The sequence below is a fragment of the Acidovorax sp. ACV02 genome (genome assembly GCF_014851475.1).
GTDB lineage: Bacteria > Pseudomonadota > Gammaproteobacteria > Burkholderiales > Burkholderiaceae_C > Acidovorax > Acidovorax delafieldii.
Genome location: NZ_JACUZU010000002.1, coordinates 622180 through 732842 on the forward strand (window position 1 = coordinate 622180; position 110663 = coordinate 732842).

General features: G+C 66.8%; 105 protein-coding genes (2 of these 105 only partly in view). 56 read left to right on the forward strand and 49 right to left on the reverse strand.

Annotated features, from left to right (window positions below):
* The 9 genes from IB236_RS06745 to IB236_RS06785 all read left to right on the forward strand — a co-directional run.
* Positions 1-901 carry the 3' portion of an ABC transporter substrate-binding protein gene (locus IB236_RS06745; RefSeq protein WP_015012054.1) on the forward strand. Its footprint begins 311 nt before the window's first position, so 901 of the gene's 1212 nt are visible here — the last part of the coding sequence; the start codon falls outside the window, past its left edge; it ends in the stop codon at positions 899-901.
* 167 nt (positions 902-1068) lie between these two features.
* Complete coding sequence (locus tag IB236_RS06750) at positions 1069-2976, forward strand: ABC transporter permease (protein ID WP_056057173.1); 1908 nt, start codon at positions 1069-1071, stop codon at positions 2974-2976.
* Positions 2973-3755, forward strand: coding sequence for an ABC transporter ATP-binding protein (locus IB236_RS06755; protein ID WP_099731555.1), 783 nt, complete (start codon positions 2973-2975; stop codon positions 3753-3755). The genes IB236_RS06750 and IB236_RS06755 overlap by 4 nt, the downstream gene beginning before the upstream one ends.
* A 2-nt stretch (positions 3756-3757) precedes the next feature.
* Positions 3758-4501 (forward strand): ABC transporter ATP-binding protein, encoded by a 744-nt coding sequence (locus IB236_RS06760; RefSeq protein ID WP_192419803.1) that lies wholly within the window; start codon positions 3758-3760, stop codon positions 4499-4501.
* Positions 4502-4576: 75 nt separating this feature from the next.
* Entirely contained in the window at positions 4577-5302 is a 726-nt protein-coding gene (pncA, locus tag IB236_RS06765; protein ID WP_056057733.1) for a bifunctional nicotinamidase/pyrazinamidase, read from the forward strand.
* Between the two features lie 120 nt (positions 5303-5422).
* Complete coding sequence (locus IB236_RS06770; RefSeq protein ID WP_082522292.1) at positions 5423-6595, forward strand: ABC transporter substrate-binding protein; 1173 nt, start codon at positions 5423-5425, stop codon at positions 6593-6595.
* A 17-nt stretch (positions 6596-6612) separates the two neighbouring features.
* Complete coding sequence (locus IB236_RS06775) at positions 6613-7119, forward strand: (2Fe-2S)-binding protein (protein WP_192419590.1); 507 nt, start codon at positions 6613-6615, stop codon at positions 7117-7119.
* The gene (locus IB236_RS06780; protein ID WP_192419598.1) at positions 7116-10871 is read left to right on the forward strand and encodes a molybdopterin cofactor-binding domain-containing protein; all 3756 of its coding nucleotides are present in this window, start codon (positions 7116-7118) and stop codon (positions 10869-10871) included. Before IB236_RS06775 ends, IB236_RS06780 begins: the two co-directional genes overlap by 4 nt.
* A 174-nt stretch (positions 10872-11045) precedes the next feature.
* Positions 11046-11744 (forward strand): hypothetical protein, encoded by a 699-nt coding sequence (locus IB236_RS06785; RefSeq protein WP_225580993.1) that lies wholly within the window; start codon positions 11046-11048, stop codon positions 11742-11744.
* A 407-nt stretch (positions 11745-12151) separates the two neighbouring features.
* On the opposite strand, the gene IB236_RS06790 is transcribed toward IB236_RS06785, so the two are convergent.
* Together IB236_RS06790 and IB236_RS06795 are read right to left on the reverse strand one after the other, a co-directional pair.
* A complete protein-coding gene (locus IB236_RS06790; protein WP_192419608.1) occupies positions 12152-12691 on the reverse strand; it encodes an EVE domain-containing protein in 540 nt (179 codons plus the stop codon).
* A 101-nt stretch (positions 12692-12792) separates the two neighbouring features.
* Positions 12793-13413: a LysE family translocator gene (locus IB236_RS06795; protein ID WP_192419609.1), complete on the reverse strand. Its 621-nt coding sequence runs from the start codon at positions 13411-13413 to the stop codon at positions 12793-12795.
* Positions 13414-13514: 101 nt separating this feature from the next.
* Between IB236_RS06795 and IB236_RS06800 the strand changes: the two genes are divergently transcribed.
* Entirely contained in the window at positions 13515-13964 is a 450-nt protein-coding gene (locus IB236_RS06800; RefSeq protein ID WP_015012065.1) for an Lrp/AsnC family transcriptional regulator, read from the forward strand.
* 8 nt (positions 13965-13972) lie between these two features.
* Here IB236_RS06800 and IB236_RS06805 read toward each other — a convergent pair whose 3' ends face one another.
* From IB236_RS06805 to IB236_RS06815, 3 genes are all read right to left on the reverse strand, one after another.
* Positions 13973-14401, reverse strand: a complete 429-nt coding sequence (locus tag IB236_RS06805; RefSeq protein ID WP_192419610.1) for a VOC family protein — start codon at positions 14399-14401, stop codon at positions 13973-13975.
* 38 nt (positions 14402-14439) lie between these two features.
* Positions 14440-14817, reverse strand: coding sequence for a VOC family protein (locus tag IB236_RS06810; protein ID WP_015012067.1), 378 nt, complete (start codon positions 14815-14817; stop codon positions 14440-14442).
* 102 nt (positions 14818-14919) lie between these two features.
* Positions 14920-15801: a helix-turn-helix domain-containing protein gene (locus tag IB236_RS06815; protein ID WP_192419611.1), complete on the reverse strand. Its 882-nt coding sequence runs from the start codon at positions 15799-15801 to the stop codon at positions 14920-14922.
* A gap of 103 nt (positions 15802-15904) precedes the next feature.
* Between IB236_RS06815 and pobA the strand changes: the two genes are divergently transcribed.
* The 4 genes from pobA to IB236_RS06835 all read left to right on the forward strand — a co-directional run bounded on the left by pobA (position 15905) and on the right by IB236_RS06835 (position 21147).
* Positions 15905-17077 (forward strand): 4-hydroxybenzoate 3-monooxygenase, encoded by a 1173-nt coding sequence (gene pobA / locus IB236_RS06820; RefSeq protein ID WP_192419612.1) that lies wholly within the window; start codon positions 15905-15907, stop codon positions 17075-17077.
* 1230 nt (positions 17078-18307) lie between these two features.
* Positions 18308-18964, forward strand: a complete 657-nt coding sequence (locus IB236_RS06825; RefSeq protein WP_192419613.1) for an SLATT domain-containing protein — start codon at positions 18308-18310, stop codon at positions 18962-18964.
* Between the two features lie 47 nt (positions 18965-19011).
* Positions 19012-20331: a putative sensor domain DACNV-containing protein gene (locus IB236_RS06830; protein ID WP_192419614.1), complete on the forward strand. Its 1320-nt coding sequence runs from the start codon at positions 19012-19014 to the stop codon at positions 20329-20331.
* Between the two features lie 366 nt (positions 20332-20697).
* The gene (locus IB236_RS06835; RefSeq protein WP_110960495.1) at positions 20698-21147 is read left to right on the forward strand and encodes a carboxymuconolactone decarboxylase family protein; all 450 of its coding nucleotides are present in this window, start codon (positions 20698-20700) and stop codon (positions 21145-21147) included.
* 58 nt (positions 21148-21205) lie between these two features.
* Here the strand turns inward: IB236_RS06835 and IB236_RS06840 are convergent, their stop codons facing one another.
* From IB236_RS06840 to IB236_RS06865, 6 genes are all read right to left on the reverse strand, one after another.
* On the reverse strand, positions 21206-22948 hold the full coding sequence (locus IB236_RS06840; RefSeq protein ID WP_370539887.1) for a tannase/feruloyl esterase family alpha/beta hydrolase: 1743 nt from the start codon (positions 22946-22948) through the stop codon (positions 21206-21208).
* 125 nt (positions 22949-23073) lie between these two features.
* Positions 23074-24801, reverse strand: coding sequence for an acyl-CoA dehydrogenase family protein (locus IB236_RS06845; protein WP_192419622.1), 1728 nt, complete (start codon positions 24799-24801; stop codon positions 23074-23076).
* Between the two features lie 124 nt (positions 24802-24925).
* On the reverse strand, positions 24926-25915 hold the full coding sequence (locus IB236_RS06850) for a Bug family tripartite tricarboxylate transporter substrate binding protein (protein WP_056057208.1): 990 nt from the start codon (positions 25913-25915) through the stop codon (positions 24926-24928).
* Between the two features lie 98 nt (positions 25916-26013).
* A complete protein-coding gene (locus IB236_RS06855) occupies positions 26014-26778 on the reverse strand; it encodes an SDR family NAD(P)-dependent oxidoreductase (RefSeq protein ID WP_099731539.1) in 765 nt (254 codons plus the stop codon).
* A gap of 29 nt (positions 26779-26807) precedes the next feature.
* Positions 26808-28685, reverse strand: coding sequence for a feruloyl-CoA synthase (locus IB236_RS06860; protein ID WP_192419624.1), 1878 nt, complete (start codon positions 28683-28685; stop codon positions 26808-26810).
* A 40-nt stretch (positions 28686-28725) separates the two neighbouring features.
* Complete coding sequence (locus IB236_RS06865; protein WP_192419626.1) at positions 28726-29508, reverse strand: crotonase/enoyl-CoA hydratase family protein; 783 nt, start codon at positions 29506-29508, stop codon at positions 28726-28728.
* 160 nt (positions 29509-29668) lie between these two features.
* On the opposite strand from IB236_RS06865, the gene IB236_RS06870 reads away from it, so the two are divergent.
* Positions 29669-30556 (forward strand): amidohydrolase family protein, encoded by an 888-nt coding sequence (locus tag IB236_RS06870; protein ID WP_056057215.1) that lies wholly within the window; start codon positions 29669-29671, stop codon positions 30554-30556.
* A 42-nt stretch (positions 30557-30598) separates the two neighbouring features.
* Here the strand turns inward: IB236_RS06870 and IB236_RS06875 are convergent, their stop codons facing one another.
* Positions 30599-31096: a MarR family winged helix-turn-helix transcriptional regulator gene (locus tag IB236_RS06875; RefSeq protein WP_192419628.1), complete on the reverse strand. Its 498-nt coding sequence runs from the start codon at positions 31094-31096 to the stop codon at positions 30599-30601.
* 181 nt (positions 31097-31277) lie between these two features.
* The gene (locus tag IB236_RS06880; RefSeq protein ID WP_192419630.1) at positions 31278-32822 is read right to left on the reverse strand and encodes a YifB family Mg chelatase-like AAA ATPase; all 1545 of its coding nucleotides are present in this window, start codon (positions 32820-32822) and stop codon (positions 31278-31280) included.
* Between the two features lie 214 nt (positions 32823-33036).
* On the opposite strand from IB236_RS06880, the gene IB236_RS06885 reads away from it, so the two are divergent.
* The 11 genes from IB236_RS06885 (at position 33037) to IB236_RS06935 (ending at position 43043) form a co-directional block, all read left to right on the forward strand.
* Positions 33037-33747 carry a TorF family putative porin gene (locus tag IB236_RS06885; protein WP_192419633.1) on the forward strand — a complete coding sequence of 237 codons (711 nt, stop codon included), beginning with the start codon at positions 33037-33039 and terminating at the stop codon, positions 33745-33747.
* 43 nt (positions 33748-33790) lie between these two features.
* Positions 33791-34129 carry a P-II family nitrogen regulator gene (gene glnK, locus IB236_RS06890; RefSeq protein WP_015012094.1) on the forward strand — a complete coding sequence of 113 codons (339 nt, stop codon included), beginning with the start codon at positions 33791-33793 and terminating at the stop codon, positions 34127-34129.
* Between the two features lie 36 nt (positions 34130-34165).
* Positions 34166-35713 (forward strand): ammonium transporter, encoded by a 1548-nt coding sequence (gene amt / locus IB236_RS06895; protein ID WP_121941679.1) that lies wholly within the window; start codon positions 34166-34168, stop codon positions 35711-35713.
* Positions 35714-35970: 257 nt separating this feature from the next.
* Positions 35971-37098, forward strand: coding sequence for a glycolate oxidase subunit GlcE (gene glcE, locus IB236_RS06900; RefSeq protein ID WP_192419635.1), 1128 nt, complete (start codon positions 35971-35973; stop codon positions 37096-37098).
* A 42-nt stretch (positions 37099-37140) separates the two neighbouring features.
* A complete protein-coding gene (locus IB236_RS06905) occupies positions 37141-37962 on the forward strand; it encodes a YoaK family protein (protein ID WP_192419637.1) in 822 nt (273 codons plus the stop codon).
* A 45-nt stretch (positions 37963-38007) separates the two neighbouring features.
* Positions 38008-39261 carry a glycolate oxidase subunit GlcF gene (gene glcF / locus IB236_RS06910; RefSeq protein WP_192419639.1) on the forward strand — a complete coding sequence of 418 codons (1254 nt, stop codon included), beginning with the start codon at positions 38008-38010 and terminating at the stop codon, positions 39259-39261.
* 129 nt (positions 39262-39390) lie between these two features.
* The gene (locus IB236_RS06915) at positions 39391-40335 is read left to right on the forward strand and encodes a ProQ/FINO family protein (RefSeq protein ID WP_192419641.1); all 945 of its coding nucleotides are present in this window, start codon (positions 39391-39393) and stop codon (positions 40333-40335) included.
* A gap of 234 nt (positions 40336-40569) precedes the next feature.
* Positions 40570-41061 (forward strand): GyrI-like domain-containing protein, encoded by a 492-nt coding sequence (locus tag IB236_RS06920; protein WP_192419643.1) that lies wholly within the window; start codon positions 40570-40572, stop codon positions 41059-41061.
* 22 nt (positions 41062-41083) lie between these two features.
* Positions 41084-41728: a glutathione S-transferase family protein gene (locus tag IB236_RS06925; protein WP_192419645.1), complete on the forward strand. Its 645-nt coding sequence runs from the start codon at positions 41084-41086 to the stop codon at positions 41726-41728.
* A 59-nt stretch (positions 41729-41787) separates the two neighbouring features.
* A complete protein-coding gene (locus tag IB236_RS06930; protein WP_192419647.1) occupies positions 41788-42531 on the forward strand; it encodes a YafY family protein in 744 nt (247 codons plus the stop codon).
* Between the two features lie 26 nt (positions 42532-42557).
* A complete protein-coding gene (locus IB236_RS06935) occupies positions 42558-43043 on the forward strand; it encodes a GNAT family N-acetyltransferase (protein WP_192419650.1) in 486 nt (161 codons plus the stop codon).
* Between the two features lie 46 nt (positions 43044-43089).
* On the opposite strand, the gene IB236_RS06940 is transcribed toward IB236_RS06935, so the two are convergent.
* The 3 genes from IB236_RS06940 to lplT form a co-directional block, all read right to left on the reverse strand.
* Entirely contained in the window at positions 43090-43575 is a 486-nt protein-coding gene (locus IB236_RS06940) for a glutathione peroxidase (protein ID WP_192419652.1), read from the reverse strand.
* 75 nt (positions 43576-43650) lie between these two features.
* Positions 43651-44550 (reverse strand): DMT family transporter, encoded by a 900-nt coding sequence (locus IB236_RS06945; RefSeq protein WP_192419654.1) that lies wholly within the window; start codon positions 44548-44550, stop codon positions 43651-43653.
* A gap of 201 nt (positions 44551-44751) precedes the next feature.
* Positions 44752-46056, reverse strand: a complete 1305-nt coding sequence (gene lplT / locus IB236_RS06950; protein ID WP_056057261.1) for a lysophospholipid transporter LplT — start codon at positions 46054-46056, stop codon at positions 44752-44754.
* Between the two features lie 156 nt (positions 46057-46212).
* On the opposite strand from lplT, the gene alr reads away from it, so the two are divergent.
* Entirely contained in the window at positions 46213-47328 is a 1116-nt protein-coding gene (gene alr / locus IB236_RS06955) for an alanine racemase (protein ID WP_192419656.1), read from the forward strand.
* Between the two features lie 134 nt (positions 47329-47462).
* Positions 47463-48332 (forward strand): hypothetical protein, encoded by an 870-nt coding sequence (locus IB236_RS06960; RefSeq protein ID WP_056643617.1) that lies wholly within the window; start codon positions 47463-47465, stop codon positions 48330-48332.
* A 94-nt stretch (positions 48333-48426) separates the two neighbouring features.
* Here the strand turns inward: IB236_RS06960 and IB236_RS06965 are convergent, their stop codons facing one another.
* Positions 48427-48918 (reverse strand): MarR family winged helix-turn-helix transcriptional regulator, encoded by a 492-nt coding sequence (locus tag IB236_RS06965; RefSeq protein WP_116748610.1) that lies wholly within the window; start codon positions 48916-48918, stop codon positions 48427-48429.
* Positions 48919-48989: 71 nt separating this feature from the next.
* Between IB236_RS06965 and IB236_RS06970 the strand changes: the two genes are divergently transcribed.
* Complete coding sequence (locus IB236_RS06970) at positions 48990-49799, forward strand: siderophore-interacting protein (protein WP_192419658.1); 810 nt, start codon at positions 48990-48992, stop codon at positions 49797-49799.
* A gap of 21 nt (positions 49800-49820) precedes the next feature.
* Here IB236_RS06970 and IB236_RS06975 read toward each other — a convergent pair whose 3' ends face one another.
* Positions 49821-50708 carry a LysR family transcriptional regulator ArgP gene (locus tag IB236_RS06975; RefSeq protein ID WP_192419660.1) on the reverse strand — a complete coding sequence of 296 codons (888 nt, stop codon included), beginning with the start codon at positions 50706-50708 and terminating at the stop codon, positions 49821-49823.
* Between the two features lie 77 nt (positions 50709-50785).
* Here IB236_RS06975 and IB236_RS06980 point away from each other — a divergent pair, with 77 nt between their 5' ends.
* Positions 50786-51394: a LysE/ArgO family amino acid transporter gene (locus tag IB236_RS06980; protein ID WP_056643146.1), complete on the forward strand. Its 609-nt coding sequence runs from the start codon at positions 50786-50788 to the stop codon at positions 51392-51394.
* An 88-nt stretch (positions 51395-51482) separates the two neighbouring features.
* Positions 51483-53063 (forward strand): ABC transporter substrate-binding protein, encoded by a 1581-nt coding sequence (locus IB236_RS06985; protein ID WP_108498040.1) that lies wholly within the window; start codon positions 51483-51485, stop codon positions 53061-53063.
* A 75-nt stretch (positions 53064-53138) separates the two neighbouring features.
* Here IB236_RS06985 and IB236_RS06990 read toward each other — a convergent pair whose 3' ends face one another.
* The 3 genes from IB236_RS06990 to hpaI form a co-directional block, all read right to left on the reverse strand.
* Positions 53139-53762 (reverse strand): glutathione S-transferase family protein, encoded by a 624-nt coding sequence (locus IB236_RS06990; RefSeq protein ID WP_192419662.1) that lies wholly within the window; start codon positions 53760-53762, stop codon positions 53139-53141.
* A 76-nt stretch (positions 53763-53838) separates the two neighbouring features.
* Positions 53839-54816 carry a 2-dehydropantoate 2-reductase gene (locus IB236_RS06995; protein ID WP_192419664.1) on the reverse strand — a complete coding sequence of 326 codons (978 nt, stop codon included), beginning with the start codon at positions 54814-54816 and terminating at the stop codon, positions 53839-53841.
* 34 nt (positions 54817-54850) lie between these two features.
* A complete protein-coding gene (gene hpaI / locus IB236_RS07000) occupies positions 54851-55681 on the reverse strand; it encodes a 4-hydroxy-2-oxoheptanedioate aldolase (protein WP_192419666.1) in 831 nt (276 codons plus the stop codon).
* Between the two features lie 113 nt (positions 55682-55794).
* Here hpaI and radA point away from each other — a divergent pair, with 113 nt between their 5' ends.
* From radA to IB236_RS07035, 7 genes are read left to right on the forward strand one after another with little or no spacing between them, the layout of a single operon-like run.
* Positions 55795-57174, forward strand: a complete 1380-nt coding sequence (gene radA / locus IB236_RS07005; RefSeq protein WP_056057287.1) for a DNA repair protein RadA — start codon at positions 55795-55797, stop codon at positions 57172-57174.
* Positions 57175-57223: 49 nt separating this feature from the next.
* On the forward strand, positions 57224-57658 hold the full coding sequence (locus tag IB236_RS07010) for a glycerate kinase (RefSeq protein WP_108498036.1): 435 nt from the start codon (positions 57224-57226) through the stop codon (positions 57656-57658).
* A 39-nt stretch (positions 57659-57697) separates the two neighbouring features.
* Complete coding sequence (locus IB236_RS07015) at positions 57698-58636, forward strand: branched-chain amino acid transaminase (RefSeq protein ID WP_192419668.1); 939 nt, start codon at positions 57698-57700, stop codon at positions 58634-58636.
* A gap of 5 nt (positions 58637-58641) precedes the next feature.
* Positions 58642-58848 carry a zinc-finger domain-containing protein gene (locus IB236_RS07020; protein ID WP_056057299.1) on the forward strand — a complete coding sequence of 69 codons (207 nt, stop codon included), beginning with the start codon at positions 58642-58644 and terminating at the stop codon, positions 58846-58848.
* 3 nt (positions 58849-58851) lie between these two features.
* The gene (locus tag IB236_RS07025; RefSeq protein WP_192419670.1) at positions 58852-59667 is read left to right on the forward strand and encodes a glycosyltransferase family 2 protein; all 816 of its coding nucleotides are present in this window, start codon (positions 58852-58854) and stop codon (positions 59665-59667) included.
* Positions 59664-60947 (forward strand): O-antigen ligase, encoded by a 1284-nt coding sequence (locus tag IB236_RS07030; RefSeq protein WP_082564825.1) that lies wholly within the window; start codon positions 59664-59666, stop codon positions 60945-60947. Before IB236_RS07025 ends, IB236_RS07030 begins: the two co-directional genes overlap by 4 nt.
* A gap of 12 nt (positions 60948-60959) precedes the next feature.
* A complete protein-coding gene (locus IB236_RS07035; RefSeq protein WP_056742172.1) occupies positions 60960-61934 on the forward strand; it encodes a glycosyltransferase in 975 nt (324 codons plus the stop codon).
* Positions 61935-62147: 213 nt separating this feature from the next.
* On the opposite strand, the gene IB236_RS07040 is transcribed toward IB236_RS07035, so the two are convergent.
* Positions 62148-63269, reverse strand: a complete 1122-nt coding sequence (locus tag IB236_RS07040; protein ID WP_192419672.1) for a nitronate monooxygenase family protein — start codon at positions 63267-63269, stop codon at positions 62148-62150.
* 32 nt (positions 63270-63301) lie between these two features.
* Positions 63302-64186 (reverse strand): LysR substrate-binding domain-containing protein, encoded by an 885-nt coding sequence (locus IB236_RS07045; protein WP_192419674.1) that lies wholly within the window; start codon positions 64184-64186, stop codon positions 63302-63304.
* A gap of 72 nt (positions 64187-64258) precedes the next feature.
* Between IB236_RS07045 and IB236_RS07050 the strand changes: the two genes are divergently transcribed.
* Complete coding sequence (locus IB236_RS07050; protein ID WP_056742167.1) at positions 64259-65503, forward strand: YbfB/YjiJ family MFS transporter; 1245 nt, start codon at positions 64259-64261, stop codon at positions 65501-65503.
* 23 nt (positions 65504-65526) lie between these two features.
* On the opposite strand, the gene IB236_RS07055 is transcribed toward IB236_RS07050, so the two are convergent.
* The 3 genes from IB236_RS07055 to IB236_RS07065 form a co-directional block, all read right to left on the reverse strand.
* The gene (locus IB236_RS07055) at positions 65527-66783 is read right to left on the reverse strand and encodes an ATP-binding protein (protein WP_192419675.1); all 1257 of its coding nucleotides are present in this window, start codon (positions 66781-66783) and stop codon (positions 65527-65529) included.
* Between the two features lie 41 nt (positions 66784-66824).
* Complete coding sequence (locus tag IB236_RS07060) at positions 66825-67547, reverse strand: response regulator (RefSeq protein ID WP_056057318.1); 723 nt, start codon at positions 67545-67547, stop codon at positions 66825-66827.
* A gap of 150 nt (positions 67548-67697) precedes the next feature.
* Positions 67698-69092: an AmpG family muropeptide MFS transporter gene (locus IB236_RS07065; RefSeq protein WP_056057321.1), complete on the reverse strand. Its 1395-nt coding sequence runs from the start codon at positions 69090-69092 to the stop codon at positions 67698-67700.
* 130 nt (positions 69093-69222) lie between these two features.
* Between IB236_RS07065 and IB236_RS07070 the strand changes: the two genes are divergently transcribed.
* Complete coding sequence (locus IB236_RS07070) at positions 69223-70074, forward strand: M48 family metallopeptidase (protein ID WP_192419677.1); 852 nt, start codon at positions 69223-69225, stop codon at positions 70072-70074.
* 28 nt (positions 70075-70102) lie between these two features.
* Here the strand turns inward: IB236_RS07070 and IB236_RS07075 are convergent, their stop codons facing one another.
* The 8 genes from IB236_RS07075 to IB236_RS07110 all read right to left on the reverse strand — a co-directional run bounded on the left by IB236_RS07075 (position 70103) and on the right by IB236_RS07110 (position 78358).
* Positions 70103-71206, reverse strand: coding sequence for a GGDEF domain-containing protein (locus IB236_RS07075; RefSeq protein WP_056057327.1), 1104 nt, complete (start codon positions 71204-71206; stop codon positions 70103-70105).
* A 244-nt stretch (positions 71207-71450) separates the two neighbouring features.
* Positions 71451-72089: an MBL fold metallo-hydrolase gene (locus IB236_RS07080; protein WP_056057330.1), complete on the reverse strand. Its 639-nt coding sequence runs from the start codon at positions 72087-72089 to the stop codon at positions 71451-71453.
* A gap of 161 nt (positions 72090-72250) precedes the next feature.
* Positions 72251-72865, reverse strand: coding sequence for a hypothetical protein (locus IB236_RS07085; protein ID WP_056057432.1), 615 nt, complete (start codon positions 72863-72865; stop codon positions 72251-72253).
* Between the two features lies 1 nt (position 72866).
* A complete protein-coding gene (locus tag IB236_RS07090; protein WP_225580994.1) occupies positions 72867-73229 on the reverse strand; it encodes a response regulator in 363 nt (120 codons plus the stop codon).
* A 23-nt stretch (positions 73230-73252) separates the two neighbouring features.
* Complete coding sequence (locus tag IB236_RS07095; RefSeq protein ID WP_192419686.1) at positions 73253-74899, reverse strand: diguanylate cyclase; 1647 nt, start codon at positions 74897-74899, stop codon at positions 73253-73255.
* On the reverse strand, positions 74880-75428 hold the full coding sequence (locus IB236_RS07100; protein ID WP_192419687.1) for a molybdopterin-dependent oxidoreductase: 549 nt from the start codon (positions 75426-75428) through the stop codon (positions 74880-74882). Before IB236_RS07100 ends, IB236_RS07095 begins: the two co-directional genes overlap by 20 nt.
* A 193-nt stretch (positions 75429-75621) precedes the next feature.
* Positions 75622-77529 (reverse strand): GspE/PulE family protein, encoded by a 1908-nt coding sequence (locus IB236_RS07105; protein ID WP_192419695.1) that lies wholly within the window; start codon positions 77527-77529, stop codon positions 75622-75624.
* A 25-nt stretch (positions 77530-77554) separates the two neighbouring features.
* Entirely contained in the window at positions 77555-78358 is an 804-nt protein-coding gene (locus tag IB236_RS07110; RefSeq protein WP_056057754.1) for an exodeoxyribonuclease III, read from the reverse strand.
* A 10-nt stretch (positions 78359-78368) separates the two neighbouring features.
* Here IB236_RS07110 and pyrE point away from each other — a divergent pair, with 10 nt between their 5' ends.
* Entirely contained in the window at positions 78369-79067 is a 699-nt protein-coding gene (gene pyrE / locus IB236_RS07115; protein ID WP_056742150.1) for an orotate phosphoribosyltransferase, read from the forward strand.
* Between the two features lie 26 nt (positions 79068-79093).
* Entirely contained in the window at positions 79094-79771 is a 678-nt protein-coding gene (locus IB236_RS07120) for a DUF4124 domain-containing protein (RefSeq protein ID WP_056742148.1), read from the forward strand.
* A gap of 125 nt (positions 79772-79896) precedes the next feature.
* Here the strand turns inward: IB236_RS07120 and gatB are convergent, their stop codons facing one another.
* Genes gatB through gatC form a run of 3 tightly spaced genes read right to left on the reverse strand, consistent with a single transcriptional unit; the run spans position 79897 to position 83152 of the window.
* Positions 79897-81345 (reverse strand): Asp-tRNA(Asn)/Glu-tRNA(Gln) amidotransferase subunit GatB, encoded by a 1449-nt coding sequence (gatB, locus tag IB236_RS07125; protein WP_192419697.1) that lies wholly within the window; start codon positions 81343-81345, stop codon positions 79897-79899.
* 1 nt (position 81346) lies between these two features.
* Positions 81347-82840 carry an Asp-tRNA(Asn)/Glu-tRNA(Gln) amidotransferase subunit GatA gene (gatA, locus tag IB236_RS07130; RefSeq protein ID WP_056742145.1) on the reverse strand — a complete coding sequence of 498 codons (1494 nt, stop codon included), beginning with the start codon at positions 82838-82840 and terminating at the stop codon, positions 81347-81349.
* Positions 82841-82852: 12 nt separating this feature from the next.
* Positions 82853-83152 carry an Asp-tRNA(Asn)/Glu-tRNA(Gln) amidotransferase subunit GatC gene (gene gatC / locus IB236_RS07135; RefSeq protein ID WP_008907365.1) on the reverse strand — a complete coding sequence of 100 codons (300 nt, stop codon included), beginning with the start codon at positions 83150-83152 and terminating at the stop codon, positions 82853-82855.
* 207 nt (positions 83153-83359) lie between these two features.
* Between gatC and IB236_RS07140 the strand changes: the two genes are divergently transcribed.
* The 4 genes from IB236_RS07140 (at position 83360) to mrdA (ending at position 88143) form a co-directional block, all read left to right on the forward strand.
* Entirely contained in the window at positions 83360-84403 is a 1044-nt protein-coding gene (locus IB236_RS07140) for a rod shape-determining protein (RefSeq protein ID WP_008907364.1), read from the forward strand.
* Between the two features lie 132 nt (positions 84404-84535).
* Complete coding sequence (mreC, locus tag IB236_RS07145; RefSeq protein ID WP_192419699.1) at positions 84536-85459, forward strand: rod shape-determining protein MreC; 924 nt, start codon at positions 84536-84538, stop codon at positions 85457-85459.
* 43 nt (positions 85460-85502) lie between these two features.
* A complete protein-coding gene (gene mreD / locus IB236_RS07150) occupies positions 85503-86021 on the forward strand; it encodes a rod shape-determining protein MreD (protein ID WP_192419701.1) in 519 nt (172 codons plus the stop codon).
* A 181-nt stretch (positions 86022-86202) separates the two neighbouring features.
* Complete coding sequence (gene mrdA, locus IB236_RS07155) at positions 86203-88143, forward strand: penicillin-binding protein 2 (protein WP_116748637.1); 1941 nt, start codon at positions 86203-86205, stop codon at positions 88141-88143.
* 85 nt (positions 88144-88228) lie between these two features.
* Here mrdA and IB236_RS07160 read toward each other — a convergent pair whose 3' ends face one another.
* The 5 genes from IB236_RS07160 to IB236_RS07180 form a co-directional block, all read right to left on the reverse strand.
* Complete coding sequence (locus tag IB236_RS07160; RefSeq protein ID WP_056057465.1) at positions 88229-89116, reverse strand: DMT family transporter; 888 nt, start codon at positions 89114-89116, stop codon at positions 88229-88231.
* A gap of 96 nt (positions 89117-89212) precedes the next feature.
* Positions 89213-89965, reverse strand: a complete 753-nt coding sequence (locus tag IB236_RS07165; protein WP_056057470.1) for an amino acid ABC transporter ATP-binding protein — start codon at positions 89963-89965, stop codon at positions 89213-89215.
* The gene (locus tag IB236_RS07170) at positions 89962-90744 is read right to left on the reverse strand and encodes an amino acid ABC transporter permease (RefSeq protein ID WP_056057473.1); all 783 of its coding nucleotides are present in this window, start codon (positions 90742-90744) and stop codon (positions 89962-89964) included. The genes IB236_RS07165 and IB236_RS07170 overlap by 4 nt, the downstream gene beginning before the upstream one ends.
* 127 nt (positions 90745-90871) lie before the next feature.
* Positions 90872-91636 (reverse strand): ABC transporter substrate-binding protein, encoded by a 765-nt coding sequence (locus IB236_RS07175; protein ID WP_056057476.1) that lies wholly within the window; start codon positions 91634-91636, stop codon positions 90872-90874.
* Between the two features lie 261 nt (positions 91637-91897).
* A complete protein-coding gene (locus IB236_RS07180; protein ID WP_056742136.1) occupies positions 91898-92656 on the reverse strand; it encodes a TSUP family transporter in 759 nt (252 codons plus the stop codon).
* A 352-nt stretch (positions 92657-93008) separates the two neighbouring features.
* Between IB236_RS07180 and IB236_RS07185 the strand changes: the two genes are divergently transcribed.
* Positions 93009-94361 (forward strand): ammonium transporter, encoded by a 1353-nt coding sequence (locus tag IB236_RS07185; RefSeq protein ID WP_099731499.1) that lies wholly within the window; start codon positions 93009-93011, stop codon positions 94359-94361.
* A gap of 107 nt (positions 94362-94468) precedes the next feature.
* Complete coding sequence (locus tag IB236_RS07190; RefSeq protein ID WP_108498951.1) at positions 94469-94798, forward strand: hypothetical protein; 330 nt, start codon at positions 94469-94471, stop codon at positions 94796-94798.
* Between the two features lie 36 nt (positions 94799-94834).
* On the opposite strand, the gene IB236_RS07195 is transcribed toward IB236_RS07190, so the two are convergent.
* Entirely contained in the window at positions 94835-95128 is a 294-nt protein-coding gene (locus tag IB236_RS07195; protein ID WP_192419808.1) for an antibiotic biosynthesis monooxygenase, read from the reverse strand.
* 339 nt (positions 95129-95467) lie between these two features.
* A complete protein-coding gene (locus tag IB236_RS07200; RefSeq protein WP_192419703.1) occupies positions 95468-97159 on the reverse strand; it encodes a GMC family oxidoreductase in 1692 nt (563 codons plus the stop codon).
* A 286-nt stretch (positions 97160-97445) separates the two neighbouring features.
* On the opposite strand from IB236_RS07200, the gene IB236_RS07205 reads away from it, so the two are divergent.
* Genes IB236_RS07205 through IB236_RS07220 form a run of 4 tightly spaced genes read left to right on the forward strand, consistent with a single transcriptional unit; the run spans position 97446 to position 101158 of the window.
* Positions 97446-98570 (forward strand): ABC transporter permease, encoded by a 1125-nt coding sequence (locus IB236_RS07205; protein WP_099732256.1) that lies wholly within the window; start codon positions 97446-97448, stop codon positions 98568-98570.
* Complete coding sequence (locus IB236_RS07210; RefSeq protein WP_192419710.1) at positions 98567-99442, forward strand: ABC transporter ATP-binding protein; 876 nt, start codon at positions 98567-98569, stop codon at positions 99440-99442. Before IB236_RS07205 ends, IB236_RS07210 begins: the two co-directional genes overlap by 4 nt.
* Positions 99442-100410, forward strand: coding sequence for an MlaD family protein (locus IB236_RS07215; protein WP_116748644.1), 969 nt, complete (start codon positions 99442-99444; stop codon positions 100408-100410). The genes IB236_RS07210 and IB236_RS07215 overlap by 1 nt, the downstream gene beginning before the upstream one ends.
* 55 nt (positions 100411-100465) lie before the next feature.
* The gene (locus IB236_RS07220; RefSeq protein ID WP_192419712.1) at positions 100466-101158 is read left to right on the forward strand and encodes an ABC-type transport auxiliary lipoprotein family protein; all 693 of its coding nucleotides are present in this window, start codon (positions 100466-100468) and stop codon (positions 101156-101158) included.
* A gap of 77 nt (positions 101159-101235) precedes the next feature.
* On the opposite strand, the gene IB236_RS07225 is transcribed toward IB236_RS07220, so the two are convergent.
* The 3 genes from IB236_RS07225 to IB236_RS07235 all read right to left on the reverse strand — a co-directional run bounded on the left by IB236_RS07225 (position 101236) and on the right by IB236_RS07235 (position 105834).
* Positions 101236-102612: an NAD(P)/FAD-dependent oxidoreductase gene (locus IB236_RS07225; RefSeq protein ID WP_192419714.1), complete on the reverse strand. Its 1377-nt coding sequence runs from the start codon at positions 102610-102612 to the stop codon at positions 101236-101238.
* Between the two features lie 88 nt (positions 102613-102700).
* Positions 102701-104155 carry a DUF1501 domain-containing protein gene (locus tag IB236_RS07230; protein WP_121941718.1) on the reverse strand — a complete coding sequence of 485 codons (1455 nt, stop codon included), beginning with the start codon at positions 104153-104155 and terminating at the stop codon, positions 102701-102703.
* An 8-nt stretch (positions 104156-104163) separates the two neighbouring features.
* Positions 104164-105834 carry a DUF1800 family protein gene (locus tag IB236_RS07235; RefSeq protein ID WP_370539888.1) on the reverse strand — a complete coding sequence of 557 codons (1671 nt, stop codon included), beginning with the start codon at positions 105832-105834 and terminating at the stop codon, positions 104164-104166.
* Positions 105835-106410: 576 nt separating this feature from the next.
* Here IB236_RS07235 and IB236_RS07240 point away from each other — a divergent pair.
* From IB236_RS07240 to IB236_RS07255, 4 genes are all read left to right on the forward strand, one after another.
* Positions 106411-106629 carry a CsbD family protein gene (locus tag IB236_RS07240; protein WP_056057504.1) on the forward strand — a complete coding sequence of 73 codons (219 nt, stop codon included), beginning with the start codon at positions 106411-106413 and terminating at the stop codon, positions 106627-106629.
* A gap of 110 nt (positions 106630-106739) precedes the next feature.
* Positions 106740-107321 (forward strand): hypothetical protein, encoded by a 582-nt coding sequence (locus tag IB236_RS07245; RefSeq protein ID WP_192419718.1) that lies wholly within the window; start codon positions 106740-106742, stop codon positions 107319-107321.
* A 167-nt stretch (positions 107322-107488) separates the two neighbouring features.
* Positions 107489-108025 (forward strand): hemerythrin domain-containing protein, encoded by a 537-nt coding sequence (locus IB236_RS07250; protein WP_192419720.1) that lies wholly within the window; start codon positions 107489-107491, stop codon positions 108023-108025.
* 203 nt (positions 108026-108228) lie between these two features.
* The gene (locus IB236_RS07255) at positions 108229-109275 is read left to right on the forward strand and encodes a sensor domain-containing diguanylate cyclase (RefSeq protein WP_192419722.1); all 1047 of its coding nucleotides are present in this window, start codon (positions 108229-108231) and stop codon (positions 109273-109275) included.
* 104 nt (positions 109276-109379) lie between these two features.
* On the opposite strand, the gene IB236_RS07260 is transcribed toward IB236_RS07255, so the two are convergent.
* Both IB236_RS07260 and creD read right to left on the reverse strand, forming a co-directional pair.
* Complete coding sequence (locus IB236_RS07260; protein WP_225580995.1) at positions 109380-109739, reverse strand: hypothetical protein; 360 nt, start codon at positions 109737-109739, stop codon at positions 109380-109382.
* On the reverse strand, positions 109736-110663 hold the 3' portion of the coding sequence (gene creD, locus IB236_RS07265; RefSeq protein ID WP_192419724.1) for a cell envelope integrity protein CreD. Its footprint extends 509 nt past the window's final position; 928 of the gene's 1437 nt are visible here — the last part of the coding sequence; its start codon lies beyond the right edge, outside the window; the stop codon is at positions 109736-109738. Before creD ends, IB236_RS07260 begins: the two co-directional genes overlap by 4 nt.

The following is a 110663-nucleotide window of genomic DNA, read 5'->3' on the forward strand; positions in this document are numbered from 1 at the left end:
GTCGAACACCGGCCTCGCAGTGGCCGACTTTGCAAAGCAGAAGAAGTTCTTCTTTCTCGCGGGCGAGCCGCTGACCGACAAGATGACCTGGCAGGGTGGCAACCAGTACACCTTCCGCCTGCGTCCCGGCACCTACATGCAGGCCGCCATGCTGGTACCCGAGGCCGCCAAGATGAAGAAAAAGCGCTGGGCCGTGGTCTACCCCAACTACGAGTACGGGCAGTCTGCCGTGGCGGCGTTCAAGCAACTGCTCAAGGCCGCCCAGCCCGACGTGGAGTTTGTGGCTGAGCAAGCCACACCGCTGGGCCGCGTGGATGCCGGCAGCGTCGTGCAAGCGCTGTCCGATGCCAAGCCCGACGCCGTCTTCAACGTGCTGTTTGGCGCGGACCTGTCGAAGTTCGTGCGCGAAGGCAACACGCGCGGCCTCTTCAAGGGCATCGAGGTGGTCAGCGTGTTGACGGGCGAGCCCGAATACATGGACCCCCTGAAAGACGAGGCCCCCAACGGCTGGCTGGTGACCGGCTATCCCTGGTACGGCATCAACACCCCCGCACACAAGGCGTTCGAGCAGGCATACCAGGCCAAGTTCAAGGACTACCCGCGCCTGGGCTCGGTGGTGGGCTACAGCATGATCAAGTCGGCTGCAGCCGGTATTGCCAAAGCCAAGAGCACTGACACCGACAAGCTGGTCGCAGCCTTCAAGGGTCTGCAGGTAGACACCCCGTTCGGCAAGATCACCTACCGTCCTGAAGACCACCAGGCCACCATGGGCGCGTTTGTTGGCCGCACCAAGAACGAAGGCGGCAAGGGCGTGATGGTGGACTACGTCTACCTGGATGGCGCCGATGCCAAGTACCAGCCGTCCGCTGCCGACGTGAAGAAGTCACGAAGCGCTGATTGATTCCCCTAGGAGTCTGAGGCGCCTGCTGCGCCTCGGTCCCAGCAGACGCTACCGGCAGTCCGGCGCAGCCGGATTTCTGGTGGCGCTGGCGGGGGCGCGCCTGGCTTCTTTCATGTGCTGCGAGCGATGCGCAACACGGGTGGTGATGACTTGAGGGTTTTTCGAACATGAGTTTTTCGGGTTTCATCGTCCAGCTCATCAACGGGCTGGCGAGCGCGTCGTCGCTGTTCCTCGTGGCGGCGGGTCTGTCGCTGATCTTTGGCGTCACCCGCATCGTGAACTTTGCCCATGGCTCGTTCTTCATGGTGGGCATCTACGTCGCGTACTCGCTGGTCGAGCGCCTGAGCGGTGCCCTGGGCTTCTGGGTGGCCTTGCCGCTGGCCGCGCTGATCGTCGGCGTGCTGGGGGCGCTGATCGAGGTGGTGCTGCTGCGCCGCATCTACAAGGCGCCCGAGCTGTTCCAGCTGCTGGCCACGTTTGCACTGGTGCTGGTCATCAAGGACGCCGTGCTGTGGCTCTGGGGCCCTGACGAACTGCTGGGCCCGCGCGCGCCGGGCCTTTCAGGCTCCGTGAGCCTGCTCGGGCGGCAGTTTCCCAGCTACGACCTGTTCCTCATCGTGGTCGGTCCGCTGGTGCTGGGTGCGGTCTGGCTGCTCCTCACGCGCACCCGGTTTGGCACGCTGGTGCGTGCCGCTACACAAGACCGCGAGATGGTGAGCGCCCTGGGCGTCAACCAGGCCTGGTTGTTCACGGCCGTGTTTGCGCTGGGCGCGATGCTGGCCGGGCTGGGTGGCGCACTGCAACTGCCGCGTGAGCCCGCGACGCTGGAGATGGACCTGCACACCATCGGTGCTGCCTTCGTGGTGGTGGTGGTGGGTGGCATGGGCTCCATTCCGGGCGCGTACGCCGCCGCCCTGCTGATCTCCGAGATCAAGGCCATCTGCATCTGGCTGGGTGTGGTCGATGTGTTTGGCCTGAGTGTGTCGTTTTCCAAGCTGACCCTGGTGGTGGATTTTCTGGTGATGGCGGTGGTGCTGGTCTGGCGCCCGTGGGGCCTGTTCGGCAGGCCGCAGGCGCCCAGCCGCTACGTGGGCATGCAGGAGGAGCCGCTGCGTCGGCCTGGCAGGGCCTACCTGGTGGCGGCCGCCGTGCTGGGCCTGCTGCTGGCGGCAGCCCCGCTGCTGACCGCGCAGTCGCCGTACACCACGGTGTTGCTGATTGACCTGCTGATCGCAGCGCTGTTTGCGGCCAGCCTTCACTTCATCATGGGGCCTGCGGGCATGCACTCCTTCGGCCATGCCGCCTACTTCGGGCTGGGCGCCTATGGCGCGGCCCTGCTGGTGCGCTCGCTCGGGCTACCGATGGAGATCGCACTGGTGGTGGCGCCGCTGGTGGCGGCGGCCGGGGCGTTTGTCTACGGGTGGTTTGCGGTGCGGCTGTCGGGTGTGTACCTGGCCATGCTGACGCTGGCCTTTGCCCAGATCACCTGGGCCATCACCTACCAGTGGGACAGTTTCACGGGGGGCAGCAACGGCCTCACAGGCGTGTGGCCTGCGGCCTGGCTGGCAGACAAGCGCATGTATTACTGGCTCACGCTGGCGTTGGTGGGGGCAGGGGTGTGGTGGCTGCGCCGCGTGCTGTTCTCGCCGTTTGGCTATGCGCTGCGCGCGGGGCGCGACTCTGTGCTGCGCGCCGACGCCATCGGCATCGACGTCAAGCGCATGCAGTGGGCGGCGTTTGTGGTGGCGGGCACGGCTGCAGGGCTGGCAGGGGCGCTGTATGCGTTCTCCAAGGGCAGCATTTCGCCGGAGTCGCTGGCCGTGGGCAAATCGGTGGACGGGTTGGTGATGGTGCTGCTCGGTGGCATCCAGACGCTGGCGGGCCCCGTGGTGGGCGCGGTCACCTTCACCTGGCTGCACGACACCGTGGCGCGCAACACCGACTACTGGCGCGCCATGCTGGGCGCCATCATCCTCATCCTGGTGCTGCTGTTTCCGCAGGGCATCGCTGGCACCATCAAACAGATTTTTGACAACATGCGCGACGCCAAGAACACCAAGGAGGGCGCAGCATGAGCCTCCTCAAAGTCACCGGTCTGGGCAAATCGTTTGGCGGCGTCAAGGCGGTGGATGGCATCCACTTCGAACTGGCGGCTGGCGAGCTGCTGGCGCTGATTGGCCCCAACGGCGCGGGCAAGTCCACCACCTTCAACATGGTCAACGGCCAGCTGCCTGCCGATGCAGGCTCCATCCAACTCAACGGCCAGGAGCTGGTGGGCCGCAAGCCCCGCGACATCTGGCGCATGGGGGTGGGCCGCACCTTTCAGATCGCCGAAACCTTTGCATCGCTGACGGTGGTGGAGAACGTGCAGATGGCACTGATCTCCAACGACGGCCTGCTGTTCTCCATGTGGCGCAGGGCTGCCGACCACAAGCGCGAAGAAGCCCTGGCGTTGCTCGACCAGGTGGGCATGAAGTCGCAGGCCGACCGGCCCTGCAGCGTGCTGGCCTATGGCGATGTGAAGCGCGTAGAGCTGGCGATTGCCATGGCCAACGCTCCCAAGCTGCTGCTCATGGACGAACCCACCGCCGGCATGGCGCCCAAGGAGCGCAACGAACTCATGGCGCTGACCAAGCAGCTGGTGATCGACCGCAACATGGCCGTGCTCTTCACCGAGCACAGCATGGACGTGGTGTTTGCCTATGCGGACCGCATGATCGTGCTGGCGCGCGGGCGGCTGATTGCCGAGGGCAAGCCGCTGGAGTTGCGCGACCACCCCAAGGTGCAGGAGGTCTACTTCGGCACCGGCAAGACGTTTGAGAAGAAAGCCGCAGCCAATGCGGAGGCGGCATGACCATGACGACCCACAACCCCAAAGAACTGCTGCTCCAGGCCAAGGGCCTGCAGGCCTGGTACGGTGCCGCGCAAATCCTGTACGACGTGGACCTGGACGTGCGCCGGGGCGAAGTGGTTGCGCTGATGGGCCGCAACGGCGCAGGCAAATCCACCACGCTCAAGACGCTGATGGGCATGCTGGCCAAGCGCAAGGGCAGTATCCAGTTCATGGGCAAGGACCTGTCCAGAACCGACCCGCACGACGCTGCCCGCCTGGGCCTGGGCTTTGTGCCCGAAGACCGCCGCGTGTTCACCGACCTCACGGTGATGGAGAACCTGGAAGTGGGCCGCCAACCCTCCCGCACCTGGCCCGACGGCACAGCCGCCCCGGTGTGGACGCCCGAGCGCCTGTTCAAGCTCTTCCCCAACCTGGGCGAGATGCCCCAGCGCCCCGGTGGGCGCATGAGCGGCGGCGAACAGCAAATGCTCACCGTGGCCCGCACGCTCATGGGCAACCCCTACCTGGTGCTGCTGGACGAGCCCTCTGAAGGTGTGGCGCCCGTCATCGTGGAGCAGATGGCGCACATGATCCTGGAGCTGAAAGAGCAGGGCGTGAGCATCCTGTTGTCCGAGCAGAACATGCACTTTGCCGAGCTGGTCTCCGACCGCGCCTATGTGCTCGAAAAGGGCCAGATCCGTTACCAGGCCAGCATGGAAGAGCTGGCCGCCAACGAAGAGGTGCGGCGCGCCTACCTCAGCGTGTGAAGCAGAAGTTCCCCGGCCCTGGCCCTACCGGGCCATGGCCGATGTGTCAGTGCGTTCCCAACCGGAGTGTTCACCATGCAAACTGCGCAACGTCGTCGCTTTCTTCTTCAATCGGCCGCGCTTACCGTGGCCGGGGCCAGCTTCCCCGCCAGCTGGGCGGCAGGCAAGATCAAACCCGGTGAGCGAGCGGCGCTCATCGTGGTCGATGTGCAGAACTGTTTTGTCCCCGGCGGCACGCTGCCCGTGGCCAAGGGGGATGAGGTGGTGCCCGTCATCAACCGCATTGCCACAGCGTTTGAAAACGTGGTGGTCACGCAGGACTGGCACACCCAGGGCCACGCCTCTTTTGCCAGTGCTCACGCGGGCAAGAAGCCGTTTGAAACCACCAAGCTGAGTTACGGCCAGCAGGTGCTGTGGCCCGACCATTGCGTGCAGGGCACCGACGATGCCGCCCTGCACAAGGACCTCCAGGTGCCCAAGGCCCAGGTGATCCTGCGCAAGGGCTTTCACCAGCATGTGGACAGCTACTCGGCCTTTGAAGAGGCCGACCGCAAGACCTCCACCGGCCTGGCGGGCTACCTCAAGCAGCGTGGCATCAAGACCGTATTTGTCACCGGCCTGGCCACCGACTTCTGCGTGGCGTGGACGGCGCTGGACGCCAAACGCCTGGGCTTCGAAACCTATGTGGTCGAAGATGCGACCCGCGCCATCGACCTCAACGGATCGCTCGACGCAGCCTGGAAAAACATGAAGGCCAAGGGTGTCAAACGCATCCAGTCCAGCGACATCGATGTCGCCTGACGGCGCACCGCCCCGGTGCTTCGGCGCCGGGGTTTGACGGATTCACAACACCCCGCAGAAATGGTTGCGCAGCCGCTCCGCTTGCAGGGAAACTTGCGCCTTTGATGTAAGGAGCGTTTCATGAAATGTCGTGGGATGGAGGAGGGCAGCATCGACCGCCGTGTGGTGCTGACGGCCCTGGCCGCCGCTGCTCTGGGGGCCGCGGGCCCGGCTGCTGCCGAGACCGGGGTGACGGACACCCGCATCAAGGTGGGGCAATCGGCCGTGTTCACCGGCCCGGCCAAGGATTTCGGGGTGGACTACAAGGCGGGCATTGCGCTGGCGTTCGACAAGGTGAACAAGACCGGCGGCGTGCAGGGGCGCACGCTGGAGCTGGTGTCGCACGATGACGCGTACGAGCCCAAGAAGACCGCCGAGAACACGGCCAAGCTCATTGACGAAGACAAGGTCTTCGCCCTGATCGGCTACGTGGCCACCGGCAACCTTATCGCCGCCATGCCCCTGGCAGAGAAGGCGGGCGTGCCCATGTTCGCGCCGCTGGTGGGCACCACCTCGTTTCGCACCACGCACAACCGCTACCTGTTCCACGTGCGCGCCAGCTACGAGACCGAGCTGCGCAAGATCGTGGGCCACCTCGCCACGCTGGGCATCAACAACATTGCCGTCATTTACCAGAACAGCGCGTTTGGCAAATCCAACCTCGACACCTGCCTGCAGATCGCTCAGGGCCTGAAGGTCAAGGTGGTCGATTCCGTGCCCATGGAGATCGCCGCCACCGACGCCAAGCCCCAGGTGGCGCAGCTCACCAAGGCCCAGCCGGGCGCGGTGGTGATGATCATGGCGGGCAAGATGGTGGAGGTGTTCCTGCGCGACTACCGGGCGGCGGGCGCGGCGTCGCCGCTGTACACCATCTCGGTGGGCATCACCGACGCACCGGGGTCGGCCCAGCGCCTGAACGGCGGCATCGAAGGGCTGGTCACGGCCAGCATCGTGCCGTCGCCGCAGGCCAGCCGCCTGGCCATCGTGGCCGACTACCGCAAGGACCGCGCGGACGCGGGCGAAAAGATCGACAGCTACACCATGCTGGAGGGCTATATCGCCGCGCGTGTGTTTGTGGAGGGCCTCAAGCGCGCAGGCAAAGCGCTCACGCGTGAAGGCTTCATCAAGGCCATGGAAGACATGGGCACCACCAAGATCGGCGACTTTCCGCTGGTGTACGGCCCGGGCAACCACAATGGCTCCAACTTTGTGGACCTGGAGATGTACACGCGCAGCGGGTCGCTGCGACGCTGAGAAAAAACCACCGAGACATGCACGCGCCCGCTTCACTCTCCCCGGTCGTCGTTAATGGCCAGCCGTTTGCCCTGCCGCAAAGCACTTTGGCCAGCGCCACGTTGCTGCACGTGCTGCGCAACGACCTGTCGCTCAACGGCCCCAAATACGGCTGTGGCCTGGGGCAGTGTGGTGCCTGCACGGTGCTGGTGGATGGTATTGCCGCGCGGTCCTGCGTGATCCCGGCGCAGGGCGTGGCAGGCCGCGAGGTGACCACGCTGGAGGGGTTGCCCCGGCGTTGCAGCGTTACCGAGGGACTTCACCCGGTGCAGCAAGCCTTTGTGGATGAACAGGCCGCGCAATGCGGCTATTGCCTCAATGGCATGGTGATGATGGCCGTGGCCCTGCTGGAGCGCAATCCAGACCCCGACGAAGCAGCCGTACGCCGCGAGCTGTCGGGCAACCTGTGCCGCTGCGGCACGCATGTCGAAATCATCCGCGCCGTGCTGCGCGCGGCCCAGCTGATGCGCGAGGCCCAGGCATGAACACGCCTCCATCCCTGCGCGCCCACAGCCCGCTCACCCGCGCCGACTTCCATGCCGCCCAGGGCGTGCTGCTGGTGGTGCGCAACCCGCCGCCCGCACCACCGCCCGTCAAGGGCCAGCCCGCCCTGGTGGCGGGCAACCCGGCCGAGGGCGTGGAGATACTGGTCGCCGTGTGGGACGACGGCAGCGTGACCGCACTCAACGGCCATGTGGACCTGGGCACCGGCATCCGCACCGCACTCGCGCAGATCGTGGCCGAAGAGCTGGACGTGCCCTTGACCCAGGTGAACATGGTGCTGGGCGACACCACACGCGCGCCCAACCAGGGCGCCACCATCGCGAGTGCATCCATCCAGATCCACGCCAAGCCCCTGCGCACCGCTGCCGCGCAGGCGCGCCACTGGCTGGTAGCGCAGGCCGCAGAGCGGCTGGGCGTGCCGGTGGAGGCATTGCAGGTGCGCGCCGGGGTGGTGCAGATCACTGCAGACCCGTCGCGCCACGTGGCCTACAGCGCGCTGCTGGCGGGCGCACACACCACGCTGGAGCTGGCCGACACCACGCCCACCAAGGCCGCCGCCGATTACACCGTGGTCGGCCAGTCCGTGCCACGCGTGGACATCCCCGCCAAGGTCAGTGGCGAGCTGGTGTTTGTGCACGACATGCGCGTGCCCGGCATGCTGCACGGCCGCGTGGTGCGCCCGCCGTATGCGGGGGCCGACCATGGCGACTTCATCGGCAACACGCTCGAATCGGTGGACCAGCAGTCCATCGCCCACATCCCCGGCATCCGCGCCGTGGTGGTGATCCGCGACTTTGTGGGCATCGTGGCCGAGCGCGAGGAACAGGCTGAGCAGGCGCTGCGCGAGCTGAAAGTGCGCTGGAAGGACTGGCCTGGCTTCCCGCGCCAGGACAGCGCCGAGGCGCTGGAACAGGCCATTCGCGCCAACCCCGCCACGCAGCGCCGCCTGGTGGACGAGGGCGATGTGGAGGGCGCCCTGGCCGCGCTGTCTACCGACGGCCAGCCCATGCCACGCACCTATGTGTGGCCCTACCAGATGCATGGCTCCATCGGCCCATCGTGCGCGGTGGCCGAATGGCGCAGTGATGACAGCACAGGCCGCCCGCGCATGACGGTGTGGGCGGGCACCCAAAACCCCCATGTGCTGCGCGCCGACCTGGCCCGCCTGATGGGCCTGGCCGATGTGGACATCGACCTCATCCGCATGGAGGCCGCAGGCTGCTATGGCCGCAACGGTGCCGACGATGTAGCGGCCGATGCGGCACTGCTCTCGCGCGCCTTGGGCGCCCCGGTGCGCGTGCAGCTCACGCGCGAGCAAGAGCATTTGTGGGAGCCCAAGGGCACAGCCCAGCTCATGCAGGTGCGCGGCGGCCTCAAGGCCGATGGCACCGTGGCGGCGTACGACTTCGAAACGTCCTACCCCTCCAACGGCGCGCCCACGCTGGCCCTGCTGCTCACCCGCACCATCGAGCCCGTGGCCCAGGCCTATGAGATGGGCGACCGCACCGCGCGCCCGCCCTACCAGTACGACAACCTGCGCGTGGCCGTCAACGACATGCCGCCCATCGTGCGCGCGTCGTGGCTGCGCGGCGTGTCGGCCCTGCCCAACTCGTTTGCGCACGAGTCGTATGTGGACGAACTGGCTACTGCTGCGGGTGTGGACCCGGTGCAGTTTCGCCTGCAGCTGCTGAACGACCCGCGCGCCGCCGAACTGGTGCAGGCCACGGCCGAAAAGGCGGGCTGGATTCGCCGCACCGGCCCGCAGCAGCGCCCCTTGGAGGGTGACAACAAAGGTGAGTGGGTCCAAGGCCAGGGCTTTGCCTATGCCCGCTACATCCACAGCAAGTGGCCCGGCTTTGGCGCCGCCTGGGCGGCCTGGGTGGCCGATGTGGAGGTCAACAAAAAGACCGGCGAGGTGCATGTGCGCCGCGTGGTGGTGGGGCACGACGCGGGCCTGATGGTGAACCCCGCCGGTGTGGAGCAGCAGGTGCACGGCAACGTGCTGCAGACCACCAGCCGCGCGCTCAAGGAGCAGGTGACGTTCGAGCCCGTCAAGCAGGCCGTGGACAACCGCGAGTGGGGCAGCTACCCCATCCTGAGCTTTCGCGAGGTGCCCGTCATCGAGGTCATGCACATGCCCCGGCAAGACGAGGCACCGCTGGGCTCCGGCGAGTCGTCGTCAGTGCCGGGCACGGCGGCCATCGCCAACGCGATTTTTGATGCGACCGGCGTGCGCTTCCGTGCGCCGCCGTTCACGCCCGAGGTGGTGCGCGCCGGGCTCAACCCCTTGCCCGGCGGCGCAGGCGAGGCGGCTGCAGGCAGCACCGCACCCACCGAGCAGGCCGAGGTACTGCCCACGCTGGAGCTGCCCGCACCCACCGTGCCCGCCAGCGCCACATGGCCCGCAAAACGCAGCCCCTGGGCACGTGCCTTGGCCCTGGCCGCTGGTGGCATCGCCATGGGTGCAGCGCTGCTGGGCTGGCGCCCCTCCATCGCGCCCGTGGTGCAGACGGCGGGTGCCTCGGTCTACAACGCCGGCACCATCGAGCGGGGCCGCCTGCTGGCCGCTGCGGGCGACTGCGCGGTGTGCCACACCGCCCCCGGCGGCACGCCCAACACGGGTGGCCGCGCCATGGAAACGCCATTCGGCAAGGTCTACACCACCAACCTCACGCCCGACGCCGAGACCGGCATCGGCCAGTGGTCCTTCAGCGCCTTCCAGCGCGCCATGCGCGAAGGCATCTCGCGCGATGGCAAACACCTGTACCCTGCGTTCCCTTACACCTCGTTCGCCAAGATGAGCGACGACGACCTGACCGCGCTGTACGCCTACCTGATGGCGCAGCCTGCCGTGCGGGCCGAGGTGCCGAAGACCGAGCTGGCCTTCCCGTTCAGCGTGCGCCCCCTCATGGCGGGCTGGAACGCGCTGTTCCACGACGCGACCCCGTTCAAGCCCGACCCGACCCGCCCGCCCGAATGGAACCGCGGCGCCTACCTGGTGCAGGGCGTGGGCCACTGCGGCGCCTGCCACACGCCGCGCAATGCGCTGGGGGCCGAGCTGGGCGGGGCTGCGTTCCTCTCGGGCACCATGGTGGATGGCTGGGAGGCGCCTGCGCTCACCGGCCTGTCGAAGGCGCCCGTGCCCTGGACGGCCGATGCGCTGTACGGCTACCTGCGCCACGGCCACAGCCCGCAGCACGGCAGCGCCTCCGGCCCCATGGCACCCGTGGTACGCGAGCTGGCGCACCTGCCCGACGACGACATCCGCGCCATGGCGGGCTACCTGGCCTCGTTCACCGCGACGGACGCGGCTACCCAGCCAGCCACCCTGCCAGTGTCTGACCCGCAGCAGCGCGCCCAAACCGCTGTGGCCCAGGCCGCTGCGCTGGCCCCGCAGCCCGGCCAGGCCCAGCGTTTGTTCGACGGCGCCTGCGCCGCCTGCCACCACGACGGCGACGGCCCGCGCCTGCTGGGCGTGAACGTGCCCCTGGCCCTCAACAGCAACTTGCACAGCGACCGGCCCGACAACCTGCTGCAGGTCATCGTGAACGGCATCCGCGAGCCCGCTGCGCGGGACATCGGCTTCATGCCCGGCTTTGGCCACGCGCTCAGCGACGCGCAGATCACCGAGCTGGCGGGCTACATGCGCCAGCGCTACGCCCCCGGCCGCCCGGCGTGGCGCGATGTGCCCGAGGCGCTGGCCCGTGTGCGGGCGGGGCCTGCACATCCGTAGCCTGGCGATCCTGCAGACCCCCTTTGGGTGATCGTCAACACGGTTTTGGAGCCTTTTGGTGCTGAGGCGCTAGTGGAATAAGCGCAAACTGCTATCAAAAATAGAGCGACCGCAGGTGCAGTGTTCGGCCCGACAATCGGGCTGCACCACCGTCCAGACACCATGACACCTGCCATGTCTTTGCCATCGCACAGCGCCTTGCGCACCCCGCACCGGCGCGTGCGGCGCATCGGCGGGGCCGCAACGCTGGCCCTGTGTTGCCTGGCCCTCACGGCCTGCGGGCCGGATGTGCAGGGGTCGCCCAAGCCGCCTCCGGCGTTTGGCCCGGTGCAGAGCAGCTGGTTCGGCTGCCCGTCCTTGCAAGGCGTGTACGCCTGGCCGCCGGTGGAGCCCGCTGGCGTGCGGGGCAGCCTGCCGTTTTTCACCGGCTCGGCCGAGATGCAGGTCTGGGTGCAGCAGCAGCGCGGCGAAACCACGCTACGCACGCGCACCGTCAACCGCGCGCGCAACGTGCGCACCTCGCTCACCCGGCAGTGGAGCCTCGTCACCTACAGCGGCGCGCAGGCCCGCTGCAGCTCCGGCATGCTCGACCTGGTCCCGCAGACCGTGTCGCCGGACAAGGAGCCTGGGGCCTCGGGCGTGCTGCAAGGGTTCAGGCTGGCGCTGCTCAAGGATGGCGGGTTGGCCGTGGGCAAGCGCACCCTCAGCACGGGCAACAAGGGCTCGTACTTCTCGTGGGGCGGGCAGTCCTACGGCAGCTACGACGCGCCCGATGTGGAGACCTGGACCTGGCTCAAGCTGGCCCGCACCGCTGCGGGGGACAGCGAGCCGCCGGTCATCGACGCCTACGTGCCCGGGGCCACGGCGCCCTAGGCTTTTTGGCTGCAGAGCGGCGCGCCAAAAAGCCCGCGAACTTCCCCGTTTATCGCGCCACCGCCTGCGCCGCCTCCTCGGCACAGTGGCATCGGGGCTTGGTCCATGGTGGGGCAGGCCCGGGCGCCCGCCTCTTTTTGTCGTGGCAGGCGCCCATGTCATCGGCCAGCCCCTGCGGCGGCCGCCCACTGTTGCCGTTCAAGGAGAAGACCATGCCCGCTAGCGAAATTGAAATCCACGCGATCGTGCTGCGACTGCTGCGTGAAGGCTATGCCGCCCTGACCGCCGCCCAACGCCGGGTGGTGGACACGCTGATGGCGGTGTGCTGACGCTTGCCTGCGGGCTGTTCGGAGCCCTTTTGAAGCCTTTTGGGCCGGATGCGCTAGTACTGATTGCCTGAATAGCTATCAAAAATGTAGTAACTGCAGCTCGGCCTGCATCGCCTGCGCAATCAGGCGCATGTCGTGGTCGCTGACGGCAAACAGCCCAAAGCGAAACTTGCTGCCCCAGCGCTGGCGGTCGTCCACAAACTCCAGCGCGTCCAGCAGCGGCGCAATCGCCGCCCCACGTGCAGGCACATAGGCCACGTCCCGCCGCGACGGCACAAACCCGCCGCCCATGTCAAACGCATACGGCGCGCCCGGCAACACGATGCCAATCGAGACAAACGCCTGCAGCCGGTCCTTGCCCCCCATGGTCACCGTGGGCGCGTAGTACGCCACGCGGTCGCCGGGGCGTATGCGCTGCAGCGGCGCCACCTTGCCATGGCACACCTGCATGTAACCCGCGCCCGGCGTGGCGCAGCCCCGGCGAGCCTGCTGGGCGCAGGCCACGGCGATCCAGTTGCGGCGCGTGGCGGCCGCAGAGGTCGCTGCCAAAACAGGCATGTCGCTGCGCGCAGGCGCGGCATCCGGCCAAAGAGGGTGTTGCAGCACGGCGTCGGTCATGAGAAAGCTCCTGATCAAAGAAGCCACCGATGGTGCGGGCGTGCTGCTGACACCGCAGTGTCAGTACCTTTGCAGCATCCCTGTCAGCGCCGCTTGAGCCATCAGACCAGCTGCCCCCACTGCCACAGCGCAAACCCGCCCAGCAGCAGGGCCGACGCCCGGTTGATGCGCTGGCGCCAGGCGGGTGTAAAGCGCTGCCGTTGGTAGGCAATCGCGCCGGTCAGCAGCAGCCACCAGGCGGCAGAGCCGACCAGCACGCCCGCCACCATCCACAGCGGCGACGGCAGGCTGGGCCGACCTGCCCCCAGCGAGCCAAACACCGCAATGAACGACACGATGGTGGCCGGGTTGGCCAGCGTCAGCGCAAACGTGCCGGCCGCCAGGCCCAGCAGCCCCCGCGCATCGCGGGCCGGGGCTGCGGTGTGGGCCACCGGCGCGTGCCAGGTGCGCCAGGCCAGCACCAGCAGCAGTGCGCCGCCGCCCAGCGCCAGCGGCGTCTTGGCCTGCGTCAGCCCATCGATGAGCCAGCGCACGCTGAAGGCACCCACGGCGCCATACACCGCATCGGCCGCAGCCGCGCCCAGGCCGGTGGCCAGCCCGGCTGCCAGGCCCCGCTCCAGGGTGCGTTGCATCGTCAGCAGGCCAATGGGGCCCACAGGGGCCGCGATGAGCACGCCGATGACGGCGGCTTGCAGAAACACGGTGATTGAGGTCAAGTCCATGCACCGATGCTAGGGCGGCGGCGGGCGGTGGAGAATGCAGAAAATTCGGCGAATCCAGAAATTGGTTTCGGTTTTTTCTGTGCCAATCGATAAAGGCTTTTATGGAAGTGGATGACAAAGCCTGGCGCCTGATCAGCGCGCTGCAGGCCGATGGCCGTGCCTCGCTCAAGGAACTGGCCGAGGCCGTGGGCCTGTCGGTGCCTGCTACGCTGGAACGCCTGCGCCGCCTGCAAGAGGCGGGCGTGGTGCGCGGCGTGCATGCCGACATCGACCCCGCCAAGGTCGGCTACGGCGTGCGCGCCGTGGTGGGCATCAACGTGCCGCAGCCCGGCAAGAAGGCGCTGATCGACAAGCTGCGCCAGTCGCCCCAGGTGCTCGAATGCCACCACGTCAGCGGCAACGACTCGTATGTGATGCAGGTCGTGGCGCGCGACCTGCCCGATCTGGAGCGCTTTCTGGGTGACATCAACGGCTATGGTGAAACACGCACGTCCATTGTGTTCTCCACCCCCATCCCGCTGCGCGGCCTGGCCCGCCCGGAGGCGGGCTGACCCACCCCTCAGAACGTGATCTTCACCGACGCCGCACTGCGCTGCGCGTCGCCATGGAACACCGCCTCGATGTTGTTGCCATCCGGGTCCAGCACAAACGCGGCGTAGTAGCCGGGGTGGTAGGGGCGCTCGCCCGGCGCGCCGTTGTCGGTGCCGCCGTGGGCCAGCGCAGCTTGGTAGAACGCATCCACCATCGCCCGGTCCCGGGCCTGAAACGCCAGGTGATGGCGGCCTGTCAGGTGGCCCTGCGCGGCAGGGCTGTCGGCCGACGACACAAACAGCTCGTCGGCCCAGAAGTAGCCTTCGTCCGCCCCGCCCATGGGCACCTGCAGGGCCTGCAGCACCGCCGTGTAGAAGGCCTGGCTGGCCGCCAGGTCGCGCACGACCAGTTGCACATGGTCAAACAGCCTGCCCCGGTGGATTTCTTGCGCTTCCATGCTGTGCTCCTTTCGTAGACCGTCGGTGCGTTCTGGCTTCAAGCCAGCGCGTGCAGACCCACGCGGTTGCCATCCAGGTCATGGATGTGCGCAAAGAAGCCCATTCCCGGCGGCAGCGCCTGGCGCGGCAGGGCCACGCGGCCGCCCTGAGCCACCGCGCGGTCCAGCGCGGCGTCGAGCGAGGGCGATGCGTCCAGGTACACCAGCGTGCCGCTGCCCGACACCTGGGGCGCCGTGGGGCCCATCATCAGCGCGCCGCCTGCGCCATCGGCTTCGGGGTCGTAGGCAAACACGGCGCCTTCGCTCGGGCCCATGTTCTCGCGGCGCATGGGCTGGCCCAGCACGGCCTCGTAAAAGGCCTGGGCGCGGTCCAGCTGGGTGGTGGGGATTTCAAACCAGGCGATGGCGTTTTTCATGGGGGCTCCTTGTGTGTGAAAGAAAGAACGAAAGTAAGTAAGAAGCCCCGATGGTGAGCGGGGGCTGCTGACAGCGGAGTGTCAGCAGCCTGTCACCCCGCATCACATTGCCGGAGCGGGCGCGGACGCCGCCACCTGCGCCCGAAACGCACGCGGCGACAGCCCCGCATCGCGCGTGAAGGCGCGGGTGAAGTACGCCGGGTCGGCATAGCCCAGCGTGTAGGCAATCGTGGCCACGCCCAGGTGGGTGTAGGCCAGGTTGCGCCGCGCCTCGCGCATCAGCCGCGCCTCTATCAGCCGCTGGGCCGACACGCCCGTGGTAGCACGTGCCACGCGGCTCAGGTGCGTGGGCGACACGGCCAGCGCCCGCGCGTAGTCGGCCACTTGCCAGTGCTCCAGAAAATGCGCCTCGATCAGCGCCTCCAGCCGCTGCACCAGGCTGGACTCTGGCGCGTGGGTGTCGTCCGGGCTGTGGTCTTCCATCGCACGCGCCACCCAGCCCAGCAGCGTGGCGCTCAGGCCCCGCAGCACCAGCGCACGCGCCTTGGCGCGGCCCGAGAACTCCTGCCAGACCTGTGCCATGGCCTGGTGCAGCTCTGGCGGCGCGGGCGCCACGGCGGGCCGCGCCAGGTCGCGCCGCACATCGCCCACGCGCACAAAAATCTCGTCCATCAATTCATCGGCCAGCGTGGCCACCCAGCCCTGCGTGTGCTGCGTAAAGCGGAATGCGTGCACATGCCCCTGCGGCACGTTGATGAGTGCACCGGCAAACAGCGGCACCCGCTCGCCATCCAAGTGCGCCACGCCCCCACCCGAGGTGATCAGCAGCACCTGGTGCAGCCGCGTGTGCCGGTGCGGCGCCAGCTCCCAGTCGTGTAGCGCCGACCGCTCTGCAATCGTCTCGCAGTGCAGCACGTCGGGCAGGTGCTGCGACTCGCCGAACAGGCTGTACGAGTGGATGGTTCCGATGTTCGAAAAGTGCATGTTCTGGCTCCATCCGTCCATTCAACGCGGCGACTGTGCCACGTATCTTTGGGCGGTCCGTTTGATCAATGTCATGAACGCACCAACCACTACAGGAGACACCATGAAAACCCAGGTTTGCATCATCGGCGGAGGCCCCTCGGGCCTCATGCTCTCGCAGCTCTTGCACCTCAAGGGCATCGACACCATAGTGCTGGAGCGCCAAAGCCGTGAATACGTGCTGGGCCGCATCCGCGCCGGCGTGCTGGAGCATGGCTTTGCCGCACTCATGCGCGAGGCCCAATGCGGCGAGCGCATGGACAAGGAAGGCGAGATCCACGACGGCTTCATCATTGCCCACGACGGCAAGATGGACCGGGTCGATTTGCACAAGTACAGCGGCGGCAGCTCCGTAGTGGTCTACGGCCAGACCGAGCTGACGCGCGACCTCTACGAAGCGCGCGACCGCATGAAGGGCGTCGTCATCCACAACGCCGAAGACGTGCAGCCGCACGACCTGAAAAGCGCCAACCCGTATGTGACCTACCGCAGTGGCGACGAGGTGGTGCGCATCGACTGCGACTTCGTCATCGGCGCCGACGGCTTCCACGGCGTGAGCCGCAAGTCCATCCCGCGCGACGTGCTCAAGGAATATGAAAAGGTCTATCCCTTCGGCTGGCTGGGCGTGCTTTCGCGCACCAAGCCCGTCTCGCCCGAGCTGATCTACGCCAAGCACGAACGCGGCTTTGCGCTGTGCTCGCTGCGCTCGCAGGTGCTGAGCCGCTACTACATCCAGGTGCCGCTGACCGACAACGTGGAAGACTGGTCTGACGAAGCCTTCTGGGCCGAGCTGAAGCGCCGCCTGCCCGCCGAGGTGGCCGCACAGCTCACCACCGGCCCCTCCATCGAAAAATCCATCGCCCCCCTGCGCTCCTTTGTGGCCGAGCCCATGCGCTACGGCAACCTGTTCCTGGCCGGCGACGCCGCCCACATCGTGCCGCCCACCGGCGCTCGGGGCCTGAACAGCGCGGCGTCGGACATCTATTACCTGTACCACGCCATGGTCGCGCACTACAAGGATGGCGACAGCACCGGCCTCGACAAATACTCCGAGAAGGCCCTGGCCCGCGTGTGGAAGGCCCAGCGCTTCTCGTGGTGGATGACGACCATGCTGCACACCTTCCCCGAGTCGCTGGCCTACGACCAGAAGCTGCAGGACACGGACCTGGCGTACCTGTTCTCGTCCGAGAAGGCACTGGGGTCGCTGGCGGAGAACTATGTGGGGTTGCCGTTCTAGTCACCCAGCAATAGCACTGACACCCAATCAAAGGCCTGCATGGGGTTCCCTCATGCAGGCTTCTTATTTTGTGTGTGCCCGGTAGGCGTTGTGTGCAAGCGGCGCTCCGTCTGCTCACGCGGCGCGCCCTACGGTCTGCGCACTGCGGCTCCATGCGAACCTCATTCCAACGCCGCTTTTCATGCTGCCGCCCTGCACGGCAATATTCATCTGCTACGCAAAATTTAGGCAGAACTGATGCTTACGCCCGCACAGCAGGCCCGATAGCATCGCACCAAGTTTTCAGATCATTTGCCCAGTGCTGTCGATGTGAGATTCGACGATGGCTTGAACACGATGAAGCTGCCGATGCAGCGTTTTGAGGCAGTGCACTTCACATCCGATAGTGCCAATCAACAGCCAGGTAAATCTCAAAAATGGATTGGGTCCCGATAGTCTTCATTGTGTTCAAGGTACTCGTGTTCGGCACTTGCATGTTCTACGCTATCAAGTGGCACCACGACCAAGGGAAGAAGGCGAAGGAAGAAGCCAGCAGGTCGCCCATGCCAACGGAACGCACGCCGGGCGCGTCGGATTAGGTGGTGGCTGTCTGCAATATTCGGCGGCGCATCAGGCTTCTGCCCACGTGTACCACGCCGTGGTGACCCACGACCAACCGGCGACAGGACCGGTCTAGACAAATACTCCGAGACAGCCCTGGGCTGCGTGTGAAATAGGGTCGAGCGCTTTTCGTAGTGGCTGACGACCATGCTGCCTCTTTCCCCCATTCGCTGGCCTATGACCAGAAGATGCAGGGCACGGACTTGGCGTATCTGTTCTCATCAGAGAAGGTGCTGGGGTTGCTGTTGTGAGCCCGTGGAGACGCCTAGGGGTACTGTTTACAGAGTTTTAGCGTCGTTCACTGTTTACATCGGTGTGGGCTTCCATGGTCTCTGGTGCGATGGCAGCGTCCCTTTTCAAAGTATTCGTTGACGCGCAAATCAGCTTGCTTGCAGGCGGAAAAGCATCGTTGAAACAATGGGGCTCTGGGTGCTCGCAAGCTATAGTTTGCCTGTTCGAAGTTCACATGCCTTTCCGAATTTTGTCGGTACGTTTACGCAGCCTTGCACCTGGGAAACCATCCTGCTAGCTGTTTTCAGGAGGAAGATTCTTCGGAATCTCCCTGGCTAGTTCAGAGCACAGGCCGCAAGTTTTTGTGCCGAATTACGTTAAGCCTCACAAGGAACACCCATGTCTGCAGAACCATCCGCTGATGGCGCTCTCGCGTTGATCGAAGAACTCCGGGTAGATGCAAAGCTCGGAAAGGGTAAGCACTTTGCTGCGAGTGATCGAAAGCTGCTGTGGCATCGCCTCTGCGGCATTCCAGTGATCTTGGCGAATCTATTCGTCGGTATCGTTCTGTTGAACCTGCAGGGTCAGGCTTCGTCCCCAGCCCCAAAGGTGTCGACTCCAGCAGTTGCTGCGTCAGTGCCGGTTGTAACGGCTAGTACTCCGATCACGAAGAACGATTCAGCAGCTACAGGCACATTTCGTGAGTTTCTCTCGAGTGATGCACTAGCGCTGTTATCTGTCGTTTTGGCATTTAGCGCTGCTAGCCTTAGTGGCGTACAAACTTTTTTCAACTTCTACAAATCATTCGAGGGTCATCGTGCGATCGGAAATCGATACACGCATCTTTCGCGGCAATGTAAAGCTCTTCAGCAGAAGCATCGGGATCTTTCATTCGATCCAAAGTATTTGTGGGAGCAATATGAAAAACTCATCGTGGAGTACAACCAGATCAACATCGATGGCGAGGCGTTTCCAACCAGTGCGAGCGACCTAAAGAAGGCCCGCAATGGTCCTGTACTCTCACGTTACCAACCACCTGCGGGCGGGCCGATATAAGGCCAGATTATTTCGCTCAACTAAATAGGCTACCTTAGACAGATTAGATGACATCTCTCTATCCCCCGGACCTTGTGCCGCTTGTGCAGTCCGCCTGGGCCACTACCAACCGCCTGAGAGGCGAGAAGCGGCCGCCGCTGCCTGCCAGTGATCTGCTCAAAGAACTGCTTGCGCTCGTGTATCACACAAGCCTTCTTCGAGAGGAGGGTCGAAAACTCTTATTCCGAATCATCTATTTGCCACGCGGCTCTTCAAAGAAGATATCGCATGCCCGGCACAGCAATTCCCGGCTAGCTGTTTTTACTGAAGACCGATCACTAAATGTTTCCGAATTGCGAAGACTAGCGCCAGCGGCGGATTCCAGGCGCACGATGATCTGTGCAGATTACGATTCGGAAACCGGATGGAGGGTTTGGGGGCTGCTTGATACAGGGGTTAACTGGTGGCAATTTACTAGACACGAGGCAGACAGAGGTTTCGCTCCCCCCCAGGACTTAGCTATCGGCAGCCCAGGGCCTGGTGAGATCACTGTCTCCTCGGGTGGAACCGTTCTCCTTGCCCTGCGAAATGGCTCTGCATTCCTGCCGCAAGGCTCAGCGCTGAATGCTGGGCCGGTCAGCACCCACCTTGAGCCCACGAGGAGGAAGCTCTATCGTGACTCCATAGGGCGGCTCAAAGTAAAGAAGTGGGATAAGGAAAACCACGACAACGACTACCCAAAGCGCTTCCATGACATGTGCCTTTCTCGAATCTTGTCTGGAATACGCGAACTTGCGCACGGGGGCACTCTCTTGGTAGTGCCGAATCAACTGTCGGCATCAGATCCTCGCTTAGCAGATCGAGTAAACATTAAGCACCCCTGCGATTACGACTACTTGTGGGAGTTGATGCTTCAGCACCTTGAGCTTCATCACAAGTACTACGCCCTACACTTTCCACTTTGGGACTCCGAAGTGCCAATCGATCCAGAGAAGTATCACCAGATTTCGATTCTTGAATCCGCGAAGATTGACAATGACGAAGCCTTAAAAGATGCAGTCCGATTCATCGCGTCACTCTCCGCAGTGGATGGGGCACTGGTTATCACTGATCGCTTTCGAGTTCTTGGTTTTGGTGCTGAGGTGATCGCACAATCGCCAACTCTCCGGGAGGTGCAGTTAGCTATGAATCCCGAAGCGACGACTAAGCAGCCAGTTTCGATCGAAGCCTATGGGACGCGACATCGATCTGCTTTTAGGTTTTGCTCCACATATGAAGATGGGATCGCTTTTATTGTTTCGTCTGATGGTGGCGTTAAGGCGACGAAGCGTATTGGCTCGGAAGTACTTCTTTGGCCTGAAGTGCAACCAAGCTTTTGGGATGCATAGTCGGGAATGAGTCCTAGCAAAGAAAAAGCCCGGCACATGCCGGGCTTTCCACCTTTCATCACCCATCACTTGCAGCTAAAGCTGCTCGCACTCTCCACATCCCCGTGCCGTTGTAGCGTGCCACCAGCGGCCGGGTGCGGTTGGCCGAGCAGTTGGCGGGCAGCTCGCTGTTGACGCCATTGGCGCTTATGCCGTGTGCTTCGGTCGTCGCGCCGCCGGGTGTCTTGCCCTAATCCATCGAGGTGCTCACGGCGACGTCCGCACCCATTTCTCTCGCATCTGTCACAGCACCCTCACGTCAAACGTCTGGTGAGCAGGAGGTCGATATCGCCCTCCGCCCAACATTCAATGTGAAGGAACTGCTGTATGAATCGCGCTGTCTGGTTCAACGTATCGCCCGAGGGCGCAAAGGCCATCGGGACGCTGCACCACTTTGTCACCCAGGGAACGGGTCTGCCCAGCTTGCTGACGCACCTGGTTTTTCTGCGCGTGTCGCAGATCAACGGGTGCGCGCACTGCATCGACATCCACACGCGTGACCTGCTGGCCGAAGGCATGTCGGTGGAGAAGGTGGTGCTAGTTCCTGTGTGGCATGAGGCGGCGTATCTGTTCTCCGAGCAGGAGCGCGCCGCACTGGCCTGGGCCGAGGAGGTGACGCGCGTGAGCGAGACCCATGCCTCTGATGAGGCCTATGCGGCCGCACTGGCCGTGTTTGGTGAGAAGGACCTGGTGGACCTGACGCTCACGATTGCCACCATGAATGCCATCAACCGCATGGGCGTCAGCTTTCGCATGAAGCCTCGCGCCAAGGCGTAAAAGGTAAAGAAAAAGGGAAGCCCGGCTTGCGCCGGGCTTCCCGCTTTTCAAGCGCAGATCACTTGCAGCTGAAACTGCTCGCACTCTCCACATCCCCCGTCCCGTTGTAGCGCGCAACTTTCGGGTACACACACAGCGGCCGGGTGCGGTTGGCAGACCAGCTCGCAGGCAGCTCGGCATTCACCACGTTGGCCCCCGCACCGCGTACCTTGGCCGTCACGCTGTCAGGCGCCTTGCCTTGTTCTACCCACGCCACCAGCGGGGCCAGCATGTCGAACTGGTCGGTGGCGGGGCCGCCTGAGCAGTGGTTCATGCCGGGCACCAGGAACAGGCGGGCAAAGGCGTCGGCCTTGCCGCTGTGGTTGGCCTGCAGGCGGTCCATCCAGTTGGCGGTGTCCATGGGCGAGAACACGCCGTCGGCCACGCCGTGGAAGACGATCATCTTGGCGCCCCGGTTCTTCAGGGCGCTCAGGTCGGCTTCGTTGGGCGGGGTCATGTACGACCAGGGGGACTCGGCGTATTGCGCCGTGGTGGCGAACATCTTGGGGTAGTCGGTCTCCATGCTGAAGTTCAGCGCGTACTGCATGCCGGGGATGGCGGTGAACGCTGCCACGCTGGATGGGGGCGAGGTGAAGATGAAGGCCACCGCACCGGCGTCACGCGTGGCGGGCGAGCCAAAGTGCCACGATGCAAAGTTGGCGCCCGCAACGCCGGGGTCGAACCAGGTGCCGGTGTACAGCGCTTCGCCCTTGCTGTTCTTGGGGCCTGCAAAGATGCTGGCCAGCACGCCCTTTTGCTCGCTGGTGATGCAGCTGCCGTCGCGCGCGCCGGTGCAGGTGGGCACGTCGGTCTGCAGGTTGAAGGCGGCCTGGCAGGCGGCCACGTCGTTGACCTGGCCGTCGGCCACGCCGTCCAGTGCGTCGCACTTGGCGACGATCTTGCTGCTGATGAGCTTGAACTCGGCCGGGCTCACGGCGGTGGTCAGGTCGGGCAGGCCGGTGGTGGCGTCTTTGGTGGACACCTTGGCGTACTGCTGGGCCTTCCACAGCTGGGTAGTGGCGGCCTTGGGCAGGTGAAAGCCGGGGTTGCCCGCCAGGATGCCGTCGTACTGGTCGGCATAGCGCGATGCGCCCACCATGGCGTGGCGGCCGCCGTTGGAGCAGCCGGCCAGGTACGAGCGGTCGGGCGCCTTGCCGTAGGCGCTCTTGATGAGGTTCTTGGCCATGGGGGTGAGGGTGCCCACGGCCTGGTAGCCGTAGTCCAGCCGCGCCTGCGGGTCCACGCCAAAGAAGGGCGTGGGTGCGCTGTGGCCTGCGTCAGAGCTGAGCACTGCAAAGCCTTGCACCAGGCCGGGTGCCACGGGTGCGGCGCCGCTCACCGAGCCCAGCGCGGTGACCACGCTGCCGTCCAGGCCGCCGTTGGCCTGGTGCAGAAAGCGGCCGTTCCACTCCACGGGCAGGCGCATTTCAAAACCGATGGCGTAGCTGGCGCCGTCCACGGGGCCGGTGCGCTCTTTCATCTTGCCTTTGACGAGGCAGTGCGCAGGCGCCTGGGTGGTCACGCCCTGCACGGTGATGGGGCCTGCGGGCACTTGCTCGGACGAGGTGATGCGCGTGTCGGGCAACGCCAGGCTGCTGGCCAGCGTGGCGCACGACTGCAGGGTGGCGGGGGTGGCCGCGGAGAGCTGGGGCAGGGCGGCATCGGACGAGCCACCACAGCCCATGAGCAAGGCAGCAGCCGCCGCCGAGATCGCCAGGGGGTGGTGGGCACGCATCCGGTTTCTTCTCATCTTCAAGCGCATGGTGTTGTCTCCAGTGGTTTTTTGAGGCGCAAGGAACCCCGCAACGTGGCCTCAACACGCTTTGGGTGGGAGATGGATGAAGCTTGTGTTTTGCTACTGAATCAGGAGCTGCTAGTGCATATGAATCATGCGCTTGCGGCCTCCTGGGGCCTGAATTCAAATGCCTGGGCAATGCGCTGGCGCAGGATGGTGGTGCGCAGATCGAACTCGGGCAGCACCCACTGGGCGAAGGCCTGGGCGGGCGCGGTCCAGCGGTCTGTGGCGGCCGTGGATTGTTCCGCGCGGTGGGGGCGGGCGGCGCCGATCTGGGCCCAGGCCCATTCCAGCAGCACCAGCGCCACGGCGCGCAGGTAGTCGTCGGCCACCCAGTAGGGCAGTTCGGGGTCGGACTGGGCGGCAATCGCCAGGGTCTGCGTGATCTCCACCAGGGCATGGCGGCGCGCGCTGGCGGCGGCGCTGGGGGCTGCGCCGGGCAGTGTGGTCAGCAGCGTTGCCAGGCCTTGGCCGCCATCGGCCAGCACCTTGCGCACCAGCAGGTCGATGGCCTGGATCTCGTTGGTGCCCTCGTAGATCATGGCCACACGCGCGTCGCGCACGATCTGCTCGATGCCCCATTCACGCACATAGCCGTGGCCGCCAAACACCTGCAGGCAGGCGCTGGCGCCGTGAAAGGCCTGGTCGGTGAGCGCGGCCTTGAGCACGGGCGTGACCAGCGCGCACCAGCGCTGCGCGGCGGCACGTTCGCCGGCGTCGGTGCTGTGTTTGGCCACATCGAGCTGCAGGGCCGTGTGGTAGGCCAGCACGCGGCCGCCGTCGATCCAGGCGCGCTGTGTGTGCAGGATGCGGCGTATGGCGGGGTGGTCTTGAATCAGGCTGGTGTCCTTGGCGCCGGGCGCGCGCATCTGGCGGCGCTCTGCGGCGTAGGCGCTGGCCTTTTGCCACGCGGCCTCCAGCAGGCCGATGCCCTGCAGACCCACATGCAGGCGGGCAGCGTTCATCATCACGAACATGGCGTTCAGGCCCTTGTTCGGCTCGCCCACCAGCCAGCCGGTGGCGTCGTCAAAGCGCATCACGCAGGTGGGGCTGCCGTGCAGGCCCATCTTTTCTTCGATGCGCTCGCAGACCACGGCGTTGTGGCTTCCATCCTGAAGAATCTTGGGCACCAGGAACAGCGACAGGCCCTTGGGCCCCGCAGGCGCATCGGGCAGGCGGGCCAGCACCAGGTGCACGATGTTGTCCGTCAGGTCGTGTTCGCCGCCGGAGATGAAAATCTTGCTGCCGTTCACCCGCGCGCTGCCGTCGGGCTGGGGCACGCCGCGTGTGCGCACCATTCCCAGGTCGCTGCCCGCATGGGCTTCGGTCAGGCACATGGTGGCCAGCCATTCGCCGGTGGCGACCTTCTCCAGGTACTGCGCCTTCAGGGCATCGCTGGCGTGGTGCTTGATGCATTCGTACGCGCCGTGCAGCAGGCCGGGCGCCATGGTCCAGCCGTGGTTGGCACCGGCCAGCCATTCAAACAGTACACACTCCAGCACCGCAGGCAGGCCCTGGCCGCCATCGTCGGGCGCGCAAGACAGCGACGGCCATCCCGCCTGCCAGAAGGCCTGGTACGCATCGCGAAAACCTGCGGGTGTGTGCACGCGTCCACCGTCAAAGCGGCAGCCTTCTTCGTCGCCGCTGCGCTGCAGCGGGGCGATGGCGCTGTCCACAAACTTGGCCGCCTCGTCGAGCACCTGGGCCGCCAGGTCGCCGTCGGTATCCGCAAACGGCGCCAGGCCCTGCCAGCGCGTGGGCGCCTTCAGCACGGTGGTCAGCAGGTGCTGGATGTCGGCAAGGGTTTGGCGGGCTTGCATGGATTGCTCTCTTATTAGTAGCTGTTTGCGCTTGATGGTTGGGCGCTAGCGGCTGTTTCTTCTATTTTTTGCCATGCGGCGGCCCGGACTGGGGTGCCAGTCCGGACCTGCGGCGCAGGGGAAATCAGGACTCTGCGGTGAAGCCGATCTTCTTGATCAGCGGGCCCCAGCTGTCGTACTCGGCCTTTTGCCAGCGGGCCTGTTCTTCAGGGGTGGAGCCATGGGGCATCAGGCCCACGATGGCCAGGCTGTCGATGACCGACTTTTCCTTCAGCGCAGCGTTGATGGCAGCGTTGGCAGCAGCAATCACCGGCTTGGGCGTGGCAGCCGGGGCGTAGAAGCCAAACCATTCTTCGGTGGTCAGCTCAGGGAAGCCCTGTTCGGCAAACGTGGGCACATCCGGCACGTAGATGGAGCGCTTGGGGCCCGAGGTGGCCAGGATGCGCAGCTTGCCGGCCTTGTAGTTGGCGATGAAGTCGCCGTGCGGCGTGACCATGGCAGCCACCTGGCCGCCCACCACGTCCGTCACACCAGGGATGGAGCCACGGTAAGGCACATGGCGCAGGTCCACACCGCTGTTGATGCCCAGCAGTGCACCCAGGAAGTGGGGCGTGGAGCCTGCACCGGGCGAGCCGTAGCTGGCGTCCTTGGGGTTGGCCTTGGCCCAGGCCAGGAAGTCCTTCACGTTCTTCACGCTGGCGGGCACCATGGGGCCCACAGCCAGGCCGTGGTGCATGATGGCTGCGATCGACACGGGCGCGAAGTCCTTGTCGGTGTAGTTCATCTTGCTGTAGATGTGCGGGTAGTTGGCCAGGGCCGACACCTGTGCCACGGCCAGCACCGAGCCGTCTGCGGGCGCAGCTTTGAGCGTCTCCAGCGCAATGCGGCCGCCCGCGCCGGGCTTGTTTTCCACCACGCCAGGGTTCTTGCTGAACGCGCTGCCAGCCCACTTCTCGGCAACACGGCGCGCCACGGTGTCGCCCGAGCTGCCGGCGGGGAAGCCGAAGTACACCTTCACCTGGTCCACCTGGGCATGGGCGGCAAAGGGGTGGAAGGCGCCCAGCGCGGCGCTGGCGCCAAGGGCCTGAACGAATTGACGGCGGGTGGTGGTCATGCTGATGTCTCCTGGTGTGTGTCTGACGGAAATCTCGGGGGTCAAGCTGGAGCGCTTTCGCGCCCTCTTGTTATTTACTGATGTGTGGCGCTGATCGTTTACCGGGGCGCCATGCGCAGGGCGCCATCCAGGCGAATGACTTCGCCGTTCAGGTGGCCGTTGGTCACGATATGGCAAGCCAGCTCGGCAAACTCTTCGGGTTTGCCCAGGCGTGGCGGGAAGGGGATGCTGGCCGCCAGCGACTGTTGCACGGCTTCGGGCAGCTCCTTCATCAGCGGCGTGGCAAACAGGCCGGGCGCCACGGTGCACACGCGGATGGCGTGCTGCGCCAGGTCGCGCGCCATGGGCAGCGTCATGCCGGCCAGACCCGCCTTGGAGGCGCTGTAGGCCTGCTGGCCCACCTGGCCATCAAAGGCGGCGACGGATGCGGTGAACATCATCACGCCGCGCTCGCCGTTGTCCAGCACGGGCAGCTTGCTGCAGGCGGCGGCAAACAGGCGGCTCACGTTGTAGCTGCCGATGAGGTTGATGTTGATCACGCGCACGAAGTCTTCCAGCGGCGCGGCGCTGCCGTCGCGCTGCACCACGCGCTTGGCGCTGCCAATGCCGGCCACGTTCATGAGGATGCGGGCGGGGCCGTGGGCGGCGGCAGCCTTCTCCAGCGCGGCGGTCACGCTGGCGGCGTCGGTGATGTCGCAGGGGCAGGCAACGCCGCCAATGTCGGCGGCGACCTTTTCGGCCAGCTCGGCATTGCGGTCGAGCACGGCCACCTTGGCGCCCAGGCGGGCCAGTTCGCGTGCGGTGGCCTCGCCGAGGCCCGATGCGCCGCCGGTCACGAGGGCGGCTTGTCCTTGAATCTGCATGGTGGGTCTGTCCTGTTCGGGGTGGGGTTTCAGGCGCCGGGCTTGAGGATGCCCGGTGCCGTGTCGTCGTGCAAGGCCGTGACGAGCGCATCGCGGTGCTTGAGCACGGCACGCTGGTTGACGGAGCCCTTGTCGGTGATCTCGCCCTTGTCGATGGAGGGCGGCTCTGCCATCAGCAGCGCACGGGCCACGCGGCTGGCGCTGCCGGTGGCTTCGCGGGCCAACCCGTCCAGCACCGCCTCGATGCGCTGGCGCACGGCGGGGTGGGCCACCACGTCGGCCCAGGGGACGTCCGGGCCCAGACCGGCGACTTCGCGGCAGGCGGGGGAGGGGAACAGCAGGGCGCCGACTTCCTTCATGTTCAGGCCGGTGAGCACCACGTCCTGGATGTAGGGGGCGCCCGCCACGATGATCTTGGCGCGCATGGGGCCCACGCTCACGAAGGTGCCGGTGGAGAGCTTGAAGTCCTCGGCAATGCGGCCGTCAAACGCCAGGCCCCGGTGGATGTTGTTCTCGTCGATCCACTTCACGGCGTCGCCGGTGCACAGGTAGCCTTCGTCGTCAAACGCGTCGCGCGTGGCGGCGTCGGAGCGCCAGTAGCCGGGCGTGACGTTGGGGCCGCGGTAGCGCACCTCGGTCTTGCCGTCCACCTCCACCAGCTTGAGCACCATGCCGGGCACGGGCGCGCCGATGTGGCCGGAGCGCACGTCGGGGCTGTTGCAGAACATGGCCGAGGGGGCGGATTCGGTCATGCCCAGGCCCGTGCACATCACGATGCGCTCGCCAATGGCGGCTTCTTGCGTGGCGTGCAGGCTGTCCCACACGGGCTGGGCCAGGCCGGCGCCCGAGTAGAAGAACAGGCGCACGCGCGACAGCAGGTTGGCGCGCAGCTGGGCGTCGGTCTTCATGGCCTCGGCAATCATTTCAAAGCCGGTGGGCACGTTGAAGTACACCGTGGGTGCGATCTCGCGCAGGTTGCGCAGGGTCTCGCCAATCAGTGCGGCCGTCGGCTTGCCATCGTCGATGTACAGCGTGCCGCCATGCATCATCGTGAGGCCGAAGTTGTGGTTGCTGCCGAAGGTGTGGTTCCACGGCAGCCAGTCCACCAGCACAGGCGGGGCCTCGGCCAGCACCGGCAGCGACAGCGAGATCTGCTGCAGGTTGGCGCACCACATGCGCTGGGTGTTGATGACCGGCTTGGGCATCTTGGTGGAGCCGCTGGTGAACAGGAACTTCACGATGGTGCCGGGGCCGGTGGAGTGCATGGCCGCGTCCACCGCCGGGGTGGCGGTGGTGTGGCGCAGGCTCTGGAAGGTGCCCACCTTGCGGCCCTCCAGCGCGCCCTGGGCCAGGATCACTTCGACATCGGCCGCCACGGTTGCTGCGATGGCCTTGCCGTAGCGTGCGCCGTCGGCGGCAAACACCAGGCCGGGGGTGAGGGTGTCGATGACGTGGCGCAGCTTGTCGTAGTCCTGGCTCACGGTGGCGTAGGCGGGCGACACGGGGCAGTAGGGCACACCGGCGTAGATGCAGCCCAGTGCCAGCAGGGCGTGTTCGACGGTGTTCTCGCTCAGCACCACCACCGGGCGCTCTGCGTTCAGGCCCCGGTCCAGCAGGGCCTGGCCGATGCTGCGCGCGGCGTCGAGCGCCTGGGCGTAGCTCACATGCTGCCATTCACCCGTCTTGCCGCCGGGCAGCTGTTCGCGGCGTGCCAGAAAGCTGTGGTCGGGCGTGGTCTCCGCCCAGTGCACCAGGTAGTCCGTCACGCGGCGGGCAAAGGCGCCCAGGGGCAGGTCCGCCTGCAGGTAACGCACGCCCGGTGCACCATCACGCAGGCTGACGCGGGTCACGCCGAAGGTCACGGGGCGGTAGCGGGCCGGGGCGAGGGGGGTGGAGAGGTCGCTCATAGGGGGTTCCAGCAGGGGCAAGGGGTGACTGGGGGCGGGCTCAGTCCTTGCGGACCTTGGCGGCGCGGCCTTCCAGGAAGTCGGCGAGGCGGGACTTGGCTTCAGGGGCGCTCTGGGCGATGGCGGCCATCATGGCTTCGGTGAAGAAGCCCTGGTCGGCGGGCTGCTCGGCAATGCGGGGCAGGGCGTGCATCAGCGCGTAGTTGGTCAGCGGCGCGTTCTGCGCCACGCGCACGGCCAGCTCGAAGGCCTTGTCAAAGGCCTGGCCTTCGGGCACGAGGTACTGGGCAAAGCCGACCTTCTCGCCGTCCTGCGCGTCGTAGACGCGGCCGGTGAGCATCATGTCCGTCATGCGCGCAGCGCCGATGAGCTTGGGGATGCGCACCGCGCCGCCGCCGCCCACGAAGATGCCGCGCGAGCCCTCGGGCAGCGCATAGAAGGTGGATTCGTCGGCCACACGGATGTGACAGGCGCTGGCCAGCTCCAGCCCGCCGCCCACCACGGCGCCATGCAGCGCAGCGATGACCGGCACGGGGCCGTACTGCACACGCTCCAGCGCGGCGTGCCACATGCGTGAGTGGTGCAGGCCCTGGCCGGCGTCGCGCTCTTTGAGCTCCGACAGGTCCAGCCCGGCGCAGAAATGGGGGCCGTCGCCATCGATGACGGCCGCGCGCACGGTGCTGGGCATTTTCTCGAACAGGTCGCGCAGCGCGAGGATCAGGCCGTCGTTCAGCGCGTTGCGCTTGGCCGCGCGGGTCAGGCGGATCACGGCCACTTCCTGGTGGTCGCCGCGCAGCTCGAAATGGATGTCTGGATGGGTCATAGAGGCTTTCGTGTTGGTTGAATTGTGGTTATAGTTCATAACCAATTCAAGCAAGCCAAGCCCGTTTTTTATTGGTGTTTACCCTTGATCTGCGTCACGCGCCGTGGCGCATGCTGGGGGTTTGACGCTGCACCGGCGGGCGCCAACCCAGGAGACACGCATGGACCACGCCAATCTGATCGCCATCGACATCCACACCCACGCCGAGGTGAGCTGCTGGAACCCGTTTGACAACTACGGCGAGGAGTACGACCGCGCCGCCGACAAGTACTTCAAGAACGGCCGCCGCCCCACCATTGCCGAGACGGTGGCCTACTACCGCGAGCAGAAGATTGGCCTGGTGATGTTCACGGTGGACGCCGAGTCCAAGATGGGCCGCCGCCGCATCCCCAACGAAGAGATCGCCGAGGCCGCCAAGGCCAACAGCGACATGATGACGGCCTTCGCCAGCATCGACCCCCACAAGGGCAAGATGGGCGCGCGCGAAGCCCGCCGCCTGATCGAGGAGTTCGGCATCAAGGGCTTCAAGTTCCATCCCACGGTGCAGGCCTACCACCCCTACGACAAGATGGCCTGGCCTATCTATGAGGTGATCGCCGAATACGGCATGCCCGCCATCTTTCACACCGGCCACAGCGGCATCGGCAGCGGCATGCGCTGCGGCGGTGGCCTGCGGCTGGAGTACAGCAACCCCATGCACCTGGACGATGTGGCCATCGACTTCCCTGACATGCAGATCGTCATGGCCCACCCCAGCTTTCCGTGGCAGGACGAGGCGCTGTCGGTCGCCACGCACAAGCCCAATGTCTGGATCGACCTGTCGGGCTGGAGTCCCAAGTATTTTCCCAAGCAGCTGGTGCAGTACGCCAACACGCTGCTGAAGGACCGCGTGCTGTTCGGCAGCGACTACCCGCTGATCACCCCCGAGCGCTGGATGAAGGACTTTCAGGAAGCGGGCTTCAAGCCCGAGGTGATGCCCGGCATCCTGAAGGGCAACGCGGTGCGCTTGCTGGGGCTGGACAAGGCCCCGGCAGCGCCAGCCGCCTGATACGCACCCAGGCCTCTTGTGGCCGGCTGAGCGGCCGCTGGATCAGTCGTAGACTTTTTGCAGCAGCCGGATCAGCGTCTTGCGCTCGGCCGCCGTCAGGCGGTTGGTGGCGTCTTCTTCCAGTTGCGCGGCCGTCTGCTCGGCCTGCGTCGTCAGTTCCACCCCGGCGGGCGTCAGGTGCACGCCCATGGCGCGCCCATCGCTCGGGTGTGGGCGCCGCTCGATCAGGCCGCGCCGTTCCAGCGCGGCAATCAAGCCCACCATGTTGGGCGGCAGCACGCTGAGCGTGGCGCACAGCTGGCGCGAGGTGATGCCCGGGTTGTGCGCCACCAGCGACAGTACCGAGAAATCCACCACCTTCAGGTCGTACACGGCCATGCGTTCCATGAACACGGCAATGATGGACAGCGCCGCGCGCCGCGTGTTGTAGCCCACCAGCGTGCGCAAAAAGCCGGTGTCCACGGGCTCGTTGGCGGGGGCTGCGGTGTCTGTGGGGGCGGGGACCGACGGGGATTTCTTGGGGGAGCGGACGCTGGACATGGGGGGAGATTGTGCCGGGCGCCCGGGCCCCTGCGGCCGGTGTGCAGCGCCCGCTGGGGGCTGCGCACCCTCTTTTTGATCAAAATCAGCCGCAGGCGCTAGTGATACATGCGCCAGGTGCTATCAATTTGATATCTGCGTGCATCGAGGCGCTGATGTGCCTGCGGGCAACCAGCGCCCCTCACACCGGGCTGCGCAGTACGCGGCGGTATTGCACGGCCTCGGCGACATGGCTGACCTCGGTGGTGGGCGCGCCCGCCAGGTCGGCGATGGTGCGCGCCACCTTCAGCGCCCGGTGCGTGCTGCGGGCCGACCAGCCCAGGCGCGCGGCAGCGGTGTTGAGGAACTTGGCGGCCGCATCGTCCAGGTGCAGGTGGGCGTCGATGGCCTGCCCCTGCAGCGCCTGGTTGGTGCTGCCCTGGCGCGCCAGCGCCTTGGCGCGGGCCTGCTCCACCCGGGCGCGGATGCTGGCGGTGGACTCGCCCGCAGCCGCCTGCACCAGCTGCTCGGCGGGCAGGGCGGGCACCTCCACATGCAAGTCGATGCGGTCCAGCAGCGGGCCGCTGAGCTTGGCCTGGTAGCGGTGCACCTGGTCGGGCGTGCAGCGGCAGGCGCGCTGCGTGGAGCCCAGAAAGCCGCAGGGGCACGGATTCATCGCCGCGATCATCTGGAACCGGGCCGGAAACTCCGCGCGTTGTGCTGCCCGGGCGATGGTGATGTGGCCGGTCTCCAGCGGCTCGCGCAGAGCCTCCAATGCGGCGCGCGGGAATTCCGGCAGCTCGTCGAGGAAGAGCACGCCCTGGTGGGCCAGCGAGATCTCGCCCGGCCGGGGTGGCGAGCCACCACCCACCAGCGCCACCGCGCTGGCCGTGTGGTGGGGCTGGCCGGTGGGGCGCACGCCAAAAGCCTCGGGCCGAAAGCGCCCCGCCAGGCTGGCAATGGCGGCGCTCTCCAGCGCTTCATCCACCGTCATCGCGGGCAGCAGCCCGGCAAAACGCTGCGCCAGCATCGACTTGCCCGAGCCGGGTGGCCCGGCCATCAGCACGCTGTGGCCGCCAGCCGCCGCAATCTCCAGTGCGCGCTTGGCGCCCGCCTGGCCCTTCACGTCGGCCATGTCGGGCCCGGTGGTGCTGGCGGTGAGCGCGGTGGCCTGCAGGCGGGTCCAGCCGTCGTTGGCCACGTCGGCATCGCCACCGGCCGTGCTGCCGGGTGGCAGGAATGCCCGCACCACATCCAGCAGGTGCCGCGCACGCACCACGCGCGCGGCGGGCACCAGGGCGGCCTCTTCGGCGCTGCCGGGCGGCAGCACCAGCTGGGCGTCAATCTGCTGGGTCTGCAGGGCCAGGCTGGTGGCCAGCGCGCCGCGCACGGGGCGCAGCTCGCCGGACAGCGACAGCTCGCCCGCAAACTCGTAGCCTGCCAGGCGGCTGGCGTCCACCTGACCGCTGGCGGCGAGGATGCCCAGCGCAATCGGCAGATCGAAGCGGCCCGAATCCTTGGGCAGGTCGGCGGGGGCCAGGTTGACGGTGATGCGCTTGTTCGACGGGAACTCCAGCCCCGCGTTCTGCAGCGCGGAGCGCACGCGTTCGCGGGCTTCTTTCACCTCCACCTCGGCCAGCCCGACCAGCGTGAAGCTGGGCAAACCGTTGGCCAGATGCACTTCGACGGTGACTGCAGGCGCCTGCAGCCCCAGAAGGGCGCGGCTTTGCACCAAAGCAAGACTCATGAAGCGATTTCTCCCCAGATGGGTGCGTTTTGTGGTTTTTTAGCGCGGCCTGTTGGGTGTCTGCACCAGTTGGGTGCAACATGCCGGACGCGGTCACCGCCACTGTACTGGGGATTGTTGTAACGCAACGCAACCGTGCAGCGCGCCGTGCACCTTGGTGTGGCACGGTCCGTGCTTAAAGCGCTTGTCCCTACTTTGTCCAACCGGAGGAAACATGACCCGCGCCATCATCAAGACCCTGGGCGTTGCCCTTGTTGCAACCTTTCCCATGCTGGCCAGCGCCCAGCTCACCGCCAACGTCAGCCTGACCACGAACTACAAGTTCCGTGGCCAGGACCAGGACACGTCCAAGGTCAAGGCCGTCAAGCCCGCACTGCAAGGCGGCTTTGACTACACCTTCGGCGAAACCGGCTTCTACGTGGGCAACTGGAACTCCAGCGTCAACTGGCTGTCCGGCAACTCGCTCGAATCCGACATCTACGGCGGCTACAAGTTCAAGGCCGGTGACGTGGACCTGGACGTGGGCCTGCTGACCTACATCTACCCCGGCAACAGCGCGGGCAACACCACCGAAGTCTATGGTGCTGCCACCTTCGGCCCCGTGACGGCCAAGTACTCGCACACCCTGTCCAAGGACTACTTTGCCTACGCAGGTCCTGGCATGAAGGGCCGCAACACCGGCTACCTGAACCTGGCGTTTGCCCAGGAAGTGGCCCCCAGCACCACGCTGAAGGCGTCGGTCGGCTTCACCCGCTTTGGTGGTGACATCACGGCCCCCAACTTCATGGACTACAGCCTGGGCGGTTCGTACGACTTCGGCGGCGGCGTGTCCCTCGGCGCTGCCGTGGTTGGCGCCACCAAGAAGGCCTTCTACGGCCCGGTCAACAAGTCGCGCGTGATCGTCACGCTCACCAAAACCCTGTAAGTCTCAATGGGCGCCGGTGGCGCCCATTCCGGAGGAACTGAAAATGAAAATGGTGACAGCCATCATCAAGCCCTTCAAGCTCGACGAAGTGCGCGAAGCGCTCTCCGACATCGGCGTGCAAGGCATCACGGTGACCGAAGTCAAGGGCTTTGGCCGCCAGAAGGGCCACACCGAGCTGTACCGCGGTGCAGAGTATGTGGTGGACTTTCTTCCCAAGGTCAAGATCGAGGCCGCCGTGGCCGACGACCTGGTGGACCGCGTGATCGAGTCCATCGAGACCGCAGCGCGCACCGGCAAGATCGGTGACGGCAAGATTTTCGTGACCCACCTGGAGCAGGTGGTGCGCATCCGCACTGGCGAAACCGGCAAGGAAGCCCTGTAAGGGCGAGGCCGCATCCCATACAAGAAGAGAAACGCCATGAAAAAACTGCTTGCTTCCTTCATTCTGGGGCTGAGTCTGCTATCCGGCGGATCGGCTGTCCTCGCCCAGGCGCCCGCCACGGCAGAGGCCTCGGCACCCGCTGCGGCTGCACCAGCGGCTGAAGCCCCTGCTGCCCCTGCCGCAGCGGCTGCACCGGCTGCTGCTGCCGCCGCTGCGCCTGCAGCGCCCGCCGCAGAAGCGCCTGCTCCTGTCCCCAACAAGGGTGACACCGCGTGGATGATGACCTCCACCATCCTCGTGATCCTGATGGTCCTGCCCGGCCTGGCGCTGTTCTACGGCGGCCTGGTGCGCAGCAAGAACATGCTGTCCGTGCTGATGCAGGTGATGGTCACGTTCTCGCTGATCGTGGTGCTGTGGTTCATCTACGGCTACAGCCTGGCCTTCACCGAAGGCGGTGCCTTCATCGGTGGTTTCGACCGGCTGTTCATGAAGGGCATCTGGGACAACGCCGCAGGCACGTTTGCCAACGCGGCCACGTTCAGCAAGGGTGTCGTGATTCCGGAAGTGGTGTTTGCCGCCTTCCAGGCCACGTTCGCCGGCATCACCTGCGCCCTGATCGTCGGTGCGTTCGCAGAGCGCATCAAGTTCAGCGCCGTCATGCTGTTCATGGTCCTGTGGTTCACGTTCAGCTACCTGCCGATCGCCCACATGGTGTGGTTCTGGATGGGTCCTGATGCCTACGCCTCCAAGGAAGTGGCCGACGCCATGACCAGCAAGGCAGGCCAGATCTGGCAGTGGGGTGCTCTGGACTTCGCTGGCGGTACCGTGGTGCACATCAACGCCGCTGTGGCGGGCCTGGTGGGTGCGTTCATGGTGGGCAAGCGCATTGGTTACGGCAAGGAAGCCATGGCGCCTCACAGCCTGACGCTGACCATGGTCGGTGCCTCGCTGCTGTGGGTGGGCTGGTTCGGTTTCAACGCCGGCTCTGCCCTGGAAGCCAACGGTTTTGCAGCCCTGGCCTTCATCAACACGCTGGTGGCTACCGCTGCTGCCGTGCTGGCATGGTGCATGGGTGAAGCGCTGATGCGCGGCAAGGCTTCGATGCTGGGTGCGGCGTCGGGTGCCGTGGCGGGCCTGGTGGCCATCACGCCGGCTGCAGGCAACGTCGGTATCGGCGGTGCGCTGGTCATCGGTCTGGTGGGTGGTTTTGCCTGCCTGTGGGGTGTGAACGGCCTCAAGAAGCTGCTGGGTGCAGACGACTCGCTCGATGTGTTCGGCGTGCACGGCATCGGCGGTATCGTGGGTGCGCTGCTGACCGGCGTGTTCAACTCCCCCAGCCTGGGTGGCCCCGGCTTCGTGGCGGACTGGGTGACGGCGACCGGTGTGACGGCTGCTGACTACTCCATCGCTGCCCAGGTGTGGACACAGGCCAAGGCCGTGCTGCTGACCATCGTGTGGTCAGGCGTGGTGTCCTTCGTGGCCTACAAGGTGGTTGACCTGACGGTGGGCCTGCGTGTCTCGGAAGAAGACGAACGCGAAGGTCTGGACATCACCTCGCACGGCGAAACGGCGTACAACCGCTGATCGCTCTGCGCCCTACGCGCCGCGGTGTCTGGTGGCACCGTGACGTCGCAATAAGAACAAGCGAGTTACTCCTCTGGTTACTTCAGCCCGCCGACCACCGGCGGGCTTTTTTCGTACCGGTGGGTGACGCGTGTGGGACTGGCGCGCCAGGGGGCCAAAGGCCCCATGGCATCCGCCAGTCCTTTGCACGTCCGCTGTTCAAAAAATTCACGCCCCCTGCATGCCGTGCGGCGGACCGCTGCCGCTACGATGCACGGATGGACTTTTCCCTCGCCCCGATCACTGAGCGCGTGCGCGCTGCCGCCGCCGACCAGACCCCGTTGCGCATCCGTGGCGGGGGCACCAAGGACTTCCATGGCCTGGCGCTGCACGGCGAGGTGCTGGACACCCGGGTGCTGCGTGGCATCGTGAGCTACGAGCCCAGCGAGCTGGTCGTCACCGTGCGGTCCGGCACCACGCTGGCCGAGCTGGAGGCCGCGCTGGCCGAACAAGGCCAGTGCCTGCCCTTTGAACCCCCGCATTTCGCCAAGACCCCTGCAGACGCCGCCACCGTGGGTGGCATGGTGGCGGCCGGCCTGTCCGGCCCGGCACGTGCCAGCGTGGGGGCGGTGCGTGACTATCTGTTGGGCGTGACCCTGCTCAACGGCAAGGCCGAGTTGCTGACCTTTGGCGGCCAAGTCATGAAGAACGTGGCGGGCTATGACGTGGCGCGCCTCATGGCCGGTGCCTGGGGCACGCTGGGCCTGCTGACGGAGGTGAGCCTCAAGGTGCTGCCCGTGGCGCCCGGCGAGGCCACACTCCGGTTCGAGGGCATCAACCAGGCCGATGCGTTGCGCAAGCTGCACGCATGGGGCGGGCAGCCGCTACCCCTCAACGCCAGCTGCTGGGTGCAGGACGAAGGCGCAGGCACCCTGTATGTGCGCCTGCGCGGCGCCGTGGCGGCGGTGGAGGCCGCGTGCAAAACCATGGGTGGCACGCGCATGGACAACGCCACCGTGGCCGCTGACTGGACCGCCTGCCGCGAGCAGACCCTGCCGTGGTTCACCGACCGGGCCACGCGCCCTGACCACGCCCTATGGCGCCTGTCGGTGCCCGCCACCGCGCCGGTGCTGGCTTTGCCCGGCGGCGTGCAGCCACTGGTGGAATGGCATGGGGCGTTGCGCTGGGTGCAGGCCCCCGAGTCCGCCGGAGACGCGCTGCGCGAAGCCGCCCGGGCAGTGGGTGGGAGTGCTTCTCTTTTTGTAGCTGCCGAGGCAAATAAGTCCGGCGCTAGCGGTGCTTTTGACTTGCAATCCAAGGCGCTGGAGCAAATCCACGCCCGCCTCAAGCACAGCTTTGACCCTGCCGGCATCTTCAACCCCGGCCGCATGGCGCGGGCCTGGTAGGCAAGCCAACCCCCCCTCACAGCCACCACCGCCACCCTGGCCATGCGACGCCTTTTTCACCTCACCGGACACCACCGCACGGTTGCGAGCAACCAGGTGCTGGGCCTGCTGCTGGCGTTCAACGCCGGGGCGGTGAATGCCGGGGGGTTTCTGGTGGTGCACCTCTACACCTCGCACATGACGGGTTTCCTGTCGTCGCTGGCCGACAACCTGGTGCTGGGGCAGATGAAGCTGGTGCTGGGCGCCGTGGGCGCGCTCTGGGCCTTCATGTCGGGGGCGGGTACCACGGCCATCATGGTCAACTGGGCGCGCCAGCGCCGGCTGCGCAGCACCTACGCGCTGCCGCTGCTGCTGGAGTCCGTGCTCATGCTGCTGTTTGGCCTGGTGGGCGCCATCACCCTCAGCTGGCCCACGCCTTTTGCGGTGCCACTCACGGTGCTGCTGCTGTCCTTCATCATGGGACTGCAGAACGCCACGGTGACCAAGATGTCCTCGTCCCAGATCCGCACCACCCACATGACGGGCGTGGTGACCGACCTGGGCATCGAGATGGGCAAGATGCTCTACTGGAACCGCACGGGCACTGCGCCCGAATCGCAGGTGCGTGCCAACCAGGCCCGGCTGCGGCTGTTTGCCGGGCTGGTGGGCATGTTTCTGGTGGGCGGCATTGCGGGGGCTGCGGGCTTCAAGCACGTGGGCTTTGTGTTTGTGGTGCCGCTGGCGCTGGTGCTGCTGGCCTTGTCGCTGCCCCCGCTGTGGGCCGACCGCGCCAGGCTGCGCCGCCCGTTGCGCAAGCCCTCGGTGCCGGCCGCGCCGGGCGACCCCAGCTTGGCCCCGCCAGCGGACCCACCGGCCGCGCGCTGACCAACCTCCGCCGAAATTTTTGTCTCTTCGCCCAGGCTGCACCCCATGCAAACCCAGCTCTCCCCCGAATACCGCGCCCGCGCCGATGGCCTGGAGGCCGAATCCATCCTGCGCAAATGTGTGCACTGCGGCTTTTGCACCGCCACCTGCCCCACCTACCAGCTGCTGGGCGACGAGCTGGACGGCCCGCGCGGCCGTATCTACCTCATCAAGCAGGTGCTCGAAGGCGCCGAGCCCACGCGCAAGACCCAGATGCACCTGGACCGGTGCCTCACCTGCCGCAACTGCGAAAGCACCTGCCCGAGCGGCGTGCAATACGGCCACCTGGTGGACATCGGTCGCAAGATCGTCGATGAAAAAGTGCCCCGCCCCGTGGGCGAAAAAGCCCTGCGCTGGGCACTGAAGGAGGGCCTGCCTTCGCCGCTGTTCGCCCCTGCCATGAAGGCCGGGCAAATGGTGCGCGGCCTGCTGCCCGAGGCGCTGAAGGCCAAGGTGCCCGCACCGCAGGATGCTGGCGCCTGGCCCACGCGTGAACATGCGCGCAAGGTGCTCATGCTGGCGGGCTGCGTGCAACCGGCCATGATGCCGAACATCAACACGGCCACCGCCCGCGTGCTCGACGCGGTAGGCATCCAGACCGTGATCGCATCCAAGGCGGGCTGCTGCGGCGCCGTCAAATTCCACCTCAACGACCAGGCTGGCGGCATGGCAGAGATGCGCGCCAACATCGACGCCTGGTGGCCGCTGGTGGCCGCAGGTGGGGTCGAGGCCATCGTCATGAACGCCTCGGGCTGCGGCGTCACCGTCAAGGAATACGGTCACATCCTGAAGGACGACCCACAGTACGCGACCAAGGCCGAACGCATCAGTAGCCTCACGCGCGACCTGTCGGAGCTGCTGCCCGCCCTGCTGCCCGAGCTGGCCGCCAAGCTGCAGGGCCGTGTGAACCAGCCGGACACTCTGTACGCCTACCACCCCCCTTGCACGCTCCAGCACGGTCAGAAGCTGCGCGGCGGGGTGGAGGTGCACCTGAACCAGCTGGGTTTCAAACTGCGCACCGCGCGCAACGATGCCCACCTATGCTGCGGGTCGGCCGGCACGTATTCGGTGCTCAACCCCGACCTGTCGTACCAGCTGCGCGACCGCAAGCTGGGTGTGCTCGGCGAGGCCTTCGGCAACCAGCCGCCCGACATGATCCTGTCGGCCAACATCGGCTGCATCACGCATCTGCAAAGCGGCACGGGGACGCCTGTGCGGCACTGGGTGGAGGTGCTGGACGAGGCGCTGCGCACGGGTTGAGGGCGCGTTGGGCGAGATGCCGAACCCTCCCGGCGTGCGCCGGAATCCGGCCCATTTGGTGCCTGTAGCCCCGAGGCTGGCATGATCGAGGGTTTTGTCGCCTCTCATTTGCCCCCGAACTGCACCGCCATGACCGACTCCGTGTCCGCACAAGAACAACCCCAAACCGCACCCGTAGCGCCTGCTGCTCCCCAGGCAGCGCCTGTGCCGACCGAGGCTGCTGCGGTCGCTGTGGCGGCCTCTGAACCTGCTGCGTTGGCCGAAGCCGGCGCGCCCCAGCGGCGCCAGGACGGCTCGCGCCGGGGTGGTCGCAACCGCCGCAAACCCGAAGGGCGCCAGGCGCCGCAGGGCAGTGCTAGCGCCGATGGGGCTGCAGACGCTGCAGCGCCCGCAGGTGGCCCGGGCGCAGGCACGCGCGCGCCGCAGCGCGTGCACCCCGCGCTGGAGCAGCTGGCAGGGCTCTACCCCCACCTGTTTGGCGCCGTGTTCCGTCCGCTCAAGCGCGGCATCTTCCAGGACATCCTGGCGGCCCACCCCGAGCTGTTCGAGCGCGAGGCGCTCAAGGTGGCGCTGGGCCTGCACACCCGCTCCACGCGCTATCTGCAAAGCGTGGCGGCAGGCGACAAGCGCCACGACCTGCAGGGCCAGCCTGTGGAAGACATGGCCCCCGAGCATGTGCACCATGCGCTGCTGGAGGTCTACCGCCGCAAGAAGGCGCGTGCCACCGAAGACCTGCTGCCCAAGTTGCGCAACCGCATGATGGCCGCGTTCGAGGCCTCGGGCCTCACGCGCGAGGCATATACCCAACTGGTGTTGAGCCGCGACGAAGCTGCCAACGCCATCCTCGAAGAAGCCTTTGCCGAATGGTCGGCCCGCAACGCCAAGGATGAAGCCTTGCTGCGCGCCTTTGAGGCCAGCGGCCAGACCCTGGACGCCTTTGCCGATATGTACGGCATGGTGCCCCGCACAGTGGGGCAGCAGCTGGAGCGCGCCCGCCGGCGGGCGGCTGCTGCAGCGGCTGCGGTATCTGCTGCTCCCGCCGTGGAGCCTGGCGACTCCGCCGCCGCAGCCTGACCGGCCCGTGCTGAGCTGGGGGCGGCACAACGCTCCCTCTGCCCTCGCTGGTCATGGCGTGCTGGCAGCGGCTTCCGTCATCTTCTCGTCGGCCGAGATGGGGCCCTGCGGCGTGGCTCCGTCTGCGTCGGCGCGTGTCACGGCTTGTTGCAATGCTGCAGACAGGCTACTGACACCATGTTGTCAGCAGCCGGGCTGCACCATGCCGGGCCCGACACAGAGAGGAGCTTGACCATGACAACAACCCCCACCATGACCCCGGTTGCCGCGTTTCATGTCACTGGACTGACGGTACGCACCCGCAACCGCGACGAGATGGACCCCGCCACCGCCCGCATTGGAGGTCTCTGGGACCGCTTTTTCAGCCAGAGCTGGGAGCGCAACCTGCCCGGTCGTGGTGAGGATGGCCGCATCTTCGGCGTCTACAGCGGCTACGAATCCGACGAACATGGCGCCTTTGATGTCACCGCTGGCGTGGCCGTGCCACCGCCAGTCACCTCGGTGCCAGGGGCTGTGCAGATCGCGGTGCAGGCGGGCGACTATCTGGTGTTCCACGGCCACGGCACAATGCCGCAGATGGTGATCGATGCCTGGGGCGAGGTCTGGCGCTACTTTGCGGCCCACCCGCAAGTGCCACGGCGCTTTGGCACCGATTTCGAGCTGTATGAAGGCTCGGACCGCGTGGCCATCCATATCGGCATCGCCCCCAGTGCGCCCCGCGCATGACCTGAACGAACCAGGAGCCTCCATGAACACATCTTCTGCCGCCCTGACGTTCTACACCCATCCCATGTCCCGAGGCCGTACCGCGCGCTGGATGCTGGAAGAGTGTGGTGTGCCCTACGACACCGTGCTGCTTGAATACGGCACCACCATGAAGGCTCCCGACTACCTGGCCATCAACCCCATGGGCAAGGTGCCTGCACTGCGGCACGGACAGGTGGTGGTCACCGAGGTGGCGGCCATCTGCGCCTACCTGGCCGACCTGTTTTCCGACAAATCGTTGGCGCCCCCTGTGGGGACACCTGCACGCGCTGCGTACTACCGCTGGCTGTTCTTTTGCGCCGGTCCGCTGGAGAGCGCCGCCACCGCCAAGGCGCTGAACCTGCTGGCACCCGCCGAACGGGCGGCCATGGTGGGCTACGGCAGCTACGCTGATGTGATGAACACCCTGGAGCAAGCCGTGAGCCAGGGCCCGCATCTGTGCTGCGACCACTTCACGGCCGTGGACCTGTATGTGGGCGCGCACCTGATCTGGGGCATGCAGTTCGGCACCATCGAACGCCGCCCCGCGTTCGAGCAGTTTGTGCAGCCGTTCAGGCAGCGCCCCGCGTTTGTGCGCGCCTCCCAGATCGACGACGCGCTGGCGCAGCAGAGCAAAGGCCATGGCTGAGTTCTGCGTGCTGACACTGCCCATCTGGTCGGCTGCAGCTCGCCCCGGGGGGCACGTTCATGCGCCGCGCTGACCGCCTGTTCCAGATCGTCCAGCTCATCCGGGGGCGGCGCCTGTCCACCGCCGCCTTCCTGGCCGAGCGGCTTGAAGTCTCGGCCCGCACCATCTACCGCGACGTGGCGGACCTCCAGCACCAGGGCGTGCCCATTGAGGGCGAAGCCGGTGTGGGCTACCGCCTGGGCGCGGGCTTCGATCTGCCGCCGCTGATGTTCAGCCAGGGTGAAGCCAATGCGCTGGTAGCTGCCGCCCGTCTGGCCCAAACCTGGCTGGATGCCGGGCTGGCCCGAGAGGTGGAAGGCGCCCTGGGCAAGATCCTGTCCGTGCTGCCCCCCGCCGCGCGCGTGGCGGCCGAGGCCCAGGCCCTGTATGCCCCGCCCGTCGGCCTGGACCCGCGCGCCCAGGCCACCCTGCAAGCCCTGCGCGAGGCAGTGCACAGCCGCCACGTGGTGCAGGTGGACTACGCCGACGTCAACGGCCGCCCCAGCCTGCGCCGCCTGCGCCCGCTGGGCTGCTTTTACTGGGGCAAGGTCTGGACACTGTCGGCCTGGTGCGAGCTGCGCAATGACTTTCGGGGTTTTCGCATCGACCGCATTTCTTCGATCACCGTGCTGGACGAGCAGTTCCGGCAGGAGCCCGGCAAGACCTTGGCGGACTTGCTGCGGAAGGTGGAGGGGGAGATGGAAGGGCGAGCGGTGGAGGGGGCGGCTGCGCCGGAACAAGCGCCGGCTGCAGACAGGGCTTGAGTCGATCACATTTGCACAATGCCACGATGAATCTCAGGTTGCAAAATCTGTCACCTCCGGTTTACCAGCGCCAGGCAACTAGCCGGGATGAGTTTGCGTTGGCGCGACTCTGGCGCAGAGCTTGGAGCTCAGCCAATCCGGCAGTGCGGGTGGTGGCGCCGTTGACCCATTGGCAAGAGCGTGTGAGGGCGGAGTTCGGCCCGCCTTGCGTCACGTTGATCCTCGAGCGTGATCAATCTCTGCTGGGCTTCATGGTGCTGGATCCAGCGCGCAACTACCTGCACCAATTGTTCGTAGCACCCCAGGTTCAAAGCCAGGGGCTTGGTGGTGCCCTGGTATTGGAAATCTGTCTAAGCCATTTCCCTGACGGGTGGACCTTGCATGTGGCCACTTCCAACCAGCGTGCACGGCAGTTCTATGCGCGCTGTGGGCTGGTGGAGGAGGAGGTCGATCTGAATCCGCAGACGGGTCGAGAGCGTGTGCTTTGCCGTTGGACTCCGCGGGAGTGCTGACGCGTCGCATGGGGCGCGCGCCGAGCTTCTCCGTTGGTGGGCATCATTAGCGCAGCGCCGCCTCAATATCCCCCGCCAGCTTCTTCGGCGCGTCCTGCGGCGCATAGCGGCGGATCACGCGGCCGTCCTTACCGACGAGGAACTTGGTGAAGTTCCACTTGATGGCCTTGCTGCCCAGCAGGCCCGGGGCTTCGGCGGTGAGCCACTGGTACAGGGGCGAGGCGTTGGCGCCGTTCACGTCGATCTTGGCCATCATCGGAAAGCTCACGCCGTAGTTGAGCTGGCAGAAGCTGGCGATCTCGTCGTTGCTGCCGGGGTCCTGGGCGCCGAACTGGTTGCAGGGGAAGCCCAGCACGACGAGGCCCTGGTCGGCGTATTCCTTGTGCAGTTCTTCCAGCCCGCCGAACTGGGGTGTGAAGCCGCAGGCGCTGGCGGTGTTCACGATGAGCAATATCTTGCCCCGGTATTGCGACAGGGGCACGGCCTGGCCGTTCATCTGCAGGGCTTCAAAGTCGTAGATGCTGGTGGACATGCGGGTTCTCCGGGTGGGGATGACGGGCCATCGTAGCCCCAGCCGCAGAGGCCTGTGCGCAGGCGGGTCAATCCATCAATGAGGGTCTGCAGCGCCCGGTCGGCGGAACTGCAGCGCCGCCAGCAGCGAAGCCAGCAGGATCAGCGCCCCGCCCAGCACGGTGCGCGTGTTCAGCGTGGCCGCGCCCAGCAGGGCCGACGACACGCTGGCAAACATCACCTCCGACAGCATCACCAGCGCCGTGGTGCCCGCCGCAAGGCGGGCGGCGCCAAATTGCAGCGCCCAGTTGCCCAGCATCAGCACCCCGGCCAGCAGCAGGCCGGTGACGACCCAGGTGGCATTGACGGCAGGGAAGGGCTCCACCACGCCCACTTGCAGGCCAATGCTGGCCACGGCCAGCGCCATGAGCATGCAACCGCCAAACATCGAGAACATGCGCGCGGGCCCCGGCACGGTGTGCAGGCGGCGCAGCGTGACGTTGGTCAGCGCGAACATGAAACCGCCCAGCAGCGCCAGAGCGTCGGCCAGCGACAGGTTCTGCAGCAGGCGCGAAGCAGGCGCGCCCTCGGGCAGCAGCACCAGCACCACGCCGCAGAAAGCCAGCGCCAGGCGCAGCAGCGCCGCAGGGGTAGGGCGCTCGCCCAGCACCTTCCAGGCCAGCAGCACGGCCCAGGCGGGCATCAGATAGAACAGCAGGATCACGCGCACCACGTCACCAATCGTCACGGCCCAGTTGAAGGCCACGTTGTTCAGGCCCGAGGCCAGCGCCAGCAGCCACAGCTGCGGATGCGCGCGCACCTGCTGCAAGATGCCGGGGCGCCACGCCAGCAGCGCCAGCAGCACCACCGCATACATGCAGGCCGTGGCCCACAAGGGGTGCAGCCCCGCCTGGTGCATGTGCTGGAACGGCCACCACGCCAGGCCCCAGACAAAGGCGTTGAACAGCAGGGCAGCAAAGGGGAGTGGAGAGTGCATTGAAGGCAAAAACAGGCGGTAGCGCTAGTTGAATATGCGCTAACAGCTATAAATTATGTAGCAATTGGCGCCATGGCATAGCACTCAAAACCGGGGCGGCTCCTCGCCAGTGCACCCGTGGAACTGGCTCTGCCAGGCCACTGGGTGCGTCCCCCTCGGGGGAAGCGGCGAAGCCGCACAGGGGGGCTTCGCAATCAGGAGTCAATGGTGCGTATCGTGCCGCGCGATGTCCAGCAGGTGGTTCACTTCGTCGCGGTGGTTCACGCAGTTGCGCTGGTGCCAGCGGCGGATGACCCACATGATGCCCGCCACCACCAGCCCGAAGGTGGTGATGGCGCCGAACACCGACAGGCCCAGCTTGAGCGACAGGCTGTAGAAAGCCCCCAGGCCCAGGATGCAGGCCTGCTCGTTGAAGTTCTGCACGGCAATCGACCGGCCCGCGCCCATGAGGTTGTGGCCCCGGTGTTGCAGCAGGGCGTTCATGGGCACTACCAGATAGCCGCCCAGGCCACCCAGCACGATGAGGAACGGAATGGCCAGCCAGATGTTGCTGATGAACACCATCAGGATCAGCAGCAAGCCCATCGCAATGCCCAGCGGGATCACGCGGGTGGCCATGTCCAGGCGCATGCGCATCGATGCCACCACGGCACCCACGGCGGTGCCGATGGCCACCACGCCCGTCAGGGCCGAGGCCTGGGTGGTGTTGTAGCCCAGGGCCACGGCGGCCCAGGCCAGCACGATGAACTTGAGGTTGCCACCGGCGCCCCAGAACAGGGTGGTGGTGGCCAGCGAGATCTGGCCCAGCTTGTCGCGCCACAGGCGGCTGTTGCAGGCCCAGAAGTCGGGCAGCAGGTTGAGCGCGTTGGCCACCACGCTGCGTGACGGGTCGGCGCGCAGGGGGCGCATCTCCACCCCGGTGTGCGGGATGCGGGTGTTGAACCAGGCAGCCAGTGCATAGACAGCGATCAGCGCTGCGATGGCGGCCTCGGCGGGGGTGTCCACGCCGGTGTCGATCACGGGGAAGTCAAAGCCCAGCAGCATGCCCGACAGCTGCTGCCCCACCAGCTGGCCGCCCAGCAGCACGCCCAGGATGATCGATGCAATGGTCAGGCCCTCGATCCAGCCGTTGGCCTTGACGAGTTGGGAGGCGGGCAGCAGTTCGGTCAGGATGCCGTACTTGGCGGGCGAGTAGGCCGCAGCACCCAGCCCCACCACGGCGTAGGCCATGAGCGGGTGCGAGCCAAACAGCATCATCAGGCAGCCCGCCACCTTGATGGCGTTGCTGACAAACATGACCTTGCCCTTGGGCAGCGCATCGGCAAAGGCGCCGACGAAGGGCGCCAGCACCACATAGAACAATGCGAACATGGGCACCAGGGCCGCACGCTGCCACTCGGGGGCGCCTCCGGTGCGCAGGAGTTCCACAGCGGCTACGAAGAGTGCGTTGTCGGCCAGCGAGCTGAAAAACTGCGCCGACATGATGGTGTAAAAACCGCGCTTCATCGAATGGCTGGTGAGAGCATCAGTTGGGCTGATGCCCTGGTAAATGTGAAGAATCGTAGCGAGGGACAGGCGGTTATATCACGCGGATAAACGGCCACAGTGCCAGAATCCGGCGTTGGTCCCCCGGTAAATCCCTCGCTCCATCAGGTCTGTCCCATGCCCCGTCCCATTGCTGCCACCATCCACACTACGGCCCTGCACCACAACCTCGCGCGCGTGCGCCAGTCGGTGCCTGACGCCAAGGTGTGGGCGGTGGTCAAGGCCAATGCCTATGGCCATGGCATCGAGCGGGTGTACGAGGGCCTGCGCGGCGCCGACGGTTTTGCGCTGCTGGACCTGGCCGAGGCCGAGCGCGTGCGCCACCTGGGCTGGCGCGGCCCCATCCTGCTGCTCGAAGGCGTGTTCGAGCCGCGCGATCTGGAGCTGTGCTCGCGCCTGGGCCTGTGGCATGCGGTGCACTGCGACGAGCAGATCGACATGCTGGCTGCGCACAAGACCCAGGTGCCGCACCGGGTGTTCCTCAAGATGAATTCGGGCATGAACCGCCTGGGCTTCACGCCCGAGCGCTACCGCGCCGCGTGGGCCCGGCTCAATGCGCTGCCGCAGGTGGACGAGATTTCGTTCATGACCCACTTCAGCGACGCCGACGGCCCCCGTGGCATTGCGCACCAGATGGCGGCCTTCAACGCCGCCGCGCAGGACCTGCCTGGCGAGCGCAGCCTGAGCAACAGTGCCGCCACGCTGCGCCACGCGCAGGATGCGGGTGTGCGCGCCGACTGGGTACGCGCGGGCATCGTGGTCTATGGCAGTGCGCCTGACTTCCCCGAGCACCAGGCCGGCCACTGGGGGTTGCAACCCACCATGACGCTGTCCACGCGCCTCATCGCCACCCAGCAACTGCAGGCGGGCGACACCGTGGGCTATGGCTCGCGCTTCACGGCCGACGGCCCGCTCACCATTGGCATCGCCGCCTGTGGCTACGCGGATGGCTACCCCCGCCACTGCGACACCGGCACGCCGGTGCTGGTGAATGGCGTGCGCACGCGCCTGGTGGGGCGGGTGAGCATGGACATGGTGACCGTGGACCTCACGCCGCTGCAGCAGGCCGGTGTGGACGTGGGCTTTGGCAGCGAGGTCACGCTCTGGGGCCGCGCCAGCAATGGCGTGGTGTTGTCCATCGACGAAGTGGCGCAGGCAGCAGGTACCGTGGGCTACGAGCTGATGTGCGCCCTGGCGCAGCGCGTGCCGGTGGTGGTGGACGGCGGGGCCTGAAGCCCCCTCATTGGCGTGCGGCAGGGCGCGGTTCGCGCACAAGTTCACACCGCAGGGCCCGCCGGTGTGGGGCGCGGCCTGAAACTGGTGTGAAATGGCGCCGTCTGTTTGCCACCGCGCAGCGCGCTCCTTCCATGGCCACACCCCGCAGCAACTCCTCCAGCCCCAAGAAAAAAAGCAGTTCCACCTGGCGCTCGGTGCGCATGCCGCACCACGGCGCGGTGGCGCGCAGCCTGCAGCAGCGCTACAGCCTGCGCTGGCATGGGCTGCTGATCGGCAGCTTCACGCTGCTGCTGATGTGGGCCACCTCGCACGTGCAAATGGTGCTGGGCGTGGATTCGCTGGCGCTGCGGTACCTGGTCACGCTGTCGGTGGGCTATGTCGGTTATCTGCTGGTGCTGCGCGCCTGGGCGGCACGGCTGGTGCGTCGGGACGGGTCGGCGGGCGACGGCAGCAGTGTGGAATTGCCCGACATCTCCTGGCCCAGTGGCAATGGCCCCTCCGGGGGAGGCCAGGTGCCCTTGCCCCGCACTGGCGGTGGCAACTTTGGCGGCGGCGGCGCATCGGGGGACTTTGGGGGCGGGTGGACGCAGGGCCTGTCCAGCGGGGGCTCCGGCAGCGACTCCGGCGTGCTGGGCGATATTGCCGGGGGCGCGGCCGATGCGCTGGGCAGCGCCGACGAGGGCGCTGTGGTGGTCGTGCCCGTGGTGGCCATCTTTCTCATTGGCGCGGCACTGATCCTGGGGGCGGGCTCGCTGGCCATGCTGTTTTTTGGCTGGGATGTGCTGCTCACGGTGGCGGTGGAGATTGCCTTCTCGGTGGCCACGGCCCGCGCCGCCGTGGGGGTGGAGCGCGAGGGCTGGCTCAGCGCCGCCGTGCGCCTGACCTGGAAGCCGCTGCTGGGCGCGCTGGTCTGCGCCGTGCTGCTGGGCGCCACCATCGACCACTTCCTGCCCCATGTGCAGTCGTTGCCCGAGGCGCTGCGCGTGATCCAGGGGCGCTGATTTGCTCTCTATTTGATAGCTGTCAGGGCATATTGCACTAGCGCTTGGGGCAAAAATCCCTTCAAAAATCGTCGGAAGCGCCTCCGAGGGGCTCCTACCGGGAGGACCGGCCCTTGCCGTGGCTGCAGTCCTCGCCAGTCTCCAGGGGTGGCAGCGCGTCCAGGTTGGTCCGCACCCGCGCCAGCAGGGCCAGCAGCTGTGCCTGGGTGGCGTCGTCGCAGCCCGCCAGCACCTGGGCCGACAGGGTCTGCCGCGCGGCCTGCAGCGCCTGGTACAGCGCCTGGCCCTCGGCGCTCAGCGTGAGGCACAGGCTGCGCCGGTCCTCGGCGTGGGGCTGGCGCTCCAGCCAACCCTTGTCCTGCAACAGGCCCAGCATACGTGCCACCTGGGCCTTGTCGGCGCCGCTGTGGCGCACCAGCTCTTTCTGCGTGGCGCCGGGGTGGCGACCGATGAAGTTAAGCGCGCGCACTTCATTGAAGGTCAGGTCCGGATGCACGGAGGTCATCGCGCGCACCATGCGCGCCCGGTAGGCGTGCATCAGGTCGTGCAGGGCTTCAAACACATCGGGGCGGGCGCGTGGGGGCATGGCGTGGCTATCGGTTGACAAAGTCAACTGAATGGCGGATGATTTGGTTGATTAAATCAACATTTTACGCCATGAACGCTTCCTTGCCCCTGGCCGCCGCGGCCCCCTCCCTCGCCATTGAGCGCATTCGCCACCCTTTGCAGGGCCGCCACCTCCAGGTGGTGCGCCGCACCCAGGTCAGCCCCGGCTTTGTGCGGCTGACCCTGGCTGGCCCCGAGCTGGCGGGCTTTGTGAGCGCCGGGTTCGACGACCACCTCAAGCTCATCCTTCCCTCGCCCGGGCAAGACCGCCCCACCTTGCCCATGATGCAGGACGGCCGCCCCGTGTTCGACGGCCCCCGCCCCGTGCTGCGCGACTACACCCCCGCGCGTTTTGACGCCGCAGCGGGCGAGCTGGACATCGAGGTCGCCCTGCACGACGCGGGCCCCGCCACCGACTGGGCCGCCAGCGCCACCGTGGGCCAGTGGGTGGGCATTGCCGGGCCGCGCGGCAGCATGGTGGTGCCCACCGGGTTTGACTGGCACTGGCTGCTGGGCGACGAAACCGCGCTGCCCGCCATCGCCCGCCGCCTGGCCGAGCTGCCCGCCAGCGCGGTGGCCACCGTGCGCATCCAGCTGAGCAACCCGGCCGACCAGCGGGTGCTGACCAGCGCGGCGCAGCTGGACCTGCAGTGGGTGAGCGCGCTGCCTGCCGCTGTGGAAGCGCTGTCGCTGCCGCCCGGCGCGGGCTTTGTCTGGGCTGCGGGCGAACACAGCGACATGGCCGCCGTGCGCCGCGCCATGCTGGCCAAGCCGGGCGTGGACGCGAAACGCATGCGCATCTCCGCCTACTGGAAGCGCGGGGCGGCGGACCACCACGAGGACCTGGCGAGCGCTGCGTAGTCAGCGCTCGCGACTTTTTTCTCAGCGCAGCAGCGTCAGCGCAGCAGCCCGCTGCACGGCTGCGGTCACGTGCTGCAGGGCCTGCACGTTCAGGCGCCAGCACTGCCAGTACAGCGGCACATCCACCGGCTTGTTCGCAATCAGCTCAACCAGCGCACCAGTCTTCAGGTCATCCTCCACCAGCGGGTCGGGCGTCATGCCCCAGCCCAGGCTGGCGCGGGTGGCTTTGACGAACGCATGTGCCTCGGGCAGCCAGTGCACGGGCGGTGCGAGCTTGCGGCGCGTGATGCGGCCCACAAAACGCGCCTGCAGCGCATCCTTGCGGTTGAACACCAGCATGGGTGCCTGCGCCAGGGTGGTTGCGTTCACGCCCTGCGCAAAGTGGCGCTCCATGAACGCAGGGCTGGCGAGCGCGCGGTAGCGCAGCGTGCCCAGCGGCAGCACCTGGCAGCCCTGCACGGGCTGCGGGTCGGCCGTCACGGCGGCCATCACGCGGCCTTCGCGCAGCAGGTTGGCCGAATGGTCCTGGTCTTCCACATGGATGTCGAAGGTGATGGCCTGCCCCTCGGCCGCCTGCGCCATGGCGTGGGGGAACCAGGTGGCCAGCGAGTCGGCATTCACGCCAATCGCCAGCCGCGCGGTGCTGTGCTGCCCGCCGCCAATGGTGGCCAGCGCATCGGCCTCGCTCAACGCCACCTCGCGCGCATGGCGGTACAGCGCCTGCCCGGCCTCGGTGGGCGTGCAGGGCGTGGCGCGGCGTACCAGCACCTGGCCCACGCGCTCTTCCAGCAGCTTGATGCGCTGCGACACCGCCGAGCGCGTGACATGCAGCACGGCCGCCGCCCGCTCGAAGCTGCCTTCATCGATCACCGTGGCAAAGGCGTTGAGCTGGGCGGAGTCGAGTTGCATGGGTGGTTAGCCATTCTGACGGATCGTTAAAAAGTATAGCTGGCGTCAACGCAGGCCCTTGGCCAGAATCCCTGCCCATGGTCTCCACTGCCTTCGTTCACGGTTTCACTTCCACTGCCATGCTCATCATGGCCATTGGCGCGCAAAACGCATTTGTGCTGCGCCAGGGTCTGCGGCGCGAGCATGTGATGCCCGTGGTGATGGTGTGTGCGCTGTCGGACGCGCTACTGCTGCAGGTGGGCGTGTGGGGCATGGGCGGCGTGCTACTGGCCCGGCCCGAATGGGCGCAGCTCATGCGCTGGGCGGGCGCGTTGTTTTTGCTGGTCTACGCCGCACAGACCGCCGCGCGCGCCTTGCGCCCCGGCCAGTTGCTGGTGGCCACCAGCGGCCCCGGCACCAGCCTGCGCACCACGCTGGCCACGGTGGTGGCGCTCACCTGGCTCAACCCGCATGTCTACCTGGACACCGTGGTGCTGCTGGGCACCATGGCCACGCCGTACCCGGCCTGGGGGCGTGCGCTGTTTGCGGCGGGTGGCTCGCTGGCCAGCGCGCTGTGGTTCTTGTTGATCGGCCTGGGCGCCCGCTGGCTGGCGCCATTGTTTGCCACCCCGGCGGCGTGGCGGGTGCTGGACGGGGTGACGGCCACCACCATGCTGGTGCTGGCAGGGGTGATGGCTCTAAGCTAAGAAGAATAAGTTCGTTTTCTAAAAGCGCCGCTTGGGGGATAGTCTGGCCATTCAGCATTTTTTGGCTTTTTTGCCTATCCTCCCGTCCATGCGCTTCAAACACCTTCTCCTGGCCGCCGCCGTTGTTGCGGCCCTGCCCCTGGCCGCACAGTCCGCCACATTCCGCTGGTCCCGCTCGGTGGACATTTCCACCTGGGACATCCACACCCAGAACGTGGGCGTGAACAACACCATGCACGGCGCGGTGTACGACACGCTGGTGGAATACAACAGCAAGACCTTCAAGCCCGAGCCCTCGCTCGCCACCGAGTGGAAGCTGATCAAGCCCACCCAGCTGCGCCTGACCTTGCGCAAGGGCGTGAAGTTCAGCGACGGCAGCGAGTTCACGGCCGACGACGCCAAGTTCTCGCTGGAGCGCGCCAAGGCCAAAAGCTCCAACTTCGCCGTCTACACCCAGGGCATTGACCGTGTGGAAAAAGTCGATGCATACACCATCGACATCCACTCCGACCTGCCCAACCCGGTGCTGGTGAACCAGCTGACCGAGCTGCGCATCATGAGCAAGGCCTGGGCCGAGAAGAACAAGTCGGTCGAGCCCAAGGACATCAAGACCAAGGACGAAAACTTTGCCCACCGCAATGCGCTGGGCACTGGCCCCTACCAGCTCAAGCAGTGGACGCCTGACCAGCGCGTGGTGCTGGAGCCCAACCCCCACTGGTGGGGCAAGGGCAAGTACCCCACCAACCTGACCGAGATCGTCTACACCCCCATCAAGGCCGACGCCACGCGCACAGCGGCGCTGCTGTCGGGTGAGGTGGATTTTGTGATCGACCCCAGCCTGCAGGACCTGGCGCGCATCAAACAGACGCCCAACCTGCAGGTGCTGGAGGGGCCGGAGTACCGCACCATCTTCCTGGGGCTGGACCAGTTCCGCGACGAGCTGCCCGGCTCGGACGTGAAGGGCAAGAACCCGCTGAAGGACCTGCGCGTGCGCAAGGCGCTGTACCAGGCCATCGACATCCAGTCCATCCAGCGCGTGGTGCTGCGTGGCCTGGCCCAGCCCACGGGCACACTCATCGCCAACCAGGTCAACGGCTGGACCAAGAAGGCCGACGTGCGCTACCCCTACGACCCCAAGGCCGCGCAAAAGCTGCTGGCCGATGCGGGCTACCCCAACGGGTTTGAGGTGGACTTTGCCTGCAGCGCGGGCCGCTACATCAACGACGAGCAGCTGTGCCAGGCCATCACCTCACACTGGGCCAAGGTGGGCGTGAAGGCCAAGCTGCGCTCGCTGCCGTTTGCCACCTACTTCCCGATGATCCAGCGCAACGAAGCCAGCATCTACCTGCTGGGCTGGGGTGTGCCCACGTTCGATGCGTTCTACAGCCTGCAGTCGCTGGTGCGTACGACGGGCGCGGGTGGGGACGGCAACTTCAACCTGGGCCGGTTCTCCGACCCGCAGATGGACGCGCTGATCGAGCGTGTGAAGAAGGAAACGGACACCGCCACGCGCAACGGCCTGATCGAGCAGGCGCTGATCAAGGAGCATGAGTTGGTGTCGCACATCCCGCTGTACAACCAGGTGATTCCGTGGGCGGGCACCAAGAAGGTGGACATCATCCACCGCGCCGACAACCGCATCGACTGGCGGTATCTGAAGGTGAACTGATCCCGGTAGCCAGCAAAAAGCCCCGGTGCTTCGAGCCAGAAGCACCGGGGCTTTTTTGCGTCCGCAGGTGGCGTATCAGGCCAGCGCGCGCTGCACGGCGGGGCGCTGCAGCATGCGCTGCGTGTGTGCAAACACCTTCGGGAACTGGGCGATGTCCACGCCATCGCTGTGCAGCCAGGTGCCGATGGTGAACAGGTAGCCGTCGGCCACGGTGTATTGCTCGCCCATCACCCACGGGCCCTGGTCCGCCTGCGGCAGGTAGTGGCTTTCGATGAGGTTGAAGCACTCCGTCATGTTCTGCGGCACCTTGCGTTGCATGGCGGTCTGGGCCTCGGGCTCGTCCGCCCAGCGGCTGGCGCGGGGGCGGTGGGCGTGGGCGATGTGCACCGTGGACGCGAGGTAGCTGTGGAACTCTTGCAGGCGCGCAAAGCCATGCGCGTCGGCGGGCGCCAGGCGCGCCTCTGGAAAGCTCTGCGCCACATAGGCCAGCAGCGCCGGGGTTTCGGTCAGCGTGCCGTGCGGCGTGGCCAGCGCGGGCACGCGGCCCTTGGGGTTCACCGCCAGGTATTCGGGCGTGCGTTGCTGGCCAGCGGCGAAGTCCACGCGCACCAGGTCGTAGGGGGCGCCCGCTTCTTCCAGAGCGATGCGAACGGCCTGCGCGCAGGTGCCGGGGGTGTAGTACAGCGTGAGTTGGGTCATGGTTGGTTTGCTATAAATTGAATAGCTGCTGGCACATATTCCACTGGCGCCTGCAGTCGATTTTGCTTGAAATGAATCAGTACAGGCCCCGCGTGCGCGCCATCAGCCGCGTGAGGCCCAGCAGGGCGTCTGTGTGCGGCGTGGGCGTGTGGGTGATCTGCCCCAGCTCGCGCACCGCGCCCACCAGGGCGTCGATCTCCATGGGCTTGCCCGCCTCCACATCCTGCAGCATCGAGGTCTTGAATGCACCCAGCTTGCGCGTGACGGCGTGGCGGTCCTCGGGCTGCTGGTCGATGGGCAGGCCCAACTGGTCGCCGATGGCCTTTGCTTCCAGCATCACCGCGCTGACAAAGCCGCGCACCAGCTCGTCGTCCAGGATGCGGTCGGTGGTGGCGCCGGTGAGGGCGCTGATGGGGTTCATGGTGAGGTTGCCCCAGAGCTTGAACCAGATGTCCTTCTGGATGCAGTCGCTCACTTCCACATCGATGCCGCCGCGCTGCAGCGTGTCGGCCAGTGCTTGCAGGCGCGGGCTGCGGCTGCCGTCCGGCTCGCCCACGATGAGGCGGTTGCCAAAGTGCTGCCGGACGAAACCCGGAGCCTCCAGCGAGCAGCTGGTGTGCACCACACTGCCCACCACGTTGCGCGCCGGGACGGCCTGGGCAATCACGCCGCCCGCGTCCACGGATTCAAGGGCATGCCCCTGCGCCGCACCGCCAAAGCCGTCGAGGAACCACCACGGCACGCCGTTCATGGCGGTGAGCACGATGGTGTCGGGCCCGATCAAGGGCGCCATGGCGCGCGCCACGTCGGGCAGACCGGGGGCCTTGACGGCGACCACCACCAGGTCTTGAACGCCGAGTGCGGCCGGGTCGCTGTGGGCTGTGACGGGCACCTGCGCCAGCGAGCCGTCGGCGCGCCGCATGCGCAGCCCATCGGCTTGCAGGGCGCGCAGTGTGTCGCCCCGCGCCACCATGCTGACGGTGTGGCCCGCTTGCGCCAGGGCCACGCCCAGCCAGCCGCCGATGGCGCCGGCGCCGTAGATACATGCTTTCATGGATGTCTGTCCTTGAGTCTGAAGGAAGAAAAGTTCAGTAGCCTGCGGGCCGGGTGGGGGTGGCGTCGGTCGCGCTGCGGTAGCGTGCCAGCAGCTCCTGCGCAGCACTCACCAGCAGCATGGTGTCCACGCCCACGGCCACAAACAGCGCGCCCGCTGCCAGCCACTGGCGCGCCTGTGATTCGGTGGTGGCCAGGATGCCCGGCGCCTTGCCTGCGCGCAGGATGCGCGCGATGCCGTCGTGGATGGCGGCCTGCACGTCAGGGTGCCCCGGGTTGCCCGGGTGGCCCATCGAGGCCGACAGGTCGGCCGGGCCGATGAACACGCCGTCCACCCCGGGCGTGGCGGCGATGGCATCGAGGTGGGCCATGGCCTCCACCGTTTCTGCCTGCACCAGCAGGCAGATCTGCTGGTTGGCCTCGTGCACATACTGCGGGTACGCCTGCCAGCGCGACGAGCGGGCCAGTGCGCTGCCCATGCCGCGCACGCCTTCTGGCGCATAGCGCGTGGCGCGCACCAGCTGCTGGGCCTGCTCGGGCGTATCGACCATGGGCACCAGCAGGGTCTGTGCGCCGATGTCCAGGTACTGTTTGATGAGGGCCGTGTCACCCACCGGCACCCGGGCGATGGGGTGGGGCGCCTGCATTCCGGGGGGCAGGGCGCTGGTGGCGCTGGCGATGGCCTGCAGCTGGTGCAGGATGGAGCGCAGGTCGTTCGGCGCATGTTCGCCATCGACCAGCAGCCAGTCGTAGCCGGTGCCTGCGAGGATTTCGGCGCTGTAGCTGTTGGCCAGCCCGAGCCAGAGGCCGATTTGCGCCTGGCCTTGGGCCATGGCCTGTTTGAAGCGGTTGGTGGGTGTCTGCAATGTCAACTCCGTGCGGTGCCAAGCCCGCCATCGTACGGGCTGCGGCGGATCGATGTGGGCATGGCCGCTATAGTCGGCTGCCCCTGCATCGGGGCGCCTCACCGACACCTGCCATGGCCAAAGAAAAAACCACGTTCACCTGCACCGAGTGCGGCGGCACCAGCCCGCGCTGGCTGGGCAAATGCCCGTCCTGCGGCGCCTGGAACACGCTGATCGAGCAGGTGGCCGAGGCCGGGCCGGGCAAGAACCGCCTGAGCACGCCGCAAGGCTACGCGGGCCTGGCCAACGCGCAGCCCGTCCTGCCGCTGGCGGCCATCGAGGCCCAGGACGTGGCCCGCACCCCCAGCGGCATCGACGAGCTGGACCGTGTGCTGGGCGGCGGCATTGTGGAAGGGGGCGTGGTGCTCATCGGGGGCGATCCGGGCATTGGCAAATCGACCCTGCTGCTGCAGGCCATGGACGCGCTGCAGCGCGCGGGCCTGCCCACGCTGTATGTGACGGGCGAGGAGAGCGGAGCGCAGGTGGCGCTGCGTTCGCGGCGCCTGGGCATCGACGGCAGCCAGGTACAGCTGCTGGCCGAGATCCAGCTCGAAAAGATTCTGGCGACCGTGGAGGCCACGCAGCCTGCCGTGGTGGTCATCGACTCCATCCAGACCACCTACTCCGACCAGCTCACCAGCGCGCCGGGCTCCGTCGCCCAGGTGCGGGAATGCGCGGCGCACCTCACGCGCATGGCCAAGGGCACGGGCATTGCTGTCATTCTGGTGGGCCATGTGACCAAGGAAGGTGCGCTGGCGGGGCCGCGCGTGCTGGAGCACATGGTGGACACGGTGCTGTATTTCGAAGGCGACACGCACAGCCAGTTTCGCCTGGTGCGGGCCATCAAGAACCGCTTCGGCGCGGTCAACGAAATTGGCGTGTTTGCCATGACCGAGAAGGGCCTCAAGGGCGTGAGCAACCCGAGCGCCATCTTCTTGAGCCAGCATTCCGAGCCCGTGCCCGGCAGCTGCGTGATGGTGACACTGGAGGGCACACGCCCGCTGCTGGTGGAGATCCAGGCCCTGGTGGACAGTGGCGGCCCCAGCCCCCGGCGCCTGTCGGTGGGCCTGGACAAGGACCGCCTGGCCATGCTGCTGGCCGTGCTGCACCGCCATGCGGGGGTGGCCTGCATGGACCAGGACGTGTTTGTGAATGCGGTGGGGGGCGTGCGCATCAGCGAACCGGCCGCCGACCTGGCGGTGATGCTGTCCATCACCTCCAGCCTGCGGGGCAAGGCGCTGCCGCGCGGCTTTCTGGCGTTTGGCGAAGTGGGGCTGGCCGGTGAGGTGCGGCCTGCGCCCCGGGGGCAGGAACGCCTGAAGGAAGCCGCCAAGCTGGGTTTCAGCGTGGCCGTGGTGCCCAAGGCCAATGCGCCCAAAAAACCCATCGAAGGGCTGACCATCCACGCCGTCGAGCGGGTGGAAGAGGCCATGAACGTGGTGCGCGGTCTGTAAGCAATGCCCACAGCGCCATGTCCATGGCGCCATAAGACAATCTCGACCTATGAACTTGCGCAATATTCTGGTGCCCCTGGGGGCGGTGGCCCTGATCGGGTTTGGTTTTTATGCCTACGGCTGGGCCGGGGTGGCTGCCGTGGCCGGTGGGCTGGTCATGTGGGGCCTGCTGCACTTCACGCGGCTGATGAGCGTGATGCAAAAGGCCGCCAAGCGCCCCATCGGGTATGTGGGCAGCGCCGTGATGCTCAACGCCCGGCTGACGAAGGGCGTGAACCTCATGCACGTGGTGGCCATGACCCAGGCGCTGGGAGAGCGCGTGTCGGCCGAAAACGTGCAGCCCGAGGTCTACCGCTGGACCGACGGCACCCGCTCGCACGTCACCTGCGAGTTCCAGCAGGGCAAGCTGGTGGTGTGGACCCTGGTCCGCCCCCAGGACAACCCTGCCGCTGATGGAGAAGGCGCGCCGCCCGCCGCCCCGTAAAATCCTGGTTTTGCGACCCACAGCAACCAAAGGACACCCATGAGCCCCGTAGTTCCCTCGATGGCCGACCGTGACGGCAAGATCTGGATGGACGGCCAGATGGTCGATTGGCGCGACGCCAAGATCCACGTGCTGACCCACACCCTGCATTACGGCTGCGGCGCCTTCGAAGGCGTGCGCGCCTACAACACCGCCGATGGCACGGCGATCTTCCGCCTGGAAGAGCACACCGACCGCCTCTTCAACAGCGCCAAGATCCTGCGCATGAAGATCCCGTTCACCAAGGAAGAGGTGAATGAGGCCCAGAAAGCTGTGGTGCGCGAAAACAAGCTCGAATCCTGCTATCTGCGTCCATTGACCTGGATCGGCTCGCAAAAGCTGGGTGTTTCGCCCAAGGGCAACCAGATTCATCTGATGGTCGCTGCCTGGGCCTGGGGCGCCTATCTGGGCGAGGAAGGCCTCAAGCGCGGCATCCGCGTCAAGACCAGCAGCTACACCCGCCACCACGTCAACATCACCATGACGCAGGCCAAGGCGGTGAGCAACTACACCAACTCCATCCTCGCCAACATGGAAGCCACGGACGACGGCTACGACGAAGCCCTGCTGCTGGACAGCTCGGGTTTTGTGTCCGAAGGCGCGGGCGAAAACATCTTTGTGATCAAGAACGGCGTGATCTACACGCCCGACCTGTCGGCCGGCGCCCTGAACGGCATCACCCGCAACACCGTGTTCCACATCGCCAAGGACCTGGGCCTGGAGATCGTGCAAAAGCGCATCACGCGCGACGAGGTGTACATCGCCGATGAGGCCTTCTTCACCGGCACAGCCGCTGAAGTCACGCCCATCCGCGAACTCGACCGGATCGAGCTGGGCAGCGGATCGCGCGGCCCGATCACCGAAAAAATCCAAAGCGCCTTCTTCGACATCGTCGGTGGCCGCAATCCGAAATACGCCCACTGGCTGAGCAAGGTCTGAAGAACATGTCGCAAGCAACCGTTGAACTCCTGGCCAAAGACCTGAACGCCCAAGGCGGCGTTTTCTGTCCCAGCCCCAAGGCCGACATGAAGCTGTGGAACAGCCACCCCAAGGTGTACCTGGACGTAGCCCGCACGGGTGAAGCCAAGTGCCCTTACTGTGGCACGGTGTACCGCCTGAAGGCCGGTGAGCACGTACACGCTGGTCACTGATTGATGCCGGTTGCAGTCGGCGGCGCTACGCCGCCGCCCACGTTGACCGTGGCGGTGCTGACCCTCAACGAGGCGCACCGCATTGAAGCCTGCCTGCAAAGCGCCGCGTTTGCCGATCAGTTGCTGGTGGTGGACAGCGGCAGCACCGATGACACCGTGGCCATCGCCCTACGCCTGGGCGCCGAAGTCCACAACTACCCCGACTGGCAGGGCTTTGCCGTGCAGCGCAACCGGCTGCTGGCCCACGCGCGGGGCGACTACATCTTCTTTCTGGACGCCGACGAGGTGATGACGCCTGCGTTCGCCCAGGAGCTGCAGGCCATCGTGCGCTCTGGTGCGCAGGCCGTGTGGAGCATCCGCTGGCGCATGGTGGCCTACGGGCACGAACTCAGGCACTTTCGCTCGCAATCGCAGATCGAGCGCCTGTTCGTGCGCGCCATGGTCCGCGAGTTCACGGGTGTGGTGCACGAGCAGGCCGAACTGTTGCCGCCACCGGGCGGTGGCACCGTGCCGCGCCGTCTGATCGAGGCGCGGCTGCTGCACTACTCGCGCACCACGGTGCGCGGCAGCCTGGAAAAGCTCACCCAGTACGCGATGCTCGGTGCCGCCAAGCGGGCGGCGGCGGGCAAGAAGGGCGGCGTGGTGCGGGGCCTGGCCTCGGGCACCAGCATGTTCCTGCGCCTGTATGTGTTTCGGCTGGGTTTTTTGTGTGGCGGGGCGGGTTTTCTGTATTGTCTGTTTGTGGCACTGGAGGCGTTCTTCCGGTACGCCGCCCTGGAGTACGACCACCAGCAACTGAGCGAGAGCGTGCGCCGTTGACCAAAGCTGACGAAATTTTTGTGCGCCTGTCGGGCGCGGCGGCCTTCATGGTGCCGGGTATGGCGCTGTGGGTGCGCTCGGGCTACTCCTGGGGGGCGGTGGTGCTGCTGTTGTGCAGCCTGGCCACCGCCGGGGTGTGGCTGCGGCGCCGGCCGGGGCGCGATGCCTGGCTGCTTTTGGCCTCCATCGTGGCGATGGGCACGGTCTGGGCCCTCGACTTTGACCCGGCCCAGGGCAGTTGGTCCAACCTGGATCGGCCTGCCAAGTACCTGCTGGCGCTGCCGTGCCTGCTGTATGTGCTGGCCTATCCCCCGCGGGTGCGCTGGCTCTGGGCCGGTATCGCCGTCGGCGCTTGCGGCGCGGGGCTGATCGGTTTGTACCAGGCCATGGTGCTGCACCTGCCGCGCGCCAATGGTTTTACCAACGCCATCCAGTACGGCGGGCTCAGCCTGCTGCTGGGGCTGATGTGTTCGGTCGCGCTGCTGGTGCTGTGGGACCGCTGGAAGCCCTGGCAGCGTGCAGGCTGGGCGGTGGGCATTCTGCTGGGCCTGGAGGGATCGCTGCTGTCCGAGTCGCGCGGGGGCTGGGTGGTGCTGCCGCTGGCGTTGCTGCTGTGCGCCTGGCTGCAGGCCCGCTGTGGCCAGCGCAAGCTGGCCCTTGTGGGCGGCGTGTTGGTCGTGGCGGGTGCGGCCGGGCTGATGGCCTTCAAGGCCAACGAGGTGCGCCTGCGCGTGGATGAGGCGCGGCAGGAGATCACGCAGTACGAGTCGCGGGGCGACGCGGCCAGCTCGGTGGGCCAGCGCCTGGCGCACTGGGGCCTGGCCTGGCGCATGGGCCTGGACCGCCCCTGGACCGGCTGGGGCCGCTACGGCTACGAGGCCGAGAAGCAGCGGCGGGTGGCTGCCGGCGAGGCCCACCCGATTGTTTTGCAGTTCAGCCACGCCCACAACGAGGTGCTGGACATCTTTGCCAAGCGCGGCATCCCCGGCGTGGTGGTCTTGCTGTTTTTCTATGGTGTGCCCCTGGTGCTGTTCTGGCCCACGCGGCGGCGCGTGTTCCCGGGGAGTGCGGGCGTGCTGGATACCGAGGGCCTGTGCCTGCGCATGATCGGGGTGCTGCTGCCCGTGTCCTACATGGGCTTTGGCACGACCCAGGTGTTTTTGGGGCACAACAGCGGCACCATGTTCTACCTGTTCATGGGCATGCTGGTGCTGGCCATCCTGCAAGGCCGCGAGCGCCAGCGGCTGCAGGCACCCGGGCAGGCCGTCGCTCTTTCCTGAAGGACCTCTGCCATGCACATCCTGCTGGTCAACAACTCCCCCATCCCTGTGTATGGCTACGGCGGCACCGAGCGCGTGATCTGGGACCTGGGCAAGACGCTGGTGCAGCAAGGCCACCGCGTGAGCTACCTGGTGCCTGAGGGCTCGACCTGCGACTTCGGCCAGGTGCTGCCCATCCGGCCCGACGAGCCCTGGGAGGGGCAGATCCCGGCCGACGTGGACATCACGCATTTCCAGTTCAACCCACGCTCCGAGCTGTCCAAACCCTACCTGGTGACCGAGCACGGCAACGCCCGCAAGCCCAAGCCGCTTCCGCGCAACACGGTGTTCCTGTCGCGCGACCACGCGGCGCGCTATGGCTCCAGCGAATTCGTCTACAACGGGCTGGACTGGGCGGGTTATGGCCCGGTGGACTTTGACCGCCCGCGCTCGCACTACCACTTCCTGGGCAAGGCGGCCTGGGGCGTGAAGAACGTGCGCGGCGCCATCAAGGTGGCCAAGATGGCCGGGGTGGAGCTGGACGTGCTGGGCGGCAACCGCATCAATTTCAAGCGCGGCTTTCGCTGGACGCTGTCGCGCAAGATCCACTTTCACGGCATGGTGGGCGGCACGCAGAAGACGGGCCTGCTCAACGCCTCGCGCGGGCTGATCTTTCCGGTGCGCTGGCACGAGCCGTTCGGGTTGGCCGTGATCGAGAGCCTGTACTTTGGCTGCCCCGTGTTCTCCACCCCCTACGGCGCCTTGCCGGAGCTGGTGCCCGTGCACTGCGGTGTGCTGTCCGACCAGGCCTCGGTGCTGGCCGAGGCGGTGCGGGGCAACCGCTTTGACCCGCGCGCCTGCCACCAGCATGTGGTCGAGCACTTTGGCGCCGAGCGCATGGCCCGCAACTACCTGCGCATGTACGAACGGGTGCTGGCGGGCGAAACCCTCAATGCCCAGCCGCCCGTGATCCAGGGCCCTGCGCGCGAACTGCCCTGGAGGCAGTGAGGCACCCCCTGAGGTGCTTCGCACCTTCCCCCTCTCCTGCGGGAGGGGGACGCCACCCGTGGCCTGGCAAAGCCAGCTCCACGGCGGCACGGGTTTCACGGCGCGCCAGTTTTTAACGCCCTGCTCATATCGGGGAGGCTACTGCGCGGGTTCTGGGGCATTTTTGGCCGCAAGCGCTAGTTCAACATGCCTCTAATGCTATAGAAATAATAGCTATTGGTGGCCGACAGTGGAGTTTCCACGCGGCGCGGTGGCCTGCTGCCACTCCTGGGCCAGTAACGCCACCAGCTGCGCCGCTGGCATGGGCCGCACCTGGGCCACCCCCTGGCCCGCCCACAGCGACAGGCAGTCGGCCTGGCCCGCCTGGGCGGCCGCGCGGCGCAGCGCGCCCGTCAGTGCGTTCTGCACGGGGTAGGGCGGCACGGTGGCCTCGTCGGCCTGCAGGGCTTGCATCATGCGGTTGACGATGCCGCGTGCCGGCCGGCCCGAGAAGATGCGGGTGGTGCGCGTGTCGGTGGCCTGGGCGCGTGCCAGGGCCTCACGGTACGCCGGGCCAATCGCCGACTCGGGGCAGGTCAGGAAGGCCGTGCCCATCTGCACCGCCTGGGCGCCCAGCGCCAGCGCACCCGCAATGCCGCGCCCGTCCATGATGCCGCCCGCAGCGATCACCGGGATGGACAGGGCCTGCACGCACTGCGCCACCAGCGGCAGCGTACCCACCATGCTGGCCGCAAAGTCGGCCAGCGACGGCGCCGCACCGGTGGCGCCGGGCTGCGTAGGGGTGAGAAAGGTGCCCCGGTGCCCCCCGGCTTCCATGCCGGAGGCGCAGACGGCATCCGCGCCCACGCCGGCCCAGGCCTGCGCCTCGGCCAGCGTGGTGGCGGTGCCAATCACCGTGCTGCCCACCGCTTGCAGCCGTGCCACCTGCGCCGCCGTGAGGATGCCGAAGGTAAAACTGGCCACGGCCGGCCGTGCAGCCACCAGGGCGTCGAACTGGGCCGCGAAGTCCTCACACCAATGTGCGGGCCGCTCGGGCACCAGGCCGAACTCCGCGTAGAACGGCGCCAGGCGCTGCAGTGCGGCTTGCACCGTGGCGTCGTCCGGCGTGGGCGTGGCCTGCACAAACAGGTTCATGCCAAAGGGCCGGTCGGTGCGGCGGCGCACCTCGGCGGCGGCCTCGGCCATGGCAGCGGGCGAGCGCATGCCGCAGCCCAGCATGCCGAGGCCACCGGCCTCGGACACGGCGGCAGCCAGCGCAGGCGTGTCCGACCCGGTCATCGGGCCCTGGATGATGGGCAGCGCAAGGCCCAGGTGGGTGGTGAAGGCGGCGGACATGGGGGCTCCTTGTGCGATCTGTGGGGGAGGGGTCAGGTCGATGCGGCGGGGCGGTGTGCTTCGCCGGAGGTCAGTGCGGTCCGCAGCGCGTCCAGCGCAGGCGACTGGTAGCCGCGCCGGTGCACCAGCACCGTGTCGCAGGTGGCCAAAGGCACCAGGCGCAGCGCAGGCGGCTCGCGCATCAGGTCGATCACGGCCTGGGGCACCACACCCGCGCAGCGACCGGTGGCCACACAGGCCAGGATGGCGTGGTACGAGGCCAGCTCCAGCACGCGCGGCGGGCTGCCGTCCTTTTGCTGCATGAAGGCCTCGCCCATGCGGCGGTAGGTGCAGCCGGGGCTGAAGGCGGCCAGGGTGTCCAGCTGCAGGTCCTGGGGCGTGTGCACGGGCGGGTGGTCGGCGGGCAGGGCCAGCAGCAGGGCCTCGGCAAACACGGCGGTGCGCTCCACCGGCGCCTCGGCGTCGATGCCCGGCGGCGGCCAGGCCACCAGTGCGCAGTCGATGGTGTGGGCCAGCACCTGCTCCACCAGCTGGCGCGAGGGGGCGGTGGACAGTTCCAGCACCAGATCCGGCCACTGTGCATGCAGCCGGGCCAGCGGCTGCGGCAGGCGTGCGGCGGCCGTGCTTTCCATGGCGCCCAGGCGCAACCGGCCGCCGGGCTGGCCGGGGTGCACCGACTGGCGAGCCTCTTCGGCCAGCGCCAGCAGGCGGTCGGCATAGCCGCGCAGTGCCTCCCCGGCAGGCGTCAGCACCATGCGTTTGCCCTCGCGCAGGAACAGCGTGGCGCCCAGTTGCTCTTCCAGCTGTTGCACGCGCGTGGTCACGTTGGACTGCACGCGGCCCAGCCGTTCGGCCGCGCGGGTCACGCTGCCTTCCAGCGCGACGGCGCGGAATATTTCGAGCGCTGCCAGATCCATAAATATTCTTGTTATGAGATGATTAATAAAAAATAAATCTCAAAACAGAATCATAGACTGGAAACCGCCTGCATGGAACCGCGCACCGCCCCCCAAGACCGTCCCCTGGCTGTAGCACTGGCGGGCATGGCCGCACTGGCGGTGGCGATGGGCGTGGGCCGGTTTGCCTTCACCCCGCTGCTGCCCATGATGCTGCACGACGGCGTGGTCACCTTGGCGGGCGGCAGCTGGCTGGCCACAGCCAACTACCTTGGGTACCTGATCGGGGCGCTGGCGTGCATGGCGCTGCCCTGGGTGGCGCCCCGTGCGCGGCAGCGATGGCATGCGGCGCGGCTGGCACGCTGGGGGCTCGCGGCCACGGTGCTGCTCACCTTGGGCATGGCGCTGCCGCTGCCGGGCGCCTGGCCCGCGCTGCGGTTTGCAGCGGGGGTTGCCAGTGCGCTGGTGTTCTTGAACGTCTCGGTGTGGTGCATGTTGCGGCTGGTGGCGCTGGGCCAGCCCGCGCTGGGTGGGTTGATCTTTTGTGGCCCGGGGCTGGGCATCGTGCTCACCGGCCTGTCGGCCAGTGCCATGGTGGCGCTGCAGTGGCCCGCCGCAGCGGGCTGGGCGGTGTTCGGGCTGCTGAGTGTGGGGCTGTGCGCTGCCATCTGGCCCGTGCTGCGGGGTGTGGCGATGCCCGGGTCGGCCGCAGCCTCCGGCCCGGTGGTGGACGGCTCCACCCCCGGCCACGGGTTCTGGGCGCGCACGGGGCTCACGCTGGCCTATGGGCTCGCAGGGCTGGGCTACATCGTCACGGCCACCTTTTTGCCCGTGATTGCGCGCGCTGCCTTGCCTGCGGGGTCGCCTTGGCCCGACCTGTTCTGGCCGCTGTTTGGTGCTGGCGTGGCGCTGGGCGCGGCGTTGTCCACCCGCACCCCGGCCGCGTGGGACCGGCGCTGGCTGCTGATGGCAGCCTACGTCGTGCAGGCCGGGGCCATCGCGCTCAGCCTGGTGTGGCCGGGGCCTGCGGGCTTTGCGCTGGGCAGCCTGCTGTTGGGCTTGCCGTTCACTGCCATCACCTTCTACGCCCTGCAGGAGGCGCGGCGCGTGTGGCCTGCGGCGGGCGACAGTTTTCCGGGGCTGCTCACGGCGGCCTACGGCATCGGTCAGATCGTGGGCCCGCCCATGGTGGCGTGGATGCTGCACCACGCGGCCACGCAGGGGCAGGGCTTTGTCTACGGGCTGGCTGTGGCCGCCGCAGCGCTCGGGGTGGGTGCGGTGCTGTATGCCGCCATGGCCTGGCGCTGGCCCCTGGCGCCCCGCCCGGCAGCGCGTTGAGCACACGCGGATGCAGGCGCCGATCAGTGCGTGGATGGTGCCAGCGGCAGCGCCAGCACAAAACACGCGCCGCTGTCGCCGTCAGCACGGTCCTGGCAGTGCACGGTGCCGTTGTGGCGGCCGGCAATCGACCGCACCAGCGCCAGCCCCAGGCCCACGCCGCCCGCGCGCTCGCTGGCGCCCGGCAGTCGGTAGAAGGGCTCGAAGATGCGCTCGCGCTGGCCGGGTGGTACGCCCGGGCCGTGGTCACACACATGCACCTCGGCGCGGCCCTGGCGGCGGTGCACCACCACGGTGATCTCGCCGGTGCTGTAGCGCCGTGCGTTTTCCAGCAGGTTGCGGATCGCCCGGCGCAGCAGCTTCGCCACGCCGCGCACCTCCAGCGAATCGGGGCTCGCGCTCACGTCCAGGTCGGCGTCCACCCGCGCGCATTCCTCGGCGGCCAGGCCAATCAGGTCCACCAGTTCCACGGTGCCCACGTCGGCCTCGCGCGCGTCGAGCCGGCTGGCCAGGAGGATCTCGTCCACCAGCTGGTCCAGCTCGGCGATGTTGCGCAGGATTTCTTCGCGGAAGGCGGGGGAAGGCTGCTGGCCACCCATCAGCTCCAGCCCCATGCGGATACGGGTCAGGGGCGAGCGCAGCTCGTGCGAGGCATTGGCCAGTAGCGACTTGTGCGACTTGACCAGGGTTTCCACACGCTCGGCCGCTGCGTTGAACTGGCGCGCCAGGTCGGCCACCTCGTCCTGGCCCTGCTCGGGCACCCGCACCGACAGGTCGCCTTCGCCAAACTTCTTCACGCTGCGCTGCAAGGCCTCCAGCCGCTGCGTGAGGCGGCGAATGATGGGGTATACGCCCACCGCTACCGCCAGACCCACGATGCCCAGCAGCCACAAGAAGCCGAAGGGCGGGCGGGTCCAGAAAGCCGCCTCGTCCTGGCCGGGCCCCCCGGGCCGGCCGCCGTTGCGGCCCGTGCGGGGCTGGCGGGGCGCCATCTGCAGGGTGAAGATCTGGCCGTTTTCCGCCTCGATGTGGAATTCCACCACCTCGCCCGGCTCGGACGGCTGGCGCGTGGCCATGCCGCGCAGCACCAGGTTGCCCGCCGGGTCGCGCACCGCCATCTCGCGCGAGGGCGGCACAAACGGCTGGTTGGTCTGGGCCTTTTGTTCCTCGGCAATGCGCCAGGCCCAGCCCACGGTGAGCGTCAGCACCGCCATGCCGCCGACCACGGCGAGCCAGATGCGCAGATAAAGACGGCGGGAAAAAGGGTTGGTCAAGGACATGCGTGGGGCGACAGCGCAGGCAGCGGGGGCTGCGTCAGCGGTCAATCTTGCTGCTTGGCAAACACATAACCGACACCGCGCACCGTGAGGATGCGGCGCGGGTTCTTGGCGTCGGCCTCGATGGCCGCGCGGATGCGGCCCATGTGCACGTCGATGGAGCGGTCAAACGCCTCCAGCTCGCGGCCGCGCACGGCCTCCATGATCTGGTCGCGGGTGAGCACCCGGCCCGCGCGCTCGGCCAATGCCACCAGCAGGTCGAACTGGTACGAGGTGAGGTCCGCCAGCTGCCCCGCCACGGTCACGGTGCGCGCGTCGCGGTCGATCTCCAGCGTGCCAAAGCGCAACACCTGGGTGGCAGCGGCCGCGCCGCCACCATCCGTGCGCCGGCGCAGGATGGCGCGGATGCGGGCCAGCAGCTCGCGGGGCTCAAAGGGCTTGGGCAGGTAATCGTCAGCACCCAGCTCCAGCCCGATGATGCGGTCCATGGGGTCGCCCTTGGCGGTGAGCATGAGCACCGGCACCTGCGCCGCGTTGCCCTGCAGCGAGCGGATGCGGCGGCACACTTCCAGTCCATCCATGTCGGGCAACATCAGGTCCAGGATCACCAGGTCGGGCAGCGGCCCGGCATCAGGGCCCTGCAGCTGCGCCAGGCCACTCTTGCCATCGGCACGGTGCGTGACCTGCAGGCCCGACTGGCCCAGATACTCGCCCACCATCTGCGCGAGGCGGGCGTCGTCTTCGATCATCAGCAGTTGGGAGCTCATGGGGGCAGTGTAGTAGCGAGGCTTTGAAACTGTCTTCATGGTCCGGCCCAGCCGTCTCCCCGTGTTGAAGCCCCCGTAAAGTTCCGGTAAACCGGGTGGCGAGAGGCTTCAGAAGTTGCTATTGATTTGGTAGCTTTCTGGGCATATGAATCAGGCGCCACCGACCTTCTGGATGCGCGATGCCAGCCACACCAGCACCAGCACCGGCAGCCCCAGCAGCGCCGTGGAGGTGAAGAACTGGGCGTAGCCAAACGCATCCACATAGTCGCCCGAGAAGCCCGCCACGAACTTCGGCAGCAGCAGCATCATCGAGCTGAACAGCGCGTACTGCGTGGCCGAGTAGCTCACGTTGGTCAGGCTCGACAGGTAGGCGATGAACGCGGCCGATGCAATGCCGCTGGCCAGGTTGTCGGCCGACACCACGGCAATCAGCGCCGTCACGTCGTGCCCGTGGCCCGCCAGCCAGGCAAACAGCAGGTTGCTGGCGGCGCTCAGGATGGCGCCCAGCATCAGGATGCGCATCACGCCAAAGCGCATGGACAACACGCCGCCCACGAAGGCGCCAGCGAGCGTCATGATCACGCCATAGATCTTGGTCACGGCGGCCACTTCGTCCTTGGTGTAGCCCATGTCCACGTAGAACGGGTTGGCCATGATGCCCATCACCACATCGCTGATGCGGTACACGGCAATCAGCGCCAGGATGAGCGCCGCATGCCAGCCGTAGCGGCGCAGGAAGTCGGCAAACGGGGCCACCAGTGCGCCCTGGATCCACTCGGCAGCGTTCTTGGCGGGGGGGAGCGCCACGGGTGCAGGTTCACGCGAAAACAACACGGTGACCACGCCCACGGCCATCGACGCCGCCATGGCCAGATAGGCCGCCTGCCAGGCGCCGTTCTGGTACGCGGCGGCACCCAGGGCCACGGCCTGGCCGGCCGCGGGCGCGACCTCGGAGCGCGCGGCAATCCACAGCACACCGGCTCCGGCCCAGATCATCGCGAGGCGGTAACCCGTCTGGTACGACGCCGCCAGCGCGGCCTGGTGGTTGGCGTCGGCCGATTCGATGCGGAAGGCATCGAGCGCAATGTCCTGCGTGGCCGAGCCAAACGCCACGGCCAGCGCGCACCACACGATGGGGCCCAGTGTGAGGCGCGGGTCGGCCAGCGCCATGCCGATGAGTCCCGCCACCACCACCAGCTGTGCCAGCAGCAGCCAGCTGCGCCGCCGCCCGAGCAGCCGCGTGAGCACCGGGATGGGCATGCGGTCCACCAGCGGCGCCCACACCCACTTGAAGCCGTAGGCCAGGCCCACCCAGCTCAGGTAGCCGATGGTGCTGCGGTCGATGCCCGCCTCGCGCAGGCGAAAGCTCAGCGTGCCCAGCACCAGCAGCAGCGGCAGCCCGGCCGAAAACCCCAGCGTCAGCATGCGCAGGCTGGCGGGCTCCAGGTACACGCGCAGGGTTTGCAGCCAGGGGGTGCGCGGGGGCTTGTCCGGGGCGGTAGCGGGAGCGAGGCTGGGGGTGGAAGATGTGGAGGTGTCTGACATGGGCGAGCGGGGGTTTTGTCTATCATCGCCGACGCACCCTTGTAGCCATCCTGTCAGCCTCCATCTGCGCGGCAGGCTCTGGTGTGTTGTGTGCCAGCGCTGCTCATTATTCCTTCTGGGATTGCCTTGTATGTGTCTTTTCTGCCCCGCTCCTTCCGTCGCGCCGTCGTCCCCCTGGTCCGCACGCCGCGCGTTCCTGCTGGCAGCGGGCGCCGCTGCGGCCACGCCGGTGCTGGCGCAGGTGGACGTGGGTTCGGCATCCAGCCTGCGCAAGCTCGTGCCCGCCGAGACGCTGGAGCAGTCTGCCGCCCAGCAGTACCGCCAGATGCTGGAGCAGGCCCGCGCCAAGCGCGCGCTGGCGCCCGACAACCACCCCCAGCTGCAGCGCCTGCACGCCATCGCCAAGCGGCTGATCCCGTACGCCACGCCCTGGAACGACCGCGCCCGCCAGTGGCGGTGGGAGGTCAACCTGATCGGCAGCTCGCAGATCAATGCGTTTTGCATGCCCGGCGGCAAGATTGTGTTCTACACCGGCATCCTCGACCAGCTCAAGCTCACCGACGACGAGGCCGCGATGATCATGGGCCACGAGATGGCCCATGCGCTGCGTGAGCACGCACGTGAGCGCATCGCCAAGACGCAGGGCACCAACCTGGCGCTGCGACTGGGCTCGCAGCTGCTGGGGCTGGGCGACCTGGGGCAGGCGGCCGCCGGTCTGGGCGGGCAGTTGCTCACGCTGCAGTTCAGCCGCTCGGACGAAAGCGAAGCCGACCTGGTGGGGCTGGAGCTGGCCGCGCGCGCGGGCTACCAGCCGTCGGCCGCCGTGAGCCTGTGGCAGAAGATGGGCAATGCCAGCGGCAGCAAACAAGGCGGGCTGGCGTTTTTGTCCACCCACCCATCGGGCCCCGCGCGCATTCGCGAGCTGGAGCAGAACGTGCCCAAGGTGCAAGGCCTGTACGAGGCCGCGCGCCGCAACGGTTGACCTGCGAGATTCCGCAGGCCCTCAGCCTCTAAGACTGAGCCGCCAGGGTGCTGCTGGCGGCGTCTTCCCCCGCGAGCTGCACCCGGTTGCGCCCCGCGTGTTTGGCGGCATACAGCGCCTGGTCTGCGCGGGCAATGGCGGCCTGCAGGTCGTCGGGCCCGTGCACCAGGGCCACGCCAAACGACAGCGTCAGGGCCAACGGCTCGGGGCCGACGGGCAGTGGCGCCCGGGCGACAGCGGCACGGATGCGCTCGGCCGTGGCGCTGGCGGCGTCCAGCGGGCTGGCGGGCATCAGTGCCAGAAACTCTTCGCCACCCCAGCGCGCCAGCACATCGCCCTCGCGCAGGTTGTCGGCCAGCACCTGGCCCATGGCCACCAGCACCTGGTCGCCCACGGCGTGGCCGTACTGGTCGTTCACGCGCTTGAAGTGGTCCACATCGCACAGCAGCAGCGTCACCGGCACACCGCTGCGCCGGCTGCGCTCCAGCGCCTCGGTGGCCTGCGCGTCAAAGTGGCTGCGGTTGGCCAGACCGGTCAGCGGGTCGCGCGTGGCCTGCTTGCGCAGGCGCGCCTCGGCAATGAGGATGGTGCGGCGGTAGAACGCCGACAGCGCTGCCGACATGGCAAACACCACGCAGATGTGCACCCAGTTCACGATCTTCACGCTGTGCGCGGGCAGCGGGTCCAGCGGCCCCACGGCGTCGCTCAGCATGTGCAGGCCTAGGTAGTAGGCCAGCAGGGCCAGCACCATGGGCGCGGCATAGCCGCGCGTGTTGGCGATCACGATGGCGGGGATGAACATCAGCAGGTAGTAGTGAAAGCCGCTCTCCCAGCCGATGAGCAGCGAGCCCAGGGCCGAGTGCCCGATCACCTCCAGCCAGATCAGGGCCAGTGCAGCGGTGTTGTAGCGCTTCTGGATGAGCCGGTAGGCGCCCAGGTACATGGCGATGCTCAGCACATTCACGGCCGCCAGCGGCATCGAGCCCAACCACAGAAACAGCAGGATGTAGCCCGCGTCGATGGCAGCGGCCGTCAGCGCAACCCGCTGCACCATGGCCCAGTAGGCCTTGCCCGCGAGGCTGGAGCCGCGCTGGGGTTCAAGCGGGGGGCGCGGCGCGTTGGATGGGGTCATGGCACGGGGGCACGGGCGGCCTGCAGAGGTGGCAAACCGCTCCATCGTAGCCCCCGGCGGTGTCGGGGGGGCGGCGAACTGGCTGGTATCCCGGGGTCTGATCGCCGCTGGGCACCCGGCGGCGCGGAGCACGCAACCAGGGCCTGTGACGGCCTCCGGCAACCCATTTAAAGCCAAATCAACTGGATCCGGTAGTGGAATATGCCTGGCGTGCTATGAATAAGAGAGCATTAATGGTCTGTGCTCAGGTCCCGCCCACGTAGGGATTGCTTTGCCGCTCGCGCCCGAAGGTGCTCTCGGGCCCGTGGCCAGGAATGAACACCGTCTGGTTGCCCATGGGCCACAGCCGCTGCGTGATGCTGTCGATGAGCTGCTGGTGGTTGCCCTGGGGAAAGTCCGTGCGGCCAATGCTGCCCGCAAACAGCACGTCGCCCACAAACGCTCGGTCGATCTGCGGCGCGTGGAACACCACATGGCCGGGCGTGTGGCCGGGGCAGTGGCGCACGGCCAGCGTCTCGTTGCCGATCTGCACGGTGTCGCCGTCGTGCAGCCAGCGCGTTGGGGTGAAGTGCTGCGCGGGCGGAAAGCCGAACATTGCGCTTTGCTGCGGCAGCCCGTCGATCCAGAACTGGTCGCCCGGGTGGGGGCCGACGATGGGCAGCGACAGGCGCTGGGCCAGCTCGCCCGTGCCGCCGGCGTGGTCAATGTGCGCGTGGGTGAGCCAGATCTGGGACAGCGTCAGCCCGTGTTCTTCCACCGCTGCCAGCAAGGTGTCCAGGTCTCCGCCTGGGTCGATCACGGCGGCCTGCCGGGTGGCGTCGCACCAGACGATGGAGGCGTTCTGCTGGAAAGGAGTGACGGGGACGGTGAGGTAGCGGAGCATGGGATGGAGGCAGTAAACCCATCGCCCATCGGGCTGGGGCCGTTTTCTCCCAGAGGGCGATAGCGGGCTGGCGCGGCGGCGGCAGGGCCGGAAGGCAATAGCCGTGAGTTTCGCACAGGGCCTGTGCAGCGCCCGCCGTACCTTGGCGGCCGCTTGGGGCCTCAGTCTGCGTCCACAGGCCGGCCCAGCAGCCGGTTCACGGCGGTGCGCAGGCCCTCGAGCGACGTGGTGTTGAGCACGAACACCACAAAGCCCTCGATCTGGCTGCTCAGCAGCTCAAAGCGGATGTGCAGGAACACCACCAGGTGGTTCTGGATGCGGGTGCCCAGGATGGTGCGGCTGTCGCCCATGTCGAACCGTGGCGGGCTCAGCTCGAACTCGTGGCCCAGCAGGTCGGACAAGGCGGCGATGCAGGCGTTGAGCATCACGTTGCCCACCTCGGTCAGCGCATCCTGCTCGATGGCGCTCAGGTCTTCGCTGGGCACGTTCTGCCCGGCGACGATGCGCACGATCTCCAGGCTGCGGTGGCCTGGAAAGATCAGCAGGGCATCGCCGTTGAGCACGCCGCGAAACGGCTGGCGCACGCCATACATGGGGTGGCCCTGGGCGCCCAGTTGCTGCGCCGCCTCGCTCACGGTGAACACGCTGACATGCGGCACCGACAGCAGCACCTCGTCGCGCAGCAGGCTGCCCATGGCGGCGGCGGCCTTGCCCACGCCGATGTTGAAGATCTCGCTCAGTGCATCGATCTGTTCGGCGTCTAGCTGGATGGGCATGTCAGGCTCCTGCGAGGGCGATGAGCTGTTGGGCGGCTTGGGCGGTGATGGGCTTGGCAATGAACACCATACCCGCTTCCTCGATGCGCTCCTGCACGGCGTTCTGCACATTGGCCGTGAGGATGGCAATGGGCACCCGGGGCAGCAACTGGCGCAACGCCAGTGCGGCATCCAGACCGTTCATGCCGTGCATGTTGAAGTCCATGGAAACCAGGTCCACGGGGTTCTCGCGCGCCAGCTGCAAGGCTTCTTCGCCGCTGCTGGCATGCACGATGGTCCAGTCGGGGTGGGCTTGTTGCACCAGGCCCTGCAGGATCAGGCGGGACATGCGGCTGTCATCCACAATCAAAAGGCGCAGGCTCATGGTTGTTGTGTCGTTGGTTAAGGTCAGAGTGCGGGGTGCGCCGCATCGTGGGTCAGCACCCGGTTGCGGCCGGCGGCCTTGGCGCGGTACAGCGCCGCGTCGGCATCGGCCATCAGCGGCTCGATGCCTGTGTGGTGCCGCTCGCTGGCAGCCATGCCGATGGAAATGGTGAACGTGACCGGGTGCCCTGCAGGCGACGCCAGGCCCAGCTGTGCGATGGCGCCCCGGATGCGCTCGGCCACTTGGCGTGCGCTGTCGGCGCTGGCATGGGGCAGCAGCGCGGCAAATTCCTCCCCGCCCAGGCGGCCGAGCAGGTCGGCCTCGCGCAGGGCCTGGCCGATGGCCTCGGCACAGGCGCGGATGGCGGTGTCGCCCATCTGGTGGCCGTACCGGTCGTTGATGCGCTTGAAGTGGTCGATGTCGATCATCAGCACGGTGCAAGGTTGTCCATGGCGGCGGCAGTGGTCGAACAGGGCGGTGCTGCGCTCCATGAAGGCCCGGCGGTTCAGCAGGCCGCTGAGCGCATCGCGCGTGGCCAGTTCGCGCAGCTGGGCCTCCAGGGCCTTGTGGGTGCTGATGTCAAAGCCCCACAGCAGGTGGGCCAGCTGGCCCTCGACGTCGATGAGGCGGGCCGACAGCGAACTCCAGCGCGGGGCATGGGTGCCGATCTGCGCCTCCATGGCATCGACCTGCCCGTACTGGTCCAGGGTCTGCATGAAGCGCTGGCGTGTGTCGGGGTCGTGCAGCAGGTCGGGCAGAAACAGGGTCTGAGGAGCGGTTTTGAGCCCCAGGCGCTCGGTCAGCCGGTGGTTGATGAAGTGCACGCGACCGCTCTCGACCTCGGCCAGCAGCACGTCGCTGGGGCTGGTGTCCAGGATGAAGCCCAGCAGCGCGCGGCTTTCTTCGAGCTTGCGCGTGCGCCGGGCCACGCGGTCTTCCAGCTCCCGGTTGGTTTGCGCCAGCTGCCGCGATGCGGCTTTGGCGGCGCGTGCATCCTGCACCAGCCGGGCAATCAGCAGCGTGGTGCCCACGAGCAGAGCGCTCAGCACCACGCTGAGCACGATGAAGCGCTGGTGCAACTGCTGGCGCGCCTGGTCTGTCTGCTGGGTGCTGAACAGGTGCACGGTGGCCACCGCCTGGCGCAGGCGCTCCAGCAGCGCGTCGGACTGGCGGGTGATGTCTTCGGCCACGCGCAGCGCCTGGGTGGGTGCGACCGTCGCCTGCGTGCGCCGCGCCGCGGTGCTGCCGGGCTCGTTGGCGCTGCCGCTGGCCTGCGACGACCAGCGCTCCACCTGAGTGCGCAACCCGTCCAGGCCCTGTGCGGTGTCCGGCAGTGCCTCGCGCAGCTGGGTGCTCACGCGCGGTCCGCGACCGCTGGTGTCGAGGGTGCTGTACAGCACGTCCAGCCGGTCGACCAGGTCTTGCGCGCTGGCCTCCCGGGCCCGCAGCTGGCGCGCCAGCAGACTCACCCGCGCCAGTTCGTTGTGCACGCTGGCGATGTACCAGAGGTCGTTTTGCTGGTGGGGCTGCGCAAGGTCCTGGGCCTGGCGCAGCGTCCACCACAGGGCCGCAGAGGTGCCCAAAGCCATGGCCACCACCAGGGCCAGCAGCCGGTGGGTGGTGCGTGTGTTGCTGGCGGCGGGCTGCTGCTTAGCGGATGGAGACAGCATGGACCTGCCAGATGGTGCGGTTGACGTAGTCCTGGCCCTGCTGCAGAGCGGGGTGGGCATCAAACGGGTAGATCAGGATCAGTGGCCCCTTGTCGCGGATGCCCATGCGCTGGCCGTCGCGCCGGTAGGCCAGCACGGGGTTGTAGCGAAGCAGGTCGCTCCAGGGGATCACGACGGCATAGTCGTTCAGGGCCATCAGCACGATGCGGCTGCGTTCGCCGCCCCCGAGCTGCTCCACCAGGTGGCGCAGCGGAACACCGGTCCAGCGGTGTGTACCCGCCATGCCCAGCGCGGGGGGCAGGGCGGTGGTGATGCCTAGCGCTGGCAGTCGCTCCAGGGCCTGCAGGTCGCAGGCCTGCGCCTGACCGTCGCCGGCAGGCTGCAGTTGCAGCACGCTGCGGCCCTGGGGGGCTGGGCACAGCGGGGCGGGGTGGGCCCACAGCGGCAGGCACAGGCTCAAAGGTCCGAGCAGGGCCACCAGGGTAGCGTCTGTGCGGGCCCGCAGGGCAGCCAGGAATCGGAACAACATCGTCACCACTTTCACATCCAGCCAGCGCGCAGGGGACTGGAATGGCTCCAGGTGCGGCAGCTGGCACGGCTTGACTATGCCCGTGAAAGCAGGAAAACCGACTGCCGTCCAACGGAAAATTGCCGCGAGATGGGTGGTTTTGACAATTGTTGACGGTTTTTGGGGGCTTGTGGGTGACTGCCGGGGCTGAAGGCTACAGGTTGGTCGCCGCCACCACCTCACTCATGTCGGTCAGGCCCTGCAACACCTTTTCGATGCCGTCCTGGCGCAGGGTGAGCATGCCGGCGGTGAGCGCAGAGTGTCGGATGTCCGAAGCCGGGGCCCGGTGGCGGATGTGCTGGCGAATGGCTTCGTCACTCATCATCAGCTCGTGGATGCCCAGGCGACCGTGGTAGCCGTGGCCTTCGCATTTGGCGCACCCCACGGGGCGCCACATCCGCAGCTCGCCCTGGGCGCCGCCGTATTGCTGGCGCCAGCGTCCGATCTGCGCCTGGCGCGCCTCGGCGGTATTGTGGGTGCCACTCTCCAGGTACTGCGACGCCAGGCCCGCCAGCATGTCGTCGTCGGCCACACGCGGCTCGCGGCAGGCGGTGCACAGGCGCCGCACCAGGCGCTGCGCCAGGATGGCCAGCAGCGAGTCCGAGAAGTTGAAGGGGTCGAGGCCAATTTCGAGCAGGCGCGCAATGCTCTCGGGCGCGGAGTTGGTGTGCAGGGTGGACAGCACCAGGTGCCCGGTGAGCGAGGCCTCGATGGCGATGCGCGCCGTCTCCTCGTCGCGCATCTCGCCGATCATGATCACGTCCGGATCAGCGCGCAAAAAGGTGCGCATGGCGGCGGCAAAGGTCCAGCCGATGCGTGGGTTCACCTGCACCTGGCGCAGGCCCTCCTGCGTGATCTCGATGGGGTCTTCGGCCGTCCAGATCTTGCGGCCTGCGGTGTTGATGTCGCGCACCACCGAGTGCAGCGTGGTCGTCTTGCCGCAGCCCGTGGGTCCACATACCAGCACCAGGCCATAGCTTTTTTGCACCACCGCGCGCAGCGCCAGCAGGTTGGGCTGGCTCAGGCCGATGTTCTCCAGCGGTAGGGGCTTGGCGCCTGCCAGCAGGCGCAGCACCACGTCCTCCAGTCCGCGCGAGGTGGGCACCGTGACCACCCGCAGCTCCACCGGCGGGCCGCCAAAGCGGGCAAAGTCGATCTTGCCGTCCTGCGGTTTGCGGTGCTCCGAGATGTCCATGCTGGCCATGATCTTGATGCGTGCCACCATCGCAAAGCGGTAGCGCGCGGGCAGCTCCAGGTAGGGCACCAGGTCGCCATCGATGCGCAGGCGCACACGCACGTTGTGCGGGGCGGGCTCGGTCTCGATGTGGATGTCCGACGCACGGTGGCTGATGGCTTCGTCAATCACCGAGTTGATGAGCCGCACCAGGGTGTTGTCCGACTCGCTGATCACGTCGGCCTGCTCGGTGTCTGCGTCTGGCGACGCAGTGGCCAGGTTGGTCAGCAACTCCTGCGAGGTGGCGCGTGCGCCGGCTGCCGCGCCGCCCGCGTCGGCAGGGCGGGTGCGGTAGGCCTTGTGGATGGCGGGCATCAGCGTGCCGGGCGCTGCGCGCAGCGGGATCAGCCGCCGCTGGGTCAGAAAGCGGATCTCGTCGATCAGCACGCGGTCCCAGGGGTCGGCCATCAGCAGCACCAGTGCGTCATCGCGCGCGATCAGGGGCAGCACGGATTCGCGCTCGGCCACGGCACGGGGGATGAGTGCCAGGGCCGGCGCTTCGGGCGTGATGTCGCCGGGGTGCACGGTGTATTCACCCAGCCAGGTGGCAATCACGCTGCGCAACTGGTCCTGGGTGAGTGCCCCCCGGTCCACCAGGATCTGGCCGATGGGCCGCTGCACGCCATTGCCGCGCTCCTCCTGCTGCGCCTGCAGGCCCTCTGCCAGGTCCGGCGTGGACAGCAGCCCCGCGTGGACCAGCGCCTCGCCCAGGTGCCGGGCCTTGCCCACCGTGGGGTGGGGGGTGGAGATCTGACGCCACAGCGCTTCGGCGCTCTGGGGGCGAAAACTGTGGGCGGGAGGCGGGGCGGAGGTGCTGGCGTCGGTCATCGGGGCAGAGGGGCTGGGGCAGGGCTCAGAGGGTCAGTGCGTAGTCCACCGTGATGGGTGCGTGGTCCGAGAACTTTTCGCCCTTGTAGATATGTTCAGCACGCGCCAGCGCCGCGATTGCAGGGGTGGCCAGGTGGTAGTCCAGCCGCCAACCCACGTTGTTGGCATAGGCCTGGCCGCGGTTGCTCCACCAGGTGTAGGCGGTGTCGGTGGCGGTAGGTTGTAACTGACGGTAAACGTCTATGATGCCGCCGCCTTCATCAGTTGTGTGCAACAACTTTGTCATCCAGGCGCGTTCTTCGGGCAAAAAACCACTGTTCTTCTGGTTGCTGCGCCAGTTTTTGAGGTCGATTTGCTGGTGCGCAATGTTGATGTCGCCACACAGGATGAAGTCGCGCTCGGCCTTCAGGCGCATGAGGTGGGGGTGGAACTCCGCCAGAAAGCGGAATTTGGCCTGCTGCCGCTCTTCGCCCGACGAGCCGCTGGGAAAGTACGCACTGATGATCGACAGCTTGCGGGCGGGCGTGTCAAAACGCAGTTCGACATATCGGCCTTCTGCATCGAACTCGGTCGATCCATAGCCAATGACTACATCCGACGGCACGTGCCGCGTGTAGATGCCGACGCCCGAATAGCCCTTTTTCTGGGCAAAGTGGAAGTGCCCCTGCAGGTCGGCCAGGCGCTCGAAGCGGTTGGCCATGTCGGCGGCCTGGGCCTTGACTTCCTGCACACAAATACAATCCGGCCGCGTGGCTGCCATCCAGCTTTCCACGCCTTTGCTGGTGGCCGAGCGGATGCCATTGAGATTGAGGCTGGTTAACTTGAACAAGGATTTCCCCATGGTGGATGTTGGCGTGCAAACCCCCGAACAGGGCCAGCTGGCGCAGGATTTCGTCCGTTTTGCCGTCGAGTCGGGCGTGCTGCGGTTTGGCGAATTCAAGACCAAAGCCGGGCGCCTGAGCCCCTATTTTTTCAACGCCGGACTGTTTGACGACGGCCGCAAGATCGGCCGGCTCGCGGAATTCTATGCAAAAGCCCTGCTGGCCAGCGGCATCGAATTCGACATGGTGTTTGGCCCCGCGTACAAAGGCATTCCGCTGGCTGCCACCGTGGCGGTGGAGCTGGCGCGCCTGGGCCGCAACGTGCCCTTTGCCTACAACCGCAAGGAGGCCAAGGACCACGGCGAAGGTGGGACCCTGGTGGGTGCGCCCCTTAAGGGCCGGGTGCTCATCGTCGACGATGTGATGTCGGCCGGCACGGCCGCCCGCGAGTCCATCGCCATCATCCGCGCCGCCGGCGCCACGCCCCACGCAGTGGCCATTGCGCTGGACCGCCAGGAGAAAGCCACCGAGAATGGCCAGGACGTGGACCACAGCGCCGTGCAGTACGTGCGCAACCAACTGGGCATGCAGGTGTGTGCCATTTCACGGCTGGCAGACTTATTGCTCTTTCTTGAGCAGAATGGGGAAGAGGGGATGCGTTCCCACCACGAAAAGGTGCTGGCCTACCGCCAGCGTTACGGCGTCAACGAGGGGTAGATGGTTTGAGCAAATCGGCGTGGATCATGGGCGGGGTTCTGTTGGCCACCCTGGGCGCCGATTGGGCGCGGGCGCAAGCCCCCGGGACATCCAGCGGCATCTACACCTGCGTGGACCGCAATGGCCGGCGCCTGACGGCCGACCGTCCGATCGCTGAATGCCTGGACCGCGAGCAGCGGGAACTCGGGCCCTCGGGCATCGTACGGCGGCAAATTGGCCCCTCGCTGACCGAGCAGGAACGAGCCGCGCAAGAGGCGCAGCGCCGCAAAGAGGCCGAAGCCCGTGCCCGCGAGCTGGAAGAGCGCCGCCGCGAGCGCGCGCTGACGGCCCGCTATCCCGACAAGGCCACGCACGATGTGGAGCGCGCTGCGGCCATTCAGCTCGTCGATGACGTGACCGCCACCGCCGAAAAGCGCCTGGTCGAACTGGCCCAGCAGCGCAAAGCCTTCGATGTGGAGATGGAGTTCTACAAGAAGGACCCCAACAAAGCCCCCATGGCACTGCGCCGCAAGATTGCCGAGAACGAAGACAGCATTGCCGAGCAGCAGCGCTTCATTGCTGGGCAGGACCAGGAAAAGCGCCGCGTGCACCAGCGCTTTGACGTGGAGCTGGCCCAGCTGCGCAAACTGTGGGATGCGCAGCGCATGCCACTGCCGGGCACAACGCCTGCCAGCGACGCCTCCGCTCCAGCCGCCACGCGGTGAGGCCCGCGGGGGGGGGGCACTTCACCTGCCATTGGCCTGCGACGTCCGCCACCCCATTGAGAAGATCCAAACAACAAAGGGCCTCGCGGCCCTTTGTTGTTGGTGTTGTTGCCAGTCGGCGTGCGTCAGTCCGCAAGCTTGGCGCGCAACAGTTCGTTGACCTGCGTCGGATTGGCCTTGCCCTTGCTGGCCTTCATGATCTGGCCGACCAGCGCGTTGAAGGCCTTGTCCTTGCCCGCGCGGAACTGCGCCACGTTGTCGGGGTTGGCGGCAATCACCTCGTCGATGATCTTCTCCAGCGCGCCGGAGTCGTTCATCTGCTTGAGGCCCTTGGATTCGATGACGGCATCCACTTCGGTCGACTCTCCGGTCCACAGCGCATCAAACACCTGTTTGGCGGCGTTGTTGGAGATCGTGCCGTCGGCAATGCGGCCGATCAATGCGGCCAGCTGCGCTGCAGTCACAGGAGCTTGCTCGATACCGGTCTCCGCCATATTCAGGCGGCGCGACACCTCTCCCATGATCCAGTTGCTGGCCAGCTTGGGCTGGCTGCAGGCTTTGGCCGCCGCTTCAAAGTAGGCCGCCATGGCCTTGCTCTGCGTGAGCGTGGTGGCGTCGTACTCGGGCAGGCCATAGTCCGCCACAAAACGGGCGGCCATGGTGCGAGGCAATTCAGCCATCTGCGCACGTTCATCCTGCACCCACTGCTCCGAAATGTGTAGCGGAGGCAGGTCGGGGTCCGGAAAGTAGCGGTAGTCCGCCGCGTCTTCCTTGGTGCGCATCGCGCGGGTTTCGCCCGTGTCGGGGTCGAACAGCACGGTGGCTTGCTGGATTGCATGACCGTCTTCGATCTGCTCGATCTGCCAGCGAATTTCGTAGTCGATGGCCTGCTGCATGAACTTGAACGAGTTCAGGTTTTTGATCTCGCGGCGCGTGCCCAGTGGCTGGCCAGGCTTGCGTACGGACACGTTGGCATCGCAGCGGAAGCTGCCCTCCTGCATGTTGCCGTCGCAGATACCGATCCAGGTGACGATCTTGTGCAGCTCTTTCGCGTAGGCCACGGCCTCTTCGGACGAGCGCATGTCGGGTTCGGTCACGATCTCCAGGAGCGGCGTGCCCGCGCGGTTCAGGTCGATACCACTCTGGCCGATGAAGTCTTCATGCAGCGATTTGCCTGCGTCTTCTTCGAGGTGGGCGCGCACCAGGCGCACGGTCTTCTTCTCGTCACCCAGAAAGAACTCGACCTCGCCGCCCTGCACCACCGGGATCTCGAACTGGCTGATCTGGTAACCCTTGGGCAGATCGGGGTAGAAGTAGTTCTTGCGCGCGAAAATGCTCACGGGCGCAATGTGGGAGCCGAGGGCCAGTCCCAATTTGATAGCGCAGGCCACGGCTTCGCGGTTCATCACCGGCAAGGTGCCGGGCAGGGCCAGGTCCACGGCGCACGCCTGGGTGTTGGGCTCGGCGCCAAAGGCGGTGGGAGCGCGGCTGAAGATCTTGCTCTGGGTGGCGAGCTGGGTGTGGGTTTCGAAGCCGATGACAACTTCGTAGCCATGGATCAGTTTGGCGGTCATGTCAGAAGCCCTCCGGACGGCGGAGGTGGAAGTCGGTGGCTTGCTGCAGGCGGTGCGCAGCGTTCAGAAGGCGGGCTTCCTGGAAGTAGTTGCCCAGCAGCTGCAGGCCGACGGGCATGCCGCCCTCGCCAAAACCGGCGGGCACGCTCATGCCGGGCAGGCCGGCCAGCGAGCCGGGCAGGGTGAAGATGTCGGCCAGGTAATCGGCCAGCGGGTCGTTGCCGTGGTCGCCCAGCTTCCAGGCCACCGTGGGGGCCACGGGGCCGGCGATGACATCGCATTCCTTGAACGCGTTTTGGAAGTCGTCGGCGATCATGCGGCGGATCTTCTGCGCCTGCAGGTAGTAGGCGTCGTAGTAGCCATGGCTCAGCACATAGGCACCGATCATGATGCGGCGCTTGACCTCGTCGCCAAAACCTTCGGCGCGAGTCTTCTTGTACATGTCCACCAGGTCGGTGTAGTCCTTGGCGCGGTGGCCGAACTTCACGCCGTCAAAGCGGGAGAGGTTGGACGACGCCTCGGCCGGAGCAATGATGTAGTAGACCGGAATGGACAGCTGCGTGCGCGGCAGGCTGATGGGCACGAGCTTGGCGCCGAGCTTCTCGTATTCCTTCAGGGCACCATCTACGGCGGCGCGCACGTCGGGCGCCAGGCCTTCGCCAAAGAACTCGGCGGGGATGCCGATGCGCAGGCCGTCGATGCTGTCGTTGAGCTTGGCGCTGAAATTCTCGGCGGGCACGTCCAGGCTGGTGGAGTCGCGGTCCGGGTCCGGGCCGCACATGGCGGACAGCAACAGTGCGCAGTCTTCGGCCGAGCGGGCCATGGGGCCTGCCTGGTCGAGGCTGGAAGCGAACGCGATCATCCCGTAACGGCTGGCGCGGCCATAGGTGGGCTTGATGCCGGTGATGCCACAGAACGACGCGGGCTGGCGGATGGAGCCGCCGGTGTCGGTGCCGGTGACGGCCGGGGCCAGGCGCGCGGCCACGGCCACGGCGCTGCCGCCGGACGAGCCGCCGGGGATACGGTCCGTGGCCCAGGGGTTGCGCACCGGGGCGGGGGCGTCAAAGCCCACGGGGGCGACGGCGGAGTTCTCGTTGGCCGAGCCCATGGCGAACTCGTCGCAGTTGAGCTTGCCCAGCGTCACGGCGCCCGCGTCGGCCAGCTTGGTGACCACGGTGGCATCAAAGGGCGACTGGTAGCCCGCGAGCATCTTCGAGCCTGCGGTGCTGGGGAAACCTTTGGTGACAAAGATGTCCTTGTGCGCGATTGGCACGCCCGCCAGCGGGCCGGCGGTGCCTGCGGCAATGGCGGCGTCCTGGGCGCGGGCCTGGGCCAGGGTGATGTCCGGGTTCACGGCCACGTAGGCGCCCAGGTTCTGGTGGGCCTGCGCACGGGCGAGGAAATGCTGGGCGGCCTCTACGGCCGAGACGCGGCGCTCGCGCAGCTCGGCAGCCAGCTGGGCCACGCCCAGGTCATGCAATGCGGTGGAAGTCATGCGGCGGGGCTCTTACTCGATCACTTTGGGCACGAGGAACAGGCCTCGTTCGACGGCGGGGGCGCTTTGCTGGTTGGCTTCGCGCTGGTTGGGCTCGCTGGCCACGTCCTCGCGCAGCCGCAGGGCCACGTCCTGGATAGCTGCGACGGGGTGGGCCAGGGGCGTGACGCCCGAGGTATCCACAGCCCGCATCTGTTCCACGATGTCAAAGAAGCCATTGAGCTGCGTGAGCATGCGCTCACTTTCGGAGGGCGTCAGCTCAAGCCGCGCCAAGTTGGCAATGCGGCCGATGTCCTGGGGGGTCAGTGCCATAGGGAGGAGAATCTAGAGAAACCAGAAGTAAAGCTGTGATCCGGGCTGCGCCGGAGGGAGTTATTCACAGGGGATGGGGTATTATCCCGGCTTTGCCGCAAAGCTCCTGGAATGGGAGTCAATTGCGTGAAAAAAGCCCATAAACACCCCCCTGAATACCTGGCGATGGCAGGCCGACGCGCATGCCGTGCCCGAGAGGATTTTTGAATGTTCGGAGCTTTCCGTCGGTATTTCTCCACCGACCTGGCCATTGACCTTGGCACAGCCAACACCCTCATCTTCGCCCGCGACAAAGGCATCGTGCTCGACGAGCCCTCCGTTGTCGCCATCCGCCACGAAGGCGGGCCCCATGGCAAGAAAGTCATCCAGGCCGTAGGCCACGAGGCCAAGGCCATGCTGGGCAAGGTGCCCGGCAACATCGAAGCCATCCGCCCGATGAAGGACGGCGTGATCGCCGACTTCGTGATCACCGAGCAGATGATCAAGCAGTTCATCAAGATGGTGCACCCGCGCACGCTGTTCACCCCCAGCCCGCGCATCATCATCTGCGTGCCCTGCGGCTCCACCCAGGTCGAGCGCCGCGCCATCAAGGATGCGGCCGAGGCCGCAGGCGCCACGGCGGTTTACCTGATCGAAGAGCCCATGGCCGCCGGTATTGGCGCGGGCCTGCCGGTGTCGGAAGCCAGCGGCTCCATGGTCGTGGACATCGGCGGCGGCACCACCGAAGTCGGCGTGATCTCACTGGGCGGCATGGTCTACAAGGGCAGTGTGCGCGTCGGTGGCGACAAGTTCGACGAAGCCATCATCAGCTACATCCGCCGCAACTACGGCATGCTGATTGGCGAGCCCACCGCCGAAGCCATCAAGAAGAACATCGGCTCGGCCTTCCCGGGCTCTGAAGTGCGCGAGATGGAAGTCAAGGGCCGCAATCTGTCCGAAGGCGTGCCACGCAGCTTCACCATTTCTTCTAACGAAGTGCTGGAAGCCCTGACCGACCCGCTGAACCAGATCGTCTCGGCCGTGAAGAACGCGCTGGAACAAACCCCCCCCGAGCTGGGCGCCGACATTGCCGACCGCGGCATGATGCTCACCGGCGGCGGCGCGCTGCTGCGCGACCTGGACCGCCTGCTGGCCGAAGAAACCGGCCTGCCCGTGCTGGTGGCCGAAGACCCGCTGACTTGCGTGGTGCGCGGCTGCGGTATCGCCCTGGAGCGCATGGACCGCCTGGGCAGCATTTTCACGAGCGAGTAAGTCGGCAGGCCTGTATGCTGCAGGCACTTTTTTTGCGCTCTGAATTGCATGACTGCACCTGCTCCAATGCTTGTTTCTGAGCACCCGCCCGTGGAGCCCGCTCCCCGCGGCAGATCCTGACCGCTGCGCACCATGCCCTTGGGTACTCTGGAGCGCAGCGCTCCCCCTTTCTTCAAACAGGGCCCTTCGGCCCTGTCGCGTTTGGCCGTGTTCAGTGCGCTGGCGCTGTTCCTCATGGTGGCCGACGCACGCTTTCAGATTACCGGCCCCTTCCGTCAGGCCGTGGCTACGGTGCTGTACCCGGTGCAGTGGCTCATGCTGCAGCCGGTGGAGTTCGCGAGCCAAGGGCGCAGCTATTTCCAGTCGCTGCAAACCGCGCAAGAAGACCTGGATGCCGCCCGCAAGAAGATGACCGTGATGGGCCAGCGCGCCAACCAGGCCGACCAGCTGGCCATGGAAAACCAGCGGCTGCGCAAACTGCTGGAGCTGCGCGACCGGCTCCAGACCCCCGCACAGGCGGCCGAAGTCATCTACGACACCGCAGACCCCTACACGCGCCGTGTGGTGCTGGATCGGGGGCAGCTGGGTGGCGTGGAGCTGGGCGCTCCGGTGATGGACGAGGCCGGCGTGCTGGGCCAGGTCACCCGTGTGTTTCCGCTGGTCAGCGAAGTCACGCTGCTGGTGGACCGTGACCAGGCGATTCCGGTGCTGAACATCCGCACCGGCGTGCGCGGCGTGGCCTATGGCGACCCGGTGGCGGGCCATGGTGGTGGCATGGAGCTGCGCTTCATGCCCGCCAACGCCGACATCCGCGAAGACGACCTGCTGACCACCAGCGGCGTGGACGGCCTGTATGCGCCGGGCCTGCCCGTGGCGCGCGTGGTGAAGGTGGAGCGCCGTGCCGACTCCGCGTTTGCGCGCATCTACTGCGTGCCTTTGGCGCAGGTGCAGGGTGCGCGCCATGTGGTGGTGCTCAAGCCCCTGGCCGACAACGAATTGCCCCGCCCGGATGCGGCCCCCGCCGCGCCCGCGAACAAACGCGGGGGCCGCAAATGAGCCGCCGCCTTGCCCCGATGACCCCGACACAAGGAGGCCCTCGATGATCATGCCGCGGGGTGAGCCCCTGCTGATGCCGGTGAACCCGATGTTCATCTGGGCCAGTCTGGCTGCGGGTCTGGCCATCAACATGCTGCCGCTGGGCCGCGTGGTGTGGATGCCTGATCTGCTGATGGTGTTGCTGGTGTTCTGGGGCGTGCACCAGCCGCTGCGCATTGGCATGGGCGCGGCGTTTGTGCTGGGTCTGTGCATGGACGTGAGCCAGTCTGCGCTGCTGGGCCAGCATGCGCTGTCCTACACCGTGCTGTCGTTCGGAGCCATTGCCGTCCACCGCCGTTTGCTGTGGTTCAGTGTGCCGTCGCAGGCGCTGCAGGTGTTTCCGCTGTTTGCCGTTGCTCATGCCATCGAGCTGCTGCTGCGCATGGCGGCGGGCGGAATTTTCCCGGGGTTCTGGAGCTTTCTGGCCCCGTTCCTGGAGGCGCTGCTGTGGCCCCTGGCCAGTTGGGTGCTGCTGGCGCCCCAGCGCCGCCCGCCCGACAAAGACCAGAACCGGCCGTTGTGAACATGAGGCAACAACCCCCTGAGCGGCAGCGCTGCCTCCCCCTTGTCTCGCAGTGCTGCGCGCTGCGGGAAGGGCTGCCACGCGCTCGCGGCGGGGCGACCCTTGCTCGGCGTCCCCTGGCCTGGGCCGCGCCAGTCACACAGGCAGCCAGCTTCTGGGCCGTGTTTTCAGGGGTGAGGCCATGACCGAGGTGCGCAGCAGCGAAGCCGACGCCTCGCGGTTCCGGGTGCGCGCCGTGGTGGTGGGCCTGGTGGTGATGGCGGCGTTCTGCCTGGTGGCGGCGCGTCTGGTGTACCTGCAGGTGGTGCGGCATGAGGACCTGGCAGCCCAGGCGGAGAGCAACCGCACGGCCGTGGTGCCCATCGTGCCCAACCGGGGGCTCATCCTGGACCGCAACGGCGTGGTGCTGGCCACCAACTATTCGGCCTACACGCTGGAGATCACGCCCTCGCGTGCCGGCGTGCTGGACGAGACCATCGATGCCCTGTCCAAGGTGGTGGACATCCAGGCGCGTGACCGCCGCCGCTTCAAGCGGCTCATGGAAGAGTCGCGCAACTTCGAATCCCTGCCCATCCGCACCCGCCTGACGGATCAGGAGGTGGCGCGTTTCACCGCCCAGCGCTACCGCTTTCCGGGTGTGGACATCAAGGCGCGGCTGTTTCGCAACTACCCGCTGGGCGACGTGGCCAGCCATGCGATTGGCTACATCGGGCGCATCAACCAGACCGAGAAGGCCCGCATCCAGGACTCGGAGGACGAGGCCAACTACCGGGGCACGGAGTACATCGGCAAGCTCGGCATCGAGCACAGTTTCGAGTCGGCCCTGCATGGCGCGACAGGTGTGGAGCAGATGGAAACCTCGGCGGGTGGCCGTGCCGTGCGCAAGCTCTCCAGCCACGCCGCCACCCCCGGCGACAGCGTGATGCTGTCCATCGACATCAAGCTGCAAAAACTCATCGAAGAGCTGTATGGCAGCCGCCGTGGAGCGCTGGTGGCGATCGACCCGCGCAATGGCGAGATCCTGGCGCTGGTGAGCAAGCCCACCTTCGACCCCAACCTGTTTGTCGAAGGCATTGACGCCGAAAACTGGGCCGCGCTCAATGAGTCCATCGACAAGCCGCTGCTCAACCGCGCCCTGCGCGGCACCTACCCGCCCGGCTCCACCTACAAGCCCTTCATGGCGCTGGCGGCGTTGCAGCTGAACAAGCGCTCGCCCAGCCTGGTGGTGAACGACCCCGGCTTTTACACCTTCGGCGGCCACACCTTCCGCAGCCACGAGGGCGGGCTGGGGGGCGTGGACATGCACCGCGCCATCCAGTTCTCCAGCAACACCTACTTTTATTCGCTGGCCGTGGACATGGGCGTGGATGCCATCCACGACTTCATGAAGCCGCTGGGTTTCGGCCAGTCCACGGGCATCGACCTCAACGGCGAAGTGCGGGGCACACTGCCTAGCACTGAGTGGAAGCGCAACACCTACAAACGCGCCGACATGAAACGCTGGTTCCCGGGCGAAACGGTGTCGCTGGGCATTGGGCAGGGCTACAACAATTTCACGATGCTGCAGCTGGCACTGGCCGAGGCCACGCTGGCCAACGGAGGCATCCGCTATCGCCCCCACATGGCCAAGGCGGTGAAGAATGCGGTCACCGGCGCCATCACCGAGATCGTGCAGCCCCCTGGCATCAACCTGGGCTACCAGGCCAAAAACGTGGAGCTGGTGCGCAATGCCTTGGTGGCGGTGAACAAGGGCGGCACAGGCACGCGGGTGTTCATGGGCGCGCCCTACACCTCGGCCGGCAAGACGGGCACCGCCCAGGCCGTGACCATGGGCCAGAACGTGAAGTACAACGCCAAGGCGCTGGAGGAGCACCAGCGCGATCACTCGCTGTTTGCGGCCTTTGCCCCGGCCGAGAACCCCACCATCGCCCTGGCCGCCATTGTGGAGAACGCAGGCTTTGGTGCTGCCCACGCCGCTCCGATTGCGCGGCGCGTGTTTGACTATTGGCTGCTGGGCGAGTACCCCAGCGAAGAAGACATCGCCGCCGTGCAAAAGGGCCTGGCCAGTGCGCCCATGGGCAAGCCCCGCAAGGCCAGCGAGGTGCCGTTGGTCGCTCCTTGATCCGGCACTGGATTGCAATCAAATTGATAGCTATTGACGCAGTATCGACTAGCGCTACAAGCTGTTTTTGCTTCAAAAGCGCCTGCTAGGCACCGGCAGCGCGCGGTGACGGCTGAAGCTGGCTGAACACCAGCGCCGCCACAATCAGCGCCGCCCCGCTCAGCCCGGCCCAGCCCAGCTGCTCACCCAGCAACATCCACGCCGTGAGTGCGGCAAACACCGGCTCCAGCCCGAACACGATGGCGCTGCGCATGGCGTCCACGCGCTGCTGGCCCCAGGCCTGCAGCGTCACCACCACCACGCTGGCCAGCAGGCCCAGGTACAGCAGGGCCAGCAAGGCGTCCACCGGCAGCTGGGCGGCAGAGTGCAGCCACTCCATGTTGCCGCTTTGCACCAGCAACAGCGCAGTGGAGGCCAGTGCCATCACTGTGGCCTGCGCGGCGGCCATGCGGGTGGCACGCAGGGGCTGTGCGGCCGTGCGGCGCGCGCATTCCTCCAGCGCCAGGATGTACAGCGCATAGAACACGGTGCTGGCCAGCGTCAGCGTATCGCCCAGGTTCCAGGGCTCGTTCTCGTGGAACATCAGCGCCATGCCTGCCAGCGCCATCACGCAGGCGCCCCACAGCCGCCAGCCGTAGCGCCGCCCCAGCGCTGCCATGGCGATCAGCGGCACCACCAGCACGTTGAGCCCGGTGACAAAGGCATTGCGGTTGCTGCTGGTGCGCGCGAGGCCCTCGATCTGCAGCCAGAACGCCAGGAACAGCAGCAACCCCAGCGCGCAGCCCCAGCGCCGCTCGTGGCGCAGCATGCCGCGCCACAGCGGCGCCAGCACCAGCAGTGCGATCACAAACCGCAGCCAGATGATCTGCAGTGCGTCGAGGTGCGCCGAGAGCAGTTTCATCGCCGGGAAGGTGGTGCCCCACACCACGGTCACAGCCAGCAGGGCCATCAGGCCCCAGCGTTCAGTACGCATTGGAAGAATTCTCCAAACCAATAAGAACCTGTTCAAAGAAAAAGGGCCACCGGTTGCCCGGTGGCCTCTGCTTTGCAGAGTGTGCAGCGTGCCCGTTCAGTGGCTGACCTGGCCCAGGAACGCGCGGATGCGGTCGTTGGCCGGGTTGCTGAAGAACTCCTGCGGCGGGGCATCGTGCGCGATACGACCCTGGTCGAAGAACATCACCCGGTCGGCCACCTCGCGCGCAAAGCCCATTTCGTGGGTCACCACGATCATGGTCATGCCACCACGGGCCAGGCCACGCATCACGTCCAGCACTTCCTTGACCATCTCGGGGTCGAGGGCCGAGGTGGGCTCGTCAAACAGCATCACCTTGGGTTGCATGGCCAGTGCGCGTGCAATGGCCACCCGCTGCTGCTGCCCGCCCGACAGCTGCCAGGGGTACTTGTGTGCATGGTCCTGCATGCCCACGCGGCGCAGCAGCTGCATGGCCTCGTCGTTGGCCTGGGTGCGCGGGGTGCGGCGAATGCGGCGGGGCGCCAGCGTCACGTTGTCCAGCACGCTCATGTGGCCGAACAGGTTGAACTGCTGAAACACCATGCCCACCTCGCAGCGCTGGCGCTGCAGGGTGGTGAGGTCGTCGCACACCTCGACGCCATCGATGGTGATACGCCCGCTGTCGTGGGGCTCCAGGCGGTTGATGGCGCGCAACAGCGTGCTCTTGCCCGAGCCCGAGGCGCCAATGATCACCGTCACCTCGCCGGTGTGGAACACGGTGGACACGTCCTTGAGCACCTGGTGCGCGCCAAACGACTTGCACACGCGCTCGGCCACGATGTAGGGCTTGGGTGGAACGTTGGAGTTCATTGGTTGCGGCCCTCCACGTCAAAGCGGTACTCGACGGCGTTGGAGATCTGTGTGACCAGTGTGGTCAGCAGCAGGTAGGTGATGGCCACCGTGGTCAGCGTAGCGATGGGCTGGAACGTGGCCGACTGGATGCGGTTGCCCACGTTGGTCAGCTCCACCACGCCGATCGCGTAGGCCAGCGAAGAGTCCTTGAGCAGCGCCACAAAGTTGCTCACCAGCGGCGGCAATGAGATCTTGAACGCCTGCGGAAACACCACGTCCATGAACACATGCATGCGGCCCAGGCCCAGCGCCCGGGCGGCCTCGGTCTGCCCGCGTGGCACGGCCAGCAGGCCCGCGCGCAGCGCTTCGGCGTTGTAGGCGCCCACATTGAGCCCCAACGCCACGACGGCGGCGGCAAAGTCGGGCAGGTTCAGCCCTGGCACCAGCACCGGCAGCGCAAAGTACACAAACAGGATCTGCACCAAGAGCGGTGTGCCGCGAATGGCCCAGATGTACACGCCAGCAATCCAGCGCACGGGCGTCCAGCGGGCGGTGCGGGCCAGCGCCGCAGCTGTGCCCAGCACCAGGCCCACGGCACCGCTGACCAGCGTGAGCCACAGCGTGGTGCGCGCACCTTCAGAAAACGCCTGGGCATTGGGGCCGATGGGGTCAGGGAAGAACGACAGCAATTGGCCCAGCAACGAGAGGGCCAGCACCATCACCACCAGTGCAGCGACCAGCGTGGCATTGCTGCGCTGCTGTCGGGACCAGCTTTGTGGCCAAAGAGCGAGAAGCATGGATCAGACGACCAGAAGGTCTTGGTTGGAAATCGGGTGGGCGGCAGGGACATCGGCCTGCGCCGCCACAAAAGGCAAAAGGTGCGCAGAGGCTCCCGGCCTTCTGCGCACCCCATGTGCCGTCATATCAATTGCAGCGCACGTCTTCGTTGAAATACTTCTTGGAGACGGCGGCGTAGCTGCCATCGGCCAGCACTTCGGTGAACGCCTTGTTCCAGGCATCGGCCAGGCCGGTGTTGCCCTTGGCCATGGCGGGGGCGATGCGCTCGATGAACAGCATGTCGCCCAGCTTGAAGCCGGCCTTGGCGTTCTTGGCAGCGGCTTCCTTGGCCACGAACTTGTCGCTGACCCAGGCGTCCACGCGCTTGGAGATCAGGGCACGCTGAGCGTCGGTGTCTTGCGGGAAGTTCTTCACTTCCTTCACGCCGCTGACCTTCTTGACCTGCTCCAGGTAGCTGGTGCCGGTTTGCACGGCCACGACCTTGCCGGTCAGGTCCTTGGCGTTGCGGATCTTGTCGTCCATGGCCACGATGATGCCGCCCGAGCAGTAATGGGGGTTGGCAAAGGTCACGGCCTTGGAGCGCTCGTCGGTCACACCGTGCGAGGCGATCACGGCGTCCCAGCGGTTCTGGCCCAGGCCGGTCAGCAGGGCGTCAAAGCCCAGGGTCTTCCATTCGAGCTTCAGGCCCATCTTCTTGACCACCAGCTCCGCCACTTCCACCTCAAAACCCGTCAGCTTGGTGCCTTCGAAATAGTTGAAGGGAGCGAACTGGCCCTCGGTGGCCACGATGATCTTGCCGTCCTTCTTGACTTCGTCCAGCGTGCGGGCCTGGACGGCGAGGGCAGCGCACAGCGCCACGGCGGTGACAACGGCAGACTTGAAAAATTGCATGACAGGTTCCTGTGGGGGTGGTTCAGGTACAAAAAATCCGGCCTGCGGGTAGGCAGGCCGGAGCGGGTGGATGCGGACATCGCCATTGGCGATGGGCCTCGTCATCAAACGGAAACGTGCGGAAATTATAGGACGCGCGTTCACATTCGGGCCATGCAGGGCAACCCCGATGACCTCGGAGCGCCCTGGTGGTAGGCCTTGCAGGGCGTTGCAAGTTGGGTGCCACCCTGGCAACCGACACCCGGTGCGTGAAGTGCAGGCCTACCGCAGAAAGGCGTCGTACCCCGTCTTCAGGATCAGGGTGCTCACCACCACGATGAAGATGCCCCGCACAAAGCCGGTGCCGTGCTTGAGCGCCATGTGGGTGCCTAGCAGGCTGCCCAGCACGTTGGCCACGGCCAGCGTCACCGCAAAGTGCCACCACACATGGCCCTTGGCGGCAAACAGCGCAATGGCGGCGACGTTGGTGGCGCAGTTGAGCAGCTTGGCCGACGCCGAGGCATTGAGAAAGTCGTAGCCCAGCAGCCGCACGAACAAAAAGACGAAGAAGCTGCCGGTGCCCGGGCCAAAGAACCCGTCATAAAAACCGATGAGCACACCAATCAGGCAGGCGGCGATCACCTCGGCCCGGCCCGCGAACCGGGGGGTGTGGTGCCGCCCCAGCTCCTTCTTGGCCAGGGTGTAGAGCAACACGCCCAGCAGCACCAGGGGCAGCAGCTTGCGTAGGAAGTCGGCCGACACCACGGTGACGGCCCAGGCGCCCACGAACGAGCCGGCAAAACCGGCGGCTGCAGCCGGCAGCATGGCCGACCAGCGAATCTGCACCTTGCGGCTGTATTGCCAGGTGGCCATGGCGGTGCCCCAGACCGAGGCCGCCTTGTTGGTGCCCAGCAGGGTGGCTGGGGGCGCCCCCGGAAAAGCTGCAAACAGCGCGGGCACCATCACCAGTCCACCGCCCCCCACGATCGCATCCACAAAGCCCGCGAGCAGCGAGGCCAGGGTCATCAAAATCCATTCCATCGCAGGATTGTCGCACCGGGCCTGCTATCGATTCAGGACCGCTCAGGATCGAGCGGGCAAGAAAAAGGCGCTGGGATCGCCAGCGCCTGAAAGGGTTCACACCTCGTTGGGTGTTTTGAATGTGGTTCTTGGTAGAAAGGTTGTCTCCTCGGGCCCCTCGCTTGGCACACCGAAGCGCGCTTTCGAGTGCCGTGACTGTAACGGCTGCACCCTGCTGGTGCATTGGGGGTTTCCCGCCCCCCGTTGTTGGGCGCCGGACGGCTTGCGGGGGCGCCCGGTGCCCCGATTCGGTGGCAACTGGCTGGCATGGCTCGTGCAATGCGCTTGTAACAAATTGCGAAAGGGAGCGTGCATGCGTGCAGTCAACCACCGGGTGTTTGCGGTCGTGTCGTTGTGTCTGGGGCTGTGCACCTGCGCGCTGGCCCAGGGCGTGCCAGAGGCTCCTGCAGTCGCGGCGCCCCTCACGCGCCCCGCCCTGGTGGCCCAGGACACGGTGAATGCGGCCCATACCGGCTGGATGATGACCTCCACCGCCCTGGTGCTGTTGATGACGCTGCCAGGTATTGCGCTGTTTTACGCAGGCATGGTGCGCAGGAAGAACGTACTCAACACCATGGCCAGCGTGGTGGCCATTGCAGCGCTGGTCAGCCTGTTGTGGTTTGCGGCGGGGTATTCACTGGCCTTCACACCGGGCAGCGCCTGGCTTGGCGGCTGGGACCGTGCTGGCTTTGCCGGGCTCGACTTTCAGCTGGAGGCGGGCAAGCTGGCCGTGAGCCACATTGCGCCGCTGATCCCGGAGTCGGTGTACGCGATGTTCCAGCTCACCTTTGCCATCATCACGGCCGCGCTGCTGGTGGGCGCGTTTGTGGAACGCATGCGGTTTTCGGCCATGCTCGTCTTCATCAGCCTGTGGACACTGGTGGTCTATGCGCCCGTGGCGCACTGGGTGTGGGAGCCGGGTGGCTGGCTGGCGCAGATGGGCGCGCTGGATTTTGCGGGCGGCTCGGTGGTGCACGTGAATGCGGGCGTCGCGGGGCTGGTGTGCGCCTGGTTTCTGGGCCGCCGCGCGGGGTATGGGCGTGAGCCGTTTGAGCCCTACAACCTGGGGCTCACCATGGCGGGCGCGGGCATGCTGTGGGTGGGCTGGTTTGGCTTCAACGCGGGCTCTGCGGTCGCGGCCGATGGGCGTGCCGGGCTGGCCATGGCAGTGACGCACCTGGCCGCTGCGGCCGGTGCGCTGTCGTGGATGCTGGGTGAGTGGGTGGTGCGCGGGCGCCCGTCGCTGCTGGGGCTGTGCTCTGGCCTGGTGGCGGGGCTGGTGGCCATCACACCTGCCGCCGGTTTTGTCACGCTGCGCTCGGCCGTGGTGATTGGGCTGGTGGCCGGGCTGGCCTGCTACTGGGGCGCGACGGGGCTCAAGCGGCTGCTGCGGGTGGATGACTCGCTCGATGTGTTTGGCGTGCATGGCGTTGGCGGCATCGTGGGGTCGCTGCTCACCGGTGTGCTGGCCAGCAAGACCGTGGGCGGGGTGGCGGGCAGCCTGCTGACCCAGGCCATCGGCGTGGGCGCCGTGGCGGCCTACAGCCTGGTGGTGACGGCCGCGCTGCTGTGGGTCATCAACTTTGCGATGGGCCTGCGGGTGGACGAACAGAGCGAACAGACGGGGCTGGACATTGCCCAGCACCGCGAGCGCCTGGGCGGCTGAATGAGCCCCGAGAGACCCGGCAGGCCTTCCCCGCTCCCGCATCGTTGTGCAACGCGGGCCAGCGGGTGCAGTCCGATGGATGACCCCAATGCATTAAGGAGCCGACCATGTCCGATTCCGACAAGCTGGCAATTGCCGCCCACCTGCATGTGCTGTTGCGGCGCAAAACGGGTCGCGTGACCGATACCGAATGGATGGCGGTCAACGCGGACTATGCGCAGGAGATCGTGCGGTTCGCGCGCCAGCGCGCTGTGGACGACAACGCGCCCGATCTGGCTGAGTGGGCCGACCGCCTGGAGCACGCCCTGCACGCCACTCCCCTTGCAGCGCCGCGCCGTCCGCTGCTGGACGTGGCGGCGCAGGCTGTGCGCTCGCGCCCCGCACCGACGCCTGAGCCCGCCCCCGAGGTGCCGCGCTATGTGGGCGGCATCCGCTGAACGCTGCAGCGACCTGGGCGCCAGGGCTTGCAAAGATCAGTGGGGCGCCGTGCCTTGCGTGAACAGCCCGGCCGTGGGCAGCAGCCCGGTCAGCTGGTTGTCGCCGTAGGTGCGCAGCACCTGCGCAATCACCACCTGGTAGCCATTGAGCCACTGCGCCTGCGCGGCCTTGGCCTTCAGGTGCGCGGGGTGTTGCATCAGCGTTTGCAAGGCTTCCAGCGACTGCCAGTAGTACACGTTGGACACCAGGCCGTTGCCCGTGTCCGTCCAGGACTCCTCGCCCAGGTAGCCGTCGATGGAACGGGCGGCGGTGGCAATCGCCTCGTCCAGGCGGTGAAAGGCGTCGTCGAATTGAGAACCTGTTCAAGCTATGTTCGGGGATCGCGTTGGAGTGCAATCGGGATGAGTGGATGCTTCGGGTGCGCCGCATGGGCTCGTGCCCATGCAAGCAGCCGGGGCGTTCAATCACCCGATTTCACTCCAACCCTTCGGGCAAGTGCCTTGCCGGGCGGTCTGCGGTGTTGCGGCGCTTGTGGATAGCCAAGCTATCCACCGCGCACCGCGCCTAGCACCCCATCCCGGCAAAGCGCTTGCGCGACCCCGAACATAGCTTGAACAGGTTCTTCGTCGCAAAGATGAAAGTGGAGGAGTACATCGGCGCGATGGTACTCACGCCGCCCGCCTTGCCTGGATGATCCACTCCGCCGCCTTCTCCGCCATCATCAGCGTGGGCGAGTTGGTGTTGCCGCTGGTGATGGTGGGCATGGCGCCCGCATCCACCACGCGCAGGCCGGCCACCACGCCGCCGCGCCCATTGCGCACGCGCAGTTGCGCGTCCAGAACGGCCATCGGGTCGCCGTCGCGGCCCATCTTGGTGGTGCCCACGGGGTGGAAGATGGTGGTGGCAATGTCACCCGCCAGGCGCGCCAGGTCTTCGTCGCTTTCAAACTGCACGCCGGGCTTCCACTCCTGCGGCTGGTATTTGGCCAGCGCGGGCTGGGCCACAATGCGGCGCGTGACGCGCAGGCTGTCGGCGGCCACCTGGCGGTCTTCGGGCGTGCTGAGGTAGTTGGGCGCGATGGCGGGCGCGGCCTTGAAGTCGGCGCTCTTGATGTTCACCGTGCCCCGGCTGGTGGGGTTGAGGTTGCACACGCTGGCGGTAAAGGCCGGAAAGCTGTGCAGCGGCTCGCCAAACGCATCGAGCGACAGGGGCTGCACGTGGTACTCGATGTTGGGATAGGGCTGGTCGGGGCTGCTGCGGGTGAACGCACCGAGCTGCGAAGGCGCCATGCTCATGGGCCCGCTGCGCTTGAGCGCATATTCGAGCCCGATCTTGGCCTTGCCGGCCAGCGAGTTGGCCATGGTGTTGAGCGTCTGCACCCCTTGCACCTTGAACACCGCGCGGATCTGCAGATGGTCCTGCAGGTTGGCGCCCACGCCCGGCAGGTCCACCGCCACATCGATGCCATGCTGGCGCAGCAGTGTGGCGGGGCCGATGCCCGACAGCTGCAGCAGCTGGGGCGAGTTGACGGCGCCTGCGCTCAGGATCACCTCGCCCGCCGCGCGGGCCGTGACCATCTCGTGGCCGTCCCACACCAACACGCCGGTACAGCGCTGGCTGCCATCGGGCTGGGTCTCGATGATGAGCTTGGACGCCTGCGCGCTGGTCCACATCTCGAAGTTGGGCCGGCCATAGCAGGTGGGACGCAAAAAGGCCTTGGCGGTGTTCCAGCGCCAGCCGCTTTTCTGGTTGACCTCGAAATAGCCCACGCCTTCGTTGCTGCCGCTGTTGAAGTCGTCGGTGGCGGGGATGCCGGCCTGCTGCGCGGCGTGGGCAAAGGCGTCGAGCACGTCCCAGCGCAGGCGTTGCTTCTCCACCCGCCACTCGCCGGTGCTGCCGGTGGCCTTGTTGCCGTGCAGGCGTTTGAAATTTTCGTTCACGCCTCCGGGCTGGTCCAGGCGCCAGTGGTCTTCGTGGCGGCGGAAGTAGGGCAGGGCGTTGTCCCAGCGCCAGCTGGCGTCGCCCGTCAGCTCGGCCCACAGGTCATAGTCGCGCGCCTGGCCGCGCATGTAGATCATGCCGTTGATGCTGCTGCAGCCGCCCAGCGTCTTGCCGCGTGGGTAGCGCAGGGTGCGGCCGTTCAGGCCCGCGTCGGGCTCGGTGTTGTAGAGCCAGTCGGTGCGCGGGTTGCCGATGCAGTACAGGTAGCCCACGGGGATGTGGATCCAGTGGTAGTCGTCCTTGCGGCCGGCCTCGATCAGCAGCACGCGGTGGCGGCCGTCGGCGCTCAGGCGGTTGGCGAGCAAGGCACCGGCTGTGCCTCCGCCGATGATGATGGTGTCAAACGTGGTGTCGCTCATGGAGGAGGGGCGGTGCCGATCAAAGGTGGTAACGGTGGGCCATTGTGCGGATGGGGCAGGCCCTGTCGATAGGGTGTGTGCCTATTGCTACACTTTTGGTAGCTGCTGATGCTTGAATTGATTGCGCTTGGCGCTGATTTGATAATAATTACACGCTTCGCCGCCTGTCTGTGCTTGACAGGCTCGTGTCCGACAGCGCGTGCAGGATTCGCTCCGCTACCATGCACGCTCTTCCTTGCTGCTTCTTGACGACCCCACCCCTGCGGCTGCCCTGGCGGCCAGACCCATGACCGACCACGCTCCCCACATCGTCCGCGCCGATACGCCCCAAGGGCCGTGTGCGCAGCTGCGTGGGCGCTGGGGTGCGGCCGAGCTGGGCAACGCGGCGCAATGGGAGGCCGTGTCGGACCAGCTGCGCGGCGCACCCCCCGCCCCCACGCTGGGCTGGGACCTGCGGGAGCTGCAGTGGCTGGACCATGTGGGCGCGCAGCTGCTGTGGAACCACTGGCAGCACGCCTGGCCCGCAGAGCTGGCCTGCACCGACAGCCAGCGCACCATGCTGGCACGGGTGGCTCAGTTCACCTGTGTTGCACCGCCGCCTGAGCCTTGGCGCCTGGGCGAACAGGTCGATCACCTGGGCGTGCTGGTGCTGCACGGTGTGGACCACGCCCGCCACCTGCTGGAGATGGTGGGCCAGCTGGTGCTGGACCTGGGGCGCCTGGCACGCGCACCGCGCAAGGGGCCATGGCGTGATGTGTCCGGCCATCTGTACCGCATGGGCGCCACGGCGCTGCCCATCACGGCGCTGGTGGGGTTCCTCATCGGTGTGGTGCTGGCCTACCTGATGAGTCTGCAGCTGCGGCAGTTCGGTGCCGAGTCATTCATCGTCAACATCCTGGGCATCTCGCTGATCCGCGAGCTGGGGCCCATGCTGGCGGCCATTCTGGTGGCGGGCCGCTCGGGCTCGTCCATCACCGCGCAGATCGGTGTGATGCGGGTGACCGAGGAGCTGGACGCCATGCGCGTGATGGGCATCCCGCACGGGTTCCGGCTGGTGATGCCGCGCACCTTGGCGCTGGCGCTGGCGATGCCGCTCATCAGCGTGTGGACCACGCTGGCGGCGTTGGCGGGCGGCATGCTGGCGGCCGACATCTCCATGGACATCTCGCCGTCGTACTTTGTGCAGGCACTGCCCGCAGCGGTAAAGATCGGCAACCTGGGCCTGGCCATGGCCAAGTCGGTGGTGTTTGGCGCGTTCATTGCGCTGATCGGTTGCCACTGGGGCCTGCGCGTCAAGCCCAACACCCAGAGCCTGGGCGAAGGCACGACGGCGTCGGTGGTGTCGTCCATCACCATGGTGATCATCGTGGACGCGCTGTTTGCCATAGCGTTCAAGAACATCGGCATATGACTGAGCGCATCGCCAAGCCCGAACACATCGCCGTCGCGCCCGGCGAGCCGCCCATCGTGGACGTGCAAGGCCTCTGGACGCAGTTTGGCAAGGGCGATGAAACCTTCACCGTGCACCAGGACCTGAACTTCACCGTGCAGCGCGGCGAGATGCTGTCGCTGGTGGGCGGGTCGGGCACAGGCAAGACGGTGTTGCTGCGCCAGATCCTGGGCCTGGCCCGGCCCACGCGCGGGCAGGTCACCGTGCTGGGCCGGCCCGCGTCCGAGATGGGGCGCGAGGGGGCTGCCAGCCGGGTGGGCATGCTGTTCCAGCACGGTGCGCTGTTTTCGGCCTTCAACGTGCTCGATAACGTGGCCTTTGCGCTGCGCGAGCAGGGCACGCTGCCGCCCGAGCTGGTGCGCGATGCCGCGCTGGTCAAGCTGCAGATGGTGGGCCTGCAGCCCGAACACGCCACGCGCATGCCGGCCGACCTGTCGGGGGGCATGGTCAAGCGCGTGGCGCTGGCCCGCGCGCTCATCATGGACCCACCGCTGCTGCTGCTGGACGAGCCCACGGCGGGCCTGGACCCGAGCAGCTCCGACGACTTCTGCGCGCTGCTGCGCGAGCTGCGCGCGGCGCTGGGGCTCACGGTCATCATGGTCACGCATGATCTGGATACGCTGTTCGCGCTCAGCACCCGCGTGGCGGTGCTGGCGGACAAGAAGGTCACCGTCACTGGTCCGCCGCACGAGGTGGCGCACTTTTCGCACCCGTTCATCGAGCACTTCTTCATGGGCGAACGTGGCCAACGCGCCATGGCCCCCGTGCCCCCTGTGCAGCAGGCCCCGGTGCAGACCGCCGCCGCGCCTGCGCCCGACAAGGAACATCCCTGATGGAAAACAAATCCCACGCCCTCGCCGCAGGCATCTTTGTGCTGGTGGTGGCCGCCATGCTGGCAGGCCTGGCCATCTGGCTCACGCGCGACAACGCCAACTACGAGCAGTACGAACTCTCCACCCGCGACGGCGTGAGTGGCCTGCAGCCCCAGGCCACCGTGCGCTACAAGGGCGTGGCCGTGGGCAAGGTCACGCGCATCGGGTTCGACCCCCAGGTGAGCGGCAACGTGCTGATCCGTATTGCGGTCAACGAACAGGCGCCCATCAGCCCCACCACCTTTGCGGTGCTGGGCTACCAGGGCGTCACCGGCCTGGCACACGTGCAACTGGACGATGCCGAGAAGCCCTACCCCGAGCTGCCCCCCGGCCCCAGCGGCCTGCCGCGCCTGCCGCTCAAGCCCTCGCCGTTTGGCAAGCTGGCCGAACAGGCGCCCGCCATCCTCGGCCAGGTCGAAGAGGCCACGCGCCGCATCAACCAGCTGCTGGGAGACAACAACCAGCAAAAGCTCACCGAGGCGCTGTCCAGCATCGGCCAGGCCGCCAGCAGCGTCAACACCCTGACCCAGCGGCTCGATGCCACCGTGGCCCAGCGCCTGGACCCGGCCCTGGCCGCGCTGCCGCCCCTGGCCAGCGATGCGCGCCAGACCCTGCAGTCATTGCAGCAGGCGGGTGCCAGTGTCTCGGCCCTGGCGGTGGACTTGGGCAAGACCAACCAGCGGCTCAACGCCGACGGCGGCCCCATTGACCAGATCACCGCTGGCACCCAGTCGCTGGCGCGCGCAGCGGACCAGTTCAGCACCGCGACCCTGCCCCGAGTGAACCGCGCCGCCGACGACACGGCCCGCGCCGCCCGCCAGATGGGCCGGGCGGCGGGGGGCATCAGCGACAACCCGCAGCTGTTCATCTATGGCTCGGGGCGCATCCCGCCCGGGCCGGGTGAGCCAGGGTTTGGCAGCGCCCCGTGAGCTGGCCCCCCTCCCGCGCTGCATTGGTGGCGCAGGCCCTCTGTGAGGAGTGAACATGAATACTATTAAAAATATAGCAATCAAGGCATATTCATCTGGCGCTACCGTGCTGTGGGGCTGTGGTTTGGCGGCGGTGCTGGTGCTCACGGGCTGCTCGGCCCTGCCAGCGCCTCCGGCCCGCCCCGTGCTGTATGACTTTGGCCCCGGCCCGCTGGCCACCGTGCCCACCGACCGCCGTGCGCCCCTGCCTCCGCTGGCGATGGCCGACATGGACGCCCCCGGCCTGCCCGAGGGGGGGAACGCCGTGCTGTACCGCCTGGCCTATGCCGACGCCCAGCAGCTGCGCCCCTACAGCCAGGCCCGCTGGAGCCAGCCGCCTGCACAGCTGCTGCAGCAGCGCCTGCGCGAGCAACTGGGTCAGCGCCGCGCCGTGCTCAAGGCCGACGACGGCGCCGCCCAGGCCCGCGAGCCCGCCCAGGGCAACAAGTTGCCCCTGGTGCTGCGCACCGAGCTGGAGGAGTTCAGCCACCTGTTCACCAGCCCCAGCGACAGCGCCGGGGTGGTGCGCCTGCGCGCCACGGTGGTCGAGCTGACCCCGGCGGGCGAATCGCTGCGCGGCCAGCGCGTGTTCATCATGCAGCAGCCCGCCAAGTCGGCCGATGCGGCGGGCGGCGTGGCCGCTCTGGCAGCGGCGTCGGGCCAGCTGGCCAGTGAGCTGGCGGCGTGGGTGGAGCAGGTGGGGCAGTAACGCAACAGATATTTGTGGCGAGAGCCTGCAGGCAAGGCGCTGGCTTTGGCCGTTGCGCCACGCAGCGCGCGTGGCCGTCAGGTGCCCGGCGGTGTCGGGGACGGGGGCGCGGTCTCATGGCGTTCAATGCCCGTCACCACCCGCGCATAGCGCGCAAAGCTCCAGTACGCCCAGGCCCAGTCCAGCAGCACCACCAGCCGGTTGCGAAAGCCGATCAGGAAGTACACGTGCGCAAACAGCCAGAACAGCCACGCAAAGTAGCCTGAGAACCGCACTGGCCCGGCGGGCGAGGTGAGGTCCACCACGGCGGAGTTGCGGCCGATGGTGGCCAGGTTGCCGTAGTCGCGGTAGCGAAACGGCTGGGTGGGCTGGCCCGCCAGGCGGCGCAGGATGTTGGCCGCCGTGGCGCGGCCCATCTGCTTGGCGCCGGGCGACACGCCGGGCACGGGCGTGGGCTCATGGCCTGCCACGTGGCTCTTGGCGGCCGCCAGGTCGCCGATCACGCTGATCTCGGGGTGGCCCGGCAGCGTCAGGTCGGGCTCCACCACCACGCGGCCCGCGCGGTCGGTGCTGGCACCGGTGGCATCCGCCAGGTGGCGGCCCAGGGGTGACGCAGCCACGCCAGCGGCCCATACAATGCATTTGCTATTTATTTGATAGCTGTTTGCGCTTGATGTACTAGCGCTTGCAGGTGACTCGACCTTCAAGCCATCGCTGTCGATGGCGGTGACGCGGGCGCCCAGGCGCACGTCCACGCCCAGCTTTTCCAGTTGTTCCTTGGCGCGCTGACTCAGGGCCTCGGGCATGGCCTGCAGCACGCGTGCACCGCCTTCGAGCAGGATGATCTTCGCGCTCGCGGGGTCGATGTGGCGGAACTCGCCAGGCAGCGTGTGGCGCGCAATCTCTGCCAGCGTGCCGGCCATCTCCACGCCCGTGGGGCCTGCGCCAACGACCACAAAGTTGAGCCAGTCTGTGCGGCGTGCGGGGTCGGGCTCCTTCTCTGCCGCCTCGAACGCCAGCAGGACGCGGCGGCGGATCTCGAACGCGTCGTCCAGCGTCTTGAGCCCGGGCGCGTAGGCCGCCCAGTCGTCGCGGCCAAAGTAGCTGTGTGTGGCGCCGGCGGCCACGATGAGGTGGTCATACGGCAGCGTGGCGCCGTCTGCCAGATGCACGGACTGCTGGCCCACGTCGATGCGGATGACCTCGCCCAGCAAGGTGGTCACGTTGCGCTGCTGCCGGAACAGATGCCGAATGGGCGCCGCAATGGCCGGGGCCGACAGCCCGGCCGTGGCCACCTGGTAGAGCAGGGGCTGGAAGAGGTGGTGGTTGGTCTTGTCCACCAGGGTCACATCCACCGCCGCGCCTTGGAGGGCCCGGGCGGCTTCAAGGCCGCCGAACCCGCAACCGATGATGACCACGCGGGGGCGAAGCGGGGAAGCAGAGGGAGTCGTCATGCTGCCATTATTGGGGAGCCGGGTGGTGGCCCAGGCCCTTGCCGTGGTCGCGACCTGCAGGCCCCCGGGTCACGGGGGCTCCATCGAGTTACAGGAACCCCAGATCCACCGGGTAGTCCGGCCGCCCCGCCGCTGCGCCAAAGTGCGTGATGTTGGGCAGCACTCCCGCCATTTCGTTGTCGGCCACGCCAAACCACTTGGCAAGAGTGGCGGCGTACTGGTCCACCGAGGTGGACGGCAGCAGGCGGCCCTGGCCCACGTGCCACTGGTCTTCTGGGGCTGCGGTGCTGCCCACACTCACCGGCGGCGCGCTGCCGTAAAAGGCCTTGCCCTTGACCGCGCCGCCCACCATCAGGTGGTGGCTGCCCCAACCGTGGTCTGAGCCGTCGCCATTGGAGCTGAGCGTGCGGCCAAAGTCGGAGGCGGTGAAAGCCGTGACTTTATCGGCCACTCCCAACTCCACGGTGGCGTTGTAGAACGCCGTCATGGCCTCGCTCACACGCTGCAGCAGGCCTGGCTGTTGCGCGATGAGGTTGTCGTGCAGGTCAAAGCCGCCCAGTGACACCATAAACACTTGCCGCTTGCTGCCCAGGGTGCTGCGCGCACCAATGAGGCGCGCCACCATCTTGAGCTGGTTGGCCAGGGAGTTGTTGCTGGGGAAGGTGGTAGCCAGCGTCACGCCAGCGAGACCGTTGGTGATCTGGCTTTCGGCCGCCACGGCACGCGTGGTCACGCGGTTGTACTCGTTCTCCAGCGTCTGCGCGCGTGGCTGCTGGATCAGCGAAGTCAGTGCGCTCTGCACGGCAGATGACCCGTAGACCCGGTTCTTCACACCATTGATGGCCACGGCCCCATTGGTGCTGACCTGGTACTGCAGCGCCGAGTCGCCCGACAGGAACACCGCATTGCCCGTGACCGAGATGCAGGTGAACAGCGAATTGCCGTTGGAGGACAGCGCCAGGTCGCCAATGTTGCCACCCCAGCCCACGGTGGAGCCCTCGGGCGAGGACGATTGCCATACCGACTGCTGGTCGTTGTGCGAGAACAGCTTGGGCGGCACCGGGTAGGTGGCGCGGTCGGCACTGTTGTACTGGGCGCGCGTCAGCGGTACCACCAGCGGGCCCACGTTGAGCTGCACGGCCGCCTTGCCGCTGTTGAACAGGCCGGCCAGCCCCGTCATGGCCGGGTGCAGCGCGTACTGGCGGCCGCCGGGCAGGGGGACGGTGGGCGTCAGCAGCGTGGGGGTGAGGTCCGCTTTGGCGAGCGCGATTCCGCCAGCGCTCTGACCCGCCCCACCGCCCCGGATGGCGCTGTAGCGTGTGTAGCTGTCGTCGTCATAGGTGATGACGGTGTTGGCATAGTCGTTGCCGCCGTACAGGAATACGCAGACCAGCGCCTTGTAGTCCGTGGCGTTGAAGGCTGCCGCCTCTCCCATGGCAGCCAGGTTGAGCGCAAAGGGCAGGGCTGTGCCCGCAAGGCCCAGCTGGGTGGAGCGGCGCAGAAACGCGCGGCGGGTGTGGAGTTCGGGTTGAAGCAGGTGCATGGCAGGGCTTACTTTTGAACGAGGTATTCGGCCGAAGCCATCACCAGAAAAATGGCGGCTGCTACACGGTCGAGCTTGACGGCGTCGGTGCTGGCGGCGGTGACGGGCGTTGCCTTCAGCGCGTCCGTAATGAGCTTGACGGTGGCTGCAGACAACTGGACTGCGCACATCAGCAGGTTGATGCGTGCGACCAGCGCGTCCGCATCCGCCACGATGGCCAGCTCGTTGGCGTAGCTGGCCTTGATGTCGTATCCGTTGTTGGCGGTGCTGCCGTTGTTGGGCAGTTCGGGGGCATTCACGTAGATGCCGTTGCGGATCACGCCCTGCATGTAGTTGAGGTAGCCCCCTACGCTGCTCTCATTGACCAGCTGGAATTCGGGGGCTACAGCGCCTGCGGTAGCCAATGCCGTGGACGGCGGCACATAGCCGGGCCGGAAGAAATTGAACACGGAGGGAGATCGCAGTGGGCTTTGGCCCAAACGGGACCCCAGATCGCTCAGGTCGCCAATCTTCCAGGTGCCTCGGGCGGAGTTCAATCCAAAGGTGCGGCCCCATTGCACAAAACGCAGCATGGGCTCGCGCAGCTTGCCGAAGGTCGGCTGAGTAAGCCCTGCCGGTGAGCGGGCCTCGTCGTCCAGCAGGATAGCCATGATCACCGCACGCATGTCGCCGCGCACCCCCGCCCCGTTGTTGTTGAACACTGATGCCACTCGCGCCACATAGCCAGGCGATGGGTTGCTGGTGACCAGGCGCTGGATGAGCTGCTTGCCAATGAATGGGCCCACGTTGGGGTGGTTGAAAAGCGTATCCAGCGCGCTCTTGAGGGCGGCTGCGCCCGGCGTGTTGGCGGGTATGGTGGCGCCCAGGAAAGTAGCCGCCAGGGTGGAGTGGCGAGACGCATTGAGCGCCATCGGAAGGCGCGTGTAGGTAGTGTTGGGGACCACGCGCGTCGTACCTGGAACCGTGATCGGAACGTTTTGTGACTGGTCGTAGTCGTAGCCTGTGAACACCCTTGCCAGGTTGGTCACGTCATTCATGGTGTAGCTATCGATGGGTTTGCCGTTGCCGTCCAGTCTGGGCGTGCCATCAAGATTCAGCTCTACCAGCCCGATGGACATGAGCTGCATCACCTCACGCGCGTAGTTCTCGTCGGGCTGTCGGCCGGTGGCAGCGTTTTCCTTCTGGTTGCCGCGGGTGTTGAGGTAGTAGCCCATGGCGGCGTTCAGCGTCACGTTCTCCAGCACGGAGCGGTAGTTGCCAAACGCGTTGTTCACCAACTGGTCCCAGTACCAGGCCATCGCATGGCAGCGCCAATTGATATCCACGCCATTGGTGGAGACCACGCAGATCTCCGAGAGTGCGAGCGCAACGCGCTTTCGCAGGCCATCGGTTGACTTCATGAGCTGATACCAGATCATGTAATCGGCGGGGTAGGAGTTGTCGTAGTAAGCCGTGTCGTTGCTGACAGCTGCATAGCCGCGATCATTCAGCCAGTCCCAGCCGCTGGCGCCCGGGTGTCCATTGAATTGTCTGCTCAGCCAATCGGCGTATGTGCTCGAGCGCAGCGCCGCTATCTCTTCCGTGGATGCCGAAAACTGGGCCTGCAGGAGAAACCGGGCAGCCTCGCTGTCGGTGGTCGGAGCGGGATAAGAAAACCCATCGGATATGGGCCGTGGCATGACCCCTCCGTCCAGCGCGCGCGTGGTGTTGTTGTCGGCACTTCCGCCTCCGCAGGCGGTCACTGCGCTGGCTGTCGCTAGTGCCGCTAAAAACGGCGCCGAACTACCTGGACGCTGGGCAGGAACGGAATCGGGGATGAAGGCGGCGCCCTCTGTTGTCTCTGCGACCTCGGTCGTCAGAGTTTCCGCGTATGAATTGGTCATGGTGATTGAGATGGAAACCCGCGCAAAGCAGAGTGCGCAGGCACCACTTAATCACATGCCGCGACCACTTGCAAACACAAGTGTTACCAAGAGAAACATTGCTGGAGGTTCCTTGAGAAGCAGGGCATCTGGTGATGGGCGGTTGCAACACTTTGTACCCCTGGTGAGCCCTTGTTGGGCATCCGCCAGAGGGCGGGCACCGTTGCATCGGCGATGTCCGTCACGCCCGTAGTCCTGTGCTGACGCGTGCTGCGTGGCATGGACTACGGCGCCGTCGCCGGATCATTTTTACAGTGAATTCCATCGCATCACGCAAAGGTTCCACGCACTCCGAGTGGATGGCTGAAGCGAAGTTTTTTGAGGAGTCACACCATGAATGAAGACACCATCAAGGGCAACTGGAAGCAGTTCAAGGGCAAGATGATCGAGCAGTGGGGCAAGCTCACGAACGACGACTTCGATGTCATCGACGGCAAGCGCGAACAGTTCCTGGGCAAGCTGCAAGAGCGCCAGGGCATCGCCCGCGACGTGGCCGAAAAGCAGCTCAAGGAATGGCAAGACCGACACCCCGACTTCCGCTTCAACGACTGATAGCGCGACCGCGCTGCGGGGCCTTCGCCCCGCGCCCGCCAGGCCACCCCTGGCGCACCGCCCCTACAAGATCCACACCCATTGCATTCAATTTCATCGAGGAGAAAACCATGACATTCCAACGCACCCTGATCGCCGCCTGCACCGCCGGTTTGATGGCCACCACCGCTTTTGCCATGACCCCCGCAGAGCACAAGGCCGCCAAGGACAGCATCTCGGCGGACTACAAGATGAACAAGCAAAAATGCGATGCCCTCAAGGCCAACGCCAAGGACATCTGTATGAAGGAAGCCAAGGGCACCGAAGACGTGGCCAAGGCCGAGCTCGAAGCCCAGTACAAGCCCAGCGCCAAGGCCAGCCAGAAGGTGGCTGAAGCCCGTGCCGACGCCGCCTACGCTGTCGCCAAGGAAAAGTGCGACGACCTGACCGGCAACGCCAAGGACGTATGCGTGAAAGATGCCAAGGCTGAGCATGTGAAGGCCAAGGAAAACGCCAAGGTGGCCGCCGCCCAGGCCAAGCCTGCAGACACAGCGGCCGAGAAGGCCGCCAACGTGGCCGAGGCCCGCAAGGACGCCACCGCCGAGAAAAATGAAGCCAACTACAAGGCTGCCAAGGAGCGCTGCGAGACGATGACTGGCGACCTCAAGTCCAAGTGTGTGGACGACGCCAAGCGCATGTACGGCCAGAGCTGATGGGGCGGGTGCTGAGCACCCAAATCCCTTGCACTACCAGGCCCTGCCCGCCACGCGCGGTGCAGGGCCTGGCTGCGTATGGCGTTGCCATGACCTGCATCAACACCCGGCCGGGCCGGGGCTTCTAAGCTCGCACCTTCGTTTGATCTGCCCGCCCAAGGAGTCCCATGGCCCACCTCGAATGGTCTGATGCGTTGAACCTCGACCTGCCCCTGATGGATGACACCCACCGGGAGTTCGTCGACTTGCTGGCCGCTGTGGACCATGCCGGTGACGCCGACCTGCTGTCTCGCTGGTGCGCGCTGGTGGAGCACACCGAGCAGCATTTCGGGCAGGAAGACGACTGGATGGCCTCCACCCGATTTGCATCGGGCAACTGCCACAGCATGCAGCACAAGGTGGTGCTGCAGGTGATGCGTGAAGGCACGGCCCGCGCCGAACAGGGCGACCTGAAGGTGCTGCGCGTCATGGCCAGCGAGCTGGCGCTGTGGTTTCCGCAGCATGCGCAGAGCATGGATGCCTCGCTGGCCCTGCACCTGCGCCGTGTGGGGTTTGACCCTGTGACCGGCGTGGTGCACGCTCCCGGTGCGTTGCCGGGTGCGTTGATCCACGGTTGCGGTGGGGCCACGTGTTCGGACGCCGACGCCCCGGGTGCCAGCGAGCCCGCTGCCCAATGCGATATCGCGCCCGCTGTGGCTGCCTGACAGCGACGCAGCTACGCTGTCTGCCCGCAGCGGCAAGCGTCAGCAGACGCTGAACGAACAAACGAGAGGCAGGCACGGCACGGCCAGAGCACCACTTTGGCGTGACCCGGGGGCCATCGGGCTTTCACCCGTGCAGCCGTCCTGCTTGTGTGGCATGCTGCCCCATCTCAAGGCAATTGGGGGCGGCGCGGCCGCTTCGCATCATGGCCGACACCACCCCTCCCGACGACCCCTGCGACGATACGGCCCGTCTCCAGGCCCTGCAGCGCTACGGCATTCTCGACACGCCCATGGAGCCCGCCTACGACGAGCTGGCCGACCTGGCGGGCTACGTGTGCGAAGCGCCCGTGGCATTGATCAGCCTGCTGGACAGCCAGCGCCAGTGGTTCAAGGCCGCCCGTGGGTTTGCGCTGCGGGAAACCCCGCTGAGCGAGTCGGTGTGCCGCTATGCCATCCGCCAGTCCGGTGTCTTCATCGTGCCCGACCTGGCCCAAGACCCGCGCTTTGCGCACTATGCGATCGTCACGCAGAAGAACCCACTGCGCTTTTACGCCGGGGCGCCGCTGGTCACGCCCGATGGCTTTGTGCTGGGCACGCTGTGCGTGCTGGACCACCGGCCGCGCGAGCTGTCAGCCAAGGTGCAGGACCTGCTGTCCGCCCTGGCGCGCCAGGTGATCCGGCTGCTGGAGCTCAAGCGTGCCAACGACCGCCAGGGCCAGATGCTGATGGAGCTGGAGGCGGCGCGCCACCAGATGGCGGTGCTGGCCCACACCGATGTGCTGACCGGGTTGGCCAACCGCCGCTCGTTCACCGATCGCCTGCGCCAGGAATGGGCACTGCTGCAGCGCGGCAATGAGCCAGCCAGCCTGCTGATGATGGACCTGGACCACTTCAAGCGCGTGAACGACGTGTACGGCCACCATGTGGGTGACCAGGCGCTGCAGCTGTTTGCCACCCTGTGCCGCGACGTCTTCCGGGCGGCCGATGTGCTGGGGCGCTGGGGGGGCGAGGAGTTTCTGGCCCTGTTGCCCGCCACCGGGCTCGACCAGGCACAGGTGGTGGCCGAGCGTGTGCATGCGACGCTGGCCGCCCACCCGTTGCCCGGCATCGAGCCGGCGCTGGTGCTGTCGGTCAGCATGGGGCTCACCCTGTTCGACCCGCTGCGGCCGCTGGACATCACCCTGCGCCTGCTGGACTCTGCGCTCTACACCGCCAAGCGCGAGGGGCGCAGCCGCACTGTGGTGGTGTAGATGCTCTGCTTTTAATAGCTGCTGGCGCATATTGCACTAGCGCTACCACCCGTTTTTACTAAAAATTGTGCCCCAGGGGCCTGCGCACGGCCCCCGGGACACCTTCAGAACTCCGGGCGGCGCGGCAACAGCAAGGCCGCTGTGCGCCACGCCAGGTCGCGCAGCGCCCGGCGCAGGGCGGGCGAATCTGCAGCGCCGCTTGCACGCCCTCCGTGGCTGTGGTCCGCCTCGGCACGGTGGGGACAAAAGGCTGCGTCCAGCACCTGCTGCTTGGCGCAGTGCAAGGCCAGCCGGTCCTGCGACCGCAGGGCCGCCATCAACTGGTCGCGGTGGCGCTGCACGCGGGCCGCTTCGGCGGCGGTCAGCGCAGGGCCCCTTGCGGGGCCGGTGCTGGCGGGCGGCGTCAGGGCCTGGGCCTGGGCCAGGTACTGGGCCCAGCGGGTGGTCTGCGGGGCGGCGTTCATGCAGCCTCCGCGCGCGGGGCTGCGGGGCGCTGCACGGGCGGCATGGTGGGGCGCGGGGGCGTGCCGCCCTGCGACAGGCCGTACCAGTTCACCTTGCGCGTCAGCACCATCACCGCTGCCAGCACCAGGAAGAGCGCAATCGCACCCACCACCAGCGCTGTCTGCTCCAGCTGCAGCAGCACGTACAGCAGGCCATACAGCAGCGCAATGCCCGCCCCCAGTGGCACACCGCGCGTGAGCCCGCCCAGCATGTGGCTGGCGTAATAGGCCAGCAGCAGCACACACGCGCTCGCGGCCACCGCGTACGAAATGCCAAACGGCAGGTGCTCCGACAGGCTCACCAGCAGCAGGAAGAAGCTGCACAGCGCGCTGCCCACCAGCAGGTACTGCACCGGGTGCACGCGCAGCTTCTTCATCAGCTCGAACAGGCCCACGGCCACGAAGGTGAGGGCGATGAACAGCACACCGTACTTGGTCGCGCGGTCCGACAGGGAATAGGGATTCACCGGGTCGATGAAGGCCACGCTGAAGCTGTCGGCGCAGTCGCCCGGCGTGGCCCCGCTGTGTGCATAGTCGCTGCCCTCATCCGCGCCCAGGCAGATGCGCTTGCCGTTCGCAATGTCGGCCTGCGCCGTGGTGGCCAGGGACGACAGGCGCCACTGGGCCGAAAAGCCGGTCTTCTTGACCTCGCGTTCCGAAGGCAGAAAGCGCCCGGCAAACGACGGGTGGGGCCAGCTGCTGGTCATCAGCACCTCGGTGTTGCCGCCCAGCGGCACGATGGCCAGGCGCTCGGTGCCCACCAGTTCCAGATCCAGCGTGGCGGTCAGGCCATCGGCCTTGCCGCGCACGGATTCGGGCAGCACCGCGTGCAGGCCCCGGCTGTAGGTGGGGTGGAAGGTGCCGGGCTTGAGGGCCAGCGCCTGG

What these genes read in the sequence shown, in the direction of transcription:
- IB236_RS07165 (WP_056057470.1), bottom strand. Translation starts at nt 89,965, where the DNA reads ATGAACTCCAACGTTCCACCCAAGCCCTACATCGTGGCCGAGCGCGTG.
- IB236_RS06885 (WP_192419633.1), top strand. Translation starts at nt 33,037, where the DNA reads ATGACCCGCGCCATCATCAAGACCCTGGGCGTTGCCCTTGTTGCAACC.
- IB236_RS06760 (WP_192419803.1), top strand. Translation starts at nt 3,758, where the DNA reads ATGACGACCCACAACCCCAAAGAACTGCTGCTCCAGGCCAAGGGCCTG.
- IB236_RS07075 (WP_056057327.1), bottom strand. Translation starts at nt 71,206, where the DNA reads ATGACCCCATCCAACGCGCCGCGCCCCCCGCTTGAACCCCAGCGCGGC.
- IB236_RS07095 (WP_192419686.1), bottom strand. Translation starts at nt 74,899, where the DNA reads ATGCTGTCTCCATCCGCTAAGCAGCAGCCCGCCGCCAGCAACACACGC.
- IB236_RS06995 (WP_192419664.1), bottom strand. Translation starts at nt 54,816, where the DNA reads ATGAAAGCATGTATCTACGGCGCCGGCGCCATCGGCGGCTGGCTGGGC.
- IB236_RS07065 (WP_056057321.1), bottom strand. Translation starts at nt 69,092, where the DNA reads ATGTCAGACACCTCCACATCTTCCACCCCCAGCCTCGCTCCCGCTACC.
- IB236_RS06865 (WP_192419626.1), bottom strand. Translation starts at nt 29,508, where the DNA reads ATGACCCATCCAGACATCCATTTCGAGCTGCGCGGCGACCACCAGGAA.
- IB236_RS07090 (WP_225580994.1), bottom strand. Translation starts at nt 73,229, where the DNA reads ATGAGCCTGCGCCTTTTGATTGTGGATGACAGCCGCATGTCCCGCCTG.
- IB236_RS07010 (WP_108498036.1), top strand. Translation starts at nt 57,224, where the DNA reads ATGAACTTGCGCAATATTCTGGTGCCCCTGGGGGCGGTGGCCCTGATC.
- IB236_RS06975 (WP_192419660.1), bottom strand. Translation starts at nt 50,708, where the DNA reads ATGCAACTCGACTCCGCCCAGCTCAACGCCTTTGCCACGGTGATCGAT.
- IB236_RS06960 (WP_056643617.1), top strand. Translation starts at nt 47,463, where the DNA reads ATGGCCACACCCCGCAGCAACTCCTCCAGCCCCAAGAAAAAAAGCAGT.
- IB236_RS07035 (WP_056742172.1), top strand. Translation starts at nt 60,960, where the DNA reads ATGCACATCCTGCTGGTCAACAACTCCCCCATCCCTGTGTATGGCTAC.
- glcF (WP_192419639.1), top strand. Translation starts at nt 38,008, where the DNA reads ATGCAAACCCAGCTCTCCCCCGAATACCGCGCCCGCGCCGATGGCCTG.
- gatB (WP_192419697.1), bottom strand. Translation starts at nt 81,345, where the DNA reads ATGACCGCCAAACTGATCCATGGCTACGAAGTTGTCATCGGCTTCGAA.
- IB236_RS07230 (WP_121941718.1), bottom strand. Translation starts at nt 104,155, where the DNA reads ATGCACCTGCTTCAACCCGAACTCCACACCCGCCGCGCGTTTCTGCGC.
- IB236_RS06990 (WP_192419662.1), bottom strand. Translation starts at nt 53,762, where the DNA reads ATGACCCAACTCACGCTGTACTACACCCCCGGCACCTGCGCGCAGGCC.
- IB236_RS07015 (WP_192419668.1), top strand. Translation starts at nt 57,698, where the DNA reads ATGAGCCCCGTAGTTCCCTCGATGGCCGACCGTGACGGCAAGATCTGG.
- IB236_RS06750 (WP_056057173.1), top strand. Translation starts at nt 1,069, where the DNA reads ATGAGTTTTTCGGGTTTCATCGTCCAGCTCATCAACGGGCTGGCGAGC.
- IB236_RS07085 (WP_056057432.1), bottom strand. Translation starts at nt 72,865, where the DNA reads ATGCCCATCCAGCTAGACGCCGAACAGATCGATGCACTGAGCGAGATC.
- IB236_RS06920 (WP_192419643.1), top strand. Translation starts at nt 40,570, where the DNA reads ATGACAACAACCCCCACCATGACCCCGGTTGCCGCGTTTCATGTCACT.
- IB236_RS07235 (WP_370539888.1), bottom strand. Translation starts at nt 105,834, where the DNA reads ATGCCACGGCCCATATCCGATGGGTTTTCTTATCCCGCTCCGACCACC.
- mreD (WP_192419701.1), top strand. Translation starts at nt 85,503, where the DNA reads ATGATCATGCCGCGGGGTGAGCCCCTGCTGATGCCGGTGAACCCGATG.
- pyrE (WP_056742150.1), top strand. Translation starts at nt 78,369, where the DNA reads ATGGTGGATGTTGGCGTGCAAACCCCCGAACAGGGCCAGCTGGCGCAG.
- IB236_RS07180 (WP_056742136.1), bottom strand. Translation starts at nt 92,656, where the DNA reads ATGGAATGGATTTTGATGACCCTGGCCTCGCTGCTCGCGGGCTTTGTG.
- IB236_RS07055 (WP_192419675.1), bottom strand. Translation starts at nt 66,783, where the DNA reads ATGTCCTTGACCAACCCTTTTTCCCGCCGTCTTTATCTGCGCATCTGG.
- IB236_RS07040 (WP_192419672.1), bottom strand. Translation starts at nt 63,269, where the DNA reads ATGTCCGCCGCCTTCACCACCCACCTGGGCCTTGCGCTGCCCATCATC.
- IB236_RS07250 (WP_192419720.1), top strand. Translation starts at nt 107,489, where the DNA reads ATGGCCCACCTCGAATGGTCTGATGCGTTGAACCTCGACCTGCCCCTG.
- IB236_RS06905 (WP_192419637.1), top strand. Translation starts at nt 37,141, where the DNA reads ATGCGACGCCTTTTTCACCTCACCGGACACCACCGCACGGTTGCGAGC.
- IB236_RS06830 (WP_192419614.1), top strand. Translation starts at nt 19,012, where the DNA reads ATGACATCTCTCTATCCCCCGGACCTTGTGCCGCTTGTGCAGTCCGCC.
- IB236_RS07185 (WP_099731499.1), top strand. Translation starts at nt 93,009, where the DNA reads ATGCGTGCAGTCAACCACCGGGTGTTTGCGGTCGTGTCGTTGTGTCTG.
- IB236_RS06985 (WP_108498040.1), top strand. Translation starts at nt 51,483, where the DNA reads ATGCGCTTCAAACACCTTCTCCTGGCCGCCGCCGTTGTTGCGGCCCTG.
- IB236_RS07205 (WP_099732256.1), top strand. Translation starts at nt 97,446, where the DNA reads ATGACCGACCACGCTCCCCACATCGTCCGCGCCGATACGCCCCAAGGG.
- alr (WP_192419656.1), top strand. Translation starts at nt 46,213, where the DNA reads ATGCCCCGTCCCATTGCTGCCACCATCCACACTACGGCCCTGCACCAC.
- mreC (WP_192419699.1), top strand. Translation starts at nt 84,536, where the DNA reads ATGCCCTTGGGTACTCTGGAGCGCAGCGCTCCCCCTTTCTTCAAACAG.
- amt (WP_121941679.1), top strand. Translation starts at nt 34,166, where the DNA reads ATGAAAAAACTGCTTGCTTCCTTCATTCTGGGGCTGAGTCTGCTATCC.
- IB236_RS06930 (WP_192419647.1), top strand. Translation starts at nt 41,788, where the DNA reads ATGCGCCGCGCTGACCGCCTGTTCCAGATCGTCCAGCTCATCCGGGGG.
- IB236_RS06805 (WP_192419610.1), bottom strand. Translation starts at nt 14,401, where the DNA reads ATGGAAGCGCAAGAAATCCACCGGGGCAGGCTGTTTGACCATGTGCAA.
- IB236_RS07245 (WP_192419718.1), top strand. Translation starts at nt 106,740, where the DNA reads ATGACATTCCAACGCACCCTGATCGCCGCCTGCACCGCCGGTTTGATG.
- IB236_RS06790 (WP_192419608.1), bottom strand. Translation starts at nt 12,691, where the DNA reads ATGACCGACGCCGTGCTGCAACACCCTCTTTGGCCGGATGCCGCGCCT.
- IB236_RS07170 (WP_056057473.1), bottom strand. Translation starts at nt 90,744, where the DNA reads ATGCTTCTCGCTCTTTGGCCACAAAGCTGGTCCCGACAGCAGCGCAGC.
- IB236_RS06845 (WP_192419622.1), bottom strand. Translation starts at nt 24,801, where the DNA reads ATGCAAGCCCGCCAAACCCTTGCCGACATCCAGCACCTGCTGACCACC.
- IB236_RS07255 (WP_192419722.1), top strand. Translation starts at nt 108,229, where the DNA reads ATGGCCGACACCACCCCTCCCGACGACCCCTGCGACGATACGGCCCGT.
- radA (WP_056057287.1), top strand. Translation starts at nt 55,795, where the DNA reads ATGGCCAAAGAAAAAACCACGTTCACCTGCACCGAGTGCGGCGGCACC.
- IB236_RS07160 (WP_056057465.1), bottom strand. Translation starts at nt 89,116, where the DNA reads ATGCGTACTGAACGCTGGGGCCTGATGGCCCTGCTGGCTGTGACCGTG.
- IB236_RS06775 (WP_192419590.1), top strand. Translation starts at nt 6,613, where the DNA reads ATGCACGCGCCCGCTTCACTCTCCCCGGTCGTCGTTAATGGCCAGCCG.
- IB236_RS06880 (WP_192419630.1), bottom strand. Translation starts at nt 32,822, where the DNA reads ATGAGTCTTGCTTTGGTGCAAAGCCGCGCCCTTCTGGGGCTGCAGGCG.
- IB236_RS07080 (WP_056057330.1), bottom strand. Translation starts at nt 72,089, where the DNA reads ATGCTCCGCTACCTCACCGTCCCCGTCACTCCTTTCCAGCAGAACGCC.
- IB236_RS06875 (WP_192419628.1), bottom strand. Translation starts at nt 31,096, where the DNA reads ATGTCCAGCGTCCGCTCCCCCAAGAAATCCCCGTCGGTCCCCGCCCCC.
- IB236_RS07225 (WP_192419714.1), bottom strand. Translation starts at nt 102,612, where the DNA reads ATGACGACTCCCTCTGCTTCCCCGCTTCGCCCCCGCGTGGTCATCATC.
- IB236_RS07200 (WP_192419703.1), bottom strand. Translation starts at nt 97,159, where the DNA reads ATGAGCGACACCACGTTTGACACCATCATCATCGGCGGAGGCACAGCC.
- IB236_RS06850 (WP_056057208.1), bottom strand. Translation starts at nt 25,915, where the DNA reads ATGACCACCACCCGCCGTCAATTCGTTCAGGCCCTTGGCGCCAGCGCC.
- IB236_RS06785 (WP_225580993.1), top strand. Translation starts at nt 11,046, where the DNA reads ATGTCTTTGCCATCGCACAGCGCCTTGCGCACCCCGCACCGGCGCGTG.
- IB236_RS07240 (WP_056057504.1), top strand. Translation starts at nt 106,411, where the DNA reads ATGAATGAAGACACCATCAAGGGCAACTGGAAGCAGTTCAAGGGCAAG.
- IB236_RS06935 (WP_192419650.1), top strand. Translation starts at nt 42,558, where the DNA reads ATGAATCTCAGGTTGCAAAATCTGTCACCTCCGGTTTACCAGCGCCAG.
- IB236_RS06825 (WP_192419613.1), top strand. Translation starts at nt 18,308, where the DNA reads ATGTCTGCAGAACCATCCGCTGATGGCGCTCTCGCGTTGATCGAAGAA.
- IB236_RS06855 (WP_099731539.1), bottom strand. Translation starts at nt 26,778, where the DNA reads ATGCAGATTCAAGGACAAGCCGCCCTCGTGACCGGCGGCGCATCGGGC.
- lplT (WP_056057261.1), bottom strand. Translation starts at nt 46,056, where the DNA reads ATGAAGCGCGGTTTTTACACCATCATGTCGGCGCAGTTTTTCAGCTCG.
- IB236_RS07140 (WP_008907364.1), top strand. Translation starts at nt 83,360, where the DNA reads ATGTTCGGAGCTTTCCGTCGGTATTTCTCCACCGACCTGGCCATTGAC.
- gatC (WP_008907365.1), bottom strand. Translation starts at nt 83,152, where the DNA reads ATGGCACTGACCCCCCAGGACATCGGCCGCATTGCCAACTTGGCGCGG.
- IB236_RS06945 (WP_192419654.1), bottom strand. Translation starts at nt 44,550, where the DNA reads ATGCACTCTCCACTCCCCTTTGCTGCCCTGCTGTTCAACGCCTTTGTC.
- IB236_RS07020 (WP_056057299.1), top strand. Translation starts at nt 58,642, where the DNA reads ATGTCGCAAGCAACCGTTGAACTCCTGGCCAAAGACCTGAACGCCCAA.
- IB236_RS06780 (WP_192419598.1), top strand. Translation starts at nt 7,116, where the DNA reads ATGAACACGCCTCCATCCCTGCGCGCCCACAGCCCGCTCACCCGCGCC.
- IB236_RS07070 (WP_192419677.1), top strand. Translation starts at nt 69,223, where the DNA reads ATGTGTCTTTTCTGCCCCGCTCCTTCCGTCGCGCCGTCGTCCCCCTGG.
- IB236_RS06980 (WP_056643146.1), top strand. Translation starts at nt 50,786, where the DNA reads ATGGTCTCCACTGCCTTCGTTCACGGTTTCACTTCCACTGCCATGCTC.
- IB236_RS06770 (WP_082522292.1), top strand. Translation starts at nt 5,423, where the DNA reads ATGAAATGTCGTGGGATGGAGGAGGGCAGCATCGACCGCCGTGTGGTG.
- IB236_RS07025 (WP_192419670.1), top strand. Translation starts at nt 58,852, where the DNA reads ATGCCGGTTGCAGTCGGCGGCGCTACGCCGCCGCCCACGTTGACCGTG.
- glcE (WP_192419635.1), top strand. Translation starts at nt 35,971, where the DNA reads ATGGACTTTTCCCTCGCCCCGATCACTGAGCGCGTGCGCGCTGCCGCC.
- IB236_RS06835 (WP_110960495.1), top strand. Translation starts at nt 20,698, where the DNA reads ATGAATCGCGCTGTCTGGTTCAACGTATCGCCCGAGGGCGCAAAGGCC.
- IB236_RS06915 (WP_192419641.1), top strand. Translation starts at nt 39,391, where the DNA reads ATGACCGACTCCGTGTCCGCACAAGAACAACCCCAAACCGCACCCGTA.
- IB236_RS06860 (WP_192419624.1), bottom strand. Translation starts at nt 28,685, where the DNA reads ATGAGCGACCTCTCCACCCCCCTCGCCCCGGCCCGCTACCGCCCCGTG.
- IB236_RS06840 (WP_370539887.1), bottom strand. Translation starts at nt 22,948, where the DNA reads ATGCGCTTGAAGATGAGAAGAAACCGGATGCGTGCCCACCACCCCCTG.
- IB236_RS07120 (WP_056742148.1), top strand. Translation starts at nt 79,094, where the DNA reads ATGGGCGGGGTTCTGTTGGCCACCCTGGGCGCCGATTGGGCGCGGGCG.
- IB236_RS06970 (WP_192419658.1), top strand. Translation starts at nt 48,990, where the DNA reads ATGAACGCTTCCTTGCCCCTGGCCGCCGCGGCCCCCTCCCTCGCCATT.
- IB236_RS07045 (WP_192419674.1), bottom strand. Translation starts at nt 64,186, where the DNA reads ATGGATCTGGCAGCGCTCGAAATATTCCGCGCCGTCGCGCTGGAAGGC.
- IB236_RS06755 (WP_099731555.1), top strand. Translation starts at nt 2,973, where the DNA reads ATGAGCCTCCTCAAAGTCACCGGTCTGGGCAAATCGTTTGGCGGCGTC.
- IB236_RS07105 (WP_192419695.1), bottom strand. Translation starts at nt 77,529, where the DNA reads ATGACCGACGCCAGCACCTCCGCCCCGCCTCCCGCCCACAGTTTTCGC.
- gatA (WP_056742145.1), bottom strand. Translation starts at nt 82,840, where the DNA reads ATGACTTCCACCGCATTGCATGACCTGGGCGTGGCCCAGCTGGCTGCC.
- IB236_RS07100 (WP_192419687.1), bottom strand. Translation starts at nt 75,428, where the DNA reads ATGTTGTTCCGATTCCTGGCTGCCCTGCGGGCCCGCACAGACGCTACC.
- IB236_RS06800 (WP_015012065.1), top strand. Translation starts at nt 13,515, where the DNA reads ATGGAAGTGGATGACAAAGCCTGGCGCCTGATCAGCGCGCTGCAGGCC.
- pncA (WP_056057733.1), top strand. Translation starts at nt 4,577, where the DNA reads ATGCAAACTGCGCAACGTCGTCGCTTTCTTCTTCAATCGGCCGCGCTT.
- IB236_RS07060 (WP_056057318.1), bottom strand. Translation starts at nt 67,547, where the DNA reads ATGAGCTCCCAACTGCTGATGATCGAAGACGACGCCCGCCTCGCGCAG.
- glnK (WP_015012094.1), top strand. Translation starts at nt 33,791, where the DNA reads ATGAAAATGGTGACAGCCATCATCAAGCCCTTCAAGCTCGACGAAGTG.
- IB236_RS06795 (WP_192419609.1), bottom strand. Translation starts at nt 13,413, where the DNA reads ATGGACTTGACCTCAATCACCGTGTTTCTGCAAGCCGCCGTCATCGGC.
- IB236_RS07215 (WP_116748644.1), top strand. Translation starts at nt 99,442, where the DNA reads ATGGAAAACAAATCCCACGCCCTCGCCGCAGGCATCTTTGTGCTGGTG.
- IB236_RS06870 (WP_056057215.1), top strand. Translation starts at nt 29,669, where the DNA reads ATGGACCACGCCAATCTGATCGCCATCGACATCCACACCCACGCCGAG.
- mrdA (WP_116748637.1), top strand. Translation starts at nt 86,203, where the DNA reads ATGACCGAGGTGCGCAGCAGCGAAGCCGACGCCTCGCGGTTCCGGGTG.
- IB236_RS07260 (WP_225580995.1), bottom strand. Translation starts at nt 109,739, where the DNA reads ATGAACGCCGCCCCGCAGACCACCCGCTGGGCCCAGTACCTGGCCCAG.
- IB236_RS07220 (WP_192419712.1), top strand. Translation starts at nt 100,466, where the DNA reads ATGAATACTATTAAAAATATAGCAATCAAGGCATATTCATCTGGCGCT.
- IB236_RS07190 (WP_108498951.1), top strand. Translation starts at nt 94,469, where the DNA reads ATGTCCGATTCCGACAAGCTGGCAATTGCCGCCCACCTGCATGTGCTG.
- IB236_RS06925 (WP_192419645.1), top strand. Translation starts at nt 41,084, where the DNA reads ATGAACACATCTTCTGCCGCCCTGACGTTCTACACCCATCCCATGTCC.
- IB236_RS06810 (WP_015012067.1), bottom strand. Translation starts at nt 14,817, where the DNA reads ATGAAAAACGCCATCGCCTGGTTTGAAATCCCCACCACCCAGCTGGAC.
- IB236_RS06815 (WP_192419611.1), bottom strand. Translation starts at nt 15,801, where the DNA reads ATGCACTTTTCGAACATCGGAACCATCCACTCGTACAGCCTGTTCGGC.
- IB236_RS06965 (WP_116748610.1), bottom strand. Translation starts at nt 48,918, where the DNA reads ATGCCCCCACGCGCCCGCCCCGATGTGTTTGAAGCCCTGCACGACCTG.
- IB236_RS06940 (WP_192419652.1), bottom strand. Translation starts at nt 43,575, where the DNA reads ATGTCCACCAGCATCTACGACTTTGAAGCCCTGCAGATGAACGGCCAG.
- pobA (WP_192419612.1), top strand. Translation starts at nt 15,905, where the DNA reads ATGAAAACCCAGGTTTGCATCATCGGCGGAGGCCCCTCGGGCCTCATG.
- IB236_RS07210 (WP_192419710.1), top strand. Translation starts at nt 98,567, where the DNA reads ATGACTGAGCGCATCGCCAAGCCCGAACACATCGCCGTCGCGCCCGGC.
- IB236_RS07050 (WP_056742167.1), top strand. Translation starts at nt 64,259, where the DNA reads ATGGAACCGCGCACCGCCCCCCAAGACCGTCCCCTGGCTGTAGCACTG.
- IB236_RS07175 (WP_056057476.1), bottom strand. Translation starts at nt 91,636, where the DNA reads ATGCAATTTTTCAAGTCTGCCGTTGTCACCGCCGTGGCGCTGTGCGCT.